Raw genomic sequence first — 112410 nt, 5'->3', positions numbered from 1 at the left:
GCCGATGTCGGGGCCTTCTCGGGCGCGACCATCATGGGCGACGGCGGCGTCGCCCTGATCCTGGACATCGCCGCCCTGGTCAGCCTGGGCCAACGCCACGACGCGCAAATGCGCGCGGCGGGGTGAGGGGAAAGACGATGACACAAGACACCATCGAGGCCCTGACCTTCGACCTGCAGGGCGAGACCTTCGCCCTTGAGGCCGGCTATGTGCGCGAGGTCCTGGACCTGCTGCCCGAGACGCCGGTTCCCGGCGCGCCGCCCTTCGTCGGCGCGGTGATCAACTTCCGCGGCCGGGTGATCCCGCTCGTCGATCTGCGCCTGGCCTTTGGCATGACCGTTGGCGAGACCACGATCGACAACCGCATCGTCGTCATCGAACACCCGTTGGACGGCGAGCCGACCCTGATCGGCCTGCGCGCCGACAAGGTTCACGAGGTGACCTCGATCGTCGCCGACACCACCGAAGAGGTCCCGCGCGTGGGTATGCGCTGGCGGGCCGACTTCATCCGTCGCCTGGTGCGTCGCAACAGCGACGTGATCGTCCTGCCAGACCTCGACCAGATCTTCGCTGCCCGAGGACAGTCGGCGCCCGTCACCGCCCTTCACACCGCTCAACGCTGATCGCCCGGAGTTTCCCATGCGACTGACCATCAAGCTTCAGCTCGGCCTGGCCTTCGGGTTCGTGATCGCCTTGCTGCTCATCGGCAACGTCTTCGGCATCACCAATCTGGCCAAGACGAACAAGGCTCTCAACGACGTGGTTGACGGCCCGGCCACGCGCCTCGAAGCGGCCCAGCAGCTCAACATCCACCTGCTGAACGTCGTGCGCGCCGAGAAGAACATGATCCTCGTCGGCTCGCCCGAGGAAGTGAACAAACTCGAAGCCTCGATCGAGAAGGAGCGTCAGGCGTTCGACGCCCTGCTGACCAAGGCCGAAGGGCTGGCGACGGCCGAAGGCAAGCCGAGGTGGAAAGCCTTAGGCGACTCCTTCAACCAGATGATGGATGTCCACGCCCGCGTGCTGGCGTTCACGACCGCCGACCGGGACGTCGAGGCCTCCGCCCTGTCGATGGGGGAAGGCCGCAAGGCCGTGATCGAGGCCGGCGCTCGCGTGGAGGAACTGGTCGAGCTGTCGAAGGCTCAGCTGGAGAGCGCGACCGCCAAGGCCGATAGCGATTTCGCCAGCACACGTAACCTGCTGATCGGCCTGTCGGTCCTCTCGCTGCTCGGCGCCGCCGGCGCGGCGCTCTACATCTCGATGGCCGTCAGCAAGGGCCTGAATCGCGCCTCGGACGCCGTGAAGATGGTGGCCGACGGCGACCTGACCAAGTCGGTCGACGTCACTACCCGCGACGAGATCGGCGACCTGCTGGGCCATGTGAATGTCATGATCGAGCGCCTGCGCGGCGTGGTCGCCGACGCGATCTCGGCTTCGGAGAATGTCTCGGCTGGCAGCCAGGAGCTTTCGGCGACCTCGGAGCAGATGAGCCAGGGCGCCACCGAGCAGGCGTCCGCCGCCGAACAGGCTTCGGCCTCGATGGAAGAGATGGCCGCCAACATCAAGCAGAACGCCGACAACGCCGCCCAGACCGAGAAGATCGCCCGCCAGTCGGCCGTCGACGCGGAAAGCTCAGGCCAAGCCGTCAGCAAGGCCGTCGACGCCATGCAGACGATCGCCGAGAAGATCACCATCGTGCAGGAGATCGCCCGTCAGACCGACCTGCTGGCCCTGAACGCGGCTGTCGAAGCCGCCCGGGCCGGCGAGCACGGCCGTGGCTTCGCGGTCGTCGCCTCGGAAGTGCGCAAGCTGGCCGAGCGCTCGCAGACCGCCGCCTCGGAGATCAGCGCGGTGTCGTCCGACACCGTCAAGGCCGCCCAATCGGCCGGCGAGATGCTGACCAGCCTGGTGCCGAACATCCGCAAGACCGCCGAACTGGTCGCCGAGATCAGCGCCGCCTGCCGCGAACAGGATATCGGCTCCTCGCAGATCAACGAGGCCATCCAGCAACTGGACAAGGTCACGCAGCAGAACGCCAGCGCCTCGGAAGAGATGTCGGCCACCTCGGAGGAGCTCGCCGCCCAGGCCGAGGAACTGCAGGCCTCGATCTCTTATTTCCGCACGGACGCGCACGGCGGCCAGCGGGCGCCGGTCCGCAAGGCCGCCCCGGTCAAGCGTCCGGCCCAGACCAGCGCGGTCCGCAAGGCGCCCGCCAAGCCGGCCACCCGTCCGGTCGCCGCCCAGCAGGCCCGCGTGGCCGGCTTCGCGCTGGACCTGACCAACGGCGGACCTGACGCCGACGACGCCGATTTCAAGCAATACGCTTGATCCTCACAAGCAGAACGCAACAATCCCGAGGCCTACCATGCGACTGACAATCAAGTTGAAGTTGGCTGCGACGTTCGCAGTGCTCATAGCCATGATGGCCGCCGTTGTTTTTGTCGGTGTCAGCCGCATGGGTTCGTTGAACACGGCCATAAGCGACGTGATCAGCGGCCCCGCCAAGCGCCTTAGCCTGGCCCAAGAAATCGACGGGGAGATGGGGCGCAATCTTCGGTGGGAAAAGAACATGGCGCTGACCACCGACGAGGCCTCGACCAAGAAGTTCGACGCCGATGCGTTGGCCAGCCGCGCCAAGATCGAGGCGATGATCGCCGAGGGCAACGCCAAGGCCAGCGAACAAGGCAAGCCGCTGTGGGCGCAGCTGCAACGACAGTGGGAGGCTTACAAGCCGATCAGCGATCAGCTCCGTCAGTTCGCTCTGGCCAACCGCAGCGCCGAGGCGGCGGAGATTTCACTGGGCAAGGCGCGCCTCGCCGCCAATGAGGTGACGGCGACGATCAATCAGCTTGTCGAGGTGCAGACCGCCCAGATGAAAGAGGCCGATGAGGCGACGAACCAGACGTATGAGGCGGCCCGGACAACCCTGCTCGTGGTCTCTGGTTTGGCGGTGTCGATCGCGGTGGCCGGTGCGTTCTGGATCTCGATGATCATCAGCGCAGGCCTGAAGAAGATCGCCACGGCCGTCGACGCGGTGGCGATCGGTGACCTGAACCAGGACGTCGCGGTCAATACCGATGACGAGATCAAGGACTTGGTGAACTCGGTCAACCAAATGACGGCGAACCTGCGGGAGACCGCGTCGCTGGCCGACAAGGTCGCCGACGGCGATCTCACCGTGCGCCCCAAGCCTCTTTCGGACAAGGACACCCTCGGCCTGGCGCTGGAGCGCATGGTCGAGCGCCTGCGCGGCGTGGTCGCCGACGCCATCGCCGCTTCCGACAACGTCTCGGCTGGCAGCCAGGAGCTTTCGGCGACCTCGGAGCAGATGAGCCAGGGCGCGACCGAGCAGGCCACGGCCGCCGAGCAGGCCTCGGCCTCGATGGAAGAGATGTCGGCCAACATCAAGCAGAACGCCGACAACGCCGCCCAGACCGAGAAGATCGCCCGCCAGTCGGCCGTCGACGCCGAGACCTCGGGCCTGGCGGTCAACAAGGCCGTCGACGCCATGCAGACGATCGCCGAGAAGATCACCATCGTGCAGGAGATCGCCCGTCAGACCGACCTGCTGGCCCTGAACGCGGCCGTCGAGGCCGCCCGGGCCGGCGAGCACGGCCGCGGCTTCGCCGTCGTCGCCTCGGAAGTGCGCAAGCTGGCGGAGCGCTCGCAGACCGCGGCCGCCGAGATCAGCGCCGTGTCGTCCGACACCGTCAAGGCGGCGCAGTCGGCCGGTGAGATGCTGACCAACCTGGTGCCGAACATCCGCAAGACCGCCGAACTGGTCGCCGAGATCAGCGCCGCCTGCCGCGAACAGGACATCGGCTCCTCGCAGATCAACGAGGCGATCCAGCAACTGGACAAGGTCACGCAGCAGAACGCCAGCGCCTCGGAAGAGATGTCGGCCACCTCGGAGGAGCTCGCCGCCCAGGCCGAGGAACTGCAGGCCTCGATCTCTTATTTCCGCACGGAAACCGCCGACCGCTCGGCGCCGCGACGGACCGCGCCGCGTCCCGTCGCCGCCAAGCGCTCGGCCGCCCCGGCCTCGCGAAAGCCCGCGCGAAACGCCGTGGCGAGCCAGCAGGCCCGCGTCGCCGGCTTCGCGCTGGACCTGACCAACGGTGGCCCGGACGACGGCGACGCTGATTTCAAGGAATATGCCTGATGAGCGGGTCGACCGAACAATTCGTCACCCTGGGGCTCGGCGCCGAGGTCTTCGCGGTTCCCGTGGCCTATGTCCGCGAGATCCTCGACTACGCCAAGCCTTCCGGCATCCCCGACGGGCCGTCCTATCTGCTGGGCCTGACCGACGTACGCGGTCGCGGCGCGCCGACCCTGGACCTGCGCCTGAAGCTGGGTCTCCCCGCCGTGCCGCCCGACGGCGCGACGCGGATCCTGGTGGTCGACGTGCCGGTCGAGGACCGCACCCTGTCGCTGGGCCTCGTCGCCGACCGCGTGATCGAGGTGATCTCTTTCGCCGAAGGTCAGATCGAAGCCTCGCCCGACATCGGCGTGCCGTGGCGTTCGGACTACATCCGCGGCGTCGTGCGCCGCGACGCCGCCTCGGGGAAGGGGGGCTTCGTGGTCATCTTCGATCTCGCGCGCCTGCTGACCAGCCAGGACGCCGCCTACATCGCTCAAGCCGCCTGATCGGATCCCATAGTGTCGCAAGCCGCACTCGCCCTGCAGCCGGCCTCGGCCGGCGAACCGCTCAGCGCCCGCAACTTCACGCGACTGGCCGAGTTCATCCACGGCTACAGCGGCATCAAGATGCCGTCGAACAAGAAGACCATGCTGGAGGGGCGTCTACGCCGCCGAATGCGGGTCAATCGCTTCGACAACGTCAACGAATATTGCCGCTTCATCTTCGACGAGGGCGGTCTGGAAACCGAGACGATCCACCTGATCGACGCGGTGACGACCAACAAGACCGAGTTCTTTCGAGAGCCGGTGCACTTCGACTTCATGGAAAAGACGGTCCTGCCGCAGCTGGCCAAGACGCGTCGCCATATCAACGTCTGGAGCGCGGCCGCCTCGACCGGTGCGGAGCCCTATACCTTGGCGATGGTGCTGGACGAATTCTGTTCCGCGCGCCGCGGCCTGGACTACTCGATCCTGGGCACTGACATCTGCACCGAGGTGCTTCAGCAGGCGATCGCTGGCCGCTTCGTGGAATCGATGATCCAACCGGTCTCGATGCCTCGCCGCCAGCGCTACGTGCTGCGCGCCAAGGACCCCTCGCGCGGCGAGGTGCGGATCGTTCCCGAACTGCGCAGTAAGGTCGCTTATGGCCGTCTCAACCTGATGGACGAGCGCTATCCGGTCGAAACCACGATGGACATCATCTTCTGCCGCAACATCCTGATCTATTTCGACAAGTCGACCCAGGCCAAGGTGCTGGAGCGCCTGTGCCGCCACCTTGCGCCCGACGGCTACCTGTTCCTGGGCCACTCGGAGTCCATCGTGGGGATCGATCTGCCGCTGCGGCAGATCGCCAACACCGTCTTCCAGAAGGGCTAGGCCCTTGCCCGGCAAGATCCGTGTCCTGATCATCGACGACTCCGCCACCGTCCGGCAGACCCTGTCGGCCGTGCTGGAGTCCGACCCGCAGATCGAGGTGATCGGCGTCGCCTCCGACCCGTTCGTGGCCGCCAAGCGGATCCGCGACGAAATCCCCGACGTCATCACGCTGGACGTGGAGATGCCGCGCATGGACGGGATCACCTTCCTGCGCAAGCTGATGGCCCAGCACCCGATTCCGGTGGTGATGTGCTCCTCGTTGATCGAGGCCGGATCCGAGACGCTGCTGCAGGCCCTCGAGGCCGGCGCGGTCGACATCGTGCTGAAGCCGAAGATCGGCGTCGCCGACGCCCTGATGGAGTCGCGGATCCGCATCTGCGACGCGGTGAAGGCCGCCGCCAGCGCCCGTGTCGCCGGCGCTCGACGTCCGCCGGTCGCAGTGCCGCGCCCGATCCACGAACCCGAGAGGAAGCTCACCGCCGACGCCATGCTGCCGCCGCCGTCGGGAAGGGCCATGGCCAAGACGACCGAGGCCATTGTCTGCATCGGCGCCTCGACCGGTGGCACCGAAGCCCTGCGCGCGGTGCTGGAAGACCTGCCGCCGGATTCGCCGGGTATCGTCATCGTCCAGCACATGCCCGAAAAGTTCACGGCCTCGTTCGCCAAGCGACTGGATGGCCTGTGCGCGGTCTCCGTCAAGGAAGCCGAGGACGGTGACACCGTGCTTCGCGGCCGAGTGCTGATCGCGCCCGGCAACAAGCACACGATCCTGGAGCGCAGCGGCGCCCGCTACTACGTCTCGGTCAAGGACGGCCCGCTGGTCACCCGCCACCGGCCCTCGGTTGACGTGCTCTTCCGCTCTGCGGCGCGCTCGGCGGGGTCCAACGCGGTCGGCGTGATCATGACCGGCATGGGTGACGATGGCGCGCGCGGCATGAACGAGATGAAGCAAGCCGGCGCCTATACGATCGCCCAGGACGAGGCGACCTCGGTGGTGTTCGGCATGCCCAAGGAAGCCATCGCGCTGGGCTGTGTCGATCGCATCGCGCCCTTGCAGGCGCTGGCCAAGGAAATCCTGAAGGCGTCCAGCCGCTAGAACAGCAGGTCGTCGTCCTCGACGGTCTCGGCTTCCGCGGGCGCTTCGATCGCCGCCACATCCAACCCCGCGGTCAGCGCCGCGTGGACCTCGCGCTCCTGGGCCATGGTGTAGCTGCGGGCCAGATCCGCCAGCAGGGGCGAGAGGGCGCCCATCAGATCGTCGACCCGGACGTCGCCGGACAAACTCTCCAGTTCGGCCGCGGCCTGGTCGAGATGGTCGCCGACCTGGCGCTGAAAGTCGAAGCGGGCGGCCGCGCGGCGGAGCATATCGACAACTTCGTCGCCTTGTCGGGCGGCGTCGACGAGGCCGCCTTCGACGGCGTCGCCGGTCTTGCGGATGCGGCCCACGGCGTCGCGCAAGGCGAGGGCGGCGCTGGTCGCGCCATCCTGGCCGTCGGCTTGCGGCTCGGCGTCGGCCGAGGCCGAAAGCGACTGCAGCGCCGTCAGGGTGCGTGCGGCCGAGGTTTCCAGGTGGCCGGCATGGGCGCGCAGCTCGACGGCGATGACGCCCAGCGGTTTGCCCGTCTCGCCGATGCGCGAGCACTTCAGCGTGGTGTTCAGGGCCATCATCTGCACGTCGGCGCGCATGTTCTGGATGGCTTCGATTTGGGCGGCGAGGTCGCGAGCGGAATTGGCGGCTGAGCGGCTCACATCCGCGGCCTGACGGGCGCCGGCCTCGATGTCGTCCACGAGCGCGAAGGCCTCGCCGACGCTGGTCTCCAGGCCGCGCAGAAAGCTGGCTTCGCCGTTCGACGAGCCGCCCTGGGCGTGGTCGCGGAGACGCAGGATCTCGCTGGCGTCGCCGGCGATGGCGCCGACGCTCTGACCGATACGCGAGACGTCGCGGTGGAAGTCGTCGATCGTGGCGTGGAGCTGGGCGGCCAGCAGGCGGTGCACGAAGGCGTCCAGCCGCGCGCGCGCCTCGGCCGGGAGGGCGTTGGCCGGGGCCGAGTTTCGCAGCAGGGCCAAGCCATGCTGAACGTGCTCGATGCGCTGGCGGGTGATGTCGCCGATTTGCAGGGCGGCCAGGGCCGAACCGATCTTCTTGCGGACGTCGCGGACCAACTCGCCGACGCGGGCGGTGATCTGGGCGATCTTGGCCTGGTGATCGGCGATGGCCGCGGTCTGCCCGACCAGGGCGTCGGGCACGGCCGGCAGGAGGCCGTCGCAGCGGCGGCGCAGCTCGTCCTCGTGGCCCAGGGCCGCGCGCAGGGCGCCGTCCATGCTGGAGAGGTCGTTGCGGAAGGTATCCAGTTGGGTGCGGCCCAGCTCGATGCAGTCGCAGATTTCCTGGGCGAAGATCGCGAACTCCGGGCCGGCGGCGGCGATGCCACCCGAGGTGATCTTGATGTTGACGCCGAAGACCCGGAGGTAGGCCAGGTGCTGGCGCATGTCCTCGATGCAGACAGTCAGGGCGTCCCCTGCGCTGACCAGACAGCCAAGTCGGTCGCGGCGCGCGTGCAGAGCGGCGGGCAGTTCGCGCAACTGCTCGGAGGCCTGGCTCAGCTGGCGGGTCGCGGCGGCGACCTCCTGACCTTCGAGGCCTTCGCGCATCAGGTCCAGGGCGGTGATCAGGGCGCTGGTCCCGTCGACGACGTGCGAGAGCACCTCGCCAACTTCCAGGAAGCGGCCTTCGATGGCGCCGCGCGCGACCTCGAGGCGCGTCTGGACGTCGCCGTCACCCGCGTGGGAAGCCGAAAGTGCAAGGGACGAATGGGCCATGACCCACGATCAACCAGAATGTGCGAATTTGGCGTAAAGGCCCGCCAAGATGGGGTTGGCGGCGTCCCCAAAAGAAGGACGGCGGACGACACAGGGCCGCCCGCCGCGCGAGGTAGGAACAGGGAACGCCTTACCTAGAAAGCCTTTTTGACGCCCAGCTCGAAGGTCCGGCCCAGCGGATTGCCGGTCCATGGGTCGTAGCCGAACTCTTCCTGGGCCGGCGGCGGGTCGCGATCGAAGATGTTCGCGACCGTCGCGGTCACGGCCATGTCGTCGCCCAGCCGCAGGCGATAGGTGAAGTCGGTGGTGACCCAGGCCTTGCCGTCCTCGCCATACTGCACGCCGGCCCGCTCGTCCTTGACCGCCGAGACATAGTTGACGCCGAGGCGGAAGTTCTGGCGGCCGAGGGCATAGTTGACGCCGAGGTTGGCGCGCAGCTTCGGAGCGGCCTGGGCGAAGGTGGCGAAGTTCAGCGTGCCCAACCGATCGTCGCCCGTCGAGATGGTCACGCCGTCCAGGGTCGTGGGACCGGTCTTCAGCTCGGTGATCCGGGTGGCGGTGAGGTTGACGTCCAGATCGCCGGGGCCGACGGGGAGACCGTAGGTCGCTTGAATGTCGAAGCCCTTGGTCGTCTGACCCGGCCCGTTGCCGTAGCGCGTCGAGACGGCCGAGAAAGTCCCCACGCCGCTCATCCCCACCGCGCAGCCGCTGTTGAAGGTGATGCGGGCCAGCAGGGGCTGCTTGGCGACGTCGCAGGTGGTGATCGTGCCGCCGGCGCCGTTGAACACCAGGCTGGCGATCTGGTTCGGGTCGGCGACCTGGCCGATCTGGTCCTTGGTCCGGATGTCGAAGTGGTCGACGATCAGGCGGAACTTGTGGTCATCGCTGAAGCCCCGGCTCTGCCAGATCGCGCCGATATTGGCCGTCTTGGCGGTCTCCGGCTTGAGGTCGGCGTCGGTGATGAATTGCGCCGCCAGCCAGTTGCTGGCCGCCACCGTATAGGTTCGCGCGGCTACCGTGATGGCGCCCGGCGTCACGCCCAGCGGCGGGGTCTGGTAGTTGGTGCCGTATGAGCCGCGCAGGGTCAGCGGGCCCCAGACGTTCCACTTGCCCGACACCTTGTAGACGGTGGCGCCGAGGTCGTTGGAGAACTTCTCCTTGCGAGCGGCCAGCTGGATGTCGACGGTCGAGAACAGCGGCACCTGCAATTCGCCGAACAGCGAGTACTGGCTCTGGTCGGCCTGGACCGGCAGCGTCGGCGCGAACAGGACGAACGGGCCCGGCGCGTCGGGCGTGCAGCCCCGGAAGTTCGGATCGTTGGTCGGCAGCGGATTGGCCGGCAGGTTCGGCGAGCCCGGTCCGTTGGCGCTGGTCGTGCCGGCGGGCCATTCGCACTGCACCGTCCCGTTGTTGAACGGGCTGGAGACGATCTGGCGGCTCTCGAACGAGCGGTACTGGGCGCCGAGCGCCCAGCCCACCTCGCCGCCGGGCAGCTTCAGGCCCGACAGGCCGTTGAACACCAGGTCGGCGGTGAAGTTGTTGCTCTTGGTCTCCACGGCGCGCGGGTCGAACATCCAGAGGGAGAGATCCTCGGGGTTCTCGTGGCCGGCGATGTAGTTCGGGTTGGCCAGGCCGCGCACCGGCTGGCCCTTGAATGAACTGGAGAAGGGGTTCCAGTACTGGCAGCCGTTCTTGCCGGCGGCCGCCGCGTTCTGGGTGCCGAAGCGGGTCGGATCCAGGTCGGTGGCGTGGCAGTTGGGTCCGCCGAAGCCGTTGAGGGCTTCCTGCAGGCGGTAGCCGATGGTGTCGGCGTGAGTGTTGTAGTTGTAGGCGTCATTATAGGTCAGGGCGAAGTCGTAGCCGACCGCCTTGGCGAACGGCGCGAGGTCGCCCAGGTCGCCAGTTATGCCCGCCGAGACGCGCCAGACTTTGTTGGTGATCTTGTCAGCCACGCCGAAGCCGTCGCCGCCGGAATAGTAGGGATTACCGCCGTGGCCGAACAGCCGGTAGGTGATCGGCGTGAAGCCCGAGGCGCCGACGATGCCGTGGGCGGCGGCGAATTCAGCCGCGAACGGGTTGCTGATCGGCACGTAGAACTGGTTGACCGCGCCCGTCGTCAGGGCCGGACCGCGCGACACAGGCTGGGCCGGCGAACCCATCACCTGCGGCAGGTCCACCTTGCCGTAGGAGGCGTCGGCGTGGAACTTCATGCTGTCGGTGATCTGCGCCTTCAGCTGGGCGTAGAGCCTGTAGGTGTCCTGGTTTTCCACCAGCCGGTAGTACGGGATGTAGTTGTAGGCGCAGGTGTAGGCGTTATCCATGCGGCCGCCGACGGCGGCGCAGCTGGCCGGCGTGAAGTCGGAGACGATACCGCCCAGGTTCGCGCCCCACTCGCCGGTGTCCGTGGCGGTGGGCGCGGCGGGCAGGGGACCGCGCGGCTGCCAACCCGTCAGGTTGGTCAGGGTCGACCAGGGGGCGGGATTATAGCCGGCCCCCGGGGTGAGCGAGGCCTTGGTGAAATCGCGCTCCAGCGTGTTCAGGCGCGAGCGGTGCTCGTACTCGGCCGAGACCAGAAGATTGACGCGGTCCTCGCCGATGCCGCCCATCACGCCGATGGAATAGTCGCCCTTCGAGCCCTTGATGTGCTTGTACTGGGCCTGGGCCTCCAACCCGACGAACTTGTCGCGGGTGATGAAGTTGACGACGCCGCCGGTGGCGTCAGCGCCGTAGATCACCGCCGCGCCGTCCTTGAGGATCTCGGTGCGGGCAAGAGCGATAGAGGGGACGTTGGCGGTGTTCTGGTTCATCCGCCGACCGTTCAGCAGCACCAGCGTCTTGTCGGCCCCCAGGCCGCGCAGATTGTAGTTCACGGAGCCGACCAGGGTCGGACCGCCGAAATAGTAGCTCTCGCCGGTCGTCGGTCCCGAGATGGTCAGGCTCTTGGCGAACTCCAGCGCCGTCGGCGAACCCTGCTTTTCAAGCTGTTCCTGCGAATAGACCTCCACGGGGAGGGCGGCGTCCAGCGCCGAGCCCCGGATGTTGGAACCGGTGACGACGATTTCCTCGACCTGGGTCGAGGGATCGTTGGCCGTTTTTTCCTGACCCCAGGCTGGGGCGCCCAGGCCCGCGATCCCGATCAGCAGCGCGACGCCCGACGCGCTCGTAAGCCCAATTCTCATGTGGCGAACCCTCCCGTTGAACGAGTCTCTAACGCTCATTCTCACAAGAGTGAGTATTGTAGCCTCGCCGCGATGGCGTCAATGATCATTGTTCGGCGACCTCGGAGCGCGCCTTCGACACGGCGATTGCCGTAATGGGAACGATTGACAGGGGCGCGCCGGGCCGACTACGCGGCGGACTTTAGGACCAGGAGGACGGTTTGGCAGGAGCCACCGCGGAGGAGGCCAAGGAGCGCCCGCGCACCAAGGCCGAGCAGCGCGCCCAGAGCCTCGAGCAGATTTCTGGACGCGGCCGAGTACCTGTTCTCGCAGAACGGTCTCCATGGCGTGACGCTGCGCGACGTGGCCGTGCGGGTGGGCATCCACACCACGCTGCTCAACTACTATTTCAAGGACAAGACCAACCTGTTCGAGGCCGTGTTCGCCCGGCGGGCCGGGGTCACGTCCGGTCGGCGGATGATCGCCCTGGAGCAATACGAGCAGGCGGTGGGCGACAGGCCGACCGTCGAGGGCGCGCTGCACGCCTTCCTCGATACCGACCTCGACCTCTATTATGAGGGCGGCGAGCACTGGATGAACTATGGGGCGTTCTGCGCCCGGGTCAGCAACACGCCCGAGGGTGCGGCGCTGATGGACGAGCATTTCGACCCCGTGGTCCTGAAGCTGGTCGGCATCCTCAAGCGGGCCCTGCCGGACTATGCCGACGAGGAGATCTTCTGGGGCTATCATTTCGTGTCGGGCGCCCTGATGAACACCCTGGCGCGGACGGGCCGGATCGACCGGCTGTCCAGCGGCCTTTGCCACTCCGACGACTTTCCGGCGATCAAGAAGCGGATCGCGCGGTTCATGGCGGCGGGCTTCATCGCCCTGAAGGAATGAAGCCCGCGCGCGGTTTCTAGGCCTGCTCGGCGCGGCGGAAGATCCGCGCCAACCACAGGAACAATCCGATCGCGATGACGTAGAACGGGATCAGGGTGTAGAGCGCCATCTGCAGCGAGTTGTGCGGATGGCTGGCTTTGAAGAAATCGCTGGCCGCGCCGACATAGGTGGGGCCCAGGCCCAGGCCGATGAAGTTCATGACCAGCAGCAGCAGGGCGCCGGACATCACCCGCTGGTCGGGCCGCACTTCCTCCTGGACCAGGGCCACAGACGACGACAGGTAGAAGTAGTTCAGGAAGGTCGGGCCGATCAGCAGGACCAGGGCCAGTGGCCAGGTCGGCGCCCAGACGAAGCCGACATAGAACGGGATCGCGAGGGTCAGGGAGATGACCGGAGCCATGGCGTAGACGACCTTGGACTTCTTGCGGAAGCGGTCGATCACCCGGCCCGAACGAAGATGCCGGCGCTCATGCCGACGCCGACGACAAGGGCGTACCAGACGGCGACCTCGTTGAGCGCCATGCCCTTCTCGCGCATCAGGAACAGGGTGGTGAAGTTGCCCAGGCCATAGGTGACAAACTGGGTCGCGCCGCTGCCCAGCGCGGCGAGCACCAGGGTGGGGCGTGAGAAGAACATCTTCAGGGTCGACCAGAAGCCGGCCCTGGCGACCTTGATCTCGGTCCCGTCCAGGCCGCCGCGAGGCGGCTCCTTGACGATCAGCGGCAGGATCACGGCGGCGACCAGGCCGACGACGCCCAGGATCACGAAGGCGTAGCGCCAGTTGAACGCCGCGGCGATCGCTGCGCCGAACGCGATGCCCAGCGCCGCGCCCACGGGCGGCCCCAGGTTATAGATGCCCAACGCCGTCCCCCGCCGGCCAGCCGGGAAGTAGTCGGAGATGATCGCGTATGAGGGTGGCACCCCGCCGGCCTCGCCGAAGCCGACGGTCATCCGGGCGAAGGCGAACTCGCCATAGCCGCGCGACAGGCCGCAGGCCACGGTCGCCGCGCTCCAGATTCCACAGGCCAGGGACAGCACCGCCACGCGGTTGGTGCGGTCGGCCAGCCAGCCCACCGGAATGGCGATAAAGCAGTAGAACATCGCGAAATAGAGCCCGCCGATGAGGCCTAGCTGGCTGTCGGAGACGTGCAGGGTGTCCTGGATCGGCTTGGCCAGGATCGACATCAGCTGCCGGTCCAGGAAGTTCAGCACATAGACGAACCACAGCATGGCCAGCACAAGCCAGGCGCGACCGCCGACGGGTTGGGAGGCCTCCTTGTCGGAGATGGGTCCGCGGACAGAAGAATGAGCGTTCATTGAGCGGCCATCCGGGCGTGCGGACGGGGCCGCGGCGTCATTGCGCGCGTGATCTTCAAGGCATCCTCCCAGCGGCCATTCTTGAGCTTGGCCTGTTTCGGAGCATGCGCCCAAGTTCGAGGCTTCGTCAATATTCACACGCGAGTGAGTGAGTGTTGACAGGCGCGAAGATCACGCTCACCGTGCCCCCATAAAAGTCGACGTGAAGACGATCGACGCTCGTTCGGGGAGGAACGACATGAAGGCTGGCCAGCTGGCGTCGGCTTGCGCCGTCGCGCTCGTATCATTCGCCACACAGGTCGCGGCCCAGTCGGCCAGCGACGATCAGGGGAGGGGCGACCGCAAGGACGCTGATCTGGTGGGAGAAGTCATCGTCACCTCGACCCGCCGTCCCGAGAAGCTGCAGGACGTGCCGCTCAGCGTCACCGCCTTCGATCAGAAGGAGCTGACCGCCAAGGGCATCGTCGGCTTCGAGGGCCTGGCCCGTCAAACTCCGGGCGTGGTGTTGAACCGCGCCACCGCCAACTTCAACAACTTCACCGCCCGGGGCATTGCGACCAACGGCTACGGCGCCAACCTGCAGAGCACGGTGGCCGTCTATATCGACGAGCTGCCGATCTCGACGATCGGCAACACCACGGTGCTGGATCCGAATCTGTTCGACGTCGAGCGGGTGGAGTTCCTGCGTGGCCCGCAGGGTACGCTGTTCGGCTCGGGCTCGCTGTCGGGCGCGCTGCGCATCCTGACCAAGGCGCCGAACCTGTCGAGCCGCGAGGGCGCGGCCCTGGTCGACTTCGGCCTGACCGGTTCGGACTCCCTGCGCCAGCGCTACAACGGCATGCTCAACATGCCGATAATCCAGGACAAGCTGGCCCTGCGCCTGGTCGGCTTCTACCGGCACGAGGAAGGCTATCTCGATAACCTCGGCACCGGCGTCCACAACTCCAACACCTTGGTCGACTGGGGCGGTCGCGCGACGCTGTTGTGGAAACCCACCGACCGCCTGTCGGTGAAGGCGCTGTTCTCGTACGAGGACAGCAACCCGAAGGACTCGTCGATGGTCAATCCGGCCCTGGGTCGGAACAAGCGGGTCTCGGACCGGCCGGATCTGTTCGTGGGCAAGCTGCGCAGCCACAACGTCACGGTCGACTACCAGTTCGACGGCGCGCATTTCACCAGCTCGTCGACCTATTCGAAGTTCGATCAGAAGTTCTATGTCGACCTGGCCGGCACGTTCGGCGGCGCCATCGCCTTCGCCCTGGACGCCGGCGGCTTCCAGAAGACCTTCGTCGAGGAGGCGCGTCTGGCGTCCGATCCAGGCGGCGAGCTCGACTGGGTGGTCGGCGGCTTCTACCTCGATCGCCGCCTGGACGTGGACTACTTCTACCGCTCCAACCCGGCCTTCCTGACCTCGCACGGCATCACCGGCCTGCCGGACGAGTACTATCAGCGCCAGTACACGCACATAAATTCGCAGGAAAAGGCCGCCTTCGGCCAGCTGACCTATCACTTCAGCGACAAGGTCTGGCTGACCGGCGGCATGCGTTACGGCCGGGTCGAGGCCCAGGGCTTCACCGAGGCCGGCGGCTATAGCAGCGCCTATCTGACCAACGCCCTGTTCGGCATCCGCGGGCCGCTGACCCTGACGCCGTTCACGGCGGCCAGCGGCGTCAAGGCGACGGGCAGCAAGCCCTCGTTCAAGGTCAGCCTGTCCTACAAGCCGTCGTCGACCCTGACGACCTACGCCACGGTGTCGACCGGCTTCCGCACGCCGGTGGTCAACGCCTTCGCCGGCCGGGCCAGCCTGGTCAATCCCAGCGACCTGATCATCCCGAACGGCGCCTCGTCCGACGACCTGACCAACTACGAGGTCGGGGCCAAGGGCCGTTTCCTGAACGGTCTGGTCTCGGCCAATCTCGCTGTCTACCTGATCGACTGGAGCAACATCCAGGTCCAGGCCAACCGCGTCTCCGATAGCGTTCAGTTCGCCACCAACATCGGCGCGGCGCGCAGCAAGGGGATCGAGCTGGAGCTGCTAGCCTTCCCCGCCAAGGGCCTGACCATCGGCCTGAACGGCTCGCTGAACGAGGCCAAGGTCACCGAGCTGACCCCGGCCGAGGCGGCGATCTCCGGCGCGGTGGTCGGCGCGCGCCTGGCCTCGCCGAAGGTGCAGGGCTCGCTGTTCGTCAACTACGGCTGGGACCTGACGCCGAAGGCCAAGGCCAACCTGTCGGTCGTGTTGCAGCATGTGGGCTCTTATCCCGGCTCGTTCCCGCACGTACCGGGCCAGCCCACAGTGACCAGCGCCACCTACGGCTTCACGGACTCGTATCAGAACGTGAACGCCACCTTCGCCGTGGCCATGGGCGACACGACGGTCGGAGCCTATGTCGAGAATCTCTTCGACGACCACTCGGTCACCTACGTCCACCCCGAGGCCTTCATCGCCAGCCGGTTCGCGACCATGCGGCCGCGCACGGCCGGGGTGCGGTTGGGCTATGCGTTCTAGGAGGCGGCGGTGAGCAGCTTGTGTAAACGTCTACTCGTCCCGGCCCTGGCGGCCCTGGCGCTCGCGCCGGCCGCCGCCCGCGCCGAGGCTCCCGTGGTCAAGGCTCCGGCCGGCGCGGTGCGCGGCGTGGCCCAGGACGGCCTCGAGATCTTCAAGGGGAATTCCCTACGCCGCGCCGCCCGTCGGACCGCTGCGCTGGAAGCCGCCCGCCGCCGCGGCCAGCTGGAGCGGCGTCCGCGACGCTCTGGACTTCGGCCCGTCCTGCCTGCAGCCTAAGCCGCGTCCGGGCAGCATCTACGCCTCGCCGTTGAAGGCGTTTAGCGAGGACTGCCTGTCGCTGAACGTGTGGACGCCAGCCAAGGCCGCGAAAGCCCCGGTGCTGGTCTGGATCCACGGCGGGTCGCTGATCGGCGGCTCCAGCGCCGAGGGTCTTTACGATGGCGCGGCGTTGGCCAGGCGCGGTGTCGTGGTCGTCTCGATCAACTACCGCCTCGGCGTGCTGGGCTACATGGCCCATCCCGAGCTCAGCGCGGAGTCGCCCGATCACGTCTCGGGCAACTACGGCCTGCTCGATCAGATCGCGGCGCTGAAGTGGGTCCAGCAGAACATCGCCGCCTTCGGGGGCGACCCGGCCAAGGTCACGATCGCCGGCGAGTTCCGCGGGGGCCTTGAGCGTCATGTACCTGATGGCCTCGCCGCCGGCCCGGGGGCTGTTCAGCAAGGCCATCGCCCAGAGCGCCTACATGGTCTCGACGCCGGAGCTGCGTGAGCCGAGGCTCGGCCACGTCCCGGCCGAGACCATGGGCGCGGCCACCGCCGCCAAGCTGGGCGCAAAGTCCCTGGCCGACCTGCGGGCCATGGACGCCGAGACCCTGACGACCAACGCCCTTCTGGCCGGCTTTCAGACCTTCGGCGCGGTCGACGGCAAGGTGCTGCCCAAGCAGCTGGTCGACACGTTCGACGCCGGCGAGCAGGCCCATGTGCCGATCCTGGCCGGCTTCAACAGCGGCGAGATTCGCTCGTTGCGCTTCCTGGCGCCCCGGCACCGGCCGACGCCGCCGCCTACGAGAAGGAAATCCGGGCGCGCTATGGCGATCTCGCGGACGACTTCCTCAAGCTCTATCCGTCCAGCGACGTGCCCGAGAGCGTGCTGTTGACCACCCGTGACGCGCTCTATGGCTGGACCGCCGAGCGTCTCGTGGCCAAGCAGACCGCCGTCGGCCAGGCCGGTTACTTCTACCTGTTCGATCATGGCTATCCGGCCGCCGACGCGGCCGGCCTGCATGGCTTTCACGCCAGCGAGTTGCCCTACGTCTTCGGCTCGGCAAAGAGCGCGCCGCCGGCCTGGCCGAAGAACCCGGACACCCCCGAGGAAGCCAGGCTGACCGCCGCCATGGGCGACTACTGGGCTTCGTTCGCCAAGGACGGCGCGCCCAGGGCCGCCGGCCAGCCGGCCTGGAGGCCCTACGGCGCCGAGCGCGCCTACATGGCCTTCGTCGCGGCGCCCCAGCCGGGCGTGCATCTGCGCCCTGGCATGTACGAACTGAACGAGGCGGTGATGTGCCGCCGACGCGCCCGGGGCGATACGCCCTGGAACTGGAACGTCGGCGTCGTCGCGCCGCCGCTTCCCTCTGGAGTGACTCAGTGCCGATAAGTAGTGCGCCGACGATTGACGGCGAGATGCAGGCCTTCGCCCTGACGCTCGACAAGTTCCTGGACCACGCCGCCAAGTGGCAGCCCGACGGCCAGGTGGTGACCGCGCGCGAGGGCGGACGGATCGACCGCGTCGGCTACGCGGATCTCCGCGATCGTAGCCTTCGGGTCTCTTCTGTCCTGGCGGGGCTAGGCGTCCGCAAGGGCGACCGCGTCGCCACCCTGGCGTGGAACACCCAGGACCATGTCGAGGTCTGGTACGCGATCATGGGCATGGGCGCGGTGTGCCACACGCTGAACCCGCGCCTGACCGCCGAGCAACTGGCGGCGATGATCGTCCAGTCTCAGGCCCAATTGCTGATCGCCTCGGCCGACCTCGCGCCCCTGGCCCGCAAGATCATGGACGCCGCGCCGGGCGTCGAACGCCTGCTGGTCATCGACGGCGAGGCGTCGGAAGGCCAAGCCCTGGAGCCACTGATCGCCGCCGCCAGCCCGGACGCGATCTGGGGCCAGTTCGAGGAGACCGCGCCTAGCGGCCTGTGCTTCACCTCGGGCACCACGGGCGCGCCCAAGGGCGTGACCTACACCCACCGCTCCAGCTATCTCCACACCCTGCGGGCCTTGCAGGTGGACGTGATGGCGATCTCGAGCGCCGACGCCGTCTTGGCGGTGGTGCCGATGTTCCACGCCAATGCCTGGGGCCTGCCGTTCGCGGCCCCGGCGGTGGGAGCCAAGCTCGTCCTCCCCGGCCGCAACGCCGATGGCGCCAGCCTGGGCCGCCTGATCGCCGCGGAGGGCGTCACGGTCGGGGTCGGAGTGCCGACCGTCTGGCTGGGTTTGGTCGAGTATCTGGAAACCACAGGCGAGCGTCTGTCGTCGCTGAAGCGCATCATGGTCGGCGGGGCGCCGATGCCGCCGGCCCTGATGGACCGGATCGAGCAGGGCCTGGGTGTCACCGTCCAGACCAGCTGGGGCATGACCGAGCTGTCGCCCTCAGGCACCGTCGCGCCGCTGCACGCGCCGTCGCAGGCCGCGTTGTCGGGCCGTCCGGCCGTGGGCGTCGACCTGTTGCTGACCGACGCCGACGGCGTAGCCTTACCCCGGCAACGCGACGCCGAAGGTCACCTGCGGGTGCGCGGCGCGGCGGTGGTCGAACGCTATTTCGGTCACGAGACCTCGGCCACCGACGCCGATGGCTGGTTCCCGACCGGCGATCTGGCTCGCATTGACGCGGCGGGCAACCTGATGATCACCGGCCGCGCCAAGGACCTGATCAAGTCCGGCGGCGAGTGGATCAATCCCGCCGAGATCGAGGCGGTGGTCGCATCCCTGCCCGAGGTGTCTCTGGCCGCCGTGATCGGCCGGTCCGATCCCAAGTGGGGCGAGCGGCCGATCCTGCTGGTCGAGACGCAGGGCGAGGTCACCGACGAGGCCTTGCTGGCTTCGCTGCAGGGCCGAGTGGCCACCTGGTGGATCCCCGACGCCGTCTACCGCCTGCCGCGCATGCCCCTGGCGTCGACCGGCAAGATCGACAAGATAAGGCTGCGAGCGGAATACGGCGGCGGTTGACGCTTCGTCCGTCCAAGCCGCTCGCCCAACCCCAGGAAGTCCCGCTCAGTGTCCGAAGCCGCCCCGATCCGTCGACGCACCACCAAGGCCGAGCAGCGCGCCGAGAAGATGGAGCAGATCCTCGACGCGGCCGAGGCGCTGTTCTCGAAGCACGGGCTCTACGGCGTCACCCTGAAGGACGTGGCCAAGCAGGTTGGCGTGCACCACACGCTGATGAACTACTATTTCGACGACAAGAAAGCCCTCTTCGACGCGGTCTTCGCGCGCCGGGCGGTGGTGACCAGCGAGCGGCGGATGCGGGCGCTGGAGGCCTATGAAGCGGCCTCGGCCGGCAAGCCGACGGTGGAGGGCGCCTTGCGCGCCTTCCTCGACACAGATCTTGATCTCTATATCGAGGGCGGGGAGGGCTGGAAGAACTACGCCGCCCTCGGCGCCCAGGTCGCCAACACGCCGGAGTGGGGCGCGTCCCTGATGGACGAGCATTTCGATCCGGTGGTGCTGAAGCTGATCGGGCTGCTCAAGCAGGCTCTGCCGGATTGCCCGGAGGCCGATATCTTCTGGGGCTACCACTTCGTGACGGGCGCCCTGATGCTCACCCTGGCGCGCACCGGCCGGATCGACAAGCTGTCGGGCGGGGTCTGCAAGTCCGACGACTTCCACGCCGTGAAGGAGCGGATGGCCGCTTTCATGGCCGCCGGCTTCATTGCGGCCTGCGAGCGGCGCAAGGCTCAGGCCTAAAGGCGGCTTGCCCTAGGCGGGACAGTTCTGCCAAAGATATTCACTAACGAGATAGTGACTTTTGTGACGAGCCACAGGCTCGTTCGGTTTTTGGGCGAGGAAAGGAAGAGTTTCATGATGCTGCAAGGACGCGTCGCGATCGTCACGGGCGCTGGCGGGGGCCTCGGCCGCGCCCACGCGCTGTACCTGGCCGGGCAGGGCGCCAAGGTGGTGGTCAACGACCTGGGCCAGGAGGCCGCCGACCGCGTCGCCGCCGAGATCGTCGCCCAGGGCGGCGAGGCCTTCGGCGCCGCGGCCTCGGTCACCGACGAGGCGGCCGTCAACGCCATGGTCGAGCAGGTCGTGGCCCGCTGGGGCCGGGTCGACATCCTGATCTGCAACGCCGGCATCCTGCGCGACAAGACCTTCGCCAAGATGAGCCTCGACGACTTCCGCCTGGTGGTCGACGTCCACCTGATGGGCGCGGCGATCTGCGCCAAGGCCGTGTGGGCGCTGATGCGCGAGCAGGGCCATGGCCGGATCGTCATGACGACCTCGTCCTCGGGCCTCTACGGCAACTTCGGGCAGGCCAACTACGGGGCGGCCAAGTTGGCGCTGGTCGGACTGATGCAGACCCTCGCCATCGAGGGCGAAAAATACAATGTGCGGGTCAACTGCCTAGCCCCGACGGCGGCCACGGGCATGACCGAAGGCGTGCTGTCGGCCGAAAGCCTGGCCCTGCTCGACCCCGCCTTCGTCAGCCCGGGCCTGCTGGCCCTGGTCCAGGATGACGCCCCGACGCGCACGATCCTGTGCGCCGGCGCGGGCCACTTCGCCACCGCCAACATCACCCTGACCGATGGCCGCTATATCGGCGGCGGCGCGGACGCGGGCGAGCAACTGATCCGCCAGTGGAACGGCGTCAGCGATCGCGCGGGCGAGATCGTCCCGGCCTACGGCTTCACCCAGGCCGAGCGCGAAGTCGCCAGCGCGGGTCTGATCGCCAAGGTCGTCGGGGGCCGCGCGTGATGCGCCAGGCCGTCATCGTCTCCACGGCGCGTACGCCGATCGGCCGCGCCTATCGCGGGGCCTTCAACGACACCCCGTCACCGACCCTGGCCGCCCACGCCCTGACTCACGCGGTCCAGCGCGCCGGCGTGGCTCCGGACGAGGTCGAGGACTGCATCCTCGGCTGCTCGCTGCCGCAGGGCTACCAGCAGACCATCGGCCGCGCGGCGGCGCTGCGGGCCGGCCTGCCGGTCGAGGTCCCGGGCATGACCATGGACCGCCAGTGCTCGTCAGGCCTGATGACCATCGCCACGGCCGCCAAGCAGGTGATCGTCGACCGCATGGACGTCATTGTCGCCGGCGGCGTCGAGTCGATCTCCCTGGTCCAGACGCCGCAGCTGCGGGTCGACCAGGATCCCGAGCTCGTGGCCCTGCACCCCGACGCCTACATGCCGATGCTGGACACGGCCGAGACGGTCGCGGCGCGCTACGGGATTACCCGCGAGGTTTGCGACCTCTACGCCCTGTCCTCGCAGCATCGCGCCGCGGCGGCCCAGGCGGCGGGGCGCTTCGACGCCGAACTCGTCCCGATGACCGCCCGCATGAGGGTCGCCGACAAGGAGACTGGCGAGGTCTCGCATCGCGAGGTGACCCTGGGGCGCGACGAGGGCGTGCGTCCGGAGACCACGCTCGAAGGCCTGGCCGCCCTGAAGGTCGTGCGCCCAGGCGGCACGGTCACGGCCGGCAACGCCAGCCAGCTGTCGGACGGCGCCTCGGCCTGCGTGGTCATGGAGGCGGGGCTGGCCGAAAAGCGCGGCCTGCAACCGCTGGGCCGCTATGTCGGCATGGCCGTGGCGGGAACCAAGCCAGACGAGATGGGCATCGGCCCGGTCTTCGCCATCCCGCGTCTCTTGGAACGGTTCGGCCTCAAGGTCGACGACATCGGCCTGTGGGAGCTGAACGAGGCCTTCGCCTGTCAGGTCGTCTATTGCCGCGACCGCCTGGGCATTCCCGACGAGCTGCTGAACGTCGACGGCGGCGCCATCGCCATGGGCCATCCCTACGGCATGTCGGGCGCGCGCCTGACCGGCCACGCCCTGATCGAGGGCAAGCGCCGGGGCGCCAAGCACGTCGTGGTGACCATGTGCGTCGGCGGCGGCATGGGCGCGGCGGGGTTGTTCGAGGTTCTTTGACGGGTTCGTTCAACCCATTCTGGGAAGCCTACGCTCCCTAGTCTTGTCATCCCGGCTCCCCGCTTCGCCGCGGCCGGGATGACAAGGAATGGATCGCTCGTTCGAGTTCCTAAGCCGCCTTCGTCCCGAAAGCCGCCAGGAACGTCGCCACCGCGGCCTGAACCTCGGCGTCCACTTCGGCGAGGGAGGGTTCGCCGACATAGTTGACCAGCCGGGCCTTCAGCAGGCGGTTCTGGCAGAGGCCGATGAACTGGTGCGCCGCGGCCAGCGGATCCTCGGCGTGGATGCGGCCGTCGGCCTTGGCGCGCGCCAGGTAGTCGCCGAGGATCTGCGCGCCGCGCCTGGGTCCAGCCTCGTAGAAGGCGCGGCCAAGGTCCGGCGTGCGCTCGGCGGCGGCCGTGATCAGCCGGAAGTGGCGCATGTTGCGCTCGGAAAGCACGTTGGTCAGATAGCGGCGGCCGACGTGGGTGAGGGCGGTTTTCAGGTCACCCCCGTCATCCAGCAGGCTGAACATCGCCTCGCGCTGCCAGTCGCAATAGCGCTCGATATGGGCCTGGAAGATCTCTTCCTTGCTCTTGAAGTAGTTGTAGAGCGTGCTCTTGGAGCCGCCGACCTTGGCCGCGATGGTCGACATCGAAGCGGCGTCGTAGCCCTCGGCCAGGAACACCTCGGCGGCGATGTCGAGGATCGCTTCGCGGCGGGCGTCACGGTCCAGGCGGGGTTTCGTCTCGGGCAGCATAATTCTTTTTTCCGACCGTACCGTACGGTCGCCTTGACTGTGGCGCAAGCGGGGCCTACTTGCACCACACCATATGACTATACCGTACGGTCACATCAAGGCGCCTGTCATGCCGAGCTTCTCTCCCCGCCGAAGCGTTCCTTTCTTCGCCGCCGCGAGCGCCCTGGTGCTGGCCGCCTGCGCAAGCCTGCCCCCGGCGCAGCCCGCCCGCGTGGCGAAAGCCCCTCAAGCCTATGAGACCGCCCAGACCCTGGCTGCCCCGACCGCCGACTGGCCGGCCGACGCTTGGTGGACCGCCTACGGCGACGCTCAGCTGAACGCCCTGGAAGACGAGGCTCTGAAGGGCTCCCCGACCCTGGCCGCCGCCGAGGCCCGCCTGCGCCGCGCCCAGTCGCTGGTCGCCCAGGCCAAGTCCGCCGACCTGCCCCGGGTCTCGCTGGGCGCCTCGGCCGCCGAGAGCAAACAGAGCTACAACGCCGGCATCCCGCCCGCCTTCGTACCGCAAGGCTATAACGATATCGGCCGCCTGGCCCTCGACTTCAGCTGGGAACTGGACTTCTGGGGCAAGAACCGCGCGGCCGTCGCCGCGGCCACGTCCGAGGCCAAGGCCGCCCAGGCCGACGCCGCCCAGGCCCGCCTGACCCTGTCGACCGCGATCGCCTCCACCTATGCGGAGCTGTCGCGCCTCTACGCCCAACGCGACGTCGCCGACCAGGCCGTGCGCTTGCGCCAGCAGACCTCGGACCTCGTCTCCAGGCGCGTCGCCAATGGCCTCGACACCAAGGCCGAGAGCGAGCAGGCCGCGGCCGGACCGCCGGCCTCGAAGGCCGAGCTGTCGGCCATCGACGAGCAGATCGCCCTGACCCGCAACGCCCTGGCGGCCCTGGTCGGCGCCGGTCCCGATCGCGGTCTCGCCATCGCCCGTCCGGCCAATGTGTCGATCAAGCCGTTCGGCCTGCCGGAAAACCTCCCCGCCAACCTGATCGGTCGACGTCCCGACGTGGTCGCCGCCAAATGGCGGGCCGAGGCCGCGACCTCGCGCACGAAGCAGGCCAAGGCCGCCTTCTATCCGGACATCAACCTGTCGGGCTTCGTCGGCGCCCAGTCGCTTTATCTCGACAAGCTGTTCTCCAGCGGCTCGGACATCGGCCAGGTCGGTCCGGCCCTGAGCCTGCCGATCTTCGAGGGCGGCCGCCTGCGGGCCGGCCTGCGCGGCGCCGAGGCCGACCGTGACGCCGCTGTGGCCAGCTATGACGGCGCCCTGACCCAGGCCCTGCGCGAGGTGGCCGACGTCACCGCCAGCGAGAAGGCGCTCAATAGCCGCCTTGCCGACGCCCGCTTGGCCCTGGCCGCTAACGAGAACGCCTACCGCATCGCCCGTCTGCGCTACGAGGGGCAGTTGTCGACCTACCAGTCGGTGCTGCTGGCCGAGCAGTCGGTCCTGACCCAGCGCCGGGTCGTCGCCGACCTGGAAAGCCGCGCCTTCGCCCTCGACATCGCCCTGGTCCGCGCCCTCGGCGGCGGCTTCACCGGCGCCTGAAACCAATCCCCAAAGCATCCGCTCGCTAGGACTTGCACCGAATGTCCGATCAACAACCCGCCAATGGCGGCCATGGCGCCGCCAACAACAAGCGTCGCCGCCAACTGACCCTGCTCGGCGGCGCCGTCGCCGTCGGCCTGCTGGGCTACGGCGCCTGGTGGCTGGCCTTCGACAGCCATTATGTCGAGACCGACGACGCCTATGTCGGGGCCGAAACCGCCCAGGTGACCGCCTTGTCGCCGGGCCCGGTGGCCAAGATCTTCGTGGTCGAGACCCAGGCCGTGAAGGCCGGCGACCCGTTGGTCATCATCGACGACGCCGACGCCCGCATCGCCGTCGCCCAGGCCGAGGCCGCCCTTGGCCAGGCCGAGCGCAAGGTGAAGGGTTACTTCGCCAGCGACACCGCCTTGGCCGGCCAGTTCGAGGCTCGCCAGGCCGACGTCGCCCGCGCCGACGCTCAGATCGTCGCCGCCAAGGCCGACGTCGATCGCGCCCGCGTGGATCTCTCGCGCCGCCAGGCCCTGGTGGGCGAGGGCGCCGTTTCGGGCGACGAGCTGACGACCGCCCAGAACCGTCTCGCCAACGCCCAGGCCGCGCTGAACGCCGCTCAGGCCGGCCGCGCCCAGGCCCTGGCCAGCCGCGACGCGGCCATCGGCACGCGTGAGGTCAACACCGTGCTGATCTCGGGCGTTTCGGTCACCGAGAACCCCGAGGTCAAGGCCGCCCAGGCCCGGCTCGACGCCGCGCGCCTGGCCCTGGCCCGCACCGTGGTCCGCGCCCCGACCGACGGCGTCGTCGCCCGCAAGTCGGTGCAAGTTGGCCAGCAGGTCGCCATGGGCACGCCGATGATGGCCGTGGTGCCGACCGCCCAGGCCTATGTCGACGCCAACTTCAAGGAAGTGCAACTGGACAAGGTGGTCCCCGGCCAGCCGGTGGTGCTGACGTCCGACCTTTATGGCGGCGGCGTGAAGTTCCACGGCAAGGTCCGTGGCCTGGCAGGCGGCACCGGTTCGGCCTTCTCGCTGATCCCGGCCCAGAACGCCTCGGGCAACTGGATCAAGGTGGTCCAGCGCGTCCCGGTCCGCATCACCCTGGACCCCGCCGAACTGGCCAAGCACCCGCTGCGGGTTGGGCTGTCCATGAAGGCCAAGATCGACGTCGCCAAAGGCGCGAAGTAGTCCGTTACTAGGAGCCGCCCATGGCGTCCGAACAATCACAAGGCGCTGGTCCGGCGCCGATGACCGGGATGCTCCTGGCCGTCACCTCGATCGCCCTGGCCCTGGGCACCTTCATGCAGGTGCTGGACAGCACCATCGCCAACGTCTCGATCCCGACCATCGCCGGCAATCTCGGCGTCAGCTCCAGCCAGGGCACCTGGGTGATCACCGCCTTCGCCGTGGCCAACGGCGTCTCGGTGCCGCTGACCGGCTGGTTGATGGGCCGCTACGGCGTCGTGAAGACCTTCGTGGTCTCGGTGATCCTGTTCACGATCGCCTCGTTGCTGTGCGGCCTCTCCTGGAATCTCGAATCCCTGATCCTGTTCCGCATCCTGCAAGGCGCGGTGTCCGGCCCGATGATCCCCGGCTCCCAGGCCCTGCTGATCATGATCTTCCCGCCCAACAAGCGGGGCACGGCCCTGGCGATCTGGTCGATGACCACCCTGGTGGCCCCGATCTGCGGTCCGATCCTGGGCGGCTACATCTCCGATAATATCTCCTGGCCGTGGATCTTCCTGATCAACGTGCCCGTGGGCATCCTCTGCGCCGTCGTCTGCTGGCGGAACATGGCCAGCCGCGAGACCCCGACCCGCAAGCTGCCGATCGACCGCACTGGCTTCATGCTGCTGCTGGTCTGGGTCGGCGCGCTGCAGGTGATGCTGGACACCGGCAAGGAGGCCGACTGGTTCTCCTCGCCCGCCATCGTCGTCGAGATGTGGATCGCCATCATCGGCTTCATCGCCTGGGTGATCTGGGAGCTGAACGAGAAGCACCCGATCGTCGACCTGTCGCTGTTCAAGTCCAGCAACTTCGTGATCGGCACCATCGCCTTCTGCCTGGGCTACGCGGTGTTCTTCGGCAACAACCTGCTGCTGCCGCTGTGGCTGCAGACCCGGATGGGCTACATCGCGACCTGGGCCGGCCTGGTGGCCGCGCCGAGCGGCGTGGTCGCCGTGATGCTGACGCCGTTCATGGCCCGGCTGATGAACAAGGTCGACGCCCGCTGGATGGCGACTTTGTCGCTGGCCGCCTTCGGCCTGTCCTTCTTCATGCGCTCGGGCTACACGCCCGACGCCAATTTCTGGGCGCTGGTCATGCCGATGCTGGTCCAGGGCGTGGCGATGAGCACGTTCTTCATATCGATGGTGACCATCTCGCTGAACGGCATCCCGCCCCAGCAGACGCCACAGGCCTCGGGGCTGTCGAACTTCTCGCGGATCACCGCGGGCAGCTTCGCCGCCTCCCTGGCCACGACGATCTGGGATCGGGGCGAGTCCGTGCACCAGACCCGTCTGGCCGAGACCATGAGCTCCGGCAGCCCGGCCTGGCTCGACGCCGTGAGCAAGCTGCAGGCGACGGGCATGACCCGACCTGCAGGCGGTCGGGGCGATCACCAACCAGGTGGTCAACCAGGCCTATCTGCTGGCGGCCCTGGACTTCTTCCGCGTCTCGGCGTGGCTGTGCGTGATCCTGATCCCGCTGATCTGGCTGACCAAGAAAGCCAAGGCCAGCGGCGCGGCCCACGCGGCCGCCGACTAAAAGCGAGGGGCGCTAGCCAAGCCGGCCAGCGCCCCTTTTTTCACCTCCGGCGGGAGCCGCTGTCTTCAGTTCAGGTCGAGGCGGTCGGCGTTCATGACCTTGGTCCAGGCCGCCACGAAGTCCTTCACGAACTTCTCCTGCGAGTTCCGCACAGGCATAGACCTCGGCGAAGGCCCGCAGTTCGGCGTGCGAGCCGAAGATCAGGTCGGCGCGGCTGGCGGTCCAGCGCGGCTCGCTGCTCTTGCGGTCGTGGCCGGCGAAGGCGTTGACCGCCGTCGGGGCCCAGGTCGTGCCCATGCTCAGCAAGTTGACGAAGAAGTCGTTGGTGAGCGCGCCGACGCGATGGGTGAAGACACCGTCCTTACTTCCGCCGGCGTTGGCGCCCAGCACCCGCAGACCACCGACGAGCACCGTCATTTCCGGCGCCGACAGGCCCAGCAGATGGGCCCGGTCGACCAGGGCCTCTTCCGGGGACATGAACTGCGGGCCGCTCTTGCGATAGTTGCGGAAGCCGTCCGACAGCGGCTCCAACGGCTCGAAAGACGCCGCGTCGGTCTGCTCGGCTGAGGCGTCCATGCGGCCCGGGGCGAAGGGAACCTCGATCGGCGCGCCGGCGTCCCGGGCGGCCTTCTCGACGGCGGCGTTGCCCGCCAGCACGATCAGGTCGGCCAGGGAGACCTTCTTGCCCCCGGTCCCGTTGAAGCCCTGCTGGATGCCTTCCAGAGTCGATAGCACCTTGGCCAGGATGGGCGGGTCATTGACCTCCCAGTCCTTCTGCGGAGCGAGGCGGACTCGCGCGCCGTTGGCGCCGCCGCGCTTATCCGACTTGCGGTAGGTCGAGGCCGAGGCCCAGGCGGTCGACACCAACTCGGCGACCGACAGGCCCGAGGCCAGGATCTTGTCCTTCAGCGCCTTGGCGTCGGCGGCGTCGATCAGCGGGTGGTCGACGGCCGGGATCGGGTCCTGCCAGATCAGGGTTTCCTTGGGCACGAGCGGGCCGAGATAGCGCTGGATCGGCCCCATGTCGCGGTGGGTCAGCTTGAACCACGCCCGGGCGAAGGCGTCGGCGAACTGGTCGGGGTTCTCATAGAACCGGCGCGAGATCTTTTCGTATTCCGGGTCGAAGCGCAGGGCCAGGTCCGACGTCAGCATCCTCGGGCGTCGCGTCTTAGACGCGTCGTAGGCGTCCGGGATGTCGGCCGGGGCGTCCTTGGCTTCCCACTGATGGGCGCCGCCGGGGCTCTTGGTCAGCTCCCATTCGAACTTGAAGAGATTGTCGAAGAAGTGGTTGCTCCACCTGGTCGGAGTCTCGGCTCCAGGTGACCTCCAGGCCGGACGTTATCGCGTCGGCGCCGAGGCCCGTGCCGTGCTTGCTGCGCCAGCCCAGGCCGCCATCCTCGATCTGGCCGCCTTCCGGCTCTGGGCCGACGAACGAGGGATCGCCCGCGCCGTGGGTCTTGCCGAAGGTGTGGCCGCCAGCGATCAGGGCGACGGTCTCCTCGTCGTTCATGGCCATGCGGGCGAAGGTGGCGCGGATGTCGCGCGCCGAGGCCACGGGATCAGGATTGCCGTTCGGGCCCTCCGGATTGACGTAAATCAGGCCCATCTGCACCGCGCCGAGGGCCGGGTGCAACTGACGCTCGCCGCTGTAGCGTTCGTCGCCCAGCCATGAGCCCTCCGGCCCCCAGTAGAGCTCCTCGGGCTCCCACTGGTCGGCGCGGCCGCCGGCGAAGCCGAACGTCTTGAAGCCCATCGACTCCAGCGCGACGTTGCCGACCAGCACATAGAGATCGGCCCACGAGATCTTGCGGCCGTACTTCTGCTTGATCGGCCACAGCAGACGGCGCGCCTTGTCCAGGTTGGCGTTGTCCGGCCAGCTGTTCAGCGGTGCGAAGCGCTGCTGTCCGCCACCGGCGCCGCCGCGCCCGTCCGAGGTGCGATAGGTGCCGGCGCTGTGCCAGGCCAGGCGAATGAAGAGGCCGCCATAGTGACCGAAGTCGGCGGGCCACCAGTCCTGAGAATCCGTCATCAGGGCGTGCAGGTCATTGATGACCGCGTTCAGGTCGAGGGTCTTGAATTCCTCGGCGTAGTTGAACGCCTCGCCCATCGGGTTCGAACGCGGCGAGTGCTGATTGAGACTTTCCAGGCGGAGATTCTCGGGCCACCAGTCCCGGTTGCTTCGGCCGCCTTTGCCATGCCCCATCGGGCACTGACCTTGCACGCTGTCGTCCACCTTAGCGTCCATCGTCGTTTCCTCCGCGCTGCTCGCGCCTGGCTGTCGTCCCCCGACCGCGTCCTAGGGAGCCGCCGTTTTCGGCCATTGGTAAAATTGATTGTTCCTATCGCCGCGATAGAGAAAGTCTTCGTCGCGGCGTGCGCGGATCAACGCGGCTCGGCTGGCGCGCGCATGTTCGACGGGCTTGGCTCGGTTCTCGCAACCGTCCAGCGTTGCATTAAAGATTGGACAGGATCGCGCAATCTCCGGTGAGTCCTCTGGCATCGCGCGACAATGCTTGTCAAAAATGTGTCTGACTCGGCTGGGCGAGCAGTAACATTACAAGTAGTTCATGATAGCGCTGGGTAAGACTTGATGGGTGCAAGTGCTCATCGGCCAGAACCATTGGAAGGATGCTGTTCTCTCGCAACTTGAGGCCGGCGACATCTTCCGCTTGGCTGAGCCTAGCGGCGAGCTCGTTCATGGTGGAAAGATCTACGTGGTGAGGGAAGCGCCTCGAGTCATCGCCCAGGAATGGCCGGAAAAGGCGGGTGCCGCGGTCGTCTTGTTCAGCGCGGCCTGCACCGAAGCCGGAAAGGCGGAGTAGCGGTGGAGCGACCTTGACCGTCCGGCGTTTGAAAGCCGTATAGTCAGGGGAGCGTGATGACCGCCCAAAGCCCAAGCCCAGTCGTTTCCGGCCGACCTGTCTACGTGATCGACGGCGCGCGGACGCCGTTCCTGAAGGCCCGAGGCGGGCCGGGGCCGTTCACCCCCGTCGACCTCGCCGTCCAGTGCGGACGCCCCTTGCTGCTGCGCCAGCCCTTTGCGCCGGACGCCTTCGATCAAGTGATCCTGGGGTGCGTCAACGTCATCGCCGACGAGCAGAACCCCGCCCGCGTGGCCGCGCTGCGCCTGGGCTGCGGCCCCGAGATGACCGCCTTTACCGTGGCCATCAACTGCGGCTCGGGCATGCAGTCGATCGACACCGCCTACCGCTACATCCGCGAGGGCTCTTCAGAGCTGATCCTGGCCGGCGGCGCGGAGGCTCTGAGCCACGCGCCGCTCGTGTTGAAACAGACCGCGGTCGAATGGCTGTCGAGCCTGCAGGGCGCGAAGGCTCCGATCGACAAGGTCAAGGCCATGGCCGGCTTCCGACCTGACATGCTGCAGCCGGTCATCGGGCTGGAGCGCGGCCTGACCGACCCGATCACCGACCTTGGCATGGGCCAGACCGCCGAGGTGCTGGCTCACTATTTCGGCATCAGCCGCGAGGCCGCCGACGCTTACGCCGTCGAGAGCCACCACCGCTTGGCCAGAGCGCAGAAGTCTGGCTGGCTGTCCGGCGAGGTCGAGCCCGCTTTCGCTCGTGATGGAACCGTCTACGACCACGACGATGGCGTGCGTCCCGACAGCAGCGCCGAGAAGCTTGCGACCCTGAAGCCGGCCTTCGAGCGGCCGTTCGGCAAGGTCACGCCCGGCAACAGCTCGCAGATCACCGACGGCGCCTCCTGGGTGATCCTGGCGTCCGAGGAGGCGGTGCGGAAGCACGGGCTGAAGCCGCGCGCCGTGATCCTCGACAGCGAATGGGCGGCCCTGGATCCGTCGATCATGGGGCTGGGGCCCGTTCTGGCCTCGACGCCCCTTTTGCAGCGCGCGGGCCTGAGCCTGCGGGACATCGAGCTCTGGGAGCTGAACGAGGCCTTCGCCGCCCAGGTGCTGGCCTGTCTGGCGGCCTGGGAGGACGAGGGCTTCTGCCGCGAGGTGCTGGGCCTGCCTGGCGCCGCCGGCGTCATCGACCGCGACCGGCTGAACGTCGATGGCGGCGCGGTCAGCCTGGGTCATCCGGTTGGGGCCAGCGGCAATCGCATCGTGCTGCATCTGGTCAACGCCCTGGAGCGCCTCGACCTGAGGCGCGGCATCGCCACCGAATGCATCGGTGGCGGCCAGGGCGGCGCCATGCTGATCGAGCGGGTGTAAGGAGATGGCCATGCAAGACCGCGCCCTGACCCTGCTGAAGCCGCGCGACCTCGACCTGGGGCCGCCGCCGATGAACGACTATGGCCTGGCGCACTGGCGGCTGACCCGAGGTCCGGACGGCGTCGCCTGGGCGGTGCTCGACAAGGCCGACGCCAGCGCCAACACCCTGGACGACGCGGTGCTTGGCGAACTGGATCAGATCCTGGACCTGATGCAGGCCGACCGCCCGGTCGCCCTGGTGATCCGTTCGGCCAAGCCGTCGGGCTTTATCGCTGGCGCCGACGTCGGCCAGTTCCGCGGCGCGAACGACGTCGGCGAGATTGAGCAGCGCATGGCCCGCGCTCACGCCATCGTCGACCGCCTGGAGAGCCAGCCCTACCAGACCATCGCGGTGGTCCATGGCTACGCCCTAGGCGGCGGACTGGAGGTGGCGCTGGCCTGCAAGGTCCGCATCGCCATCGATGGCGCCAGGTTCGGCTTTCCGGAGATCCAGCTCGGCCTGCATCCGGGCCTGGGCGGCACGGCGCGGTTCACGCGGCTGATCGATCCGCTGCAGGCCATGAGCTTCATGCTGACCGGCAAGACGATCGCGGCGAAGAAGGCCAAGGACCTGGGCCTGGTCGACGCCGTCCTGCCCGAGCGCCACGTCCGCGCCGCCGTGAACGCGGCCATTCGCGGCGACCTGCGTGGCGAGGGCCAAAGTCTGATCGACCGGATCAAGGACAGCGCCCCGGCCCGGCGCCTGGCCGCCGGACGCATGCGCGACGAGGCCAGGAAGCAGGCCCCGCCCGAGCACTATCCGGCGCCCGGCGCGCTGATCGACCTGTGGGAGCGCCATGGCGGCGACTTCGAGGCGATGAAAGCGGCCGAGATCGGGTCCTTCGCGCGGCTGATGGTATCGGAGACGGCCCAGAACCTGATCCGTGTCTTCTTCCTGCGCGAGACGCTGAAGGGGCTGGCGGGGGAGGGCTATGACATTCGCCGCGTCCACGTGATCGGGGCGGGCGCCATGGGCGGCGACATCGCCGCCTGGTGCGCCTGGAGCGGCCTGACCGTCACCTTGACCGACGTGAAAGCCGAGCCGATCGGCGGGGCGATCAAGCGCGCCGCCGAGCTGTATGGCAAGATCAGCCACGACGATGCTCTGAAGGTTCGCGACGCGTTGGACCGCCTTGTCCCGGACCTGAGGGGCGAGGGCGCGCGGTCGGCCGATCTGGTCATCGAGGCCGCGCCGGAGAAGGTGGATTTGAAGCGGGGTCTCTACGCCAGGATCGAGCCGCTGATGAAGCCGGGCGCGATCCTGGCGACCAACACCTCGTCTATCCCCCTGGAGACCCTGCGCGAAGGTCTGCGCCGACCCGAGCGGCTGGTCGGCCTGCACTTCTTCAATCCGGTCTCGCGGATGCAGCTGGTCGAGGTGGTGCGCCACGGAGGCCTGGATCCCGAGGTTGAAAAGGCCGCCCGCGCCTTCGTCGGGGCCATCGAGCGCCTGCCGGCGCCGGCCCGAAGCGCGCCGGGCTTCATCGTCAACCGAGCCCTGACGCCGTATCTGGTCGAGGCCATGGCCATGCTGGACGAGGGCGTCGCCAAGGAGACCATCGACAAGGCCGCCGAGCGGTTCGGCATGCCGATGGGGCCGATCGAGCTGGCCGACCAGGTCGGCTTGGACATCTGCCTGGCCGTGGCCGACATGCTCAAGCGCGAACTCAAGTGGGACATGCCCGACGCCCCGCAATGGCTACGCGACAAGGTCGAGCACAGGCAGTTGGGAAAGAAGACTGGCGAAGGCCTCTACGTCTGGAGGGGCGGCCATCCCAACAAGGCCCCCAATGCGGCCGAGCCCGACCCGGACATGGCCGACCGGCTGGTCCTGCCGCTCGTCAACACCTGCGCGGCCTTGCTGGGCGACGGCGTCTCGGAGGATCCGGACGTCATCGACGCGGCGATGATCTTCGGGGCCGGCTTCGCGCCGTTCCGAGGCGGTCCGCTGCGTTACGCGCGCCAGCGCGGCGTCGCCGAGGTGAAGGCCAGGCTGGAGGATCTGGCCCGTAAGTACGGCGAACGCTTCCGGCCGGCGGAAGGCTGGTCCAAGCTGGAGGCATGACGGACCGCTTCACCGACTCCGAAGTCCTGGCAGACGCCATCATCGCCAAGGTCGGCCGCCGCATCGTTCTGGGTCTGCCACTGGGCCTGGGCAAGGCCAATCATGTCGCCAACGCCCTGTTCGCGCGGGCCATGGCCGATCGGTCGCTGCACCTGCACATCTTTACCGCCCTGACCCTGGAGCCGCCCCGCCCCAAGTCGGAGCTGGAGGCCGCCTTTCTCGGGCCGGTGATCGCGCGCGCCCTGGGCGGCTATCCGGCCCTGGCCTATGCCGACGTCCAGCGCCGCGACGCCCTGCCGGACAATATCCAGGTCGACGAGTTCTTCTTCCAGGCCGGCACGCGCCTCTCCGTCGAGAGCGCCCAGCGCAGCTACATCTCGGCCAACTACACCCATGCCGCCGGTTACCTGCTGGATCGCGGCGTCAATGTCGTGGCCCAACTGGTGGCCAGGGAAGGCGACCGCTACAGCCTGTCCTGCAACACTGACATCACCCTGGACCTGCTGGCCGCTCGCCAGGCCGGCAAGGCCGACTTCCTGCTGGTCGGCCAGGTCAATGACGAGCTGCCGTTCATGCCGGGCGACGGCGATCTGCCGGCTTCGGCGTTCAGCCATCTGCTGGAGGGGCCGGCCGTCCAGTTTCCGCTGTTCGCCCCGCCCAAGGAGCCGATCTCGGACGCCCACTACGCGATCGGCTTCCACGCGGCCGGCCTTGTCCCGGACGGCGGCACGATCCAGATGGGCATCGGCTCGATCAGCGATGCGGTGACGCAAGGCCTGATCGTCCGCCATCGCGACCCGGCTGGCTTCCTCGACACCCTGAATCGCCTGTCGCCCGCCGCGGGGCGCCCAGACATGCCGAGCCGTTCCAGAAGGGGCTCTACGCGGCGACCGAAATGTTCGTCGACTGCCTGCTCGACCTCTGGAAGGCCGGCGTGCTCAAGCGCGAGGTCGACGGGGCGGTGCTGCACGGCGGCTTCTTCCTGGGTCCGCGCGCCTTCTACGAGGCCCTGCGCAAGATGCCCGCGGAGGACCGCGCCAAGTTCCAGATGCAGGCGATCTCCGGCATCAACGAACTCTACGGCGACGAGGCGGTCAAGCGTGTCGCTCGCGTCGACGCGCGCTTCATCAACACCGCCATGATGGTCACCCTGCTGGGCGCGGTGGTCTCCGATGGCCTGGAGGACGGCCGCGTGGTCAGCGGCGTGGGCGGACAGTACAACTTCGTGGCCCAGGCCTTCGCGCTGGAGAACGCGCGGTCGGTGATCACCTTGGACGCCGTGCGCGGAGCGGGGAAGAAGGCCAGTTCGAACGTGCTGTGGTCCTACGGCCACGGCACCATTCCGCGCCACCTGCGCGACATCGTCATCACCGAGTACGGCGTCGCCGACCTGCGCGGCCGCACCGACCGTGACGTGATCGTGGCCCTGCTAAGGGTGGCTGACAGCCGCTTCCAGCCGGCGCTGCTGGAGCAGGCCAAGGCCGCCGGCAAGCTGGAGCGCGGCTACGCCCTGCCGGCCGAGGTTCGCGACAACACCCCCGAGCGCATCGCCGAGGCGCTGGCGCCGGCCAAGGCCGCGGGTCTGGCCCCGTTGCTGCCGTTCGGCTCGGACTTCGATCCGCTGGAAGAGAGCCTGTTGCCGACACTCGGAAGGCTGAAGGCGGCGCAGGCCGAGCCGAAGGCGCTGCTCGGCTTGGTTCTGGAAGGCCTGCGAGCCAAGACTGGCGATGAAGCGGCGTTGACGCGCCTTGGCCTTGATCGACCGCGAGGCCTCCGACAGCGCCTGACCGCTCTGGCCGTGCGCGGCGCCCTGCGTCGTTAGGGCATGCCGGGCGCCGAACTTCGTCCAGCCGTCATGCGCTTTACGCGTCGGCTTCAAACGGTTTGGATTTTCAGGGAATGGTGGGGATCCAAGCTATGCTTGGATCCCCATGGTGCCACGACAGGGACTCGAACCCTGGACCTCAGCCTTACCAAGGATGCGCTCTACCACTGAGCTACCGCGGCGAAGAGGAGGGGCGTATAGCGAGGTGAATCGCGAACGCCAAGCCCAAAATCGTCTTGACCGAAGATCTTTGTCGCCGCACCCCCGGCGCATGGCGATCAGCGACGACAAATCCACCCGCGAGGCCAAGCTGGCCGAGGCGCTCCGTACGAACCTCCGCAAGCGGAAAGCCGCCGCCCGCGGACGTTTGGACGAATCCGACCCCGCGATCACGGCGGCTGAGGCCGCGCCGAGGCCCTATAACGTCGTTCGCAAACTGCTGGGGATAACTCATCGCGGCGATGAGCGGATCGAGCTGACGATCGAGCTCTCCGCGCCGTTTCCGAATCCCGACGGTCCGGGCTGGGCGGTCGCGGTGCGGCTGACGGGCGACGGCGGACAGTTCGACACCGAAGTCGGCAAGGCCGCCTTCGGGCGCGATGGACTGGCGGCGACGCGCCAGGCGATCGAGCTGGCCCAGGTGGCCCTCGACCTCGCCAGCACGACCCATGACCTTCGCTGGCCGGACGACGAGCGTCCCTACGATCTTTCGGCTCCAATTTAGAGGCGTAGCCCTTGCAAGCCCCCTTGCAACGGATAGAACCCGCCCCTCACATGTTGAACCGCGCGGCGACCCCCACCCCCGCGCGTTCGAGGGACCTGAATGGATCGCATCGCCATCACCGGCGGCGCGCGGCTGAACGGATCGATCCCGGTCAGCGGCGCCAAGAACTCGGCCATCAAGCTGATGGCGGCCAGCCTGCTCACCGACGAGCCGCTGCGCCTGACGAACATGCCGCGCCTGGCGGATACGCGTTTCCTGGGCAAGCTGCTGGCGCGCCTGGGCGTCGAGGTTACCGAGCGCGACGGCGCCGACGGCCAGGAAACCGTGCTGCACGCAGCCGAGATCACCAGCGGCTTCGCGCCCTATGACCTGGTGCGCCAGATGCGCGCTTCGTTCAACGTGCTGGGCCCGCTCGTCGCCCGCTCGGGCCAGGCCAAGGTTTCGCTGCCGGGCGGCTGCACCATCGGCGCGCGTCCCGTGGACCTGCACCTGCAGGCGCTGGAGGCGCTGGGCGCCAAGATCGACCTGCATGAGGGCTATGTCTACGCCCAGGCCCCGCGTGGCCTGAAGGGCGCGGAGATCGTCTTCCCGATGGTCTCGGTGGGCGCCACCGAGCACGCCATGCTGGCCGCCGTGCTGGCCGACGGGACGACCGTGATCCGCAACGCCGCCTGCGAGCCGGAGCTGGTCGACCTGCAGGAGTGCCTCAACGCCATGGGCGCCAAGGTCGAAGGCGCGGGCACGCCGACCATCACCATCACCGGTGTCGCCCGCCTGAAGGGCGCGACCCACGCCGTGATCCCCGACCGCATCGAGATGGGCACCTACGCCGTCGCCGCGGCCATGGCCGGGGGCGAAGTGCGCCTGACTAACGCCCGTCCCGGCCTGATCGACAGCCTGCTCGTCAAGCTGGAAGAGGCTGGCGCCGGCGTCGAGCACACCAATGACGGCTGCATCATCCGCCGCAACGGCCAGCGCCTGAACGCCGTCGACATCGAGACCGCGCCGTTCCCGGGCTTCGCCACCGACCTGCAGGCGCAGTTCATGGCCCTGATGACGACCGCGAACGGCGAGAGCCGCATCCGCGAGACCATCTTCGAGAACCGCTTCATGCACGCTCCCGAGCTGATGCGCCTGGGCGCCGATATCTCGGTCTCGGGCGGCGAGGCCCGCGTGCGCGGCGTCGAGCAACTGGAAGGCGCCGAAGTGATGGCCACCGACCTGCGCGCCTCGGTCAGTCTGGTGATCGCCGGCCTGGTCGCGCGCGGCGAGACCACGGTCAGCCGCATCTATCACCTGGATCGCGGCTTCGAGCGCCTTGAAGAGAAGTTGGGCGCCTGCGGGGCCCAGGTCCGTCGCATCAAGGGCGACGGCGAGCCGGAGCTCTGAGGATGACCGAAACCGCAAAGCCGCTGCGCCTGCTGGCCCACGACGCCGACGATCTCGGCGTGCTGTCGGCCGCCCTGCAGGACGCGGTGGCCAAGATCGGCGACATCCGCTGGGACGCCCAGGGGCGCACCCTGACCATCGCCTGCAACCGCTTCCGCTGGGAGGCGGCCAAGGCCAAGCAGGGCGAGCGCGTGCGTTCGGCTCTCCAGTTCGGTGACGTCACCGGCGTGCAGGGGCGCAACCTGCGTCGCGACGCCAAGGGGGCGGTGGTCGAGCTGCTGTCCATCGGCTTCACGCCGGGCGAGGAAGCTCCGGCGGGCATCGTCACCCTGACCTTCGCGGGCGGCGGTGACATGCGGGTCTCGGTGGACTGCCTGGACGTGGCCCTGGCCGACGTCTCCGATCCCTGGGTCACGCCTCGGACGCCGGGTCATGCGGACTAGATAACAGCGACAAGAGCTCCTGAATCAGGCGCCTGCTCAATCCCTGAGCGGCGCCTTTTTTCTGGTCTTTTGGCGGGCAGGGCGCGCGCCTGGGATTCGTCCCACGCCGTAGTGATCGGCCGGCCAGTTCGCCTGGCGGGCGAGCGGTGCTAGGTTAACGCCACGCGCCCGTCAGAGGCGCGGTCCGTCAGGGAGGCCGCGATGGCCAGAAGGACAGCCTATTCGACTGGGGAAACCCAGTCGGTTTTCTTCCGTGCGTGCGACATCACCAAACCCGAACCGCCGGTGCTGCGCCATGGCGGTCCCTGCTTCGACTGGGGCCGCGCGACCCTGGTGGCGCTGTGCGTGGTGTTCCTGGGCGGTCTGGCGACCCTGGCCTACGCGGCGCTGGGCTGATCTGAAGAACGCCGTTCCTTCGATTGCCTCGGGCCAGCAAGCGCGCCTAAGCTTCGCCGCATGAGCACGCCCGATAGCGACCTGTGGAACGAAGACCTGGCGCCGACCAGCCAGGCTCAACGCACCTGGCGCTGGCGGCACTTCGCGGCGCTGTGGCTGGGCATGGTCATCTGCGTGCCGGCTTACATGCTGGCCTCGGGCCTGATCGAGCAGGGCATGTCGGCGGGGCAGGCGGTGCTGACCGTGCTGCTGGGCAACCTCGTCGTACTGATCCCCATGCTGCTGATCGGCCATGCCGGCGCGCGCTGGGGCGTACCCTATGCGGTGCTGGCGCGGGCGTCGTTCGGCTGGAAGGGCGCGCGGATCCCGGCCGTGGCGCGGGCCATCGTCGCCTGCGGCTGGTACGGCATCCAGACCTGGATCGGGGGCGGGGCGCTGCTGACCCTGTTGGGCGTCATCGTCGGCAAGAAGCTGGAAGGCGCGCCGCTGCCGCTCTTAGGCATCGGCCTGGGCCAACTTCTGGCCTTCTTCGCCTTCTGGGCCGTCCAGCTGCTGTTCGTCACCAAGGGCCTGACCGCGGTGCGCAAGCTGGAGACCTGGACCGCGCCGATCAAGGTGCTGATCTGCGGCTTGATGGTCTGGTGGGCGGTCAGCAAGGCCGGCGGCCTGGGCCCGATCTTCCACCAGCCCTCGGCCTTCGTCGAAGGCGGGGCCAAGGCCGGGCAGTTCTGGAGCGTCTTCGCCCCGGCCCTGACGGCCATGGTCGGCTTCTGGGCCACTCTGGCCCTGAACATCCCCGACTTCACCCGCTTCGCCCGGACCCAGTCCGACCAGATCATCGGTCAGGCGCTGGGTCTGCCCGCGCCGATGGGCCTGCTGGCCCTGGTCAGCGTGGTGACGACCTCGGCCACCGTCCTCGTGTTCGGCAAGGCGGTGTGGGACCCGGTGCAGCTGGCGGGCGACATCGGCGGGATCGCCGTGGTCGTGGGCCTGCTGATCATCAGCCTGGACACCGTCTGCTGCAACATCGCCGCCAATCTTGTCGGACCGGCCTATGACTTCTCGGCCCTGTGGCCCAGCAAGATCAGCTATCGCACCGGCGGCTGGATCACGGCCGGCATCGGCGTGCTGATCATGCCTTGGAAGCTCTTGGAGACCACCCAGGGCTACATTTTCACATGGCTGGTCGGCTATGGCGCGCTTCTGGGGCCGATCGCCGGAATCCTGATCGTCGACTACTGGATCGTGCGGAAGGCTCTGCTGGCGGTGGATGACCTCTATGTCCGCGACGGCGCCTATGCCTACCGAGGTGGCTGGAACCCGGCGGCGATCATCGCCCTGGTGCTGGGCGTGCTGCCGAACCTGCCGGGGTTCCTCGCGGCCGCCGCGCCGCACCTGTTTGGCGGCTTGGGCGGGTTCTGGACCGGGCTCTACACCTACGCCTGGTTCGTGGGCCTGGCGATCGCGGCCCTGATCTACGGACTGATGATGCGGGGCAGGGCGGTTTAAGCGCGATCGCTTTCCTTTCCTCATCGAGGGGGAGGAGGGCGTCGAAAGGCCTTGCCTACCGCCGCAAAAGCCGCATTTAGACCCCATGCGCCGCTTCTCATTTACCGACCCCGGTTTCGCCGCCGCCTTCAAGGCCTTTCTCGACGAACGTCGCGGCTCGCCGGCTGATGTCGACGCCGCCGCCGCCGAGGTGCTGGAGGCGGTGAAGTCCCGTGGGCTCGAGGCGCTGCTCGACTACGGCCGCCGGTTCGACAAGGTCGAGCTGACCGCCGAGACGATCCGCGTGACTCCTGAAGAGATCGAGCAGGGCGCGGCCGACACTCCCGCCGACGTGCGCGAGGCCATCGCCTTCGCCGCCGCCCGTATCCGCGCCTATCACGGCCGCCAGCGTCCGGCCGACCAGGCCTGGACCGACGAGGCTGGCGTCGAGCTGGGCTGGCGCTGGACGGCGCTGGAGGCCGTGGGCGTCTATGTCCCCGGCGGCCGCGCGGCCTATCCCTCGACCGTGCTGATGAACGCCGTGCCCGCCCAGGTGGCCGGCGTCGACCGCATCGCCATGGTCACCCCGCCCGGCAAGCTGCAGCCGGCGGTGCTGGCCGCCGCCAAGGAGGCCGGCGTCACCGAGATCTGGCGAGTGGGCGGAGCTCAGGCTGTCGCCGCGCTCGCCTACGGCGCGGGTCCCATCCAGCCGGTCGACAAGATCGTCGGTCCCGGCAATGCCTATGTCACCGCCGCCAAGCGTCGTCTGTACGGTGTGGTCGGGATCGACGCCCTGGCGGGCCCGTCCGAGATCGTCGTGGTGGCGGACAACCAGAACAACCCCGACTGGATCGCCGCGGACCTGCTGAGCCAGGCCGAGCACGATCCGGCCGCCCAGTCGATCCTGATCACCGACGATCCGGGCTTCGCCGGCGCCGTCGAGGCCGCCGTGATCGAACGCCTCAAGACCCTGGCCACCGGCGAGGACGCCGCCGCCTCGTGGCGCGACCACGGCGCGGTGATCATCGCCCCGCTGGACGAGAGCCCCGCTCTGGTCGACGCCATCGCGCCCGAGCACGTCGAGTTCGCGATGGAGAACCCGGAGCGCCTGGCCGACCGTGTGCGCCACGCCGGCGCGATCTTCCTGGGCCGCCTGACGCCAGAAGCCATCGGCGACTATGTGGCCGGCTCCAACCACGTGCTGCCGACCAGTCGCGCGGCGCGCTTCCAGTCGGGCCTGTCGATCTACGACTTCATCAAGCGCACCTCGATCGTGAAGTGCGACGCGGCCTCGTTCGGCGTCCTGGGGCCGCACACCGTCGCGCTGGCCAAGGCCGAGGGATTGCCGGCCCACGCCTTGTCGGCGTCCATACGGTTGCCTTCGGGCGACTGACGCGCGAACGTCCGCGATAGATGAGCACCGCCGACTCCGCCAGCCACAGGATCAAGTCGATCGAGATCGACGAGGACAGCCTCGCGGCCGCCTCGCGCGACCAGGAACAGGAACGCCAGGTCGCGATCTTCGACCTCCTGGACGGCAACTATTTCGAACCGGCCGAGGCGTCCGGCGGCCCCTACGACATCAAGCTGTCGCTGGTCGAGAACCGCCTGGCCTTCGACATCGTCGGGCCCGACTACGCCAAGCGCCACCTGCTGTCCCTGTCGCCCTTCCGGGGGGTGATCAAGGACTACTTCATGATCTGCGACAGCTACTATTCGGCGATCCGCAGTTCGACGCCGCAGCAGATCGAGGCCTTGGACATGGGCCGGCGCGGCCTCCACAACGAGGGCTCGAACCTGCTGCGCGAACGCCTGGAGGGCAAGGTCAAGACCGACCTCGACACAGCCCGACGCCTGTTCACCTTAATCTGCGCGCTGCACTGGCGGGGTTAGGGTGGCGGAGCTCCCGGACGCCGTCCTCTTCACCTGCAACTACAACCGCGTGCGCTCGCCGATGGCCGAGGGGCTGTTCAAACGCTTCTACGGGACCAGGGCGTTCGTCGACTCCTGCGGGCTCAAGTCGGATCCGGCCGGGGAGGGGATCGACCCCTTCGTCGTGGTGGTGATGGACGAACTGGGCCTGGACGTCTCGCGCCACAAGCCCAAGACCTTCGCCGAGCTGGAGGACGACAGCTTCGACGTCGTCGTTTCCCTGACGCCGGAAGCCCAGCACCGGGCCGTCGAGCTGTCGCGCGATCGCGCGGTCGAGATCGAATATTGGCCCACCCATGATCCGACGTTGACGGACGGTTCGCGCGAGGCCCGGCTGGAGGCCTATCGCCTGGTTCGGGACAGCCTGGCCGAGCAAATTAAACGACGTTTCGGGGCGCCATCGACGTTTGGGGGGTGAATGCGTTATAGAGGCGCCTCGCCGCGAAAGGTCGCGTGCTGACTCGCTCGTCAGCGCGCCCTCGTGGCTATTTGATTCGCTCCATTTGAGAGGCCTGATGGCTAAGGAAGAACTGCTCGAGTTTCCCGGTACGGTCAGCGAACTGCTGCCGAACGCCACCTTCCGGGTGACGCTTGAGAACGCGCACGAGATCATCGCCCACACCGCCGGCAAGATGCGCAAGAACCGCATCCGCGTGCTGGCCGGCGACAAGGTCCTGGTCGAGATGACCCCCTACGACCTGACCAAGGGCCGTATCACCTACCGCTTCAAGTAGGACGCCCGTGGCTCCCGAGATGGCCGCCCGGCCATCGCTGGTCCTGGCCAGCGCGAGCCCGCGGCGCCTCGACCTGCTGGCCCAGGTCGGCGTTACGCCCGACCGGGTCGATCCCGCCGACATCGACGAAAGTCCGCTGCGCGACGAGACCCCGCGCCGCCACGCCCTGCGTCTGGCGCAAGAGAAGGCGCGCGCCGTCGCCGCGCGCGCGCCTGGCGACTTCGTCCTGGCCGCCGATACGGTGGTGGCCGTCGGCCGCCGCATCCTGCCCAAGGCCGAGACCGAGGCCGACGTCCTCTATTGCCTGAAACTGCTGTCCGGTCGGAACCACAAGGTGTTGACTGGGGTGGCCCTGATCGCGCCCGACGGCCGCATGGGCTCGCGCCTGGTCGAGACCAAGGTCGGTTTCAAGCGCCTGACCGACGCCGAGCGCGACGCCTATGTCGAAGGCGGCCAGTGGAAGGGCAAGGCGGGCGGCTATGGCGTCCAGGGCATGGCCGGCGGCTTCATCACCGACCTGCGGGGCTCCTATCCCAGCGTCGTGGGTCTGCCGCTATACGAGACCCTGAACCTGCTGGAAGGCCTGGGGTATCACGCCAAGGGCGAGCCGACGTGAGCGAGCGCAGAGCCTATCTTCACAAGGGCGTCGGCGAGACGGTCGGCGTTGTGACCCTGGATGGCCGCCCCGAGCGCCTGTTTGTGGCCTGGCCTACCGACGATCCGCTGGACGCCGAGGGCGTGCGGGGCGTGGCCCGTATCAAGTCGATCGAGAAAGCCTTCAACGCGGCCTTTGTGGCCCTGCCGGGCGGCCAGGACGTGATCCTGCCGCTGCGGCCCGACATGCCCAGGCTTGTCGAGGGCGGATTGGTCGAGATCGAGATCAAGACCGCCTCGCGCGCCGACAAGGCCGCCGTGGCCCGCTTTGTCGCCGAAGGGGAGGGCGAGCCGCGCGTGCTGGAGGCCGCGTCGTCGGTCGAGGAACGCCTGCGCCAGGCCGTGAAGGCTGGGTCGCCCACGACCGGCGACAAGGCGCTCCTGGCCGTCGAGGAGGCCGAGGCCGACGCTTTGGCGGTGGTTTTCGCCCTGCCGGGCGGGGGCGACATCGCCGTGGAGCCGACGCGGGCCCTGACGGCGATCGACGTCGATCTGGGCGGCCGCGAGGCCGGCGATTCGAAGCGCGCCGCCCGCCAGGCCAACATGGCCGCGCTCGGCGTCGGGGCCCGCGTGTTGCGGCTGAAAGGGCTGGGCGGCATCGTCGTCTTCGACCTCGTCGGCCGAGGACATGATGGTCAGGCCCTGACGACGGCCGCCCGCAACGCCTTCTCCCCGGATAACCCTGGTGTGGGAATCGGGGCGATCAGCAAGTTCGGCACGCTGGAGATGATCATCCCGCGCCGCGCGCCGCCGATTCTCGACCGCCTGCTGACGCCGAGCGGGGCGGCGAATCCCCGCCATGTCGCCCGACGCCTGGCGCGAGCGCTGGAGCGCGAGGGCAGGGCGGACCCCGGCGGCCGTCTAACGGGCCGTTGCGCGCCCGTCGTGGCAGAGGCTTTCACGCGCGAGCTGGACGCCGGCGTCGCCGAGCGCCTGGGTCGTCGTTTCGTCATCGAATCCCGATCGGACTGGCCGGTCGACCGTCTTGAGGTGTCCGTCACATGAGCACGGGGTGCCCCACCTGCGGCAAGCCGGTCGATCCGGCTTTCCGTCCCTTCTGTTCCAAGCGTTGCGCGGACGTCGACCTGCAGCGCTGGCTGAGCGACCGCTATGTCGTCCCGGGCGGCGAGGACGACGACGAAAATCCTCTGTCCGAAGACATCCACAGAGAATGAAAAAGGGCGCTGGACATCCCATCCGGCCTCACTTATAGACCCGGCTCCTCGCTGCAGAGCGAGGTCGCCGAGGCGGTTTCGACCGCCGAACGCTAGATGCCTGGGTAGCTCAGTTGGTAGAGCAGCGGATTGAAAATCCGCGTGTCACTGGTTCGATTCCGGTCCCAGGCACCACTTTCTTCGTAAGCCGGATTCCTTCTCGGACCGCCCTGGAACCAGGCCGGTCGCGTTGTCGTTTTCCTGTCATGATGGCGGTTGACCCACCGCCGGGGCGCACCACCTGCTGAGAGGGCAGGCGCCTTTCTTCATCGACCGGCGTTTTATTGCTATGCTGCGATGCAGCATGGTTTTTCTCGTTGCCAGGGAAAAACCGCCCCTTTTTCCGGAAAACCCTTTTGTGCGCTGCGGTGAGGCCGGGGGGAACGGCCGTCGACGATGCATTTGTGCCCAAATGATCCCCTTGACGGTGCGAAAAGGGGTTGCCAAAGGACCACAGCCGCAATTCTAACATTGCGGTAAGACCGGAGCCCCAACGGGGCGTCGGTTGCCCGCGCTTCGAAACGATCCTTCTGGAGGCCTTGGTCCTCGCGAGGGGCGTAACGGGTCGAGCGCAGCGAAGCGGGTCCGCCAGGTTGGAAGAGCAATCGACCGCCAGGTGGGCTATTCAGAGTTAGGGTGGAGACGCTCTCGCGCGACGACCCTCGGTCCAAACGTGCTAGACCAATCAGGAACTGGCGACAGATGCTCGACATTAAACGGAAGACCCCCCTCATCGCTCTCGTCGGCGCCATGGCGCTGATGGCGAGCGCCCCGGCTTTTGCCCAGGACGCCTCGGCTCCCGCCGCCGCCTCCTCCACGCAAGCCGCTCCCGCCGACGCCGCCGCCGCTCCGGCCGCGACCCCTGCTCCGGAAGCTCCGCCGGCTGACACCGCCGAAGCTGAAGGCGAAAAGAAGGGCGGCCACTCGCTGACGCCCGTCGGCATGTTCCTCGCCGCTGGCGCCGTCGTTAAGGTCGTCATGATCGGCCTGCTGCTGGCCTCGGTCTTCTCGTGGGTGCTGCTGCTCACCAAGATTTTCGAGTTCGCTGGCCTGAACAAGCAATCGGACAAGTTCCTGGAAGCCTTCCGCGGCGCTCGCTCGATCGCCGACATCGCGCGCATCAGCTCGTCGGAAGAATTCGAAGGCAACCCGATGGCCGACATGGCCGCCGCCGCCTCGCAGGAAGTTGAGCTGTCGCGTCAAGCCGGTCTGGCCGTCGCTGGCGAACACCGTGACTCGACGCTGGCTCGCGCCACCTACGCCATCAACGCGGTGCAAGCCTCGCTGGCCAAGCGCCTGTCGGGCGGCATGGTGTTCCTGGCCTCGGTCGGTTCGGCTGGTCCGTTCATCGGTCTGTTCGGTACGGTGTACGGCATCATGACGTCGTTCATCGGCATCGCGAACACCAACACGACCAACCTCGCCGTCGTGGCGCCGGGTATCGCTGAAGCGCTGCTCGCCACCGGTATCGGTCTGTTCGCCGCTATCCCGGCCGTTATCTTCTACAACTACTTCCAGACCCGCATCTCGGGTTACGGCACCCGCTCGGAAGGTTTCGTTGCTGAACTGATGAACGCCATCTCGCGTCAGCTCGACAAGGGGGCGTAACACCCATGGCCGCCAAACTTTCAGGCGGTGGGGGCGACAGGTTCAACGTCGAACAGAACAGCGACATCAACGTTACGCCCTTCGTGGACGTTATGCTGGTGCTTCTGATCATCTTCATGGTGGCCGCTCCGCTGGCCTCCGTGTCGGTCGAAGTGAACCTGCCGCCGGCGGTGGCGAAAGCATCTCCAAACCCGCCGAAGCCGGTTTACATCTCGATCAAACAGTCCGGGCAGATCTTCATTGGGGATTTCCCGACCACCGTGGACGAGATGGGACAGGACATCGCCAAGAACATTGGCCGACGTGATCCGTCCAAGGAGCGCATCTTCATCCGGGCCGACGAAAAGGTTCGCTACGGGGCTTTCATGGAGGTGATGAACACCCTCCAGGATAACGGCTTCTACAGCGTGGCTCTCGTTGGCCGGGATGATAGCTAGGGTAGGGGTGCTGCATGGCTGAACAAAATACGCCCGAGCATCGCCACTACGATCCGCTCACCTCGGACGGCCCGCGTCGCAAGAAGGGCATGGGGCCATTCGGCGTCGCCCTGATCGTGGTCTGCGGTCTGCACGGATTGCTCTTCGCCTATCTGGCGAAGCAGAAGTTCGAAGCGGTGTTCCAGGAGTACTCGGACGAAGCCGTGGATGTGGAGTTGCCTCCGCCTCCGCCGCCGCCTCCGCCGCCGCCTCCGCCGCCGCCGCCGACCAACGAGCCGCCGCCGCCTCCGGCAGTGGTCCAGCCGCGTCCCCCGGTGGCTCCGCCTCCGGATGTGACGCCGCCGCCGCCGCTGCCGATCCCGCCCGTTGAAAAGCGGGTCGAGACCACGGCTCCGCCGGTGATCTCGGCGGTCCCGCCGGTGCCGACGGCTCCGCCGGCTCGCGCGTCGGTCATCACGCGTCCGGACTGGGCCCGCAAGCCCTCCGGCGATGACATGGCCCGGTACTACCCGGACCGTGCTCAACGGATGGAAGTCAGCGGTCGTGCGACGATCTCGTGCACCGTGACGGCTCGCGGTACGCTGGAAGGCTGTTCGATCGTCTCGGAATCGCCCGCCGACATGGGCTTTGGCGATGCAGCTATCAAGCTGTCGCGCCTGTTCCGGATGAAGCCGAAGACCCTCGAACGGCGCGCCCGTCGACGGTGGCCAGGTGACCGTCCCGCTGGTGTTCCAAGTCCCGCAATAGGGGCTGGACGCAAGCAAACGACAAAGAAGCGCCCCGGAGTTTCGAACTCCGGGGCGTTTTCTTGTTGGAGGGGCGTTTTCATGTGAAAATCGTCCGGTTCGGCGCTTGATCCTGGGGGCCGATCCGACTAAAGACAGCGCCTCGCGATACGCCGCCTTAGCTCAGTTGGTTAGAGCGCTAGATTGTGGATCTAGAGGTCCTCGGTTCGAGCCCGAGAGGTGGTACCATCGCAAGCCTTTGAAAAGCCCGGGGTTCGCCTCGGGCTTTTTGCTTGTTCGCGCCGCCGCGCCGATATGCTCTTCCCCTTCTCCAGGCCCTGCCTCCAAAATGTCACGGGGATGGGATCGAAACGGTCGTGCTTCGCGTTACGATCGCTAAGGGGGACTGGCGTATGGTCTTGGGCTTCCCGCCGAGCGCCCCGGGGCAAACCCCTGGATGGCGCGCTTCGTCGTTGCGCGTCATCGCGGCGCTGTGCGTGCTGTGCGCCATGACCGGCGTCGCCCAGGCCAGCGAACCTCCCTCTGTAGCTCAGCCCGAAGCCCGCCATCCGACCTACGCCGTCAAGGCCGCCTATCTCTACAAGCTCACCGCTTTCGTCGGGTGGCCCGCCTTCGCCTTCGATAAGCCTTCCAGCCCGTTTCGCCTGTGCGTCGCCGGCCGAGACCCGTTCGGCGAGATGGTCGATCACGCCGTACGCGGCGCGCGGGTCGACGAACATCCGATCGTCGTCGTGCGCATGCCCGCCGTGGCCAAGAGCCCGCCCTGCCACATGTTGTTCCTGGCCGCCGCTCACACCCAGACACCGCGGGAGATGCTGGCCATGATCGCGGGGCAGCCGCTGCTCACGGTCGCCGACGAGGGTCTCGACGCGCCGGGCGCGATGGTCCAGTTCGTCACGGTCGACAGCCGCATCCGCTTCGCGATCCGCGCGGACGCGGCCCAGGCCGCGGGCCTGACTGTCAGCTCCAAGCTATTGGCGCTGGCGGCGCAGCCGAGGGAGACCGGCCGATGACGTCGTCAACTGGTCGCCTGTCTTGGCGCCCCGCCCTGACCGTCTCCATGGCGATCGGTTTGGCGATCGCCATCGTCGCGGCCGCGTTCGCCCTGGCCGCCTATAACGAGCATCTGGGTCAGCAGGAGCGCTTCCGCCAAGCCGAGGTGCAATTGCGAATCCTGGCCGGCAGCATGGCCGCGCCGCTCGCCTTCGACGATCGTTCCGCGGCGCGAGAATATGTCGGGGCCCAGAGCTCCAACCCCGATGTCGAGGCGGTCGCCGCCTACGACATGCAGGGGCAATTGGCCGCCAGCTACGTGAGGGCCGGGGCGCGCGCCGCCGCCGGCGCGCAATGTCCTGGGGCCGCCGCGCAACGATGGCGCGCGGCTGATTCTGACCTCGCGGGTCACCGAGGGTGAGACGGTGTTGGGCTCGGTGTATCTGCGCACGGTGCTGGAATCACCCGGCCGCCGCGCCATGCGCTATGCGGGCTTCGCGCTGCTCATCGTCATGGCCGCCCTGTTGATCGGCGTGCTGGGTGCGGCCAACGCCCGCGAGGCGGAGGCCTATCGCCGCCTGAGGCGCGAGACCCGCGAACGCGAGAAGGCCGAGGAGGCCCTGCGCCAGTCGCAGAAGATGGAGGCCATGGGGCAACTGACCGGTGGCGTGGCCCATGACTTCAACAACCTGCTGATGGTGGCCTCCAGCGGCATGGACCTGCTGGAGCGGACCACCGATCCGACCCGGCGCGAGCGGCTGCGCGGCGGGTATCCGCCAAGCCATAGACCGCGGCGCCAGCCTGACCCAGCAGCTCCTGGCCTTCTCGCGCCGCGCGCCACTGAAGCCCGAGGTTGTCGATATCGAAAAGCGGCTGAGCGGCATGCACACCTTGCTGGACCGCTCCCTGCGCGAGGACGTGACGGTCGAGATCCGGCTGGCTCCGGACCTGTGGCGGGTCGAGGTCGACGCGTCGCAGCTTGAGGTGGCCGTGCTGAACATCGCCATCAACGCCCGTGACGCCATGCCCGAGGGCGGCGCGATCATCATAGAGGGACGCAACGAGCCATCCGGCAGGCCCGACGGCCGGGGCGACATGGTGCGACTGTCGATCCGCGACACCGGGGTCGGCGTGGAGCCCGAGGTGCTGAGCCGCCTGTTCGAACCGTTCTTCACCACCAAGCCGGTCGGTAAGGGCACGGGCCTTGGGCTTTCGCAGGTCTATGGTTTCGCGCGCTCGTCGGACGGCGAGGCGGGGATCGAGAGCGTCCTGGGCGAGGGTACGACGGTCTGGATGCGCATCCCACGCTCGACCAAGGCCATGGCCCAGGAGACCGCGCCCGTCGCGCCGCGCAGGAGGAGCTCGGAGGAGCGGCGCATCCTGATGGTCGAGGACGACGACAGCGTCGCCCAGCTGGTTCAGGAGATGCTGCGCGAACTGGGCTACGACGTTGTGCGGGCCGGTGACGCCCTCTCGGCGCTGGAAATCCTGCGCCAGGACGTCGCCTTCGACCTGGTGTTCAGCGACATGGTCATGCCGGGAGACATCGGCGGGCTCGACCTAGCGCGCGACATCGCGCGGCTGCGGCCTGATTTGCCGGTGATCCTGACAACGGGCTACAGCGCCGCGGCGGCTGCGGCCGCCAACGAGGGGCGGCGGGTGCTGATCAAGCCCTATCGGATCGAACGGCTGGCCACGGAGCTGGACGCGGTGTTCTCGGGCGCCAATGGGCGAGCCAGGGCTTAGGAGCCTCTCTTCCGGCCATATTTCGGGATCGCAGATCCCGGTCGCGGGAAGCGGTTGAATGTCGGGCGCCTGACACTGCCGAGGCGCTAAAAGGGCTTTTTAATTAAGAGTTTATCGCAGAAGGAACGCGAGCCGAGGCGTGCGAGTTGGTTGGCGGTCGGGGGACATCCTAGGAGACTTTCCATGGCCGCCGCCGCCAAGACCACCGCCAAGTCCGCTAAGCCGCGCCGCACGCGTCGCACCGCCCGCCGCGATCCGCTGGCGATCAGCCTGCTGAAGAAGGACCACCGCGAGGTGGAGCAGATGTTCGACGAGTACGAACAGCTCGAGAAAGACGCCGAGAAGCTGGCCCTGTTCGGCAAGATCGCCCTGGCCCTGAAGGTCCACACCCAGATCGAGGAAGAGATCCTCTATCCGGAGGAACGCGGCGAGGTCGACGATGACATGCTGGACGAGGCCTATGTCGAGCATGACGGGGCCAAGAAGCTGATCGCCGAGATCGAGGCCATGAAGCCCAGCGACGACTACTACGACGCCAAGGTGAAGGTGCTGAGCGAGTACATCAAGCACCACGTCAAGGAGGAGGAACAGCCCGGCGGCCTGTTCTCGCAGGCCAAGAAGGGCGAAGAGGATCTCGACGCCATGGGCGAACGCCTGAAGGCCCGCAAGGAAGAGCTGATGGCGCAATACGGCGGTAAGGCCGCTCACTAGTCCATACCGACAGCTTGTCATCCCGAAAGCCGCGCGGGCTGTCTCGGGACCCAGGGCCGAGCTCAGTGCGCTCGCCCTGGGACCCGGCGTTACGCTTCGCCAAGGCCGGGATGACAAGTTCTTAGATCAGCTGGGCGAGTTCCCCCGCCAGCCGCAGGTCCTCCACGAATTCCGCATACGCTCGCGCCTTGGCCTCAGCGTCCGGGAGGCGCAGCAGGAACGACGGGTGATAGGTGACAAGGCCCTGGGTCTTATCGGGCAACGCCAGCGCCTTGCCGCGATTGGCGCCGATCGGCGTGGGCTTGCCGATCACGCCCAGCGCCGCCGTCGCGCCCAGCATGACGATCACCCTGGGCTTGACCAGCCGGCGCTCGGCGTCCAGCCACCAGCGACACGCGGTGACCTCGCCGCGATCCGGCGTTTTGTGAATGCGCCGCTTTCCGCGTAGCGCGTGCTTGAAGTGCTTCACGGCGTTGGTGACATAGGTCCGGTCGCGCGCCACGCCGGCCTCCGCCAGAGCCTTTTCGAACACCTGACCCGCCGGCCCAACGAAGGGGCGGCCGGCCAAGTCCTCCTGATCGCCGGGTTGTTCGCCGACGAACATCAAGGGCGTGCGCGCCGCGCCTTCACCCGGTACGCCTTGCGTGGCGTCGCGCCAGAGGTCGCAGCGGCGACAGACCTCCACCCCGGTGGCTATGTCGTCTAGCGATCCCGGCAGCGAACCGTCGTAGGAGGCGTCGCGGGCGTGGCGCAGGGCGGCCTTCAGCTTGCGTTCTGGCGGCTTGGACGGACCGGCGGCGACCATGGCGGCGGCGCGCTCCTGGGCGGTTTCGATCAGCTCCGGAATGAGCGCCGCCTCGGGCAGGTTCCGCCAGTAGCGCTTGGGCATCTCCTGGCGCATCTGCCTGGGGTTCAGGCGGGCCGGGTTGAAGATCGAGGCGTAGTAGGTGCGCCATAGCTCCTCCTGGGCGTCCTCGGACGGCGCGTCGGCGGGATCGGCGCCCTCGGACACCGTCAGCCGTTGGCGGTCCCAGGCCACGCAGGCGTCGGGCGTCAGGATGGTCCAGTCCATGTTCGTGAAGCGGCGCACGAAGAACGGCGCGGTGGCTTCGGTGACCCGGTGGGCCGGCTCGAACCAGGCGGCGTAGGTCTCCGTCGCCGCGCCTTCCACCAGCCGGAACCGGAGGAAGGCTTTCATCTTGTGAGCCGCGCGGCTGACGGCCTTGGCCATGTCGCGGGCCCGGGTCATGTCGGGATCGGCCGGATTGTCGATCAGCCTGGGCTCGCGCTCCAGCCGCCAGAGGATCCGGTAGAGCAGCGCGAAGCGATCCGACGCGCGGTTCTGGACCACCTGCTCGGCCAGTTCGACGAAGGCGGCGGGGACGGTGAAGTTCGCGGACGCCCCCGACGGCGCGAGCGGGGTTTCGAGATCGAACAGCTCCCGCTCCACCGTCCACACGACGGCTTCGGGCGCCACGCCTTCCGCGCGCAGCGCCCGCGCGGCCGCGCGCCAGCCGGCGAAGTCGATTTCGGACGCTAGCCGCGCCACTCGCATCAGAAGAGGCTCAGCTGCTGTGGGGGGGACCAAGGCGGCCTTCAGGCTGTCGCGGTCGGCCAGGGCGCCCGGGGTCCAGTCGGCGGTGACCACGAAGGCCCTGGCGCGCTTCAGGACGGCCCCGACGCGCTTGAGGTCGTCCAGGGTCAGGCGCGTGACCTTCCGGGCCGCCAGGATGCGCTCCACGGCCTTGGCGCCCAGGCCCGGCACGCGCAGCAGCGTCTCCTTGTCGGCGGTCTGGACGTGGACGGGGAAGCTGGCCCGGTTGCGCAGCGCCCAGCTGGTCTTGGGATCGACGGTAAGATCCAGGTCCTCGCCCTCGGCGACGATCTCGGGTCGTTCGAAGCCGTAGAACCGCATCAGCCAGTCGGCCTGATAGAGGCGATGCTCGCGCAGCAGCGGCGGCCGCGCCAGGGGCAGACGGTGGCTGGCGTCGGGGATCGGGCTGAAGGCCGAGTAGTAGACTCGCCCCAGGCGATAGGCGCCGTACAGGTTGGCGCTGCGGGCCAGGATGTCGCCGTCCCTGGCGTCGTCGGCGCCGACGATCAGCTGGGTGGACTGGCTGCGCGCGAACGATCGCCGGCCGGCTTTCCTGGCGGGTTCGGCATGATCGTCGATGGCCTGGCGCATGCGGCCCATGGCGCGCTTGATGTCGGTCGGACTTTTCTCCGGCGCGAGATCGGCCAGGCTGTCGTCGCGCGGCAGCTCGATATTGATCGACACCCGGTCGGCATAGAGGCCCGCCTCGGCCGCCAGTTCGGGCGAGGCTTCCGGGATCAGCTTCAGGTGGATATAGCCCCGAAAGTCGTGGTCCAGCCGCAGCGATTTCGCCACCCGCACCATCTCTTCCATCGTGTAGTCGCCCGTGCGGATGACGCCCGACGACAGAAACAATCCCTCGATATAATTGCGCTTGTAGAAGTTCAGGGTGAGGTCGACGACCTCCTTCACCGTGAACCGCGCGCGGGGCGTGTTCGACGACACCCGGTTGATGCAATAGGCGCAGTCGTAGATGCAGAAGTTGGTCAGCAGGATCTTCAGCAGGCTGATGCAGCGACCGTCGGGAGCGTAGGCGTGGCAGATGCCCATGCCCTCAGTCGAGCCCACGCCCTTGCCACCCACTGAGCTGCGCTTTTCGGCTCCGGACGAGGCGCAGGACGCATCGTACTTGGCGGCGTCGGAGAGGATGGCGAGCTTGCGCCTGAGATCGAGAACGGCCATGCGCGGCACGTTATCGTTCTTATTTTGTTCTAGATAGTCTTCACGCGCGACGAGGGCATGAGGCTCAACGTCGCGCGTGAAGGGAAGCGTGGGGAAGCGGACACTTTAGGGTGTCCGCTTCCTCGCTGAAGTTAGCCGTTGACGGCGTCCTTCAGTTGCTTGGCCGGCGTGAAGGCGACCTTCTTGCTGGCGGCGATTTCGATGGTCGCGCCCGTGGCCGGGTTGCGGCCGGTGCGGGCCGGCTTGGCCTGGACCTTGAACTTGCCGAAGCCCGGGATCGAGACTTCTTCACCCTTCACGGCGGCGTCGGAGATCGACTTGAAGACGCCGTCGATGATGGCCTTGGCTTGGGTCTTGGTCAGCTTGTCGTCAGCGGCGACAGCGGCGTCGACCAGATCGGAAACGTTCGTCATCTCTAAGCTCATTCCTGTGAATCAGGGAAATGTGAGCCTGACGAGACGGATCGCGTTTGTCACCCGTTAGGGAAGGTTAAAAAGCCGATTCACGGGGACAAAACGCCCGTGAGCCGGGGATTTTCAAGGATTCGCCGCCCGCGGAACGGTCAAGCTGGGCGAAAAAGCGTTAACGACCGTCCCGAAAGCAGACTTTCCCGCGAACTCGACCTGCAGGGCGATTCCGGCCTGAGTCGGGGTCCAGCGGGCCCGTCGCCAGGCCAAGGGGCTCTGGCCGACATGCTGGCGGAAGAGGCGCGACAGGTGGCTCTGGTCGGCCAGGCCGACCGTCAGGGCGATCTGCGAGAGGGGCTCGCTGGTGGTCAGCATCAGCTCGCGAGCCAGCGCCATGCGCTCGCCCGTGATGTAGGCGTGCGGAGCGACGCCGAAGCTCTGCTTGAAAGCGCGACCAAAATGGCTGATCGACAGACGGACCAGACCGGCCAGTTCCTCGACCGTGATGTTGCGGTCGAGATTGCCGTCGATGTGGGCCTCGACCATCCGCGCCTGCCAGGGCGCCAGACCGCCGCGCGCGATGTCGGGAGCGTCGAGGTCGCGGTCCTGGGTTTCGCTGCGGACCTGGATCTTGCTGCCGTCCATCGTCTTGCTCCGGGGTGTGTGTTTCCTTGAGCAAAGGGATAGGCTGGCGGTGATCGGCCGATAATCCGGTGTTTCGGTTCTTCAGTGTTTCCAAAACCGCACTAATCGCCGTTCGTCGAGCGCGTCGCGCGGTCGATCAGTGCTCGATCCCGTGCGCCCAGGGCTGCTTGGAGAAGTTCTCGCGCAGGAATTCCAGCAGCACCCGCAGGCGCGCTGGTCGGGCGCGTCCCGGTGGCGTGACCAGATGCACGGGAACCGGAACCAGGGTCCATTCCTTCAGCACCTCTTCCAGGCGTCCCTCCTGCAGTTCGTTCCAGATGTAGACCTCGGGCTGAAGCGTGATCGCCAGGCCCTCCAGCAGTACGGGCACCGCCGCCAGGCCGTTGTTCATCCGGATCGAACCCTGCACCATGACCAGGCGCTCGCCGTGCACGGGATGGAAGAACCGCCACTCCTGAGCCTCGCGCACATGGGTGTAGACCATGATCGGCATCTTCAGGATGTCTTCGGGCTGTTCGGGACGGCCATATCTGTCGAACAGGGCTGGCGCGCCGACCACTGGCAGGCGGTGGGAAAACAGCCGGCTGGCGCGCATCGAGGAGTCGGCCAACTGGCCCACCTTGATGACCCCGTCGAAGCCGTCCGCGATCAGGTCGATCTTGGTGTCGGTGATCTGCAGGTCGAGCTCGATCTCCGGGTAACGCTTGAGGAACTCCGGGATCAGCGGCGCCAGGGTCCGCACCCCGAACGCGCCGGTGCAGGCCAGGCGAATGAGGCCGCGCGGGATGGCCGCTTCCTCGAGGATCTCGGCCTCGACCGCCTCGCCATCGTTGAGGATGCGCAGCGCCCGGTCCAGCGAGGCGCGGCCGCTCTCGGTCAGGGACAACTGGCGGGTGGTGCGGTGGAGCAGGGTGGTGCGCATCCGCTCCTCCAGCCGGGTCACGGCCTTGGAAACGGTGGTCTTGGCAAGGCCCAGCTCTTCGGCCGCCGCCGAGAACGAGCCGCGCTCGGCCACCTTGGCGAAGATCGCCCAGGCCTCGAAGTCCGGCAGATGCGGCATGCGACGGTTCCCCAGCGAGTCGCCAAAGGCGAGCCAGGGCGATCGAAGCGCGACGCGCCGCCAAGCTCAAGGGAAACGACGCTACGTCAACTGGATCCTGACCTCGACGACCTCGCGCAGGGCGCGGGAGTAGGGACTGAGGGCGTCGGCGTGGGCGACCAGAGCCTTGGCCTTATCCGGATCGAGACCGGCCAGATCGACCGAAAGGCCGACGCGCAGGGCCAGCTTCGGATCTTCCTGCGACGGGCCGATGGCGACCGTGGCGGTGACATTGGCGTCCTCGGCGACGGCGATCTTCAGTTCGGCGGCGGCGGCGCGCAGCGCGTCGAGGAAGCAGGCGGCATAGGCCGCCGCGAACAGCTGCTCAGGATTGCTGCCCGCGCCGCCGCGACCGCCCAGGGCCTTGGGCGTCGACAGATTGACCTTCAATGCGCCGTCGATGCTGCCGACCCAGCCGTCGCGTCCGCCAACGGCGGTGACCTGGGTGGAATAGAGGATATTCATGGACCTCGCTCCGCGCCGCGAGGACAGTTCGCGGCAGGGGAAATCTAGGACGCGGGGAGCGCCAGGATTATCCGGCGGAGGGGCACATCATTGGTGCGAATTTGGCGATAGTCCCGTCGGATGAGAGGGGACGCCCTCGGATTTGGATCGCGGCGCCATCGCGGGATGACTTGGGCCGTGAAGGGACCGGAACGCCGGCCGGACTCCAGCCATTCCTGCTCTAGGCAAAGGAGAGACAGCCATGACCGATGTCGACAATGGATGGGACGAGCAGGACGGCGCCGAGGCGATGGACGACGACGTGATCGGCAAGGACGGCGAGTTCCGCACCTTCGAGGAACTGCCCGACGTGCTGGACGTCACCCAGGCCGAGGGCGACGAGGACGACGACGACGCGCTGATTGGCGAGGAGCTGGACGACGATGAGATCGTCGACCTCGAGGAAGAGGCCGACGCCGGCGATGGCGTCGACGAGGATGACGCGCGACCGCAAGTCTTCGACGGCGAATAGACGATGACCGCGCCGAAGCTGTCGGCCTACGAGGCCAAGCGCGACTTCAAGATCACGGCCGAGCCTTCCGGCGAGGCCGATGTCGCGGCTTCGGCGCGGGCGCGCTTCGTCATCCAGAAGCACGACGCCACCCGGCTGCACTACGACCTGCGGCTGGAGCACGAGGGCGTCTTTCTCTCGTGGGCGGTGACCCGCGGCCCGTCTCGCGATCCGCACGACAAGCGTCTGGCGGTCCATGTCGAGGATCACCCGCTGGCCTATGGCGATTTCGAGGGCACGATCCCCGAGGGCCAGTACGGCGGCGGCACGGTGATGCTGTGGGACCGCGGCTGGTGGGCGCCGGAGCCGGGCTTCGACCTGGAGAAGGGGCTCAAGAAGGGCGAGATCAAGCTGGTCTTCGCCGGCGAGCGGATGAAGGGCGGTTGGGTCCTCGTCCGGATCAACAACGACAAGTTCGCCAAGGGGGGCAAGGGCGGCAAGCGCGAGAACTGGCTGCTGATCAAGCATCGCGACGCGTTCGCTATCGAGGGCGATCTCGATTTTCTGGAGGACACATCCTTCTCGATCGCTTCGGGCCGGACGATGGAAGACATCGCGGCCGGCAAGGGCAAGGCGCCGACGCCTTTCATGACCAAGGCTGGTCCGACGCCGGACGCAGTCTGGAGCAGCACGAACTCGCCCGAGGCCAGCGCAGAAAAGGCCGCCGAGGACGCTGGCGCGCCGAAGGGCAAGGCGGCCAAGACCAAGCCGGTCGCCAAGGCGGTCAAGAAGACGGCGCCAAAGACCGCCATGCCGGACTTCGTCCCGCCGCAGCTGTGCAAGCTGGTCGATCGCCCGCCCGGCGGCGGCGACTGGGTGCACGAGATCAAGTTCGACGGCTACCGGATGCAGCTTCGTGTCGAGGGCGGCAAGGCGACCTTGCGCACCCGGACCGGCCTCGACTGGAGCCAGCGCTTCCCGCAGCTGATCGAGGACGCCAAGGACCTGCCCGACGCCCTGATCGACGGCGAGGTCGTGGCCCTGGACGAGGCCGGTTCGCCCAGCTTCGCCGGGCTGCAGGCGGCGCTGTCGGAGGAGAAGACCGATGATCTGATCTTCTTCGCCTTCGACCTGCTGTACGCCGACGGCCAGGACTTGACCGATCTGCCGCTGTCGGACCGCAAGGACCGGCTTAAGACCTTGCTGCCGGCTGACGGTGAGCGCATCCGCTATGTCGAGCATTTCGCCAGCGGCGGCGAGGCGGTGCTTCAGTCGGCCTGCCGGATGTCGCTTGAGGGCGTGGTCTCCAAGAAGCTCGACGCGCCCTATCGCTCGGGCAAGGGCGCGACCTGGACCAAGGCCAAGTGCCGCGCCGGCCATGAGGTGGTGATCGGCGGCTGGACCACGACCGGCGACGCGCTCCGCTCGCTGATCGTCGGCATCTACAACGACGAGGGGGAGCTGGCCCATGTCGGCCGGGTCGGGACGGGCTTTGGCCGCGACAAGGTGGCCAAGCTGCTGCCGGCCCTGAAGGCGCTGGCGCGGAAGACCTCGCCCTTCGGCGGCAAGGGCGCGCCGCGCGGCGGGGCGGATATTCACTGGGTGGAGCCGGAGCTGGTCGCCGAGATAGAGTTCGCGGGCTTCACGGGAGACGGCTCGGTGCGACAGGCGTCGTTCAAGGGATTGCGCGAGGACAAGCCGGCGAAGGCGGTCGAGGCCGAGGCCCCCGCGCCGGTCGAAGACATCGCGCTGGCTCAGCCCAAGGCGGGATCCGCGAAGCGCGCCGGCGGCAAGGCCTCGGTGCTGGGCGTCGCGATTTCCAATCCCGACAAGCCGCTTTGGCCGGACGCCGGCGATGGCGCGCCGGGGACCAAGCTCGATCTGGCCGAATATTTCGAGGCCGTCGGTCCGTGGATGCTGGAACACGTCAAGGGACGGCCCTGCTCGGTGATCCGCATGCCGGACGGCATCGGCGGCGAGACGTTCTTCCAGCGCCATTCGGGCAAGGGCGTCTCGGCCTTGATCGACGAGGTGACGGTCAGTGGCGATCGGAAGCCCTACCTTGTTTTCAATACCGTCGAGAGCCTGGTCGCCGCCGCGCAATGGGGCGCGACCGAGCTGCATCCCTGGAACTGCCGAGAGGGCGCGCCGGAGATCCCGGGACGGCTGGTCTTCGACCTCGACCCGGCTCCGGACGTCTCGTTCGACGTCGTTGTCGAGGGCGCGCGCGAGATCCGCGACCGACTTGAGGCCCTGGGCCTGGTCCCATTCTGCAAGACAACCGGCGGCAAGGGGTTGCACGTGGTCACGCCGCTGAAAGGGAACAAGGTCGATTGGGACGCCGCCAAGGCCTTCGCCCGCGAGGTCTGCGCCCGGATGGCCGCCGACAGTCCCGACCAGTACCTGATCTCGATGGCCAAGAAGGACCGGGGCGGGAAGATCTTTCTCGACTATCTGCGCAATGACCGGATGAGCACGGCGGTGGCGCCGCTGTCGCCGCGCGGGCGGCCCGGGCGCCCGTGTCCTGGCCGGTGGCGTGGACGCAGGTTCGCAAGGGGTTGGACCCGTCGCGGTTCAACATCCGGACCGCGCCGGGAATGGTGAAAGATCTCGACGCCTGGGACGCCTATGCGGAGAGCGAGCGGGACCTGGGGGCGGCGATCAGGAAGCTGGCGCGCGGCTAGCGGCGTTGACGGCGGTCTCGCGGATTTTACAGTACCGCTATCCGGCGCCGTCTACCGCCAGGATCATAGGGAGGTAAGGTATGGCCCGCGAACAGGCGCTGCAAACGCTGGAAACCTGGCACGACCTGCTGGAAAAACGCGAGTTTGATCGCCTACGGCCCCTCGCCGCCGAAACGGTGGTGTTCCGCTCTCCGGCGTTCTTCACGCCGTATCCGGGCGTGGAGCCGCTCGTGCACATCATCGCCACGGTCAACACCATCTTCGAGGACTTCGCCTATCATCGAGAATTCTGGTCCGAGGGCCATGAGTCGGTGGTGCTGGAGTTCAGCGCGCGCGTCGGCGACAAGAAGCTCAAGGGCATCGACATCATCTCTTTCGACGACGCCGGCAGGATCAAGGAATTCGAGGTGATGATCCGCCCGGCCAACGCCGCCGCGGCCGTGGGCGAGGCCATGGCCGCCAAGGCCGGCCCGCGCCTGAAAGAACTGCTGAGCAAGCCCGCCTAACCCGCCCTTTTCTTCGGCGCGGCCTTGTGCGTGCTCGTCTTTTTTTGGGGCCGCTCCAGCCTTCGCCGGAGCCTTGCCCAGGCTGCTCCGCAGCGCCTCCATCAGGTCCACCACATTGGTGTCCTCGGGCGGTTCCGGCGCGGAGACCTTTCGGCCCTTGCCCTTCTGCTTTTCCTTGATCAGCGCCCGTAACGCGTCTTCATACCGGTCGTTGAACTGCTCGGGATCGAAGGGGCCTTCCTTCTGCTCGATGATCTTCTGGGCGATCTGGATCATCGCCGCGTCGGGCTTCTTGTCGGGGATGGCGTCGAAATAGGTCGCGGCGTCGCGCACCTCGCGGCGATTGCGGAGGGACCAGGCGATCATGCCGTTGTCGCGCGGCTCGATGGCCAGCAGGCGCTCACGCTGGTGCATGACCACGCGGCCCAGGGCGACCTGGCCTTCCTTGCTCATCGCCTCGCGGATCACGCCATAGGCCTCGGCGGCCAGCTTGCCGTCGGGAACCAGGAAATACGGATTGTCCCAATAGAGCCGGTCGATGTCGGCCGCCGGTACGAAGGTCTCGATATCGATGGTGCGGGTGCTTTCCAGGCGCACGTCGTCGATTTCGTCCTGGGTGATGACGACGTACTCGCCCTTCTCGTACTCGTAGCCCTTGACGATGTCGGAGCGCTCGATGGGGCCCAGGTCCGGATCGGTCGGGATCATCCGGATCCGGTTGTGGGTCTTCTTGTGCAGCATGTTGAAGCGCACGTCGCCGCCGGCGTCGGTGGCGGTGTACATCGCGACGGGGCAGGTCACGAGCGACAGGCGCAGGTGGCCCTGCCAGGTGGGACGGCCGGCGGCCATGGGCGTTTTCTCCGTTCGAGCCGACTCAACGACGCTCGGCGCGCGGGCGTTCCGCTGGAGCGTGGCAGCCGAAAGTGTGAGCGGTTTCGGCGCCTGCCACGCTCCAAGTGCTTGAGACAGGCTCTAGGCTTCGGCGCACGAGGCCTGCGCCGCTTCCAGGAAGCGGATGGTGGCCAGTTCGAAGGCGCGCTCCGAGCGGCCGGGCTTCAGCGGCAGCACGCCCTGCTGATAGGATTCCAGCACCAGCGGATGGATATACGAACCTCGGCAGACGGCGGCGGTGTTGCCGAGCAGTCCGGCCACCGCCTTCACGCAGGTGTTGACGTTGCGCTTGGCTTCCGTAGCGCTGGTCGCCTTGGGGATCAGGCACAGGGCGCGCGCCGCAGCCAGGGTGCCGGCCCAGGTGCGGAAGTCCTTGGCCGAGAAGTCCTGGCCCATCGCCGCGCGGATATAGGCGTTGACGTCGGCGCTCTCGACGGTGCGGCGCTGGCCGTCCTCGTCGAGATACTGGAACAGGCGCTGGCCGGGGATGTCCTGGCAGGCCTTGACGATGCGGGCCAGACGACGATCGCGGAAGCCGGTCGTGTGGACCACGCCGCTCTTGCCCTTGAACTGGAACGTGCCGCCGACGCTGGACAGCCTGGCGTGGCGGTCGCGCAGGGTGGTCAGGCCGAAGCTCTTGTTCTCCTTGGCGTAGGCCTCGTTGCCGACCCGGATCAGGGTCAGCTCCATCAGCCGCGCCACGGCGGCGACGACCTTGTCGCGGGGCAGGCCGCGGCGGGCGAGGTCCTTTTCGACCTGCACGCGCAGCTTGGGCAAGGCGCGGCCGAAGGCGATCATGCGACCGAACTTCAGCCCGTCGCGGTCGCGCCGCCAGCCGTCGTGATAGCGGTACTGCTTGCGGCCCCTCTGGTCGCGGCCGGTGGCCTGGATATGACCGTGCGGAGAGGGGCAGATCCAGACATCGGTCCAGGCCGGCGGAATGGCCAGGGCGCGGATGCGGTCGAGCGTTCCGGCGTCATCGACGGGATCGCCGTCGGGATCGCGATAGTCGAAACCCGCGCCGCTCTTGATCCGCCGCAAGCCGGGATCGTCGTCATTGACATAGAGAAGGCCGGGCGAGACCGGCTGAAGATCGACCGTGTCGCGTGGCATGTCGTTGGCCCTCGTCGCCGCTCCGTCGTCGGATCAACGGCGAGCGCGGAGGGGCGGTTCCGGATGCGAAAAGGCCCGCGATTCACGCATCGCGGGCCCTTCGAAAGCGGTACTGAGTGGAAGCCGTTTAGGGCGCTTCGTCGTCCACCATGGCGCGGACCAGGTCGACGACCCGGCGGCGCAGGCGGCGATCCGACAGGCGCGGGAACAGGCTAGCCAGCTCCAGGCCCTCGGGCGTGGAGACGAACTCGGTCATACGCTGGGCGAAACCATCGTCGATGCCGCCGTCGGTATTCTCGAGGCCCTCGAAGAAGTAGGAGACAGGCGCTTGCAGCAACTTGGCGGCATCATAGAGCTTGCTGGCGCTGATGCGGTTGGCGCCACGCTCGTACTTCTGGATCTGCTGAAAGGTGATGCCCAGAGCGTCGGCGACCTGGGTTTGGGAAAGTCCCATCATCTTGCGGCGAATTCTCAGCCGGGCGCCCACATAGAGATCAACGGGGTGGGCTGGTTCGACTGCGGGTCGATCGTTCATCCGCCTCTATTCCATCTGCGCCGCTTGGCGGCCTTCATGCCAATGTTAACGGGTATAGACACAGCTTGGCTGCATCGTCACGTACGGACGTGCACGGAACGGGTCTTCGCGCCAAAGTGTCGCGCTCGATTTACTATCGTTAATGATGAATAGATCGAGTAACGAACATGGTCGGTCCGGACTTGACGTTCGTGCGCCTGAAAGGTGTTTGCGCGCCATGAAACTTCATTCAGGCGCGCGTATCGCCGTGGCTGGCGCCGGCGCATTCGGATCCGCCCTGGCGCTGCGCCTGGCGCGAGCCGGGTTCAAGCTCACCGTGTTCGATCCGGCCGCGCCGGGCGACAATGCTTCGGGCGTGGCCGCCGGCATGCTGGCGCCGGTCAGCGAGGCGCTGTTCGATCCCGCCTCGCGCGGGCACCTCTCCATCATGCGTCGCGCCCGCGACCTGTGGCCGGCCTTCGCGGATGACCTTGGAATCGTCCTGGCTCGCGCCGGCGTGCGGTTCGAGGGCTCCGATGCCTGGCGCGGCCAAGTCGGCGAGCGACTTGCGGCCCTCGGCCTACCCGACGCGGACGCGACCGCCGAGGACTGGCGTATCGAGGCGCGTCCCGCGCTGGCGTCGATGCGCGCGGCGGCGCAAGCCGCCGGGGCGCGGTTCGAGGCCGGAACGGTCGAGGCCTTCGCCCCCGGTGTCCTGACCCTAGCGGACGGCCGCGTCGAAGCGTTCGACGCCCTGGTGCTGGCCACCGGCCCTGGCGCGCGAGCCGGCCGCCTGGCGCCGGAGACCCAGGCTCTCGCGCCGATCAAGGGCCAGATCCTGCGGGTCTCCGCCGAGACCGGCGACATGGTCGTGCGGGGCGAGGGCGTCTATCTGGCGCCGGGCGAGGGTCTGGCCATCGGCGCGACCATGGAGGCTGGCCGCGACGACCTCGCGCCGGACGCCTCGGCGACCCAAGGGTTGCGGGCCGCGGCCTGGGCCTTGCGGCCGGAACTGGATCTCGACGCGGCTAAGGTCGAGGTCGGCGTCCGCGTCACCACGCCCGACGGTCTGCCGCTGGTGGGCTGGAGCCGGGCGCCCGGAGTCCTGCTGGCCGTGGGCGCGCGGCGAAACGGTTGGCTGTTCGCGCCGCTTGTGGCTCACATGGTCGCGGCGTATCTGAATGGCGATAACCCGGGCCCGGACGCCGCTGTCATGGACGCGCGCCGTTTCGAGAAGTCCGAGAGCTGACAACGCAGGGGAGTAGGGCCGGATGTCCGGATTCTGGTTGACCGAAGAGCAGGAAGCCATCCGCGAGGGCGTGGCCAAGGTGTGCGCCGCCTTCGACGATGAATACTGGCGCCGCACGGACGAGACCGGAATCTTCCCCGAGGAATTCGTGGCCGCCATCGCCGAGGGCGGCTGGCTGGGCGTGGCCATGCCGGAAAGCGTCGGCGGGGCGGGCCTGGGCCTGACAGAGGCCGCCGTGATGATGCAGACCGTGGCCCAGTCGGGCGCGGGTTTCTCGGGCGCCTCGGCCATCCATCTCAACATCTTCGGCCCGATGCCGCTGGTGAAGTTCGGCTCGGACGAGCAGCGCGATCGCCTGCTGCCCCGGATCATCTCGGGCGAGGACAAGATGTGCTTCGCCGTGACCGAGCCGAACTCGGGCCTGGACACCTCCAGCCTGGAGACCCGCGCCGAGAAGGTCGACGGCGGCTATCGTCTGAACGGGCGGAAGATCTGGACCACCGGCGCTCAGCGCGCCAACAAGATCCTGATCATCGCCCGCACCACGCCCAAGGACCAGTGCGCCAAGCCGCACCAAGGCTTGTCGCTGTTCTACACCGACGCAGAGAAGATCGAGGCCAAGCCGATCCCGAAGATGGGTCGCAAGGCTGTCGAGTGTAACATGCTCTTCATCGAGGACCTGTTCGTCCCGGCCGAGGATCTGGTCGGGGAGGAGGGCAAGGGCTTCGCCTACCTGCTGCACGGCCTCAATCCCGAGCGGGTGCTGTTCGCCGTCGAGGCCATCGGCCTGGGGCGGGCGGCTCTGGCCAAGGCGACTACCTACGCCAACGAGCGGATCGTGTTCGGCCGGCCGATCGGAAAGAACCAAGGCGTGGCTCATCCTCTGGCCAAGTCCTGGGCCGAACTGGAGGCCGCCAACCTCCTGGCCTTCAAGGCCGCCGCCCTCTACGACCAGGGCAAGGACTGCGGGGCCGAGGCCAACGCCGCCAAATACCTGGGCGCCGAGGCTGGCTTCCACGCCTGCGAGAACGCGGTTCTCGCCCATGGCGGCATGGGCTACGCTAAGGAATATGACGTCGAGCGCTACTTCCGCGAGGCGATGATCGCGCGCATCGCGCCGGTCAGCCGCGAGATGATCCTGAACTTCATCGCCGAGCGGGTGCTGGGACTGCCGAAAAGCTATTGAGATCGCGAGCGCGTCAGGCGAAGTGTGCGCGGTTCGCCGCCCGGACGCGCGACAAGCAAAGAAAAGGCCGGGTCGCGGAAGGCTGGCGACCCGGCCGCCGTTTCAGCGTCGGAGGAGGGCTTCAGGCGCCCGCGCTGAACCGGATCGGGATGCGGACTGTCGGCGCCGTCCACGGCTTGGCCGTTCTCCATCTGCGGCTTCATCTTGAAGAAGCGCGAAATCTTCAGCGCCGCGCCGCCGAAGCCCTCGTCGGGAGGCGTCTCGGTGGCCACCGTGCAATCGCGGACCGCGCCGTTGATGGCGACCGTGCAACTCAACGTCGCCGAGCCGGACACGCCGCGCCGCTGGGCGCTTTCCGGATAGTAGCGCGAGACTTCGTCCGCCGAGGGCGTGCGCAGCCAGTTGGCGCGGGTGATCACCTTGGGCTGGGGCGCGGGGGGCTGCGCCGGCGCGGCCGGGATCGTCGGCATCACCGGCGGGCCGGTGACGGTCGGACCGGGAGGAATTTCCACGGGCTTGATGGGGAGGGGATCGGGTGCGGGGATGGGTGTCGGAATTGGCGTGTGTAACCGGATCTGGTTCCGAGGCGGCGGCTGGGTCGTCGGCGGGGGAGGCGGGGGCGGCTTCGGCGGCGCGTAGGGCAACTCCAGCCTGAAGCCCGGATCCTCCTGCGCCATCGGCAGCGGCGTGACGTACTTGGTGTAGGCTAGGTAGCCGATAAGGGCCAGGTGCGCGGCGGCCGACACGGCGATGCCGATGACCAGCGCCTTCGACGGCTTGCGCGGCGTGTCATCCAGGCCGGGGATGCCGGAGCCGTTGGGATGGAGAGCCAGGTTCATGTCGATCTCCTACGCTGAATTACAATTGTAGGATCAGCTCAACACGAACCCGTCACGCTGTAAATTGACAATCGTAATCTGTGTGGCGATTTGTCTTACGCTTGTATGAGCGGATGCGGCATGTCGTCATCCGGGGGCCGGTGGGCCAGTGTGGTTAATCGCGAATTAACCATAGTCGCCGACTCCTGAGGCCCATGCCCGCCGTCAGTTCCATCCGCAGCGTCGTCGAGTCGGCGATCCAGCGCGCCTCCAGCGCGACCGGGGTCGACTTCACGTTCCTGATGGGCACGGCCAAACGCGAGAGCGGGTTCAACCCGGCCGCCAGGGCCCGGACCTCTTCAGCTTCGGGGCTCTTCCAGTTCGTCGACCAGACCTGGTTGTCGACGCTGAAGAAGCACGGCTCCAAGTATGGGTACGCCCGCTATGCCGATCTGATCTCGCAAGGCGCCGACGGCCGTTATCGGGTCGACGGCGACGAGGCCCGCAAGGCCGTGCTGGGCCTCAAGGCCGACCCGCACGCCGCCTCGCTCATGGCTGGTGAGCTGGCCTCCGACCATGCCTCGTATCTGCGGGGCCGGGTGGGGCGCAACCCGACCGCCGGCGAGCTCTACGCCGCCCACTTCCTGGGGCCCGCAGGTTCGGCGCGCCTGATCCAGGCCGCCACCGCCTCGCCAGGCGCCAGCGCCGCGGCGATGTTCCCGGACGCGGCCCAGGCCAACAGGTCGATCTTCTACAAGGACGGCCGCGCCGCCACGGTGGGCGAGGTCTATGCCAACCTGACCAGGACCGGCGGCGCGACGCGAGTCACCGAGCAGCCGGACACCGTCAAGCTGCCCGAGGGCGACCAGGGCTTCATGCAATATGCCGGCGGTCGCCGTCTGGAGCGCATCCGCCAGCAGGAGGCGATGGTCGACCTGATCCTGCGCGGCTCGCAGGACGCCGCCAACCCGTTCGGCGGCTCGGGCGCCTCGAGCATGGGCGGCGGTCAGCGCCTGGCCAGCTCTATGTTCTCGGCCGAGATGCTGCGCGTGCTGGCCGACGCCAACGACAAGGTCAAGCAGCGCTGAGCTTGGTTAGCGCCGATACCTGATCCTCGGACCAGCCCAACTCTCTGAACACCGCAGCCGTGTCCGCGCCCAACTTCGGCGCCGGGCCGCGTGGACCGTCCTCCGCGCCCGGAAAGCGGGCCGGAGCGGCGGGGGCCTTGAACGCTCCGCCCGCGCCATCGGGGGTGTGGACGAAGCAGCCGGCGGCTTCGGCCTGGGCGTCTTCGACCAGTTCTCGCGGCGTCTGGTAGGGCGCCCAGGTGATGTCGCCCGCGTCCAGGGCCTCGGCGGCGGCGTCATAGGTCATGGCGCCGAAGGCCTCGTCGAGGATATCGACCAGCGCCTGGCCGTTCTCGCGGCGGGTCTTGGCGTTTGCGAAGCGGGGATCCTGGACCAGCTCCGGCCGGCCGGCGGCGGCGGCGATACGCGGCCAGTCGACAGAGCCCTGGCGGGGCAACAGGCAGATCCAGCGACCGTCGGCGGTCTTGTAGAAGTTGGCCAGCGGCTGCACCGCCTCGCGCCGCCCCCGCGTCGAGGCCAGTTTCCCGAACCGCAGCTGGATCGCCATGTCCGAGCCGATCGCGTAGACGCCCGCACGGAGCAGCGAGGTCTCGACCAATCGGCCAACGCCCGTGCGCTGTCTTTCGTGGACCGCCGCCAGGATCGCCGACACCGTGGCCAGCGAGGTGACGTGATCGCCCATGCCGGTGCGGATCGGGAAGGGCTCGGTCCCCTTCGGCGCGGTGATCGAGCCGACACCCGCGCGGGACCAGAAGGCGGCGACGTCCATGCCCGGCTTGTCGCGATCCGGGCCGGTCAGGCCGTAGCCCGTCAGGCTGCAATAGATCAGGCGCGGATTGATCGCCTTCAGGGTCTCGTGGTCGAGACCGGCGCGGGCCAGGGCGGCGGGACGGACATTGGTCAGGAAGATGTCGGCGGTCGCCACCAGGGCCTTCAGGGCGTCGCGCCCAAGGTCGGACCGGATGTCCAGCACCACGGCCCGCTTGCCGCGGTTGTCGAGCTCGAAGATCGGGTTGGCGTCCTGGTCCGAGCCGATGGTGTCGAAGAACCGCCGCATCGGATCGCCCTCGGGCGACTCGACCTTGATCACCTCGGCGCCCCAGTCGGCCATGACGCCGGCCGCGCCGGGGGCGGCGATATAGGTCGCCAGCTCGACGACCCGCAGTCCTTCCAGCATCGCTCTCTCCCTTCTTCTCGTTGTCGAAGAGTGTGCGGACCGGCGCGGGGATTGGAAAGGCTTACCCAGCGGCAAGCCCTCCCTTCAGAATATGATGCAGCCGGGCGGCTCGACCTTGAGGATGCGCAGCGAGCGCTCGTGGCCGTCGCGATCGGGCCACTGGATCGACTGCCCGACGGAGAGCCCGATCAAACCGGCGCCGACCAGGGACAGGACCGAGATCTTGCCGGCGGCGATGTCGGCCTCCTTCGGATAGACCAGCAGCACCGAGCGGGCCGCGCCGTGGGCGTCGTCCTCGAACCGGACGGTCGAGCGCATGCGGACGACGTCGTCGGGCATATCGCTATCGGCGCGGACTTCGGCGCGGTCGATCTCCCGCAGCAACATGCCGGCCGCCAGCGGCGCGACCGGCTCCATCTGCAGGGCCAGGGTGGATAGGCGTTCGACCTCGGTCTCGGCCATGATGATGCATGGACGCGCAACGGCGTCCTCTTGCGAGGGCATGGAAAGCTCCAGGCATTGGATGTGAAGGCGCTAAGGCGCGCGCGGCGCGCGCCGTCGGATGAGAGTCGGATTGATGTTCGCCCCGAACGCTCGCGGCGGACGCGCGAACGGTTCGGGGCTAGAAGCCTGCGAGCAGGCTACCGCCGTGATTGCGAAAACGCCGAAAGGTCGGGCGCGAGAACATGCGCCATTCTCCACCCCCGGCCTGGCTTGTCAAACCCGGGTTCAGGCGGCTTCCGGCCGGGCGCTCCGACGGTCGAGCGCGGCCGCGTCGGCCAGGGCGCGGGCGACACCCGCCACGCTGACCGGTTTGCGCAGCATGATGTCGGCGCCGGCTTCCAGGAAGCCGGTGGCCTCCTCGCCATCGCCGTCGATGATGGCGACGATCGGAGCGTGGCGGTTGGGGCCTTCACTCTCCCGCAGGCTGGCGGCGGCGGCGGGGCCATCCATTATCGGCATGTGGTGGTCGAGCATCAGAAGATCGAACTCGGCGATCTTGGCCAGGTCGGCGGCGCGGCGTCCATTCTGGGCGTGGACCACCTGGTGGCCCAGTTGCTCCAGGATGGCGCGCAGCATCGCCGCGTTAAGGGCGTCGTCCTCGGCGATCAGGATGCGCAGGGCGCGCGGCGCGCCCGAGGTGTCGGCGGCCGTGGCCTCCATCTCTTCGGCGTCAAATGCGTGATGGGCGTCCTGATCGAAGGGCAGGGTGAGGGTGAAGCAACTGCCGACGCCCACGGCGCTGCGCGCCTCCAGGGCGCCGCCCATCAGGCGGGCCAGCTGGCGCGATAGCGACAGGCCCAGGCCCGCCCCGTTGACGCCGGCGCCGGTGCGCTCGATGCGCCGGAAGGGTTCGAACGCCTGCTCGATCTCCTCGGTCGACAGGCCGGGGCCGGTGTCGGCGATCTCGATGGCGATCTGGCCGTCGCGCAGTTCCAGGCGGACCTCGATGCGCCCGCGCACGGTGTACTTGACCGCGTTGCCCAGCAGGTTGGCGATGATCTGGCGGGTGCGCAGGGCGTCGGCGACGGTCGCGCCCTTGTCGCGGATGCGCAGCAGCGGATCGACGTGGACGGTGAGCTCCAGGCCCTTGGCGGCGGCGTGCGGCTTGTCCAGCAGGGTCAGGTCATGGACCAGGCGGACCGGATCGAACGGCTGGGCCTCGACGCTGAGGCGGCCGGACTCGGCGGTCTCGGAATCGAGCGTGGCGTTCAGCACCGCGATCAGATCCTGGGCCGCGTCGAGCGCGGCGTTCAGCTGCTCGCGCGACGGCGCGGCGCGACCGCCCCGGCCGGCGGCGGCGGCCAGCACGTGGGTGACGCCGGTCAGGCCGTTGCGGATTTCGTGGCTGAGGGTGGCGACGATGTCGGACTTGCTGCGCGCGGTGCGCTCGGCCGCCTCCAGCACCCGCAGACGTTCTTCGACCAGATGTTCGTGCTGGACGGCCAGGTCGTGCTGGCGGCGGAACATGCGGTTCAGGATCAGGGCCAGGGTCATGGCCAGGGCGATGGCGCCCCAGGTCAGCTCGCCCAGCTGGCGGTCGCTGGAGAAGGAGGCGATCAACGGGCCGGCCGCCGCGATCGGCGCGACGATCAGCAGGCCCGCCAGATACGGGGCTGCGAAAAAGGCGCATAGCACCGCGCTGGCCGTGGCCAGCATCAGCATAGGCTCTCGCGCCGGTCCCGCGCCCAGGGCGAAGGCCGAAATCTGCACTGCGGCCAGGGCCCAGAGCACGCCGCCCATCACCTGGACTCTCGCCCTGCGGTTAAGATCTTGCGACGCTTCGTCGCGCAACCAGTTCACCACCGCGTAGAAGGCGCCCCAGTTGATCGCGAACACCGCGAAGCTGGCGGTCATCCAGACGCGGTTCGTGGCGAACGACCCGATCCACACGAACAGGGGCAGGCTGACCGCGAAAACCCCAAGCGCGTAAGGCAGTAGCGCCGTCTGGGCGTCCAGGGCCTTGGCGAGGTGAGCGCCCTCCGTCGAGATATCTTGTGGGCGGCGCTCGGCGAGCAAGATCGCGCTCCTCGTGGTTGAGGACGCACCTTAGGGGAGCGTGGTTTGTACCCGGTTACGGGGTATCGTTAATCCACAGGTACGAAGTTCAAACAATCATTAAGCCTAATCGCCGAGGATGGGAACTCCAAGTCCCAGACTTCTCGGCAGGCGACCATGGCCACCACACGCGCCGCTCTTACCGATTCCGATATCCGCATGCTCGTGAAGGGCGCGACGCCGGACGAACGGGCGCTGGCCGCGCACAAGCTGTGTCGCACCATCGACCGCGGCGCGCTGAACGAGGAGGACCGGCAGGTCGCGCACGAGATCCTGCGGGTAATGGCCGCAGACGCCGCCGAGCTCGTCCGTCGGGCCATGGCGGTGACGCTGAAGAACTCCATGGCCCTGCCGCCGGACGTCGCCAACCGCCTGGCCCGCGACGTCGAAAGCGTCAGCTTGCCGATTATCAGCTTCTCGCCGGTGTTCACCGACACCGACCTGGCCGAGATCGTCCGCGTCGGGGGCGCTGCGCGCCAGAAGGCGGTGGCCAAGCGCCCCAAGCTCTCCAGCCGCATCACCACCCTGCTGGTCGAGCAGGGCGATGAGGACGTGGTCGCCACGGCCTGCGCGAACGACAACGCCCGCTTCTCGGAAGTCGCGCTGCAGAAGGCGCTGGATCGTTTCGCCAAGTCGGAAAGCGTGCTGCAGGCCGTAGCCTATCGTACGGCCCTGCCTTTGGCGGTCAGCGAGCGCCTGATCGACATGGTCGGCGAGCAGCTGCGCGATCACATCCTGACCAGCCACGCCCTGTCGGCCGAGCGCACCATGGAGTTGATCGTCGGCGCCAAGGAGCGGGCGACGATCGATCTGGTCGACCAGGCCGGCCGCGCCGGCGACCCGAAGGCCTTCGTGGCGCATCTCAGCAAGGTCGGCCGCCTGTCGCCGTCGCTGCTGCTGCGGGCCCTGGCCCAGGGTCACATGACCTTCTTCGAGTGGGCTGTGGCCGAGCTGGCCGGCATTCCGCACCACCGCACCTGGCTGATGATCCACGACGCCGGCCCCCTGGGCCTGAAGGCGATCTGCGAGCGGGCCGGCCTGCCGCCGCGCCTCTACGCGGCCTTCCGCGCAGGCGTCGACGCTTTCCATGGCCTGGAGTTCGACGGCGGCGCGAACGATCGCGAGCGCTTCCAGGAGCGCATGATCCAGCGCTTCCTGACCTCGTCGCACACGGTTTCGCGCGAGGATAGCGAGTATCTGATGGAGCGTATGGATCGCGGCGCCCACCGCCGTCGCGCCGATCGCAAGGATCAGGGCGCGGCCTAACAACTGTTCGAAAGAGGTATGGGCAAGCCCGCGCGACGGCGCCAGACTTGCCGCATGTCCGACTCCTCGCAGGGCGAGATCCGCCTCGCCGCCACCATACTGCTGCTTCGAGACGCGCCTTCGTTCGAGGTGCTGATGGTCAAGCGGCATCACCAGATCGACTTCGCTGCCGGCGCCCTGGTCTTCCCGGGCGGCAAAAGTCACCAGGGCGACAGCGATCCGCGCTGGCGCGACCTCGCCATTGGTTTCGACGAGGTGGGGCAAGACGGCGTGGCCCTGCGTATCGCCGCGATCCGCGAGGCCTATGAGGAAGCCGGCGTGTTGCTCGCCCGCGACAGGGACGGGGCGTTCTATGCCGGCGAAGCGGCCAAGGACGTCCGCGCGGCGGTGGCCGAGGACCGGGTGGCCTTTCTCGACGTGGTGGAGGACCTGGGGCTGAAGCTGGATCTCTCGGCCCTGACGGTGTTCTCGCGCTGGATCACGCCTAGACTGATGCCCAAGCGGTTCGACACCTGGTTCTACGTCGCCCACGCGCCCTTGGCCCAACAGGCGATTTGCGATGGCCACGAAGCGGTCGACGCCGAGTGGATCGCGCCGAGCCTGGCGCTCGACCTGGCGGCCTCTGGCGAGCGCAAGGTGATCTTCCCCACGCGCATGAACCTTCAGCTGCTGGCGGAGAGCGCGGATCCCGTCGAGGCCGTGGCGCGGGCCGAGGCCAGAGAACTGGTCACGGTCGAGCCTTGGGTCGATGGCCGGGTTCTGCGGATCCAGGAGAACGCCGGCTATGGCGCGGTCACCGAGCCCCTGGAAGCGCTCTGAGCGCGCGCTCTAGGATTTGATGCCCGGTCCCGCCGCGTTGACCCAGCCCACCACGTCGCCCAGCACCTTGGCCACGGCCTGGTCATAGGCTGGCACGATGGCCGAGACCCGGTTGTCGGCGGCTTTCACCCTGGCTTCGAAGATCTGGTCGCCGACCAGGGCGCGATCGCTGTTGCGGTTCAGGACGCCGCGCACGCGGACCACGATCTCTGGAGCGGCCTTGGGGCCGTTGACGTAGTCGGCCTCGAACTTTCGCACCTCGAGGCGCAGCACCAGATCGGCCTTGGCGACCTCGCCTCGACCGATCAGGCGAGCGCGGCCCGGATCGTTGTCGAACGCGCGGGCGACGGCTTCCTCGAACAGGATGAAGGCCGGTGAGACCCAGCGCGCGTCGGCGACATAGGCGACTTCGCCATTGGTCACCGTCAGGAGGCGGTCGCTCGCGGCGGCGCGCGTGAAGGCCGACGGGGCCTTGAGCACGCCGAACATCGCGCCGGGAGGACTTCTTGGCGACGCTGAGGTCGGCGTCGCCGAAGCGATAGGTGGTCACCGGCTTGGTCTTCGGGAAGACGCTGATGCAGGCCGAGAGGCTAAGCGCCACGGCCGAGACGGCCAGGACGCGTCCAAAGGTCTTGGCGACGTTTCGGATCATCGAACTCACGGCTTGACCTCCACTTCCTTGGCTGGGGCCTTGCCGACCACGCCACGGGGATTTTGTTCGACGTCGGCGACCAGGCGGTCCAGGGACTCGGCGGCCGACTGCAGGGTGACGATGGCCGCCGAGAGTTGGGGCAGGCCGGTGCTGGCGAAGTCGCTGGTCGGACCTTCCAGCTTCGAGATCATCGAGCGGGCGTCCTTGGCGGCGGCCTTCAGCTCGGCGGCGGCGTCGCCGGCTTCCTTCAAGGTGCGCTTGGCGTCGCCGTCGACCAGACCATTGGCGCTGTTGGCCAGATTGGTGATCGACTGGGCCGTCGCATCGATGCTCTGCAGAGCCTTCTGTGCGTCGGCGATGATTTCCTTGCGCTCACGCAGCTCCGCGGTGACAGCCTGCACGTCGCTGAGCGAGGCGCTGAAGGTCTTGATGTTCTTGTCGGACAGGACGCGGTTTACGCGGTCGAGGGCCTCGATGGTCCGTGTCAGAACCGTGCCGCCGCCCTCGAGCAGGTCGGAGAGGGCGCTGCGCTGACTGCGCAGGACGGGAACCTTGCCGTTCTTGACGGTGTCTTTCAGCAGTTCCTTGTTCGGCGAGCCGGCGGTGATCTGCACGTAGTTGACGCCCGTGATGCCCTGCGGCTCCAGCGTGGCGTAGCTATCCACCTTGACCGGCACGTCCGAGGTCATGCGAACGCGGGCGATGACGCGGTTGGGGTCGGTCTTGTCCAGCTCGATGCGGCTGACCTCGCCGACCTTGATCCCGTTGAAGTGCACTTCGCCGCCTGTCGACAGGCCACGCACCGGACCGATGAAAAGGATGTCGTAAAGGTCGTAGTCCTTGCTGAAGCTGACCTTGGCCAGCCAGACGACGAAGATCACCAGCCCCATGAAAAGGGCGAGGGATATGGCCCCGACCAGGGCGTAGTTGGCGTTTCTTTCCATCAGACGTCAGTCCTTGCCTCGGCCGGAGCCTCGGCGGTCGCGGCGGCGCGTCCCCGGGGGCCCAGGAAGTATTGCTTGATCCAGGGGTGATCCGAACGCTCGAGTTCGCGAACGGGCGCCACCGCGACGACCTTCTTGTCGGCCAGGACGGCGACGCGGTCGGTGATGGCGTAGAGACTGTCCAGGTCGTGGGTGATCATGAACACCGTCAGGTCCAGGCTGTCGGAAAGGTCTTTGATCAAGGCGTCGAAGGCCTCGGCGCCGATCGGGTCGAGGCCGGCGGTCGGCTCGTCCAGGAACAGCAGTTCGGGGTCCATGGCCAGGGCGCGGGCGAGGCCGGCGCGCTTGCGCATGCCGCCCGACAGCTCGGCCGGCTTCAGCAACGCGGCGCGGGCGGGCAGGCCGACCATGGCGATTTTCAGGTCGGCGATTTCATCGATCTCACGGCGCGGCAGCTTGGTGTGTTCGTAGAGCGGCGCGGAGACGTTCTCGCGCACGGTCAGGTTCGAGAACAGCGCGCCCTGCTGGAACAGCACGCCCCAGCGCCGCTCGACCGACGACCATCGCCGACGCGAAGCCACACGCATGTCGCCGCCGAACAGACGGACCGTTCCGCCGTCGGGGACCTTCAGGCCGATGATGGTGTTCAGCAACACAGATTTGCCGCTGCCCGAGCCGCCGACAACGCCGAGCACCTCGCCGCGCTCGACCTTGAGATCCAGCCCATCGTGGATGACATTGTCGCCGAAGGCTGAAACCAGGCCTCGCACGTCGATCGGGTGCTTCTCGGCTTCGACCGTGTCGATGAAGTCCTCGGATTCGGTGGCGTTCTGGGCGGAGCGGGTCAAATGTCCAACTCCATGTAGATCAGGGCGAAGACCGCATCGATCAGGATGATGGCGAAAATGGCGTGGACAACGGCCGCCGTCACGCGTCGCCCCAGGGACTCGACGTCGTTGCCGACTTCCATGCCCTGGCGGCAGCCGATCGCGGCGATCACGGCAGCCATGACCGGCGCCTTTGACATGCCGATCCAGAAGTGGGTGGCGCCGACGAAGTCGATGATCCGCTGCAGGAAGAAGGTCGGCGACAGGTCCAGCACGGCCCAGACCACCAGCATGCCGCCGGCCAGGCCCGCGATCGTCGCCACGAAGACCAGGAGCGGGATGGTGAAGAGCAGGGCGGCGAAACGCGGCAGGACCAGCGCCTCGTAGGGGTCCACGCCCATGACCTGCATGGCGTCGATCTCCTGGTTCATCTTCATCGAGCCGATCTCGGCCGCGAAGCTTGAGGCCGAACGGCCGGCCAGCAGGATGGCGGTGATCAGGATGTTGAACTCACGCATCACCGAGATGCCGATCAGCTCGACCGAATAGACCTGAGCCCCGAAGTCGGTGAGCATGTTGGCGCCCAGCAGGGCCACGACAGCGCCGATGAAGAAGGTGGTGACCGCCACGATCGGCATGGCGTCAAGGCCGGCGCGCTCGCACAGTGACACGATCGGCGCCCAGCGGATGCGGCGCGGGTCCACGGCGCTACGGGTCAGGGCGACCAGCAGGTGGCCCAGGAAGATCATGGTGCCGTAGCCGTCCTGGAACAGGCCGAAGACGCCGCGGCCGATCCGCTCGAGCAGGGCGTGGAAGCCGCCTGGGCGAATCGTCGGTTCGGGCTCGACCTGGATGGCGGCGCGGACCAGTTCCAGCAGGCGCAGCACCTCGCGGCGGGCCTGGACGTTCCCCGGCTCGAGGTTTTCGCCGCCCGCGCGCAGAATCGCGTAGGCGCCGGCGGTGTCGCAGCGATTGACGCCCGTAAGGTCCATATCGAGCGCTTGCTTGCTGGAAAGGGCGCTATCCAGGCGCAATCCCGCATCGAGCAGCCCCCGTGCGGTCCAGTCTCCCGTCAGCACGGCCGTCGTGCGGCCGTCCTGGTCGGTCAAGGTGAAGTCCGCCGGTAAAGCCATGAAGTCCTGGGGGCTCGTTTCCTGGTTATATCCAAGCCCTGCCATGGACCTGACAAGCCCAAAACGCGCCAAGGCGTAGCTTGTTGCTGGATAAGGCCCGTGAGCTCGAAAAAAGGCCGGGTGCTCGCCCCCGCGACATAGTGGCGAAGCTGGGCTTTAAGGGGGGCGACTTCAGTCTTGGTTAATGGATTCCCGTCACGAACATGGTCAACAAATTCCTATGTGCCGGACTGGAGTACCAACGCATGAGCGCGCACGCCAAGCTTGATCAGCGGATGGCCTTCATGCGTTTCGATGAGCGTTCGCGGTCGGCTCTGCGGGGTCTCAAGCCGGTGATCGACACCGAGATCACGGGTGCGCTCAGCGCGTTCTATAGCCAGGTCCGGGCCTTCCCCGAAACGCGCGCCAAGTTCCGCGACGACGCCCACATGGCCGGCGCCGAGCGCGCCCAGGCCGCGCACTGGCGCCGGATCGTCCAGGCCGACTACAGCGACACCTATGTCCGCGATGTCGAGCGGATCGGTCGCGCCCACGTCGACGCCGACCTGAAGCCGCAATGGTATATCGGAGGCTACGCTCTCGTGGCCGAGGCGCTGATCCGCGCCATCGTCGCCAAGCGCGCCAAGGGCTTGTTCAGCAACGCCGCCAAGTCCGACGCCGACCTGGCCGACGGCCTCTCGGCCCTGACCAAGGCCGTGTTCCTCGACATGGAACTGGCCATCTCCAGCTATCTCTCGCTGCTGCAGGAAGAGCGGGAGGCCCTTGAGGTCGAGCGCGAGGCCGCCGAGCAGCGGCAGGCCCAGGCCGTCAAGGCGGTCGGCGACGCCCTGTCGCGGCTGGCGGCCGGTGACCTGTCGGCCCGCGTCGAGGGCGATCTGGCGCCGAGTTCCACAGCCTGAAGGTCGATTTCGAACAGGCCGTCGGCGCTCTGGGCGAGGCCATGCGCTCGGTCGAGCACTCGGCTGGCGGCATCCGCTCGAGCGCTGACGAGATTGCTCGGAGCGCCGAGGATCTGTCGGAACGCACCGAACAGCAGGCCGCCACGCTGGAGCAGACCGCCGCCGCGGTCGAGCAACTGACCGGCGCGGTCGGCAAGACCGCCAAGAGCGCCCGCGAGGTATCCTCGCGCATCAGCGAAGCCTCGACCGAGGCCGAGCGCTCGGGCGACATCGTCACCCGGGCGGCCGAGGCCATGACCAAGATCGAGGCCCAGTCCTCGCAGGTGAACCAGATCCTGGGCATGATCGACGAGATCGCCTTCCAGACCAACCTGCTGGCCCTGAACGCCGGCGTCGAAGCCGCGCGAGCGGGGGATAGCGGCAAGGGCTTCGCCGTCGTGGCGCAGGAGGTGCGGGCCCTGGCTCAGCGCTCGTCGCAGGCGGCCAGCGAGATCAAGTCGCTGATCACCGAATCGAGCCGTCAGGTCAGCGAGGGCGTCGACCTTGTCGGCCAGACGGGCGAGGCGCTGCGCGGCATCCATGAGAAGGTCGGCGGCATCGACGAACTGGTCAACGCCATCGCCGCCTCGGCCAGCGAGCAGGCCACCGCCCTGGGGCAGGTCAACTCGGCCGTCAACCAGCTGGATCAGGTGACCCAGCGCAACGCCGCCATGGTCTCGCAATCGACCGAAGCCACCCACGCCCTGCGCGCCGAAGCCGCCGACCTGTCGAACCGGGTGGGCGCTTTCCGCCTGGGCGGCGGTCCGCGGAACTTCCAGCCGACTCACCGCGAGCAGCCCGCCGAGAACCCGGTCCACGCCGCCCGCGCCCGCGTCGCCGCCTTCGCCCGTCCGGGACGCTGAGGCCTATCTCGGCGGCGGGGCTGTCGAGGCGCGGTGAATCAGCTCGAACGGCATGAGCTCGTCCACCGGTCGTTCTGGCGGATCGTTGCTCTTGGCTTGAGCGATCAGCAGCTTGGCCGCCACCGACGACATTTCCGCTACCGGCTGACGCACGGTCGTCAGCTGTGGGCGGCTGAAGCGTGAGCTGGGGCTGTCGTCGAAGCCCGCCACGGAGATATCGCCCGGCGTCATCAGTCCGGCCTCGGCGATCGCGGCGATGCAGCCCAGGGCCATGTCGTCGTTGCTGGCGAAGATCGCTGTCGGCCGCTCGGGCAGGGCCAGCAGCGCCTTGGCCTGCTCCAGTCCCGATTGGAAGGTGAAGTCGCCCTGGCGCACCCAGCCCTCGGCGACCGACAAGCCGCGCGCCCTCATGGCCTCCAGATAGCCTTGCCGCCGCGCCTGGCTGGCGCCGTAGCGCGGCTCGCCGACGATGAAGCCGATCCGCTCGTGGCCGAGAGCGGCCAGATGTTCGGTCATTTCGCGGGCGGCCGCGACGTCGTCCATGTGCACGCGCGGACCCAAGCCCTCTGCGCGTTCGGGGCCAACGCGAACATAGGGCGTGCCGCTCTTGTCCAAGGCTTCCAGCACGCCGGGATTGTCGGAGGAGGGCGGCGTCAGAATCACGCCGTCAGGCTTCAGCGCGGCGATAAAGCCGGCCACGTCCTGGCGCACATTCGGGCCGTCGTTATCGATCAACTCGATCAGCAGGTGATAGCCGGCCTCACGGCAGCGTAGGGTCGCGCCCAGCTGGATGCGAGACAGATAGTCCGCGCCGCGCTCGCTTTGCCAGTGGTCGATGGTTAGGGCCGCGTCGACGAACACGGCGATCACGAACGAGCGCGAGCCGGCCAGGCTGCGCGCCGACAGGTTGGGGCTGTAGCCCAGCTCGCCAGCCGCCTCCAGGACACGGTCGCGCATGGCGGGCCGGACGTTCGGCTCCTTGTTCATCACCCGCGAAACGGTCTTGATCGAGACGCCCGCCCGCGCGGCGACGTCGTAGATCGTCACCGAGGCCATCAGACCGTCCCGACGCTGTTCTGACTCATGTTCATAAGGCCAACCTAGAGCTTACGCGGGGGATAAGGAAACTCCCCGCTTAACCGCACGGGACCCCTTGTGCCGCAACGAAGGCGCGGCCACTGTCCGGGCTGGACGCGGCGAAAGATCGCGACGAGCCGGTTGGAAGCGGGCTCTATCAAAAGCGTTTGGGAGCGTGGCGGTCGCCGTGGTCCCGGGGGAGGTGACGAGTGCGGCCTGACGACGGAGCGCGGCCCAAGGAGCCGGTGCGCGCGAACTTCATCGCCGCCTACACGCTCGCCCAGATCGGGGCCTTTGTTTCGTTCCAACCGCTTCTGCAAGTCCTTCTGCCGCTGAAGGCCGAGTCGATCGACGCGGCTTCCAAGGCGGTGGTGCTGAGCCAGGTCGCGTTCTATGGCGCGATCGCCGCCAGCATCGCCAACCTGCTGGCCGGCGCGATCAGCGACCGCACCACCTCGCGCTTCGGTCGCCGGCGGCCCTGGATGGTGGTCGGCGCGATCGGCGCGTCCCTGGCCTATCTGGCGATCATGAACGCCAGGACGCCGCTGGCCCTGATCGGCGGCGTCATCCTGTTTCAGCTGACCTTCAACCTGTGTTTTTCGGCCCTGGTGGCCGTCATGCCCGACCGCGTGCCCGACACCCAGAAAGGCATGGTGGCGGCTTTCCTCAGCCTGGGGAACCCGATCGGCACGGCCGCCGGCGCGGTGATCATCGGCGGCCTGCTGGTCGTCGAGTGGCAGCGCTACGCGGTGATCTCGGCGGCGCTGCTGTTGGGCTTGGCGCCCTTCGTGCTGCGCCTGAAGGACCCGCCTCTGGCGAAAGCCGATGTGCCGCCGTTCCACTTGCGGGAGTTCATCGCCGGCCTGTGGGTCAGTCCGCGCGAGCATCCCGACTTCGCCTTCGCCTGGGCCGGCCGGTTCATGGTGCTGGTCGCCCTGAGCCTGGTGCAGAGCTACATGCTCTACTTCCTGCAGGACGTAGTGGAGTATCCGCGTCTCTTCCCGGGTCATCGCTCGGAGGAAGGCCTGGCGATCCTGGCGACGGTCTCGACGGTCTTCAACGTCGCCTGCGCCATGGTGGGCGGGGTGCTGTCCGACCGGATGCAACGGCGCAAGCTTTTCGCCTTCGGCGCCGCCCTGACCATCGCCGCGTCGATGGTCGTGTTCTCGCTGACCTCGGACTGGAACGTTCTGCTGGCCGCCTATGTCGTCTATGGCTGCGGGGCGGGCTGCTACTGCGCCGTCGACATCGCCCTGGTCACCCAGGTGCTGCCGTCGCAACGCGACGCGGGCAAGGATCTGGGCGTGATCAACCTGGCCAACACCCTGCCTCAGGCCCTGGCGCCGGCCCTGGCCGTATGGAGCCTGGGGCCGACCCACGGGAATTTCCAGCTGTTCTTCCTGATGGCCGCGGGGCTGGCTTTGGCTGGCGGTCTGGCGATCCTGCCGATACGGGGTGTGCGCTAACCGCCGCTCTCGGAGATCGCCTTGCCCCAGTTCCGCGTCGTCACCGATCCCGACGATCCCGCCGTCGCCCCATTCCGGGCGATCAAGGAGCGCGATCTGGTCGGGCGCGAGGGCCTGTTCATCGCCGAGGGCGAGACCGTGCTGCGGGCCTTCGTTCGCGACGCCCCGCGGCGGGTGGTCTCGCTGCTGATCGATCCGAAGCGCAAGGACAAGCTGGCCGACGTTTTCGCGGGCCTGCCGGAGGATGTCCCCGTTCACCTCGCCGATCAGGCGGTGGTCGACGCCATCGCCGGCTTTCACCTGCATCGCGGCGTGCTGGCTGTCGGGCGCAAGCCCGATCCGATCCCGGCGCGTGATCTGCTGGCGGGCCTGCCGGCGCGAGCGATCGTGCTGGTGCTGTGCGGCATCGCCAATCACGACAACATCGGCGGCATCTATCGCAACGCCGCCGCCTTCGGGGCCGACGCGGTGATCCTTGACGCCGATTGCTGCGATCCGCTGTACCGCAAGGCCATCCGCGTCTCGGTCGGCGCGGCGCTTTCGATCCCCACCGCCAGGCTGGGGCGTGGCGAGGACATCGCCGGCCTGTTGGCCGCGACGGGCTTCGAAGGCCTCGCGCTGAGCCCCGCGGCGACCGAGGTCCTGGCGCGGCTGACCCCCGCACCCCGGACGGCGGTGCTGTTGGGCGCGGAGGGGCCGGGCTTGACGGCCGAGGTGATGGCGCGGGCGAGGACCATCGGCATCCCGATGGCGGGCGGTTTCGACTCCCTGAATGTCGCCACGACCAGTGGGATCGTGCTGCATCATCTTCGGTTCGCGCAGGGCTAGGAAACCGGTTTCCCAGACACTAGGGTCCCCCCACAACATCCCGTCAGAAGGCTAGATCCATGCTGAACCGTCGCGGCGCCCTGGCGACCTTTGTCACCGGCTTCCTCGCTTCGCTGGCGGCCAAGCGTGTCGAGGCCGGGCCGACGCCGCCCCTGGCCGATCCCACCGAGTCCATCGTCCTTTGGCCCGCCGGCCCGCCCGGCGCCGAGAAGGTGACGGTCGAGGAAGTGATCCTCGAACGGGGCGATCCCAACGGCGTGCGCGACCGGGCCATGGTCCATACCCGCAAGCCGATGCTGATGGTGTTCCGGCCCAAGACCCCCAATGGCGCGGCGGTGATGCTGATCCCCGGCGGCGGCTACGTGCGCGCGGTTCTGGACAAGGAGGGCTACGAGATGGCCCGCTGGCTGAACCAGCGCGGCTACGCCTGCTTCGTCCTGTTCTATCGCATGCCGGGCGACGGCTGGGCGGCGGGCGCCGACACGCCCCTGCAGGACGCCCAGCGGGGCATCCGCTTGGTCCGGTCGCGAGCGGCCGAGATGGGCTTCAGCCCTGACCGCGTGGCCATCATGGGCTTCTCGGCCGGCGGCCATCTGGCGGCCAGCCTGACGACCCGCTTCGCCGACAAGACCTACGCCTCGGTCGACGCCGCCGACGATCTTTCGGCCAAGCCCAACCTGTCCGGCCTGATCTACCCGGTGATCAGCATGGACCCGGCCATCGCCCACGCCGGTTCGCGCAAGGAACTGCTGACCGCCGACGCCTCGTCCGAGCGGGCCGCGGCGATTTCGCCCGAGCGCCGGGTGACGGCTGGTCTGTCGCCGGTGTTCCAGCTGCATGCCGCCGATGACAAGTCCGTGCCGGTCGAGAACAGCCTGGTGATGTTCGCGGCGCTGAAGGCCAAGGGCGTGCCGACCGAGCTGCACATCTTCGAGGAGGGGGGGCACGGCTTTGGACTGCGCGGCACGCCGGGCAAGCCGGTGGCGGCCTGGCCGAGCCTGTTCGAGACCTTCGCCAAGCGGCACGGACTCTAGGCGCGCTTCAGCAGTCCGCCTTTTCCTTCAACTTCCAGGCTGCGATCTCGGCGTCACGGAACTTGATCCACTCGCCGCGCAGCACGGCCGGCCGCTTGCCGTGGCGTTCTTCCAGAAACTCCGCGCCGACCACGCGATCGGTGCGGAAGGTGCGGAAGGCTTCGCGCAGCTCGCACCAGGCGATGATCATGCGGATGGTCTCGCGATAGCCGACGGTGACCGGCCAGATCACCCGCGCGCTGACCGTCCCTGCGCCGTCGCTGTAGTCCAGGCGGATCTTGCGACCGGCGTGGATCCAGGCGCGGACCTGGGCGACGTCGATGCGATCGGTCTCGGGTTTCCAGGCTGGGGAGGCGCCGATCGCCGGTTCCAGAACATAGGGCCGCAGGCGGTCGGGTACAGCCGCGGCGATCTTGCTGATCAGGTCGTTGGCGGCCTTGGCAAGGACGGGATCGCCGCGTCCGGCCACCCATTGCGCGCCCAGCACAGCCGCCTCGATCTCGTCCGGGGTCAGCATCAGGGGCGGCATGTCGAAGCCGGCCTCCAGCACATAGCCGATCCCGGCCTCGCCGCGGATCGGCGCGCGCTGGCCGACCAGGGCCGCGATGTCGCGATAGACGCTGCGCTTCGATGTCTCCAGCTCGGCGGCTATGGCGTCGGCGGTCACCGGCGCGCGGCTGCGGCGCAGGATCTGGATGATCTGGAAAAGGCGTTCGGCGCGTCTCATGGGCTGGAATATCGGCGATCGCTACTGACAGCATGCTGGCAGTAGCCTGGCGGTAGCAAGTCGTCACCACGACATTCGTGACGGAGAGGGACGATGATCACGCTATTCGCCGCCGGAGCCGGGTTCGGGCTGCCTGAGATCAGCCCCTATGTGACCAAGACAGAGGTCCAGCTGATGATGGCTGGTCTCGACTACAAAAAGACCAAGGGCAGTCGCGAGACCGCGCCCAAGGGTCAGTTGCCATGGATCGAGGACGCCGCCGTGGCGATCGGCGACTCGACCTTCATCCGCGCTCACATCGAGCAGAAGTACGCGATCGACCTCGACATCGGCCTGTCGGGCAAGGAGCGCGCCCAGGCGTGGGCGATCGAGCGCATGATCGAGAACCAGCTGGGCTGGGTGTCGGCCTATTTCCGGCACCTCGATCCGGCCAACTTCGCCAAGGGCGCCGCACGGTGGTTCGACGAGGCGCCGGAACATCTGCGCGATGACCTGAGGCGCGGCCTGCAGGAAGCGATCGCCGGCAATATCCGCGCGGTTGGCGTCGGCCGTCATCTGCGCGAGGAGGTCGTTTGGCTGGGCAGCCTGTCGCTGCGCTCGCTGGACGAACTCCTTGAGGACAAGGCCTATCTGATGCGCGACAGCCACCCGGTCGGTGTCGACGCCACGGCCTTCGCCATGCTGGCGGGGATCATGACGCCACACTTCGACTCGCCGTTGCGCTGCGAGGCGGAAAGCTATCCGCGTCTCGTCGACTATGTCGGGCGGATGATGGCCCAGTTCTATCCGGCCCATCCCTGGGGACTGAAGCGGGCCGCATGACGGCAGGATAGCGCTACCAAATTGGTCGTATGAATTCGCGCGCCAATGTCAAATTGGTCAGGCCATTTTTGATTGCGCGGCCGGACAGTTTTGTTAAGTTCGGCGAGCGCGACGAGCTGGGCTCCACCTTTGCTCAGTCGCTTGCTCGTCGACCAAGGCGCTGCGTACCTTGCGCCAACCTCCTCCCGGGGCGGACGACGATGGCGGCCGGAGTTCCTCCCTCCGGTCGCTTCGCCGGGAGGGTATGGTAAGGCCACCTCCGGATCGCGGACGCTTGTGGGCAGGCTGGACGCGCGCTAGTCCTGTGTGACGCGCCGATCGTGGCGCTTGTCCGTGGCCGCTTGTGATGTCGACCTCTACGCCGGATTCCAGGCTCTATCAGCAGGTCGCCGCGACGATCAGCGGCGCGATCGCCGACGGCGTCTATCAGCCGGGCCATCGCCTGCCGTCCGAGCGCGACCTGGCCGACGAGTTCGGCGTCTCGCGGCCCACCGTCCGCCGCGCCGTCATCGCGCTGGAGATGCGCGGGCTGCTGGAGGCTCGCCAAGGGTCGGGCGTCTATGTTCGTCTCGACCAGCCGCCACCGCCCGTGAAGGATCTCGATATCGGGGCGTTCGAGCAGGCCGAGGCTCGCCGCCTGTTCGAGGGCGAGGCCGCCGCCCTGGCGGCCACCCTGATCACCGACGAGGAGCTGGCCTATCTCGAGACCCTGGTCGCCGAGATGAACAGCGACGCCTCGACCAAGGAGCAGTCCGAGCTGGCTGACCGCCAGTTCCACATCTCCATCGCCCAGGCGACGCGCAACAACGCCGTGGTGCGGATCATCGAGAGCGCCTGGGACCTGCGCTACCGTTCTCGCCTCTGCATGCAGATGCTGGAAAAGGCCCGCCATGTGCGCAAGCGGCCGCTCAAGGACGAGCACCAGGAGATCGTCGAGGCGCTGCGCACGCGCGATCCGAAGGCCGCGCGCGCGGCCATGCAGACCCACCTGGGCGGGCTGATCGAGAATTTCTGCTGACCGCCGAACTGGAAGCCATCGAGCGCACGCGCGAGAGCCTGGCGGCCAAGCGCGAGGAGATCGCCCTCCGCGCCGCCAGCGCCGCCAAATAGACCTCTCCACAGAGGACCGGATCCGCGGGGGTGATCGGGTCTCGAAGGCGGGGGTCCAAAGGCTATAAGCTCAGGTCGTCGGCGCGCGGGACGGGTCTGTCCTGGTTTTCCGGATAATTGGCATGCTCAATGCCTGGCTCTAGGTCAGGCCATTATCCGTTGTGATCGTATGATCGGTATGTGACCTAGTGGTTGATTTTATTGCCTAATCTCGTCGACTGTCGAGCGAGCATTGGCGGTGACAGCATTCCACTTGCAATCGAGGCGCGTTCGTCCTTTACGGCGTTGCGGCGAGATTGGTAATGTCAGTTTAGCAACCAGTGAAACGGGGCATGGATGCGCGCCTTGGAGCGACCGTCGGTGAGTTCGGCGACCGGCCATCGACCTTCCCGAAGTGGAGGCCAGTGCGGCCGATGAGCGTTCAAATGGACTATCGTGAGAGCACCGACCGCGCCGGCATGAGCCGCATGACGGTGCGCGAGCTGCGCGACACCTTCGTCATCGACAAGCTGTTCCGGCCGGGCGAGCTTTCGCTCAGTTATCTGGAGATCGAACGGGCGGTGGTCGGCTCGGCGACGCCGACCGATGCGGCCCTGGACCTGCCGACTCACAAGGAACTGGCCTCGGGGTTCTTCTGCGAGCGCCGCGAGGTGGGCGTGATCAATATCGGCGGTCCAGGCGTGGTCATCCTGGATGGGGAGAGCTTCGATCTGGCGCGTCACGACAGCCTCTATATCGGGCGTGGGACGCAAGCCGTCAGTTTCGAGAGCGACGACGCCGCCAACCCGGCCAGGTTCTACTTCGTGAGCTACCCCGCCCATGCCAACCACCCCAGCAAGCGGGTGCGGCGCGACGAAGCCCGAACGATCCAGGCGGGGGAGGCGACGACCGCCAACCGCCGGGTGATCCGCCAGTCGATCCGCCCCGGCATCGTCGAGACCTGCCAGCTGGTGATGGGCTTCACCGAACTGGCGGACGGCAATGTCTGGAACACCATGCCGCCGCATACCCATCGCCGGCGCAGCGAGATCTACATGTACTTCGACACCGACCCCGGCCGGGTCATGCACCTGATGGGCGAACCGTCGGAGCCGCGCGCGGTGTTCATGGACGAGGGCGAGGCGGTGTTCTCGCCAAGCTGGTCGATCCACAGCGGGGTCGGCACCTCGAACTACACCTTTGTCTGGTCGATGGGCGGGGAGAACCTCGAGTTCGACGATATGGACGTCCTGGCGGTCTCTGACCTCGGCCCGGGATACTAGACGCAGGCCAACAAGAAAAGACGGGAAGAAACGCTTCAATGACCTTCAAGACGCTTCTGAAGACGGCCGTCGCGGTCGCCATCCTGACCGTGGCCGCGCCCGCCATGGCCGCGCCGGCCATGGTCACGCCCAAGGCCGCCGTTGTCGGTGTTCCGGCCTCGTCGGTCGATGCGGCGGGTCGCAAGGTCGCGGCCTGGCAGTTGGCCCACATGGACAACTTCGACTACGTGCCGGTCAGTTCGTTCCGCAAGGACACGGAGGCGCCCGCGACTGGATCCAGGCGGCCTTCTATATCGGCCTCTACACCTTCGCCGACGCGACCCAGGATCCGTACCTGACCACCGCGATCCTCAAGCACGGCGAGGCCGAGCAGTGGGGCTTCGACCACCGTCCGCGCCACGCCGACGCCGACGCCACCGGCGCCGTCTGGGTCTGGGCCGCTGGTCGCACCAAGGACCAGAGCAAGTTGACGCCGATCCGCGCCCGCTTCGACGCGGTGCTGGCGGACCCGATCGACGGTGTCGCTGGATTTCGAACCGAAGCCAGCCAAGGGCGACCCCTATTGCCAGGTTCGCTGGTGCTGGAGCGACGCCATCTTCATGGCCCCGCCGGCCTGGGTCAGTCTCTCCAAGGCCACCGGCGACAAGCGTTACCTGGACCACGCCGACCGCGAGTTCTGGGCGACCACCGACTATCTCTACGACAAGACCGACCACCTCTATTTCCGCGACAGCCGCTTCATCAAACGGCGTAGCGAGGCGGGCGCGAAGATCTTCTGGGGACGCGGCAATGGCTGGGCCTATGCGGGCATCGCGCGAATCCTGCAGGACCTGCCGGCCCATCATCCCAGCCGGCCGAAATACGAGGCGATCTTCAAGCAGATGTCGGCCAAGATCGTGACTCTGCAGGGCGCGGACGGCTACTGGCCCGTCTCCCTGCTGGAGCCGCAGAAGACGCCGGAGACCAGCGGCACGGGCTTCTTCGTCTACGGCCTGGCCTGGGGCGTGAACCACGGCCTGCTGTCTCGCGCCAAGTACGGTCCGGCCATCGACAAGGGCTGGAAGGCGTTGGACGCGGCGGTCGAGCCGGACGGCCGTCTAGGCTGGGTGCAGCGTGTCGGTGTCGCGCCCGACCAGGTGGGCCGCGACGATACTCAGCTCTATGGCGTCGGCGCGTTCCTGCTGTCGGCCAGCGAAGTTCGCAAGCTGGCGCAAGGCTCCGCTTCCAAAGGTCAGACCTCGCGCTAAGATGGACCCGCTCCATTGAAGGCGAGGTTTAATGCGCGCGGCGGCGGATCCCCAGAAGCTCTACCAGCAGGTGGCCCGCTCGATCGCGGCCTCGATCGCCGAGGGGCGCTATGTTTCCGGCGACCGCCTGCCCTCCGAGCGGGGACTGGCCGACTCGTTCGGCGTCAGCCGGCCGACGATCCGCGACGCGATGATCGCCTTGGAGTTTCAAGGGCTGGTCGAGGCCCGGCAGGGCTCCGGCGTCTATGTCACCGCCCGGGTGAAGCCCGAGGAGGATGTCGCCGAGGCCGAGGTCAGCGCCCTGGAGCTGACCGAGGCCCGACGCCTGTTCGAGGGCGAGGCTTGCGCCCTGGCCGCCGCCGCCGTCAGCGACGAGCAGGTCGCGGGGCTGGAGCGCGTGGCGCGCGACCTGGCCAACCTGGCCGCCACGGAGGACGGTGAACGGCTGGAGCACGATTTCCACCTGGCCGTGGCCCATGCCACCCGTAACGCCGCCATCGTCGCGGCGGTCGAGGAGATCTGGACGCTGCGTCGGCAGTTTCCCGACTGCTCCAGCCAGCTGCGCCGCGCGCGCCTGGCCGATCCGAAGAGTTTCGCCGAGGATCATCACCGCATTGTCGCGGCTCTGCGCGAGCGGGATCCCAAGGAAGCGCGCCGGGTGATCCATGATCACCTGAACCGCACGGTCGAGACTCTCTTGTCGATGGCCGAGCGCGACGCGCTGGAACGCACCCGCCGCGAGATGGCTGAGCGCCGAGACGAATTGTTGCGCCGGACCACCATCTGACGTTGTTTCCGGCGGTCGCTGTTCTGCCGCGATAATTCGCCGCACAAATCAAGGGCTTGCCGTCACCGGGCGGCGCGTGCTCACGTCCCCTTAAGGGAATCAGGGGGTACTGATGTCGGAAAAACTCGCGCCTGCGAGCGTTGAAACGGTGCTGAAGGCGATCTCGACTGAGATGTCGATCGCCGCGGTGGCGTGCGGACATCTGGACGTCGCCCTCGGCAAAATCCTGGAAGTCGTTCCGAACGAGCACCGCCTGTCGGTGATGCAGGAACTGCACACGGTCGATCTGCTGGCTCAGCACATCACGGCCATCACCGACTTTACCGGCAATCTGTCGCAACAGCATGGCCAGGGTGTTCTCGAGGTCAACGACTCGCTCAACGCCATCACCCTGGGCGACGTCGCCGCCCGCCTGCGCGCCTCGATCTCGGCCGAGTAGAGCGCGCGGCGGACGATCGCCGCTTCAGGCCTGGGCCGGGATGGTGTTGATCATCCACGGGATGCCGAACTTGTCGGTGAAGCTGCCATAGCCCGGCGACCAGAAGGTCGCGGCGAAATCCATGCCGACCTTGCCGCCTTCCGAGAGCGCGTCGAACACGCGGCGCGCCTCGGCCGGGTCATCGGTGTGATAGGTGACGTCGAAGCCGTTCTTGGGCTTGTCGATGTTGGGGGCGAATTCGGGCGGCATGTCCGCGCCCATGATCGCCTGGTCGCCGATCTCCAGCCAGGCGTGCATCAGCCAATCCTTGTAACGCGCGTCGACCGGCGTGTCGGGCGGGCCTTCGCCGAACGGAAAGGCGGCGGTGACCTTGCCGCCCAGAACCCGGGCGTAGAAGTCGAAGGCCTGACGGCATTCGCCCTTGAAGCTGAGGCTGGTGACGATCTTCATGGGTGATCTCCTCGCTTGATCCCCAGGCGCTAGGGGCCCGTTGCGGGCGACCCTAGCGTAGGATTGTGACGGGAGACAGCGGCCTTAGCCGGCGCCGATCTTGTTGCCATAGCCGATGACGACGGTGGCCAGGATCAGCAGGGCCACGCCGCCCCAGACCGTGGCCTTCACGGCCGGACGGGCGTCCTTCCACTCACGCAGGGCGAAGCCCCAGACAGTGCCGAAGATGATGATGCTGGCCATGTGCAGCGTCCAGCTGGAGAAGCCGAACTTGCCCATCTGGCTCTCGCCCATCGTGTAGAAGAAGAACTGGAAGTACCAGGCCGTGCCCGCGAGGGCGCAGAGCAGGTAGTTGGCCAGCAGCGGCGGCTTGGCTTTGGCGGCCTCCTGAGAAGGGGTCTCTTCGGACGGCGCCGCCCCGCCCCGCCATTGGCCGGCGCTCTTGTTACGGACGATCAGGAAGCCGCACCAGACCCCGTTGGTCAACAGGCCGCCGAACATGACGAGGCACAGCACCGGCAGGCCGGTCCACAGCGGGCCGGTGCCGGCCGCGGCCGACAGCGCCTTGATCGGTTCGCCCGCCGCGAGGCCGAAAGCGAAGCAGGCCGACATGATCCCCGAGAAGATCGCCACGGCGACGCCCTTCTTGAAGTCGAATTCGGCGATGACCGCCTTCTTGGCGTCCTCGGAGAGGGCGGCGTCCTTGCGCGCGCCGGCCAGGGCCACGACGACGATGCCGGCCAGGGTGATGATGAGGCCCAGCAGGATGATCCGGCCCGAGGCGTTGTTCAGGAGCTTCTCGGCGAAGTCGCCCTGGACGATCGGCGGGATCAGCGTGCCGAACACCGTGCAGAGGCCCAACACCACGGCCATGCCCAGCGACAGGCCCAGATAGCGCATCGTCAGGCCGTAGGTCAGGCCGCCGAAGCCCCAGAGTACGCCGAACAGGACGCAGAGGCCGGCGATATTGCCCGGCACCTGGCTCATCACGCCCATCAGGTCCCGGGTCTGGATCGCGGCGAAGAACCAGGGGGCCAGCAGCCAGGAGAAGACGCCGCCGGTCAGCCAGAAGATCTCCCACGACCAGCGGCGCACGCCGCGATAGGGCACGTAGAAGCTGGCCGAGGCCAGGCCGCCCAGCCAGTGGAACAGCACGCCGAGCAGCGGATTGGGCGTCATGGTCTTCTCCCGTTCTTGTCTTCGTTATGGCGTGTCAGACGGCGAGGCCCAGGCGGTAGAGACGGTTAGCGTTGCGTCCGAAGAGATCGCGACGCTCGTCCTCGCTGAAGCCGGCGGTGATCGCAGTGTACGCCGTCAGGTGCCTGTCCAGGCTGCCGAACAGCTTGTCGGTCGGCACGTCGCTGGCGAACATGCAGCGATCGGTCCCGAAGATCTCGATGGCTTCGAGAATGAGGGGCTGGATCTGCTCTTCCGTCCACCGGCGGTGGACGAAACCGAAGCCCGACAGCTTGGTCGAGACATGGGGCAGGGCGGCCAGGGCCTTCATGCCTTCGCGCCATTCGGTTTTGTCGGCGTCGACGGGCATGCCGGCGTGGTTGATCATCACCGGCGTGTCGGGATGGGCGGCGAACAGGTCGACCAGGCCCAGCATCTGCCCCGGATAGCACTGAAGGTCGAAGGACAGGCCGTACTTGGCCAGTAGGCCAAAGCCCGTGCGCCAGGCCGGATCGCCGGTCACGTCGCGCGGTGTGTAGGTGCGCTTGGGATCGGCGTGCCAGTTGACGATGTGGCGGACGCCGCGAACGCTGCGGTGGGCGGCGTGAGCCTCCAGCAGCGCCTCGGCGTCCGGCGCGTCCAGGGCGGCGAAGGCGACGAGGCCTGTGGGCAGGCCGCGCTCGTCCGACAACGCCTGCAGCCAGCGGGTCTCGTCGAGCGCCGAGGCAGCTTCCGCCCCCGCGTCCACATGCACCGCCCCGACGACATTCCAGGCCTTGGCGTCGGCCAGGTAGTCGTCGAGCAGATAAGTGCGTGCGATCGGCTCGACGCTGCCGTTCGGACCGTTGTCGTCGAACGGCGGCGTCAGCCAGGGATAGCGGATGCGCGTGAGGTCCCACAGGTGGATGTGCGCATCGACGAAGGGCAGGGCGCCCATGAGCATTCCTCTCCTAGGCGCCCGGTTTTCCGGGTCGCTCCGCGATCAGAAGGTTGTCCGGCCGCCTGAGGTGTCGAAGGTGGCGGCGGTGGTGAAGCTGCATTCCTCGCTGGCCATGAAGCAGACCATGGCCGCGCTCTCGTGAACCTCGCCCAGGCGGCCCATAGGGATCTTGCCGCGCATATAGTCGACCTGGCTCTTGGGCAGTTGTTCCAGGATCGGGCTCTCGAAGGTGGCGGGGGTCAGGCTGTTGGCGATGACGCCCTTGGTGGCCAGCTCCTTGCCCAGCGACTTGGTCAGGCCGATCACCCCGGCCTTCGACGCCGAATAGGCGCTGGCGTTGGGGTTGCCTTCCTTGCCGGCCACCGAGGCCACATTGACGATCCGGCCGTAGCCGTTGGCCAGCATGTAGGGCACCGTCTCGCGGCAGCAGTAGAAGATGCCGTTCAGGTTGATGTCGATCACGCGCTTCCAGCTGTCGATCGGGAACTCGTGCACCGGAACGGTGGCGCCGGTGATGCCGGCCGAGGCAACGAGGATGTCGATCTTGCCGAGGGCCGCGTTCGAGGCCTTGGCGGCCGCCGCGACGGCGGCCTGATCGGAGACGTCCAGGGCCACGGTGTGGCTGGCGCCGATTTCGAGGGCGACGGCTTCCAGGTTGGCGGCGTCCAGGTCCCAGAGGGCGACCTTGCCGCCCTCGGCGATGATGCGCGCGGCGACGGCCTTGCCGAGGCCTGACGCTCCGCCGGTGACGATCGCGCGGCGGCCGGAGAAACGATCAGCGTAGATGCCGCTCACTGTACGCCTTCCTGGGTCCAGGCCACGACGATCTGGCGTTGCTCGCCCAGCTTCTCGATGCCGAGACGGATCTCGTCGCCGGCCTTCAGGTAGACCGGCTCGGGCTTCTGGCCCATGCCGACGCCGGGGGGGGTGCCGGTGGTGATGAGATCACCAGGCTCAAGAGTTCATGAACTCGCTGATGTACGAAACGAGCTTGCTGATCGGGAAGATCATGGTCTTGGACGAGCCGTCCTGCTTGCGCTGGCCGTTGACGTCCAGCCACATGCCGAGGTTCTGCGGGTCGCCGACCTCGTCCGAGGTGACCATCCACGGGCCGACCGGGCCGAAGGTGTCGCAACCCTTACCCTTGTCCCAGGTGCCGCCGCGCTCGATCTGGAAGGCGCGCTCGGAGACGTCGTTGATCAGGACGTAGCCGGCCACATGGTCCAGGGCCTCGGCTTCGCTGACATAGCGCGCCCGCGTGCCGATCACGACGCCCAGCTCGACTTCCCAGTCGGTCTTCAGCGAGCCCTTGGGAATCATCACCGGATCGTTGGGGCCGGTCAGGCAGCTGACGGCCTTGGTGAACAGCACCGGCTCTTCGGGGATCGGCAGATTCGACTCGGCGGCGTGGTCGGCGAAGTTCAGGCCCACGGCGATGAACTTGGAAACGCCGTTGACCGGTACGCCATAGCGCGGCGAGCCCTCGACCAGCGGCAACGAGGCCGGGTCGATGGCGGCGAGGGCCTTCAGGCTGGCCGGCGACAGCTGTGCGCCGGTGATGTCGGCGACGTGGCCCGACAGGTCGCGGATCCGGCCCTCGGCGTCGAGCAGGCCGGGTTTTTCGGAGCCCTTGGGGCCGTAGCGAAGCAGTTTCATGGATCTACGCTTTCGAGAGGATCAGCGGGCGTAAGGGCGGTGCAAGCCGACCTCGCGATTGAGTTCGACGCCGAAGCCCGGCGCATCGGAGAGTTTCAGCTTGCCGTTCACCGGCACGGGCTCGCCGATCAGCTGCGGGTGGAACATCGGGACCACCTCGTCGGCTTTCGGGGCCATCATCAGGAACTCGGCGAACGGGCTGTTATGGCGGGTGATGACGAAGTGGTAGCTGTAGACGGAAGAGCCGTGCGGGATGCACAGCACCCCGCGGCTGTCGGCCAGGTTCGAGATCTTGATGATCTCGGTCATGCCGCCGCACCAGCCCACGTCCGGCTGGATGATGTCGCAGCATTCCATCTCCAGCAGCATGCGGAAGCCCCAGCGGGTGGCTTCGTGCTCGCCGGTGGTGACCAGCATGCCCTTGGGGGCGTTCTTTTTCAGGTCGCGATAGCCCCAGTAATCGTCGGGGCTCAGGGCCTCCTCGATCCACTTGAGGCCATATTCGTTGGCCTTGTGGGCCAGCTTGGTGGCGTAGTTGAGGTCCAGCGCCATCCAGCAGTCGAACATCAACCAGAAGTCCTCGCCGCATCGCTCGCGCATGGTCGCCAGCTCTTCGAGGTTCTTGCGCAGGCCCTCCTCGCCCTCGGCCGGGCCGTGGTGCAGGGGCATCTTGCCGCCGATGAAGCCCATCTGCTTGGCCAGGTCCGGGCGCGCGCCCGTGGCGTAGAAAGTCAGCTCATCCCGCACCTTGCCGCCCAGCAGGTGATAGACCGGCTCCTGGCGCAGCTTGCCCAGCAGGTCCCACAAGGCGAGGTCGACGCCGGAGAGGGCGTTCACGACCAGGCCCTTGCGGCCATAATACTGGGTGGAGAAGTACATCTGGTCCCAGATCTTCTCGACCTCGGTCGGGTCGCGGCCTTCCAGGAAGCGGGCCAGATGCTTCTCGACGATATAGGCGGCCGGCTCGCCGCCGGTGGTCACCGCGAAGCCGATCGTGCCGTCGGCGGCCTCGATCTCGACGACCAGCGTGCCCAGCACGTTGATGCCGAAGCTCTGGCGGCTCTGGCGATATTCCGGGTAGCGCGACATCGGCGTGGCGATGTGATCGTCGATCCAGTGGCCGTCACCCTGGTCGTGGTAGTCGGCGCCGCCGCCCCTGACGACATAGGCCCGAACGGCTCGGATCTTCGGAAAACTCATCGGCGTCGACTCCCCGAGGCAGGCTCTAATCTGGCCCGAATGCACGTTAGTCCCATATTTCGGGAAAACCCTGGCTATTCGTTGCCGTGATCTGCAAACTGACGTCCAAAATGAAGGTCCGAAGGAGTGGACTTTCACAATGTGAGAGGTATGTCTAGAGAATGGAACAAGAGGCGTCAATCAAGCGCGGCGATGCGGATGGGGATGGAAAGCCGTCGGGCAGCCAGACCCTTCTGCGCGGCCTGGACGTGATCGAAGCCGTCGCCAACGGTCCCATCGCCCTGACCGAACTGGCCGAGACGCTGGGTCTGACCCGCAGCACCACGCACCGCCTGGCGGCCGCTCTGGTCGATCGTCGGATGCTGACCTTCCGTCCCGCGCGAGGGCTATGCGCTGGGGCCCAAGCTGCTGGAACTGGGTTACGCCGCTCGGGAGCAGATGCACCTGCCGCAGGTCGCGCGCCCGTACCTGGAACAGCTGTCCAACGCGACCAGCGACACCGTCCACCTCGGCGTGCTGGAAGGCGACCTGGCCCTCTATCTGGACAAGGTGCCGGGCCGTCGGCGGGTCGAGATCGGCTCGCGGATCGGCGAGCGCCAGCCGCTGTCGTCGACCGGCCTGGGCAAGGCGCTGATCCTCGACCTTGGCGAAGAGCGCTGGAAGCAACTGTTCACGGCCGAGACCGGTCCGCGCGCGCTCGGCCTGCCGGTCTGGCTGGAGCGCATGCGCGGCTACGCCGCCGCCGGCCGCGCCTTCGACCTTGAAGAGAACGAAGACCAGATCCGCTGCGTCGCCGCGCCCATCCGGGGCGTCGACGGCAAGACGGTGGGCGCCATCAGCCTCTCCAGCGCCGCCCAGTACATGGACGACGCCCGGATGGAGGCGCTGTCTGACGATGTCCGCAACACCGCCGACGCGATCAGCCGCGAACTGGGCTGGAGCGAGCGGTCCGCGCGCAAGAAGTAACGAGTGACGGGCGGACGGCCCGGGAAGGAAACGCATGCTGTTGAAGGACAAGGTCGTGCTGGTCACCGGCGCCTCTGGAGGCATCGGCAAGGCCGCGGCCATCGGCTGCGCCCAGCACGGGGCGGACGTCGCGATCAACTACCACTCGGATGAGGCGGGCGCGGCCGACGCGATCGCTCAGATCGAGGCCCTGGGTCGTCGCGCGATCGCCGTGAAGGGCGACGTGGCCGAGGTGGCTTCCGCGCCCGCCTTCGTCCAGGCGGCGGTCGAGGCGTTCGGCAAGGTCGACGTCTTCGTCAACAATGCGGGCATCTGCCCCTTCCACACCTTTCTCGACATGCCGGCCGAGGTCATGGAGCGCACCATGCGGGTCAACCTGCACGGCGCCTACTACATGGTCCAGGCCGCGGCCAACCAGATGGTCAAGCAGGGCCACGGCGGCGCGATCATAGCCGTCAGCTCGATCAGCGCCCTGGTCGGTGGTGGCATGCAGACGCACTACACCCCGACCAAGGCCGGCGTTAACTCGCTGATGCAGTCGACCGCCATCGCGCTGGGTCCCTACGGCATCCGCTGCAACGCGGTGCTGCCGGGTACGATCGAGACGGCGATCAACAAGGAAGATCTCGCCGACCAGAAGAAGCGCGACTACATGGCCGGGCGCATTCCGCTGGGCCGTCTGGGCGAGCCTGACGACCTGGCCGGGCCGATCGTCTTCCTGGCCTCGGACCTGGCCAAGTACGTCACCGGCGCGGCCCTGCTGGTCGACGGCGGCGCCTTCGTGAACCTGCAGTAGCGATGACCATCGTCTCCTCGACCACGGACTTCCGGGAGGCGGCGCGTCGTCGCCTGCCGAGGTTCCTGTTCGACTATATCGATGGCGGCGCCTATGCCGAGCGGACCCTGGCGCGCAACGTCGCCGATCTCGCCGATCTGTCGCTGCGCCAGCGGGTGCTGAAGGATGTCTCGCGGGTCTCGACCAAGGCGACACTGTTCGGCGTCGAGCAGGCCATGCCCGTGGCCCTGGCGCCGGTCGGCCTGACGGGCATGTACGCCCGTCGCGGCGAATGCCAGGCGGCTCGCGCTGCGGCCAAGAAGGGCGTGCCGTTCTGCCTGTCCACCGTCGGCGTCTGCGACGTCGACGAGGTCGCCAGGGCCTCCAGCGCGCCGATCTGGTTCCAGCTCTATGTGCTGCGCGACCGGGCCTTCATGCGTGACCTGCTGGCCCGCGCGGCGGGAGCCGGCGCCACGACCCTGGTGTTCACGGTCGACATGCCCGTTCCCGGGGCCCGCTATCGCGACGCCCACTCGGGCATGAGCGGTCCCAACGCCGCCGCCCGCCGTATCATGCAGGCGGTGCTCAAGCCCGACTGGGCCTGGGATGTCGGCGTCATGGGCCGTCCCCACACCCTGGGCAATGTGGCGCCGGTGCTGGGCGACAATTCCGGGCTCGAGGACTTCATGGGCTGGCTGGGGGCGAACTTCGATCCGTCCATCCAGTGGAAGGACCTGGAGTGGATCCGCGAGGTCTGGAAGGGCCCGCTGGTCATCAAGGGCGTGCTGGATCCCGAGGACGCCAAGGCCGCCGCCGATATCGGCGCGGACGGCATCGTGGTCTCCAACCATGGCGGGCGACAGCTGGACGGCGTGCTGTCCTCGGCCCGCGCCTTGCCGGCCATCGCCGAGGCGGTAGGCGACCGGCTGACGGTGCTGGCCGACAGCGGCGTGCGCTCGGGCCTCGACGTCGTGCGGATGCTGGCCCTGGGGGCCCAGGGCGTCCTGCTGGGCCGCGCCTGGGTCTACGCCCTGGCCGCTCGCGGCGAGAGCGGCGTAACGCAACTGCTCGACCTCTTCGAGAAGGAAATGCGTGTGGCGATGGCCCTGACGGGGGTCAACAGCGTGGCCGAGATCGACCGCTCGATCCTGGCCTAGAGCCACGCCAACAAGACGATTGGGAGTAACCGATGAAGCGCGTTCTGATGGCCGGCCTCGCGGCCGCGTGCCTTTCCACATCGGCATTCGGCCAGCCGATCGACCGCCGCGCCCTTGTCAGCCGCCATGACGTCAAGCTGACCGCCGTCGATCCGTCGTCGCCGCTGATGGTCGGCAACGGCCAGATCGGCTTCACCGCCGACATCACCGGTCTTCAGACGTTCCCCGAGGCCTACAGCAAGATCGCGCCGCTGCTGACCGAAGCCCAGTGGGCCTGGCACGCCTTTCCCAATCCAAACCACTACACCTATGCCGACGGGACCGTTCCGATCGACGTGCGCGGGACGAAGCAGCCCTACGCCTACATGGCCGACTGGAACGAGGGCGAGAAGCGGCCGGCCCTGCTGTGGCTTCGCGAGAACCCGCACCGCTTCTCGCTGGGCCGCGTGGCGCTGGACCTGCGCGACAAGGCCGGCAAGCCCGCCAAGTTCGAGGACCTGAAGCAGACCGAGCAGACGCTGGACCTGTGGACCGGCGTGCTGACCAGCCGCTTCACCTATGACGGCGAGGCCGTGACGGTCCGCACGCGGGTCCACCCGAGGCTCGACATGATCGTGGTCGATATCGACTCCGCGCTGGTCGAGCAGGGCCGCCTGAAGCTGTCGGTGAAGTTCCCCGGCGTCTCCAGGAATCTCAATCCGGATCCCTCCGACTGGGATCACCCCGAACTGCACATCACCAAGGTGACCGGGGAAGGGACGGCCCGCCTCGACGTCTCGCGCCAGCTGGACGAGACCCGCTATGTCGCCGCCCTGCAGGCTGATCGCGCGGTCGACTTCACCGCCTCGGGTCCGCATGCCTTCGTCGTCGCGCCCAGGGCCAAGGGGCGGACGCTGGGGCTGGAGGTGGCCTTCTCACGCGCGCCACTGCCCAAGCAACTGCCGACCGTCACCGTCGCCGACCAGGCCACGCGGGCGCACTGGAAGTCCTATTGGACGCGGGGCGCGGCCGTCGACTTCTCGGGCAGCACCGACCCGCGCGCGGCCGAGCTGGAGCGCCGCGTGGTGCTGTCGCAGTACCTGATGGCGTTGAACGGCGCCGGCGAGGTCCCGCCGCAGGAGGAGGGACTGTTCTCCAACAGCTGGAACGGCAAGTTCCATCTCGAGATGCACGCCTGGCACGCGGGCCACTTCGCGCTCTGGAACAAGCCCGAGTACCTGGAGCGCAGCCTGCCCTGGTACATTGGACATCTGAAGGACGCCAAGGCTCGCGCGGCCAGCCACGGCCTGAAGGGCGCCTGGTGGCCGAAGATGGTCGGGCCCGACGGCGTCGACAGTCCCAGCAAGGTCTCGCCGTTCATCATGTGGCAGCAGCCGCATCCGATCTGGATGTCCGAGCTGATCTGGCGCGACAAACCGACCAAGGCGACCCTGGCCAAGTACGGCCAACTGGTTTCCGAGACCGCCGACCTGCTGGCCAGTTTCCCGCACAAGGACGACAAGGGCCGCTTCATCCTGGGACCGCCGATCATCCCGGTGCAGGAGAACTATGACCCACTGACCACCTTCAACCCGGCCTTCGAGCTGGAATATTACCGCTGGGGGCTGGAGACGGCTCAAGCGTGGCGGACCCGCGCCGGCCTGAAGCGCAAGCCCGAGTGGGACGCGGTTATCAGGGGTCTGGCTCCGCTGGCGACGAAGGACGGCCTCTACCTGCCGGCCGAGTCCGCGCCCGACTTCTGGGACGTGGCCAAGAGCGCCGCGTGCTCCAACCACGCCGTCGATCCCAAATGCATGAACCGCGACCACCCCTCGTTCCTGATGGCCTATGGCCTGATCCCCGGGAAGGCCGATCCGGAGACCATGCGGCGCACCCTGCAGGCCGTGGAGACCGACTGGGATCTGCGGCAGACCTGGGGCTGGGACTATCCGATGGCGGCCATGACCGCCGCGCGCCTGGGCGAACCGGACAAGGCCGTCGACTGGCTGTTCTACGACGCCAAGAACAACAAGTTCGGCGTCTCGGGGATGACGCCCCGCGTGCACCAGGACGAACACGCTCAAGTCGTCGTGCCCACGACCGTGGCGTCGGGCGGTCAGATCGCGCCGGCGGGCGAGGCGATGGGACCGGACGGCCCAGGCTATCGCCGCGCGGCCGAGACCTATTTCCCGTCGAACGGCTCGCTGCTGGCGGCCGTGGCGATGATGGCGGGCGGCTGGGACGGCTCGAAAGGACCGACCCCTGGCTTTCCCAAGGATGGGAAGTGGACGGTCAAGGCCGAGGGCTTCAAGCCGTTGCCTTAATAGCTTTTGTCATCAAGTCAGTGCGAGGCTTTCAGGGATTGTCTGCTGGGCGTTGGGGGCTGGCCGGCCCCGGATCTGCGCCCGTCGCCGCGACCATTTCCGCGATCGGGTTAAACGCCCGTCGTTTCGCTTTCCGAGCAGCGGACCTATACGGTCCGGAAGCTGGCATCGGGCTGGATGGGGTTTGAGGAGCAGAGTGATGGGCGTTTTGCGACGACGCGAAGTCCTGGTCGGCGGCGGCGCCCTCGCCGGCGGTCTATGGGCTGGCGGCGCGAAGGCGATGACCCGGCGGCCCGGCCCGATCCGTTGGGTCTTCGACCGCCTCTCCAACATCGGCGGCGTCGACACCATGGTCGAGGGCGATCCGATCCTGGTCGACAGTCCTTATGGCAAGGCTGTCCAGTTCGACGGCGTCGACGATCGTCTGGTCATCGCCAAGCATCCGCTGGCCGGCATGGGCGAGTTCACCTTCGAGGCTCTGTTCCGCCCCGATGGCGGGGCTTTCGCCCAGCGCTGGTTCCACCTCAATGAAGAGGATTCGACGCCCGGCGCGCCGCCTTCGGTGACGCGCATCCTGTTCGAGATCCGGGTCAAGGACGGCGCCTGGAGCCTGGACGCCTTCGCCACGGGGCAGGGCTACAAGCAGACCCTGCTGTTCCTGGACAAGACCTATCCGATCGGCCCCTGGTACTGGGTCGCCCAGAGCTACGACGGCAAGACCTACCGGTCGTTCGTCAACGGCGAACTGCAGGGCGAGGCCGACATCGCCTTCGCCCCCCAAGGCCCGGGGCGCAGCTCGATCGGCGCCCGCATGAACAAGGTCGACTACTTCAAGGGCGCCATCCGAGAGGCCCGCTTCGCGCCCCGCGCCCTGGCGCCGGAGGCGCTGCAAAAGACGCGCTGACGAGCGCCCGATCGCCGCACGGGCCTAGAGACGCGCGCCGAACTCCTAGGCGTGCGCTCGCACGCGCGCGCATCACGCTCAGCGTACGCCGCGCGGGTTTCCGGCGTAGAGGCCCATGAGGATGAAGCGCCGCAGATGGGCAGGGCTCCGGACGCCGACGCCCAGGTCGCCGCAGTACGCCAAGGCATCGGGATGACTAGACTGCTCATTGAATTCATGTCCCTGAGGCGCGCCGGCCATGCACCGCTACTACGGGACTGTCCGCGTCGGACGACTGACGCGCGGCCGCGGACTTGGCCATGCCTCAAGCGTAGGCCAGCTTCTAAGCGCGTTTCTCTTAGAGCCTGGCCTCCCGCGCCGCCTGATAGACCGTCTGGATCTTCGGCTTGAAGCCAAGGCTGCGCGCGAGCGAGGTATCGACGTGCAGGAACCAGGGGTCTTGGGTCGGCTCGGCTGACGGCTTCATCGTCCCGCCCGCGAGCCCGACCAACTCGTAGATAGAAAGAGGCGCGTCGTCGGCGATGTTGACGATGCGCCCGTCGAACGCGCCGGCGAGCGCCATCTCCATCGCCGTGGCGATATCGCGATGATGTATCGTGCTCATGCGATGCGCGGGATGGAAGCCGAAGGCCTCAACATGACGCGGCAGCATCTCCAGATGGCCGTCGGCGTCGCCATAGACGAAGGGAAAGCGGGTGATCGACCAGTTCAGCCCGCTCCGCCGCAACGCCTCTTCAGCCGCGACCTTGCTAGCCGGATAAGCCTGCTCGGGCTGGACGGCGTCGCCCTCGCGCGCCGGGCGAGCGCCCTGGCGATCATAGACGTTGCTGGTGCTCGCCAGGATGAAGCGCGCCGTGTCGGCATGCGCCTGCGCCGCCGCGATCAGATTTTGCGTCCCCTCCAGATTGCTTTTCCAGATCAGGTCGACGTCTTGGGTGCGGAACACCGCCGCCAAATGGACGATCGCCTCCATGCCGTCGACCGCCTTGGCCAGCGACGCCGGATCGAAGAGATCGCCTTCCGCCGCGACAACGCCGCTCGGAACCTTGCCGCCCTTGCGGACCAGGGCATGGCATTCCATCCCGGCCGCCACCAGGCGCGGCGCCAGGCGTTCGCCGACGAGCCCGGTCGCGCCGGTAACGAGAAATCTTCATGCCTTTACGCCCTTCAATTGCTGCTGGAGACGCTCGGTCGCCTGTCTGAGCACCCGGGCCGCGATCTCGATATCGCTCTTGGAAAGGCCGTCGAACGCGACGTCCTGGATGAAGCCCAGATCAGGCAGTTCGTCCCAGAGGGCTCGGCCCGCTGGTGTCAAAAAAAGCTGCTTCTGGCGCATATCGGCCGCATCGGCGACCTGCTCCACCAAGCCCTTTCGAACCAGCGACGCGATGACGATGCTCAAAGTCGCGCGCTCGATCTCCAGCAGACGCACAAGATCGCGCTGCATCGTCGGGCCGACCTCGGCGAGCTGATGCAAGACGTACCATTGCGTCGCGCCCAGGCCATGCGGCCGTAGCGCGCTGTCCATCACCGATCTCCCCGTCAGATAGCAGCGCTTTGCCCATGCGCCGACCGAGGCATATCGCGCGTGTTCGTTTTTGTTAGCCATCTAACAAAAATGTTAGCCTGCAAACAAAATGTCAAGAGCCGAACGCCATTCGCCTTGTCCGTGCGCCAAGCGGGATTGCCTCGACACCATCGCTTTAACTCCAAGGCCAGCCGCGCGATCGGCGTGCGGCCGTCGGCGCGCAGCAGGCCGAGGAGTGGGGGGGCGTGGAATACGCGCCCCAGACCCGCATCGAGGGCGAAATCCAGCAGATGGAGCCCGACTTTCCGGTGACGGAGCTTTGGGCTCTGCTGACCGGCGTCGGGCCAGGTCGCACCGATCATGGCCAGGTCACCATCGTCGATTCCGTGGGCTTCGCCCTCGAGGACTTCGCGGCCTTGGGCTGTCTGCGGGACAAGAGCGAGGCGCTGGGTCTTGGACGTCCAGGGCTGATCACCGAGACCGGGGATCCGCGGGATCTCTTCGTCGCCCTGGCCGTCGAGCCGAGAGAGGCGCTGACGAGATCGCCTAGCCTCCGGTTCGAGGCGATGAAAGCCGGATAACCGGGGCGACACCTGATCGGAGGCGGAGAGGGCGCGGCCAAGGGCTTCGCGGACTCGAGAGTCGCGCCCGGTTGAGTCTGCGCATCCACCGCCGCAACCCCGGATCGGGATGGTTGTCGAGGATGGCGCGAAGCGTCTCGATGGTTTCGTCCTGCCCGAGCTTGAACTTGCCGCGAACGGTGTCGACGCGTAGGCGAAAGCCGATGATCTGGTCCAGCAAGCGAGTGTAGCGGGGACCAAGTTCGCCTGCTCGCCAGGGCGCGGCCCGGTCATGCTCGACGGCCTGGATCAACATGTCGAGCGCCTCGCCCGTGCGCTCCGGCTCCAAGGTGATTTCTCCGCGCACGGTCAACTGGGCGTAGTTCCAGGTCGGGGCCCAGTCGCGCCGTCCGGCATGCTCGGGCGAGACGTAGCCTTCCGGGCCTCTGAACATCAGCGTGGCGCTAGGATCGGCGGCCAGAGCCGCGCCCAACGGGTTGGAGCGCGCGAAGTGCCCGACCACTTCGGTCAGCCGCCCGGCCGCGTCATGGACGCCCACCAGCGGCAACAGGGCTCCGTCATCCTCATCGGCGCCGCGCGCCACGACCCAAGCGAGGGGATATTCGGCGATCAACGCGCGGACGTCCCCGTCGTCGAACCGTTGGAAGGGACTGATCACGTGATCGACAGACCGCGCCTGGCCCGCAGCCATAGGATCAGTCCATAGGCGAGGCTGGCGACGAGGGTCGCATCCAGCGCCGGTACGGTCGTCAGGGTCCAGCCCTTATAGGCGGCCAGCACCGCCACCAGGATCGATCCTGCCCAAGTCCCCAGGGCGGCCCAGCGCACCGACGCCAGCACACGGATCGACTCTGTCGTATCGACGCCGCGAAAGGTCGCAAGGGCATCGATCACATAGATCGCTGCGATCGGCGGAATGATCAGGCCGAGGAACAGGACAAAGGGGACGAAGAGATCCAGTATGCCCATCAAGGCAAGAACGGTCCCGATCACGCCGCCGGCGAGGATGAGCAGCCATTGGCGGACGGCGGGAAAGGTCGTGCCCAGCGACAGGCTGGCGGAATAGAGATTGAGCGAGTTCACGGTCCAGGTCGGCAGAACCAACAGGAACAGCACTGGTGTTCCCAGGCCCAGCGCCACGACCAGCTTCATGAAGCTGGTCTCGTGGGTCGCCAACGCCGGCAGGGCCGCCGCGACCATCATCAGCGGCGTGGCGATCGGATAAGAGAAGATCATGCCGGCCACCGCGCCGGCCCGTGTGCGGATGAACCGGGCCAGGTCCGGCATGGTGGCCACGGCCAGCATATAGGCCCCGATCAGGGCGGACACGGCGACTCCGAACCGCATCGGCTCAGGCGGATTGGCGGAGGGCTGCACGACGAAGCCGTGCTGACGCACGGCCAGGACCGCCACCGCGATCAGGATCGCGGCGAGGACCGGCACGCAGACCAGGGCCAGCCGGTCGAGCGCGCGAAAGCCGATGATCGTCGAGCCGGTCATCAGCACGCCGCCGAGGATCACGAACAGCGGGAAGTTTCCCGTCAGGCCGTTGGCCTGGGCGGCCATCATCATCGCTTCGCCGAAAAAGGCGGCGTTCACCCCGAACCAGCAGAAATGGATCAGGGCGATGACGGTGTTGATCACCGCCGCGCCGTGTCGGCCGAAGGACCGCTGGACCAGGACATAGGTGGAAAGCCGTGTTCGGACGCTGACCAGAGCGGTCATGCAACCGCCCAAGCACAGGATCAGACCGGCCAGGAACGCCGCGGCCACGGCCTGGCTAAGCCCCAGGGCGAGACTCATGTTCGCGCCATTCAGAAAGTCGGGAAGGCCGATGGAGAAGCTGGCCACGATCAGGGCGACGCGCCACCCCGGTATCGTCAGGTGAGGCGCAACAGGTGCGGTAGGGGCGTCGTCGCTGACCTGAGGCGTCACAGGTCATCCCATGCGTTGAGTTGCTCGATCGGACGGTAGTCTTCGGCGAATCCGAAGGCGGCGGGACCCACGAAGGTCAGTGCGCGAGCCTCGCGCAGCATGGGCGGGGCGGCCGAGCCGACCACCTTCACCCTTTGCCCGTATTTCAGCCGCTCGGTGGTGATGCTGTCGGCGGTCTCGCGATCCATGACCGTGATGAGATCGGGCACCATGGCGACCACCTCGCCATCGCGGCGTGCGATCAGATTTTCGTTCTGGAATTCAATATCCATGCGGCTTTGGCCATCGAAGCTCTCGATCGCCAGTCGACCGATCGAAAAGCCGCCGCGCGTCTCGCGCTCCAGATCGACGATCTTGCCGTCGAAAAGCACGCCAGCATGGGGATAGAGGCCTGACCCGCGCAGCGCCGCGCACAAGGCGACGAACGGGTCGTCTCCGCGCGCGCGGGCCTCGCGGATGGCCGCCCCGATGGCGATGGCGGTCGAAAGGCTGCCGCCGATGGCGTGGTCCTTCGCTTGGCGACCGGTGAGGGGGTATTCGACCATGTGGGCGATGCCCCCCAAGGCCACCGAGAGCGCGCGCGCGACCCGCTCGTGGGTAAGATCGTCATCGGTCTCGATCACGGTCAGCGCGCCGCAGGCTGCGGTCAGGACCGATGGGCAGGCCGACAGTCCCCGGATGTTGAAGATCGCCATCTGGGACTCGGGGAAGGCCCGTCCCATGCCGTCGCAGTCCACCACGGGCACGTCGAGTTGCGCGGCGGCGAACAGCGGAGCCAGGCCGTTGCCGCCGCCGATCTCTATGGGCATCACCGCATCGATCGGGCGTCCGAAGATCTGCTCCAGGCGGCGCAGACCGGCGATGGCTTCGCGCCCGCTGGGCAACTTCTCCACCGAAACCGTCGGCGCGCCTATCCAGCCGCAGGGAACGACCAGGGCGTCGTCGGCCAAGGCGTCCAGGGCGATCATCTCGACGGCCCCGCGCCGCGCCAGCTCGGCCTCTCCCAGGAGCTGGCCATAATAGGGATCTCCGCCGCCGCCTGATCCCAGGAAGGCGGCGCCGAGCGCCAGGTCGGCGAGGGCCGTCCGATCAATAAGCATGGCGCGTCCCGCTTTCGGCGATGGGCGCGACCGGCGCGCGACCGCCGACCAGATCGCCGACCGCCCTGACCCTGACCTGCGCCGCTCGGCCGGGCAGATAACTCAAATACACTTCGTCCACCTCCACCACGTGAGCGCTGGCGGCGTCGCCGCCTGCGGCGACGACACGGCCGCACGCTTCGTCTCGCATCGCTTGCAGGGCGTCGGCGCGCGCGACCTTGGCGTAGTCGATGATGTGGTCCACCTGCGCGCCGACCTGCGCGATGGCCGCGCCGACCGCGTTGGCGACCCCGGCGTGCGGCGGGCGAATGACCCGGGCGGCGCCCTTCAGCGCGTCGGGGATCAGGAAAGGCGCCGCCGCCCACCGCCAGGATCGTCGCATCGCCTCGGGTCGTCTTCATCCGATCCACGCCGTCCTCAAGGATGGTCTGAAAGCGAGTCCAGATCGCCGCCCGCACCTGCGGGCTCAGGGGCGGAAGCCGGGATGGGTCGCCAAACCGCACATGGCCCTGCGCCGCCGCCACGTCGCTCGCCGTCAAGGTCGCGCCGCCGAACAGCATGCCCTCCTCGGTGATGCGGAAGCCGACCGAGCCGGGACCGACCCGGAAGCTGTCCGCGCCAAGGTCGTCCGCGTCATACAGTTCGGGGGCGAGGTGAATGCGCGTGCCGCCGCCCAGGCCTATGGCGAGGATGTCCGGCATCCGGAAATTGGTCCTGACGCCGCCGATGTCCACGGCTATTGAGGATTCTCTTGGAAAGCCGTTGCTCAACACCCCGATGTCGGTCGTGGTGCCGCCCACGTCCATGACAATGGCGTCCTTCACGCCGGTCAGAAAGGCCGCGCCGCGCATGCTGTTGGTCGGCCCCGACCCGATGGTCAGCACGGGCGTGGCGGCCGCCTGCGTCGCCGAGATCAAGGTGCCGTCGTTCTGGGAAATATAGAGTGGAGCCTCGACGCCGATCGCATGCAGCGCCTGCTCGAGGGAGGCGATCACCGCGGCCGCCAGAGTGGTCAGGGCGGCGTTGAGGATCGTCGCATTCTCACGCTCGATGAAGCCGAGTCGGCCGAGGGTGTGGGACAGGCTGACGGAGGCTCGGGGATGCTCCCGCCGCACGATCGCGGCCGCGCGTTCCTCCATGTCGGCGTTGATCGGCGCGAATGCACTGCAGATGGCGATGGCGTCGACGCCCCTACCTCGCAGATCGCGCGCGGCTTGGCGTACGGCGTCAGCGTCCAGCGCCGATATCTCCCGGCCGTCGAGCTCATACCCGCCGCGCAGCAGATAGACATGCCGGCCGACGCATGCGGCGAGGTCCTCGGGCCAACCGGTCATCGGCGGCAGCGCCTCGCCGGATGGACTGGCCAACCGCAGGACGCCGACCTTGTCCAGCCTGTTGCGCTCGACCAGGGCGTTGGCGAAGTGGGTGGTGCCGATCATCACCGAAGAGATGGCCTGGGCCTGCACGCCTGCCTGGGTCAGGACTGCGTCGATCGCCGCGGCGACGCCAAGGCTCACCTCCGCGGTGGTCGGTTGCTTGGTCCAGGCCACGACCTCGTGGCCGCGCATGAGCACAGCGTCGGTGTTCGTACCGCCGACATCGACACCAATCCGCACCGGTTCGCACCCCGCCACCGTCTCAAGAAGAGTGGCAGGGTAGGAGGCTGGCCGCTGGGCGCAACGCATCAAACGGGTGACCGAGGGCGCCGAACGGGTAAGCCTCGCAGCCCGACGGGTAAACGGTTGGACGCGCTTGAGCAGCCTGCGGCGATCTCCTAGGGTCGACTGGCCAGCTGCTGGGCTTGGTTGAAAGCGCATCCAGTGAACGGCGGGATTTGTCGGTGCATGATCTGATCTATACTAGGGTTGCGCCGCCGACGTGGGTGGGCGCTCAGATCCGACGCGATCTATTGCTCGCACGTCTGGACGAAGCCCTGAGCCGGCGACTGACGGTCATTCATGCGCCCGCGGGTTACGGCAAAACCAGTCTGCTCGCCCAATGGCGCGGTCGCCTCGAAGGCCAAGCCGTCCTGGTGGCCTGGCTCACCCTGGAGCGCGATGACGCCGATCTCGCGCGCTTGGCCCAATATATCGCGCTCGCCATCGATGGCGCTGAGCATGCCCATAGCGCCGAGGAGGGCTTGGCCGAAGGCGGCGAGCGGATGTCTTCGGATCTACCGTCTCGCGCGGCCCTTTCGGCCATCGTCAACCGGCTCGCTCGAGAGCCGCGTCCTGTGGTGCTGATCCTGGACGATCTCCATCGCGCTGAAGGCGCGGCGGTGACTGAATTTCTCACCGCGCTGATCCGTCTGGCGCCCGCCAACTGCCATTTCGTTGTCGCCTCGCGAGACTATCCCTGGCTTGGCCAATCGATCCTGGCGGCGGCCGAGCAGGTGCTCGAGCTGCTCGCTGACGACCTGAAGTTTTCAGCCCCTGAGGCCGAGGCGATGTTGGCGCGGGCCGGCGGTGTGTTCGGGGACGACGATGTCCAAAGCCTCGTAGAACGCACGGAAGGTTGGCCGATCGCCCTTCAGCTCGCCTCCCTGTCGCTCAAGCGCGGCGCCGACCAAAGGCAGTTGGTGTCGCGCTTCAGCGGTCCCAGCTCCGAGCTTGCCCGCTATTTGTCCGAACAGGTGCTGGCGACCCTGCCCGATGAGATGCGGCAGATCGTGATCCGAACCGCCCTGGTTGACCGGCTGAATGGCGAGGTGGTGAACCTTCTATGCGATCGCGATGACGGATGGCTGATCCTGGAACGTCTGGAGCAGCAAGGTCTCTTCCTCACGCCCCTGTCGTCAGATCGCAAGGTCTATCGCTACCACCAGTTGTTCGCCGAATATCTTCGCGAGCATCTGGCGCGCGGCGACATCGGTCAGTTTCGTTCGCTTCAGAGGCGCGCGGCGCGATGGTTTGCAAGACGCGGGGAGGTGGCGGAAGCCGTCGATCACGCCATTCTTGCCAATGACGATGGTATCCTCACGGATATCATCGAAGAGGCGGGCGGCTGGCGGCTGATCCCACAAGGAATGCAGCCGATCCTCGAACGCGGACTTCAAAAGCTGCGCGAGGCGATCATCGTGGGGCGGCCGCGGCTGTTGCTGGCCCGTGTCTATCTGGCCATCAAGCAAGGCGGGGTGGCCAGGGCCCGGACAGACTACGATCGCTTCCTCGTCGCGGCCGCTGGCGTTGACCTGTCGGCGGATCTGTGGACGGAAATCCGCGTCGTCGGCGACACTCTGGCCGACTATGAGAATGTTCCCGTCTCGCTGGACGACCTGCTCGACCGTGAGGCGCTGCTTCGCGCTCTTCCGGCGGACGACCATCTCGTGCTGGCCAATTTCACCGAGACCCTGGGGGCGAAGTATCTCGAGGGCGGCTGGCTCGAACGCGCCCTGGAGCCGACCCTGGCCGCCCGGGACCACTATCAGGCGCTGGGATCGCTCTACAGCGATCTGTTCACGCGTTTCCTGGAGGCGCGCATCAAGCGCGCCCAGGGCCGGCACGAGGACGCCGTCGCCATCCTGGCGGCCGCGCGGCTGCAGATCACGAGTAGCTTTGGCGAGCGATCAGATCTGGCGGCCAACTGCGCGGCTTTCGAGGCCGAGTTGCTCTACGAGCAAGACCGCCGCGCCGAGGCCCGCAGTTTGCTCGATTGGGCGCTGACGCATATGGAGCAGTCGGACGGGTGGGTGGACGTCTACGCCGCGGCCTATTTCACCGCTGCGCGCGCCGCGGCCGCTGACGGCGCGATGGAAGAGGCCTATGCGACCCTGGCGCGGGCCCGCCGCGTCGCCGATCACCGCAGCTTGCGCCAATTGGCGATGCTGGCTGACCTCTGTCAGCTTGACCTGCTCGTCCAGTACGGCCCCGACGCGAATGCCGCCCGCGCCTACGCCGCCCAGATCGGCCTGGACGCGCTGGCCGACGAAATGGCGCAGGAGTCGCCGGTTTACCGGCCCGTCGCCTGCGCGGCGGCTCTTTGCCGGGTAAAGCTGTCGCTGTTGGACGGCGACCACGCTCGGGCTATCGCCGAACTGCGCGCGCTCCGCCGTTGGGCCAGCCGGCATGGGGCCGGGCGGCTTTTGATCGACGTCAACATTCTGCTGGCCTATGGCTTGCGCTGTTCATCCGAAACCGCCGCGAGCCAGGCCAGCTTTGACGAAGCCGTGGGCATCGCCATGTTCCAAGGCCTCTTGCGCCCGTTCATTGACGCGCGCGGCTTCGTCGAGCCGTTCCTGGGCGGCGGCGACGAGTTCCGCCGCTTCGGGAGACCGGTTCCGCGGGCGCTTCCTCAAGGCCTTGTCCAAGGCCTTCGCCACTCGCTCCGCGCTCGGCGAACCGGACGGCCTCAACGACGCTGAGGCCACCATTCTTCGCCATCTGGGTCAGGGTATTTCCAATAAGGAAATCGCGCGATTGATCGGCATGTCGCCAGACACGGTCAAATACCGCCTCAAGTCGATCTTCCGAAAGATCGACGTGACCACTCGCCGCGACGCTGTGCGCGTATCGCGTGAACGCGGATTGCTGATCCCTGTCGAAGGTCCGTCTAAGCTCTAGCACTGGACGGGACGGGCGAGGACGGACGTGAGGCGGTCCGGTTCGCTACGGGCGAGGACCGACGCGCTTACCCGTTGTCACTCCCTCCTTACCCTGAAAATCACAAGGCCCCTCGCGAGGGCTGCTGTTGAATGCTGATGGGCGGCCAAGCACAGGGTGTCTCAACACCTGGGCGGGGGTCTCGGCGACATCTTAGGAAGGGGGTTACTTATGAAGGAGCAGATCGGGAGACGCGGTTTGGTGCGACCGAAGCTGAAACTGGCGTTGCTGTCGGCCTGCTGCGCGGGCGCGGCGTCGGGCGTCGCCATGGCGCAGGAGGCCACTGACCCGCTCAGCGAAGTGGTTGTTCGGGCGAGCCGGGCGGTGGCCGGCACCAAGACCGACACGAAGCTGGTCGAAATCCCGCAGTCGATCAGCGTGGTGACGGGCGCCGAGATCGCCGACCGCACGGTCGTGAACTTCCAAGACGTCTTCCGCTACAGCGCCGGCGTCGCCACCGAGCTCAATGGGGCCGATTCGCGGGGCGACTTCTTTTCGGCGCGAGGTTTCCCGACCGAGCAGTATCTCGATGGCCTCAAACGCATGCCCGACTTCATCTATGGCGCGCGTCTTGAAGTCTTCTCCCTGGAGCGCGCCGAGGTGCTGCGCGGCCCCTCCGCCGTGCTCTATGGCGCGGGTGGGGCGGGCGGCCTTCTCAATGCGGTCAGCAAGACGCCCAAGACCGCATTTGGCGGCGAAATGGGTGCGCAGCTGGGCACGGACAAGCGCAAGCAGTTGCAGCTCGACGTCACCGGTCCGCTCAGCGACACGGTCTCGGGCCGGTTTGTGGGTCTGATCCGCGACGGCGAGTTGCAGTGGAAGGGACAGCCGGATGACCGCATCCTGGTCAACCCGTCCGTCAAATGGTCGCCCACCGATCACACCGATGTCACCCTGATGGGCCTTTATCAAAAGGACAATCAGGGCACGCAGACCTATCTGCCGATCTCCAAGAGCATCGCCGCGAACGGCGCTGAGCGACTGCCTTACAATTTCTTCGCCGGCGAACCGGACTTCAATCGCGCCGACACCGAGTTTTGGGCGGCAACCCTGTTGGTCAACCATCGCTTCAATAGCGTTTTGTCGTTCAGCAGCCGAAGCCGCGTCTACGGCATGAACACCGACTATGGCGAGGTCTACGGCGACTACGGCGACGGCTTTGGAGCCTTCTACGCCAGTCCGTTCGACGATGCCGGCCAGACCTTGCTGCAGCGCGAGTTCTACGTGAACCGCGAGAAGTCCAAGGGCTTCAACACCGACAACAGTCTGGCGGCGCGGTTTGATACGGGGCCGTTCCAGCACACGGTCCTTGCGGGCGTGGACTATTTCAAATTCAAGCAGGACAAGGACGAGGGCTTTTCCTGCGACGGTTTCGCGGGACAGTTTGGCTGCTTCAACGGACCAAGTCCGCCGTCTTTGAACATCTACGATCCGCAGTACGGGACTCCCTTCGCCTGGGGCTATACCAACTTCCTGGACTACAGGAGCGGCCAGTTGGGCCTCTATGTGCAGGACCAGATCCGCTTCGCCGATCGTGTCTCGATCGTGCTGGGCGCGCGTCGAGACCGCGCGACCTCGAAGCGCAACGGCGTCAAGGAAGACCCCGTCGTCAACTGGAGCTATCGCGCCGGAGTCATCGCTGAGGTCGGCTACGGGTTCTCGCCCTATGTCAGCTATTCGGAATCCTTCCTTCCCGTTGCCGGCGGTGATTTCTACGGCAATCCCTTCGAGCCCCGCACCGGCCGCCAGTATGAGGGCGGCGTGAAATGGGCGCCGAGTAGCCAGGCGCTGGTCACGGTCTCGTATTTCGACATCAAGGAGTCGAACTATGTGACGCAGGATCCCAACAACATTCAGAACTTCATCCAGACCGGCCAGGTCGGGTCGCAGGGGTACGAGATCGAGGGAACGCTGCGCGTTCCCGGCGATATCGACCTGACGGGATCCTATAGCTACACCAAGGCCAAGGTGCTCGCCGACACCGATCCCGCCCGCGTGGGCGCGCGGATCGAGGGCGTACCCAAGCATCTGGCCTCGGCCTGGGCGACCAAGACGTTCCGGGTGGCCGACGAGGTGACCATGCGAGCCGGCGGCGGCGTCCGCTACGTTGGCAGCAAGATCGACTCCTACCAGCGGTTCATCACCCCATCGGCGACGCTTGTCGACGCCCTGATCGAGGCTGAACACAAGGACTGGAGCCTGTCGCTCAGCGCAAGCAACATCTTCAACACGCGCTACTACGCAAGCTGCACCAGTTCCTCGCCGCCGGACGGCATCTGCGTGGTTGGCAAGGATCGTACGATCCAGGCCACGCTTCGTCGCCGCTTCTGACCGCTCATCGCCGGGCCGGGCGGCCAGCGCCGCTCACCCCTTCGGCCATTTCCGTCGTGTCCAGGAATGTTCATGTCGTACAAGAAAGTTCCCATCCGCGTTCCACCAAGGCTTGGCAAAGGGTGGTCTCTGGCCCTGGGCTTTGCCGCCAGCCTGGCGCTCGCCAGTCT

Annotated in this window: 98 protein-coding genes, 3 tRNA genes and 12 pseudogenes (2 of these 113 only partly in view); 74 read left to right on the top strand and 39 right to left on the bottom strand. The window is 67.5% G+C overall.

Annotated features, from left to right (window positions below):
* The 7 genes in view from ACHMW8_RS27260 to ACHMW8_RS27230 are tightly spaced (at most 37 nt apart) and all read left to right on the top strand, a layout consistent with a single transcriptional unit that may run on beyond the window.
* On the top strand, positions 1-126 hold the 3' portion of the coding sequence (locus tag ACHMW8_RS27260) for a chemotaxis protein CheW (protein WP_395446072.1). It extends 336 nt beyond the left edge of the window; only the last 126 of its 462 coding nucleotides appear in the window; its start codon lies off the left edge, out of view; its stop codon occupies positions 124-126.
* Between the two features lie 11 nt (positions 127-137).
* Complete coding sequence (locus ACHMW8_RS27255) at positions 138-623, top strand: chemotaxis protein CheW (protein WP_395446071.1); 486 nt, start codon at positions 138-140, stop codon at positions 621-623.
* Positions 624-639: 16 nt separating this feature from the next.
* Positions 640-2328, top strand: a complete 1689-nt coding sequence (locus ACHMW8_RS27250; protein ID WP_125158849.1) for a methyl-accepting chemotaxis protein — start codon at positions 640-642, stop codon at positions 2326-2328.
* Positions 2329-2365: 37 nt separating this feature from the next.
* Entirely contained in the window at positions 2366-4162 is a 1797-nt protein-coding gene (locus tag ACHMW8_RS27245; RefSeq protein WP_395444389.1) for a methyl-accepting chemotaxis protein, read from the top strand.
* Positions 4162-4647 carry a chemotaxis protein CheW gene (locus ACHMW8_RS27240; protein ID WP_395444388.1) on the top strand — a complete coding sequence of 162 codons (486 nt, stop codon included), beginning with the start codon at positions 4162-4164 and terminating at the stop codon, positions 4645-4647. The genes ACHMW8_RS27245 and ACHMW8_RS27240 overlap by 1 nt, the downstream gene beginning before the upstream one ends.
* Positions 4648-4659: 12 nt before the next feature.
* Entirely contained in the window at positions 4660-5517 is an 858-nt protein-coding gene (locus ACHMW8_RS27235) for a protein-glutamate O-methyltransferase CheR (protein ID WP_125158846.1), read from the top strand.
* Positions 5518-5521: 4 nt separating this feature from the next.
* Positions 5522-6613, top strand: coding sequence for a chemotaxis response regulator protein-glutamate methylesterase (locus ACHMW8_RS27230; protein WP_125158845.1), 1092 nt, complete (start codon positions 5522-5524; stop codon positions 6611-6613).
* On the opposite strand, the gene ACHMW8_RS27225 is transcribed toward ACHMW8_RS27230, so the two are convergent.
* Positions 6610-8337, bottom strand: a complete 1728-nt coding sequence (locus ACHMW8_RS27225) for a hypothetical protein (protein WP_395444387.1) — start codon at positions 8335-8337, stop codon at positions 6610-6612. The two genes, ACHMW8_RS27230 and ACHMW8_RS27225, sit on opposite strands and share 4 nt — an antisense overlap.
* A 134-nt stretch (positions 8338-8471) precedes the next feature.
* Positions 8472-11516 (bottom strand): TonB-dependent receptor domain-containing protein, encoded by a 3045-nt coding sequence (locus ACHMW8_RS27220; protein ID WP_395444386.1) that lies wholly within the window; start codon positions 11514-11516, stop codon positions 8472-8474.
* A 200-nt stretch (positions 11517-11716) separates the two neighbouring features.
* Between ACHMW8_RS27220 and ACHMW8_RS27215 the strand changes: the two are divergent.
* Positions 11717-12395: pseudogene (locus ACHMW8_RS27215) on the top strand (TetR/AcrR family transcriptional regulator).
* A gap of 16 nt (positions 12396-12411) precedes the next feature.
* On the opposite strand, the gene ACHMW8_RS27210 reads toward ACHMW8_RS27215, so the two are convergent.
* Positions 12412-12837 carry a hypothetical protein gene (locus ACHMW8_RS27210; RefSeq protein ID WP_395444385.1) on the bottom strand — a complete coding sequence of 142 codons (426 nt, stop codon included), beginning with the start codon at positions 12835-12837 and terminating at the stop codon, positions 12412-12414.
* Entirely contained in the window at positions 12834-13712 is an 879-nt protein-coding gene (locus ACHMW8_RS27205) for an MFS transporter (RefSeq protein WP_395444384.1), read from the bottom strand. The genes ACHMW8_RS27210 and ACHMW8_RS27205 overlap by 4 nt, the downstream gene beginning before the upstream one ends.
* A gap of 238 nt (positions 13713-13950) precedes the next feature.
* On the opposite strand from ACHMW8_RS27205, the gene ACHMW8_RS27200 reads away from it, so the two are divergent.
* From ACHMW8_RS27200 to ACHMW8_RS27160, 9 genes are all read left to right on the top strand, one after another.
* Complete coding sequence (locus tag ACHMW8_RS27200) at positions 13951-16221, top strand: TonB-dependent receptor (protein WP_395444383.1); 2271 nt, start codon at positions 13951-13953, stop codon at positions 16219-16221.
* Between the two features lie 9 nt (positions 16222-16230).
* Positions 16231-16497, top strand: coding sequence for a hypothetical protein (locus tag ACHMW8_RS27195; RefSeq protein ID WP_395444382.1), 267 nt, complete (start codon positions 16231-16233; stop codon positions 16495-16497).
* Entirely contained in the window at positions 16382-16990 is a 609-nt protein-coding gene (locus ACHMW8_RS27190) for a carboxylesterase family protein (protein WP_395446070.1), read from the top strand. Before ACHMW8_RS27195 ends, ACHMW8_RS27190 begins: the two co-directional genes overlap by 116 nt.
* The gene (locus tag ACHMW8_RS27185; RefSeq protein ID WP_395446069.1) at positions 16899-17378 is read left to right on the top strand and encodes a hypothetical protein; all 480 of its coding nucleotides are present in this window, start codon (positions 16899-16901) and stop codon (positions 17376-17378) included. Before ACHMW8_RS27190 ends, ACHMW8_RS27185 begins: the two co-directional genes overlap by 92 nt.
* On the top strand, positions 17375-17875 hold the full coding sequence (locus ACHMW8_RS27180; RefSeq protein ID WP_395444381.1) for a carboxylesterase family protein: 501 nt from the start codon (positions 17375-17377) through the stop codon (positions 17873-17875). The genes ACHMW8_RS27185 and ACHMW8_RS27180 overlap by 4 nt, the downstream gene beginning before the upstream one ends.
* 26 nt (positions 17876-17901) lie before the next feature.
* Positions 17902-19443, top strand: a complete 1542-nt coding sequence (locus ACHMW8_RS27175) for an AMP-binding protein (RefSeq protein ID WP_395446068.1) — start codon at positions 17902-17904, stop codon at positions 19441-19443.
* A 108-nt stretch (positions 19444-19551) separates the two neighbouring features.
* Positions 19552-20181 (top strand): TetR/AcrR family transcriptional regulator, encoded by a 630-nt coding sequence (locus ACHMW8_RS27170; protein ID WP_395446067.1) that lies wholly within the window; start codon positions 19552-19554, stop codon positions 20179-20181.
* Between the two features lie 114 nt (positions 20182-20295).
* Entirely contained in the window at positions 20296-21189 is an 894-nt protein-coding gene (locus tag ACHMW8_RS27165; RefSeq protein ID WP_395444380.1) for an SDR family NAD(P)-dependent oxidoreductase, read from the top strand.
* Positions 21189-22361 carry an acetyl-CoA C-acyltransferase gene (locus ACHMW8_RS27160; RefSeq protein ID WP_395444379.1) on the top strand — a complete coding sequence of 391 codons (1173 nt, stop codon included), beginning with the start codon at positions 21189-21191 and terminating at the stop codon, positions 22359-22361. Before ACHMW8_RS27165 ends, ACHMW8_RS27160 begins: the two co-directional genes overlap by 1 nt.
* A gap of 109 nt (positions 22362-22470) precedes the next feature.
* On the opposite strand, the gene ACHMW8_RS27155 is transcribed toward ACHMW8_RS27160, so the two are convergent.
* Positions 22471-23100 carry a TetR/AcrR family transcriptional regulator gene (locus ACHMW8_RS27155; RefSeq protein WP_395444378.1) on the bottom strand — a complete coding sequence of 210 codons (630 nt, stop codon included), beginning with the start codon at positions 23098-23100 and terminating at the stop codon, positions 22471-22473.
* Positions 23101-23209: 109 nt separating this feature from the next.
* Between ACHMW8_RS27155 and ACHMW8_RS27150 the strand changes: the two genes are divergently transcribed.
* The 3 genes and pseudogenes from ACHMW8_RS27150 to ACHMW8_RS27140 all read left to right on the top strand — a co-directional run.
* Complete coding sequence (locus ACHMW8_RS27150; protein WP_395444377.1) at positions 23210-24640, top strand: efflux transporter outer membrane subunit; 1431 nt, start codon at positions 23210-23212, stop codon at positions 24638-24640.
* 41 nt (positions 24641-24681) lie between these two features.
* Entirely contained in the window at positions 24682-25818 is a 1137-nt protein-coding gene (locus ACHMW8_RS27145) for an HlyD family efflux transporter periplasmic adaptor subunit (RefSeq protein WP_395444376.1), read from the top strand.
* Positions 25819-25838: 20 nt separating this feature from the next.
* A pseudogene (locus tag ACHMW8_RS27140) lies at positions 25839-27164 on the top strand (DHA2 family efflux MFS transporter permease subunit); the annotation flags it as partial.
* 297 nt (positions 27165-27461) lie between these two features.
* Here the strand turns inward: ACHMW8_RS27140 and katG are convergent.
* Positions 27462-29641, bottom strand: a pseudogene (gene katG / locus ACHMW8_RS27135) (catalase/peroxidase HPI).
* Positions 29642-29990: 349 nt separating this feature from the next.
* Here katG and ACHMW8_RS27130 point away from each other — a divergent pair.
* From ACHMW8_RS27130 to ACHMW8_RS27115, 4 genes are all read left to right on the top strand, one after another.
* The gene (locus ACHMW8_RS27130; RefSeq protein ID WP_395444375.1) at positions 29991-30218 is read left to right on the top strand and encodes a hypothetical protein; all 228 of its coding nucleotides are present in this window, start codon (positions 29991-29993) and stop codon (positions 30216-30218) included.
* 56 nt (positions 30219-30274) lie between these two features.
* Positions 30275-31588 (top strand): acetyl-CoA C-acetyltransferase, encoded by a 1314-nt coding sequence (locus ACHMW8_RS27125; RefSeq protein ID WP_125158831.1) that lies wholly within the window; start codon positions 30275-30277, stop codon positions 31586-31588.
* A gap of 10 nt (positions 31589-31598) precedes the next feature.
* Positions 31599-33692, top strand: coding sequence for a 3-hydroxyacyl-CoA dehydrogenase NAD-binding domain-containing protein (locus ACHMW8_RS27120; protein WP_395444374.1), 2094 nt, complete (start codon positions 31599-31601; stop codon positions 33690-33692).
* 895 nt (positions 33693-34587) lie between these two features.
* Complete coding sequence (locus tag ACHMW8_RS27115; RefSeq protein WP_395444373.1) at positions 34588-35514, top strand: acetyl-CoA hydrolase/transferase C-terminal domain-containing protein; 927 nt, start codon at positions 34588-34590, stop codon at positions 35512-35514.
* Positions 35515-35624: 110 nt separating this feature from the next.
* On the opposite strand, the gene ACHMW8_RS27110 is transcribed toward ACHMW8_RS27115, so the two are convergent.
* Positions 35625-35699: transfer RNA gene (locus tag ACHMW8_RS27110), tRNA-Thr, on the bottom strand.
* A gap of 89 nt (positions 35700-35788) precedes the next feature.
* Between ACHMW8_RS27110 and ACHMW8_RS27105 the strand changes: the two genes are divergently transcribed.
* From ACHMW8_RS27105 to ACHMW8_RS27000, 22 genes and pseudogenes are all read left to right on the top strand, one after another.
* Complete coding sequence (locus tag ACHMW8_RS27105) at positions 35789-36241, top strand: hypothetical protein (protein ID WP_395444372.1); 453 nt, start codon at positions 35789-35791, stop codon at positions 36239-36241.
* Between the two features lie 99 nt (positions 36242-36340).
* The gene (murA, locus tag ACHMW8_RS27100; protein ID WP_125158827.1) at positions 36341-37630 is read left to right on the top strand and encodes a UDP-N-acetylglucosamine 1-carboxyvinyltransferase; all 1290 of its coding nucleotides are present in this window, start codon (positions 36341-36343) and stop codon (positions 37628-37630) included.
* Positions 37631-37632: 2 nt separating this feature from the next.
* Positions 37633-38073 (top strand): DUF2948 family protein, encoded by a 441-nt coding sequence (locus tag ACHMW8_RS27095; protein ID WP_125158826.1) that lies wholly within the window; start codon positions 37633-37635, stop codon positions 38071-38073.
* A 201-nt stretch (positions 38074-38274) separates the two neighbouring features.
* Complete coding sequence (locus ACHMW8_RS27090; protein WP_395444371.1) at positions 38275-38469, top strand: hypothetical protein; 195 nt, start codon at positions 38275-38277, stop codon at positions 38467-38469.
* A gap of 60 nt (positions 38470-38529) precedes the next feature.
* Positions 38530-39978 (top strand): NCS1 family nucleobase:cation symporter-1, encoded by a 1449-nt coding sequence (locus ACHMW8_RS27085; RefSeq protein ID WP_395444370.1) that lies wholly within the window; start codon positions 38530-38532, stop codon positions 39976-39978.
* A gap of 85 nt (positions 39979-40063) precedes the next feature.
* Positions 40064-41350 (top strand): histidinol dehydrogenase, encoded by a 1287-nt coding sequence (gene hisD, locus ACHMW8_RS27080; protein ID WP_395444369.1) that lies wholly within the window; start codon positions 40064-40066, stop codon positions 41348-41350.
* Positions 41351-41370: 20 nt separating this feature from the next.
* Positions 41371-41850 (top strand): UPF0262 family protein, encoded by a 480-nt coding sequence (locus ACHMW8_RS27075; RefSeq protein WP_125158822.1) that lies wholly within the window; start codon positions 41371-41373, stop codon positions 41848-41850.
* A 1-nt stretch (position 41851) separates the two neighbouring features.
* Positions 41852-42307, top strand: a complete 456-nt coding sequence (locus ACHMW8_RS27070) for a low molecular weight phosphatase family protein (protein WP_125158821.1) — start codon at positions 41852-41854, stop codon at positions 42305-42307.
* A 97-nt stretch (positions 42308-42404) separates the two neighbouring features.
* A complete protein-coding gene (gene infA / locus ACHMW8_RS27065; RefSeq protein ID WP_035044427.1) occupies positions 42405-42623 on the top strand; it encodes a translation initiation factor IF-1 in 219 nt (72 codons plus the stop codon).
* A 19-nt stretch (positions 42624-42642) separates the two neighbouring features.
* Positions 42643-43239, top strand: coding sequence for a Maf family nucleotide pyrophosphatase (locus tag ACHMW8_RS27060; RefSeq protein WP_395446066.1), 597 nt, complete (start codon positions 42643-42645; stop codon positions 43237-43239).
* Complete coding sequence (locus ACHMW8_RS27055; protein ID WP_125158820.1) at positions 43236-44282, top strand: ribonuclease E/G; 1047 nt, start codon at positions 43236-43238, stop codon at positions 44280-44282. Before ACHMW8_RS27060 ends, ACHMW8_RS27055 begins: the two co-directional genes overlap by 4 nt.
* Positions 44279-44452, top strand: coding sequence for a DNA gyrase inhibitor YacG (locus ACHMW8_RS27050; protein WP_395444368.1), 174 nt, complete (start codon positions 44279-44281; stop codon positions 44450-44452). The genes ACHMW8_RS27055 and ACHMW8_RS27050 overlap by 4 nt, the downstream gene beginning before the upstream one ends.
* A gap of 98 nt (positions 44453-44550) precedes the next feature.
* Positions 44551-44626, top strand: a tRNA-Phe gene (locus ACHMW8_RS27045).
* A 567-nt stretch (positions 44627-45193) separates the two neighbouring features.
* Positions 45194-46099, top strand: a complete 906-nt coding sequence (locus ACHMW8_RS27040) for a MotA/TolQ/ExbB proton channel family protein (protein WP_125158818.1) — start codon at positions 45194-45196, stop codon at positions 46097-46099.
* Positions 46100-46104: 5 nt separating this feature from the next.
* Positions 46105-46536 carry a biopolymer transporter ExbD gene (locus ACHMW8_RS27035; RefSeq protein WP_125158817.1) on the top strand — a complete coding sequence of 144 codons (432 nt, stop codon included), beginning with the start codon at positions 46105-46107 and terminating at the stop codon, positions 46534-46536.
* 14 nt (positions 46537-46550) lie between these two features.
* A pseudogene (locus ACHMW8_RS27030) lies at positions 46551-47283 on the top strand (energy transducer TonB).
* 150 nt (positions 47284-47433) lie between these two features.
* Positions 47434-47510, top strand: a tRNA-His gene (locus ACHMW8_RS27025).
* A 224-nt stretch (positions 47511-47734) separates the two neighbouring features.
* Positions 47735-48295, top strand: a complete 561-nt coding sequence (locus ACHMW8_RS27020; protein ID WP_395444367.1) for a YfiR family protein — start codon at positions 47735-47737, stop codon at positions 48293-48295.
* Entirely contained in the window at positions 48292-48696 is a 405-nt protein-coding gene (locus ACHMW8_RS27015) for a CHASE sensor domain-containing protein (protein ID WP_395444366.1), read from the top strand. The genes ACHMW8_RS27020 and ACHMW8_RS27015 overlap by 4 nt, the downstream gene beginning before the upstream one ends.
* A gap of 4 nt (positions 48697-48700) precedes the next feature.
* Entirely contained in the window at positions 48701-49258 is a 558-nt protein-coding gene (locus tag ACHMW8_RS27010; protein ID WP_395444365.1) for a hypothetical protein, read from the top strand.
* Entirely contained in the window at positions 49158-50021 is an 864-nt protein-coding gene (locus ACHMW8_RS27005) for an ATP-binding protein (protein WP_395444364.1), read from the top strand. Before ACHMW8_RS27010 ends, ACHMW8_RS27005 begins: the two co-directional genes overlap by 101 nt.
* 183 nt (positions 50022-50204) lie before the next feature.
* Complete coding sequence (locus ACHMW8_RS27000) at positions 50205-50732, top strand: hemerythrin domain-containing protein (RefSeq protein WP_395444363.1); 528 nt, start codon at positions 50205-50207, stop codon at positions 50730-50732.
* A 121-nt stretch (positions 50733-50853) separates the two neighbouring features.
* Here the strand turns inward: ACHMW8_RS27000 and ACHMW8_RS26995 are convergent, their stop codons facing one another.
* The 6 genes and pseudogenes from ACHMW8_RS26995 to ACHMW8_RS26970 form a co-directional block, all read right to left on the bottom strand.
* Positions 50854-52287 (bottom strand): UdgX family uracil-DNA binding protein, encoded by a 1434-nt coding sequence (locus tag ACHMW8_RS26995; protein WP_395444362.1) that lies wholly within the window; start codon positions 52285-52287, stop codon positions 50854-50856.
* Positions 52287-53508 (bottom strand): annotated as a pseudogene (locus ACHMW8_RS26990) (putative DNA modification/repair radical SAM protein). The gene ACHMW8_RS26995 and the pseudogene ACHMW8_RS26990 overlap by 1 nt, the downstream one beginning before the upstream one ends.
* Before the next feature lie 131 nt (positions 53509-53639).
* On the bottom strand, positions 53640-53921 hold the full coding sequence (locus tag ACHMW8_RS26985) for an HU family DNA-binding protein (protein WP_066682603.1): 282 nt from the start codon (positions 53919-53921) through the stop codon (positions 53640-53642).
* A 123-nt stretch (positions 53922-54044) separates the two neighbouring features.
* A complete protein-coding gene (locus ACHMW8_RS26980) occupies positions 54045-54560 on the bottom strand; it encodes a helix-turn-helix transcriptional regulator (protein WP_395444361.1) in 516 nt (171 codons plus the stop codon).
* 136 nt (positions 54561-54696) lie between these two features.
* A complete protein-coding gene (locus ACHMW8_RS26975; protein ID WP_395444360.1) occupies positions 54697-55620 on the bottom strand; it encodes a LysR family transcriptional regulator in 924 nt (307 codons plus the stop codon).
* A gap of 81 nt (positions 55621-55701) precedes the next feature.
* Positions 55702-56124 carry an Ohr family peroxiredoxin gene (locus tag ACHMW8_RS26970; protein WP_395444359.1) on the bottom strand — a complete coding sequence of 141 codons (423 nt, stop codon included), beginning with the start codon at positions 56122-56124 and terminating at the stop codon, positions 55702-55704.
* Between the two features lie 241 nt (positions 56125-56365).
* On the opposite strand from ACHMW8_RS26970, the gene ACHMW8_RS26965 reads away from it, so the two are divergent.
* Positions 56366-56635: a hypothetical protein gene (locus tag ACHMW8_RS26965; protein ID WP_125158807.1), complete on the top strand. Its 270-nt coding sequence runs from the start codon at positions 56366-56368 to the stop codon at positions 56633-56635.
* A 3-nt stretch (positions 56636-56638) separates the two neighbouring features.
* The gene (ligD, locus tag ACHMW8_RS26960) at positions 56639-59218 is read left to right on the top strand and encodes a DNA ligase D (protein ID WP_395444358.1); all 2580 of its coding nucleotides are present in this window, start codon (positions 56639-56641) and stop codon (positions 59216-59218) included.
* 232 nt (positions 59219-59450) lie between these two features.
* Here the strand turns inward: ligD and ACHMW8_RS26955 are convergent, their stop codons facing one another.
* The 3 genes from ACHMW8_RS26955 to ACHMW8_RS26945 all read right to left on the bottom strand — a co-directional run bounded on the left by ACHMW8_RS26955 (position 59451) and on the right by ACHMW8_RS26945 (position 62343).
* Positions 59451-60653, bottom strand: coding sequence for a Ku protein (locus ACHMW8_RS26955; protein ID WP_395444357.1), 1203 nt, complete (start codon positions 60651-60653; stop codon positions 59451-59453).
* Positions 60654-60776: 123 nt separating this feature from the next.
* Positions 60777-61808 carry a DNA topoisomerase IB gene (locus ACHMW8_RS26950; protein ID WP_395444356.1) on the bottom strand — a complete coding sequence of 344 codons (1032 nt, stop codon included), beginning with the start codon at positions 61806-61808 and terminating at the stop codon, positions 60777-60779.
* Between the two features lie 127 nt (positions 61809-61935).
* Positions 61936-62343 carry a helix-turn-helix domain-containing protein gene (locus tag ACHMW8_RS26945; RefSeq protein ID WP_125158802.1) on the bottom strand — a complete coding sequence of 136 codons (408 nt, stop codon included), beginning with the start codon at positions 62341-62343 and terminating at the stop codon, positions 61936-61938.
* Positions 62344-62560: 217 nt separating this feature from the next.
* Here ACHMW8_RS26945 and ACHMW8_RS26940 point away from each other — a divergent pair, with 217 nt between their 5' ends.
* Positions 62561-63571: an NAD(P)/FAD-dependent oxidoreductase gene (locus ACHMW8_RS26940; RefSeq protein WP_395444355.1), complete on the top strand. Its 1011-nt coding sequence runs from the start codon at positions 62561-62563 to the stop codon at positions 63569-63571.
* Between the two features lie 22 nt (positions 63572-63593).
* Positions 63594-64757, top strand: a complete 1164-nt coding sequence (locus ACHMW8_RS26935) for an acyl-CoA dehydrogenase family protein (RefSeq protein ID WP_125158800.1) — start codon at positions 63594-63596, stop codon at positions 64755-64757.
* On the opposite strand, the gene ACHMW8_RS26930 is transcribed toward ACHMW8_RS26935, so the two are convergent.
* Positions 64751-65596 (bottom strand): TonB family protein, encoded by an 846-nt coding sequence (locus ACHMW8_RS26930; protein ID WP_395444354.1) that lies wholly within the window; start codon positions 65594-65596, stop codon positions 64751-64753. The two genes, ACHMW8_RS26935 and ACHMW8_RS26930, sit on opposite strands and share 7 nt — an antisense overlap.
* Before the next feature lie 194 nt (positions 65597-65790).
* Between ACHMW8_RS26930 and ACHMW8_RS26925 the strand changes: the two genes are divergently transcribed.
* On the top strand, positions 65791-66663 hold the full coding sequence (locus ACHMW8_RS26925; protein WP_125158798.1) for a transglycosylase SLT domain-containing protein: 873 nt from the start codon (positions 65791-65793) through the stop codon (positions 66661-66663).
* Here the strand turns inward: ACHMW8_RS26925 and ACHMW8_RS26920 are convergent.
* The 3 genes from ACHMW8_RS26920 to ACHMW8_RS26910 form a co-directional block, all read right to left on the bottom strand.
* Positions 66650-67840, bottom strand: coding sequence for a CaiB/BaiF CoA transferase family protein (locus tag ACHMW8_RS26920; protein ID WP_395444353.1), 1191 nt, complete (start codon positions 67838-67840; stop codon positions 66650-66652). The two genes, ACHMW8_RS26925 and ACHMW8_RS26920, sit on opposite strands and share 14 nt — an antisense overlap.
* Positions 67841-67924: 84 nt before the next feature.
* Complete coding sequence (rnk, locus tag ACHMW8_RS26915; RefSeq protein ID WP_395444352.1) at positions 67925-68344, bottom strand: nucleoside diphosphate kinase regulator; 420 nt, start codon at positions 68342-68344, stop codon at positions 67925-67927.
* 225 nt (positions 68345-68569) lie between these two features.
* Complete coding sequence (locus tag ACHMW8_RS26910; protein ID WP_395444351.1) at positions 68570-70360, bottom strand: hybrid sensor histidine kinase/response regulator; 1791 nt, start codon at positions 70358-70360, stop codon at positions 68570-68572.
* 156 nt (positions 70361-70516) lie between these two features.
* Between ACHMW8_RS26910 and spbR the strand changes: the two genes are divergently transcribed.
* Positions 70517-71665, top strand: coding sequence for a pole-localized protein SpbR (gene spbR, locus ACHMW8_RS26905; RefSeq protein ID WP_125158794.1), 1149 nt, complete (start codon positions 70517-70519; stop codon positions 71663-71665).
* 54 nt (positions 71666-71719) lie between these two features.
* The gene (locus ACHMW8_RS26900; RefSeq protein ID WP_395444350.1) at positions 71720-72484 is read left to right on the top strand and encodes an NUDIX hydrolase; all 765 of its coding nucleotides are present in this window, start codon (positions 71720-71722) and stop codon (positions 72482-72484) included.
* A gap of 9 nt (positions 72485-72493) precedes the next feature.
* Here ACHMW8_RS26900 and ACHMW8_RS26895 read toward each other — a convergent pair.
* The 4 genes and pseudogenes from ACHMW8_RS26895 to ACHMW8_RS26880 form a co-directional block, all read right to left on the bottom strand.
* A pseudogene (locus ACHMW8_RS26895) lies at positions 72494-73136 on the bottom strand (ABC-type transport auxiliary lipoprotein family protein).
* Between the two features lie 5 nt (positions 73137-73141).
* Entirely contained in the window at positions 73142-74080 is a 939-nt protein-coding gene (locus ACHMW8_RS26890; protein WP_125158792.1) for an MlaD family protein, read from the bottom strand.
* Positions 74080-74886, bottom strand: coding sequence for an ABC transporter ATP-binding protein (locus tag ACHMW8_RS26885; protein WP_395446065.1), 807 nt, complete (start codon positions 74884-74886; stop codon positions 74080-74082). The genes ACHMW8_RS26890 and ACHMW8_RS26885 overlap by 1 nt, the downstream gene beginning before the upstream one ends.
* Positions 74887-74924: 38 nt before the next feature.
* A complete protein-coding gene (locus tag ACHMW8_RS26880) occupies positions 74925-76040 on the bottom strand; it encodes an MlaE family lipid ABC transporter permease subunit (protein WP_395444349.1) in 1116 nt (371 codons plus the stop codon).
* Between the two features lie 245 nt (positions 76041-76285).
* Between ACHMW8_RS26880 and ACHMW8_RS26875 the strand changes: the two are divergent.
* A pseudogene (locus ACHMW8_RS26875) lies at positions 76286-77841 on the top strand (methyl-accepting chemotaxis protein).
* A gap of 3 nt (positions 77842-77844) precedes the next feature.
* On the opposite strand, the gene ACHMW8_RS26870 reads toward ACHMW8_RS26875, so the two are convergent.
* Positions 77845-78897, bottom strand: coding sequence for a LacI family DNA-binding transcriptional regulator (locus tag ACHMW8_RS26870; protein ID WP_395444348.1), 1053 nt, complete (start codon positions 78895-78897; stop codon positions 77845-77847).
* Positions 78898-79127: 230 nt separating this feature from the next.
* Here ACHMW8_RS26870 and ACHMW8_RS26865 point away from each other — a divergent pair, with 230 nt between their 5' ends.
* The 3 genes from ACHMW8_RS26865 to ACHMW8_RS26855 are packed head-to-tail and all read left to right on the top strand — an operon-like array spanning position 79128 to position 82246.
* Positions 79128-80384, top strand: coding sequence for an MFS transporter (locus tag ACHMW8_RS26865; protein ID WP_395444347.1), 1257 nt, complete (start codon positions 79128-79130; stop codon positions 80382-80384).
* Between the two features lie 21 nt (positions 80385-80405).
* Complete coding sequence (locus ACHMW8_RS26860; protein WP_395444346.1) at positions 80406-81212, top strand: TrmH family RNA methyltransferase; 807 nt, start codon at positions 80406-80408, stop codon at positions 81210-81212.
* Positions 81213-81271: 59 nt separating this feature from the next.
* Complete coding sequence (locus ACHMW8_RS26855) at positions 81272-82246, top strand: alpha/beta hydrolase (RefSeq protein WP_395444345.1); 975 nt, start codon at positions 81272-81274, stop codon at positions 82244-82246.
* A gap of 7 nt (positions 82247-82253) precedes the next feature.
* Here ACHMW8_RS26855 and ACHMW8_RS26850 read toward each other — a convergent pair whose 3' ends face one another.
* Positions 82254-82973: a helix-turn-helix transcriptional regulator gene (locus ACHMW8_RS26850; RefSeq protein ID WP_395444344.1), complete on the bottom strand. Its 720-nt coding sequence runs from the start codon at positions 82971-82973 to the stop codon at positions 82254-82256.
* 93 nt (positions 82974-83066) lie between these two features.
* Between ACHMW8_RS26850 and ACHMW8_RS26845 the strand changes: the two genes are divergently transcribed.
* The 7 genes and pseudogenes from ACHMW8_RS26845 to ACHMW8_RS26815 all read left to right on the top strand — a co-directional run bounded on the left by ACHMW8_RS26845 (position 83067) and on the right by ACHMW8_RS26815 (position 88640).
* Positions 83067-83795, top strand: a complete 729-nt coding sequence (locus tag ACHMW8_RS26845; RefSeq protein WP_395444343.1) for a glutathione S-transferase family protein — start codon at positions 83067-83069, stop codon at positions 83793-83795.
* 346 nt (positions 83796-84141) lie between these two features.
* A pseudogene (locus ACHMW8_RS26840) lies at positions 84142-84905 on the top strand (FadR/GntR family transcriptional regulator).
* Between the two features lie 413 nt (positions 84906-85318).
* Complete coding sequence (kduI, locus tag ACHMW8_RS26835; protein ID WP_395444342.1) at positions 85319-86167, top strand: 5-dehydro-4-deoxy-D-glucuronate isomerase; 849 nt, start codon at positions 85319-85321, stop codon at positions 86165-86167.
* A gap of 38 nt (positions 86168-86205) precedes the next feature.
* Positions 86206-86505, top strand: a complete 300-nt coding sequence (locus ACHMW8_RS26830) for a hypothetical protein (RefSeq protein WP_395444341.1) — start codon at positions 86206-86208, stop codon at positions 86503-86505.
* Between the two features lie 180 nt (positions 86506-86685).
* Complete coding sequence (locus ACHMW8_RS26825; protein ID WP_395444340.1) at positions 86686-87414, top strand: glycoside hydrolase family 105 protein; 729 nt, start codon at positions 86686-86688, stop codon at positions 87412-87414.
* Between the two features lie 31 nt (positions 87415-87445).
* The gene (locus tag ACHMW8_RS26820; protein ID WP_125158780.1) at positions 87446-88201 is read left to right on the top strand and encodes a FadR/GntR family transcriptional regulator; all 756 of its coding nucleotides are present in this window, start codon (positions 87446-87448) and stop codon (positions 88199-88201) included.
* Positions 88202-88313: 112 nt separating this feature from the next.
* Complete coding sequence (locus ACHMW8_RS26815) at positions 88314-88640, top strand: hypothetical protein (protein WP_125158779.1); 327 nt, start codon at positions 88314-88316, stop codon at positions 88638-88640.
* Positions 88641-88664: 24 nt separating this feature from the next.
* Here ACHMW8_RS26815 and ACHMW8_RS26810 read toward each other — a convergent pair whose 3' ends face one another.
* The 6 genes and pseudogenes from ACHMW8_RS26810 to rhmD form a co-directional block, all read right to left on the bottom strand.
* The gene (locus ACHMW8_RS26810) at positions 88665-89090 is read right to left on the bottom strand and encodes a VOC family protein (protein ID WP_125158778.1); all 426 of its coding nucleotides are present in this window, start codon (positions 89088-89090) and stop codon (positions 88665-88667) included.
* A gap of 84 nt (positions 89091-89174) precedes the next feature.
* On the bottom strand, positions 89175-90269 hold the full coding sequence (gene rhaT / locus ACHMW8_RS26805) for an L-rhamnose/proton symporter RhaT (protein ID WP_395444339.1): 1095 nt from the start codon (positions 90267-90269) through the stop codon (positions 89175-89177).
* Between the two features lie 34 nt (positions 90270-90303).
* Entirely contained in the window at positions 90304-91203 is a 900-nt protein-coding gene (locus ACHMW8_RS26800) for an amidohydrolase family protein (RefSeq protein ID WP_395444338.1), read from the bottom strand.
* A gap of 45 nt (positions 91204-91248) precedes the next feature.
* Positions 91249-92001 (bottom strand): SDR family NAD(P)-dependent oxidoreductase, encoded by a 753-nt coding sequence (locus ACHMW8_RS26795; protein WP_395444337.1) that lies wholly within the window; start codon positions 91999-92001, stop codon positions 91249-91251.
* A pseudogene (locus ACHMW8_RS26790) lies at positions 91998-92862 on the bottom strand (fumarylacetoacetate hydrolase family protein). The gene ACHMW8_RS26795 and the pseudogene ACHMW8_RS26790 overlap by 4 nt, the downstream one beginning before the upstream one ends.
* Before the next feature lie 21 nt (positions 92863-92883).
* Positions 92884-94062 (bottom strand): L-rhamnonate dehydratase, encoded by a 1179-nt coding sequence (rhmD, locus tag ACHMW8_RS26785; protein WP_395444336.1) that lies wholly within the window; start codon positions 94060-94062, stop codon positions 92884-92886.
* A gap of 161 nt (positions 94063-94223) precedes the next feature.
* Here rhmD and ACHMW8_RS26780 point away from each other — a divergent pair.
* The 5 genes and pseudogenes from ACHMW8_RS26780 (at position 94224) to ACHMW8_RS26760 (ending at position 100167) form a co-directional block, all read left to right on the top strand.
* Positions 94224-95028 (top strand): annotated as a pseudogene (locus ACHMW8_RS26780) (IclR family transcriptional regulator).
* A 34-nt stretch (positions 95029-95062) separates the two neighbouring features.
* Positions 95063-95824, top strand: a complete 762-nt coding sequence (locus ACHMW8_RS26775; protein WP_395444335.1) for an SDR family NAD(P)-dependent oxidoreductase — start codon at positions 95063-95065, stop codon at positions 95822-95824.
* Positions 95825-95826: 2 nt separating this feature from the next.
* On the top strand, positions 95827-96960 hold the full coding sequence (gene lldD / locus ACHMW8_RS26770; protein ID WP_395444334.1) for an FMN-dependent L-lactate dehydrogenase LldD: 1134 nt from the start codon (positions 95827-95829) through the stop codon (positions 96958-96960).
* Between the two features lie 32 nt (positions 96961-96992).
* Positions 96993-99263 carry a hypothetical protein gene (locus tag ACHMW8_RS26765; RefSeq protein WP_395444333.1) on the top strand — a complete coding sequence of 757 codons (2271 nt, stop codon included), beginning with the start codon at positions 96993-96995 and terminating at the stop codon, positions 99261-99263.
* A gap of 199 nt (positions 99264-99462) precedes the next feature.
* The gene (locus ACHMW8_RS26760; RefSeq protein ID WP_395444332.1) at positions 99463-100167 is read left to right on the top strand and encodes a LamG domain-containing protein; all 705 of its coding nucleotides are present in this window, start codon (positions 99463-99465) and stop codon (positions 100165-100167) included.
* 337 nt (positions 100168-100504) lie between these two features.
* On the opposite strand, the pseudogene ACHMW8_RS26755 reads toward ACHMW8_RS26760, so the two are convergent.
* Positions 100505-101302: pseudogene (locus ACHMW8_RS26755) on the bottom strand (NAD-dependent epimerase/dehydratase family protein); the annotation flags it as partial.
* Positions 101303-101317: 15 nt separating this feature from the next.
* The gene (locus ACHMW8_RS26750; RefSeq protein ID WP_233586893.1) at positions 101318-101695 is read right to left on the bottom strand and encodes a MarR family winged helix-turn-helix transcriptional regulator; all 378 of its coding nucleotides are present in this window, start codon (positions 101693-101695) and stop codon (positions 101318-101320) included.
* 245 nt (positions 101696-101940) lie between these two features.
* Here ACHMW8_RS26750 and ACHMW8_RS26745 point away from each other — a divergent pair, with 245 nt between their 5' ends.
* On the top strand, positions 101941-102276 hold the full coding sequence (locus ACHMW8_RS26745) for a hypothetical protein (protein ID WP_395444331.1): 336 nt from the start codon (positions 101941-101943) through the stop codon (positions 102274-102276).
* Here the strand turns inward: ACHMW8_RS26745 and ACHMW8_RS26740 are convergent.
* The 5 genes and pseudogenes from ACHMW8_RS26740 to ACHMW8_RS26720 form a co-directional block, all read right to left on the bottom strand.
* Positions 102242-102934, bottom strand: coding sequence for an FMN-binding negative transcriptional regulator (locus ACHMW8_RS26740; RefSeq protein ID WP_395444330.1), 693 nt, complete (start codon positions 102932-102934; stop codon positions 102242-102244). The two genes, ACHMW8_RS26745 and ACHMW8_RS26740, sit on opposite strands and share 35 nt — an antisense overlap.
* Positions 102931-104079 (bottom strand): cytosine permease, encoded by a 1149-nt coding sequence (locus tag ACHMW8_RS26735; RefSeq protein ID WP_199743555.1) that lies wholly within the window; start codon positions 104077-104079, stop codon positions 102931-102933. Before ACHMW8_RS26735 ends, ACHMW8_RS26740 begins: the two co-directional genes overlap by 4 nt.
* A 128-nt stretch (positions 104080-104207) precedes the next feature.
* Entirely contained in the window at positions 104208-105311 is a 1104-nt protein-coding gene (locus ACHMW8_RS26730) for a DUF917 domain-containing protein (RefSeq protein WP_395444329.1), read from the bottom strand.
* Positions 105301-105693 (bottom strand): hypothetical protein, encoded by a 393-nt coding sequence (locus ACHMW8_RS26725; RefSeq protein ID WP_395446086.1) that lies wholly within the window; start codon positions 105691-105693, stop codon positions 105301-105303. Before ACHMW8_RS26725 ends, ACHMW8_RS26730 begins: the two co-directional genes overlap by 11 nt.
* A 178-nt stretch (positions 105694-105871) precedes the next feature.
* Positions 105872-106879 (bottom strand): annotated as a pseudogene (locus ACHMW8_RS26720) (hydantoinase/oxoprolinase N-terminal domain-containing protein); the annotation flags it as partial.
* Positions 106880-107151: 272 nt separating this feature from the next.
* Between ACHMW8_RS26720 and ACHMW8_RS26715 the strand changes: the two are divergent.
* The 4 genes from ACHMW8_RS26715 to ACHMW8_RS26700 all read left to right on the top strand — a co-directional run.
* The gene (locus ACHMW8_RS26715; RefSeq protein WP_395444328.1) at positions 107152-109671 is read left to right on the top strand and encodes an AAA family ATPase; all 2520 of its coding nucleotides are present in this window, start codon (positions 107152-107154) and stop codon (positions 109669-109671) included.
* The gene (locus ACHMW8_RS26710; RefSeq protein ID WP_395444327.1) at positions 109610-109870 is read left to right on the top strand and encodes a response regulator transcription factor; all 261 of its coding nucleotides are present in this window, start codon (positions 109610-109612) and stop codon (positions 109868-109870) included. Before ACHMW8_RS26715 ends, ACHMW8_RS26710 begins: the two co-directional genes overlap by 62 nt.
* A gap of 240 nt (positions 109871-110110) precedes the next feature.
* On the top strand, positions 110111-112240 hold the full coding sequence (locus ACHMW8_RS26705) for a TonB-dependent siderophore receptor (protein WP_395446064.1): 2130 nt from the start codon (positions 110111-110113) through the stop codon (positions 112238-112240).
* Between the two features lie 72 nt (positions 112241-112312).
* Positions 112313-112410 carry the 5' end (the start) of an amidohydrolase gene (locus ACHMW8_RS26700; protein WP_395444326.1) on the top strand. Its footprint extends 958 nt past the window's final position, so only the first 98 of its 1056 coding nucleotides appear in the window; its start codon is at positions 112313-112315; its stop codon lies off the right edge, out of view.

Origin of the sequence: Caulobacter sp. UC70_42 (assembly GCF_044056025.1) — a bacterium.
Classification (GTDB): Bacteria; Pseudomonadota; Alphaproteobacteria; order Caulobacterales; family Caulobacteraceae; genus Caulobacter.
Note: the sequence above shows the minus strand (reverse complement) of the source record. Positions and strands in the feature narration are given on the sequence as shown.

Bases quoted from the DNA above. Each gene is read 5' to 3' on its own strand.
- ACHMW8_RS27255 (WP_395446071.1), top strand. From the start codon at position 138: ATGACACAAGACACCATCGAGGCCCTGACCTTCGACCTGCAGGGCGAG.
- ACHMW8_RS27250 (WP_125158849.1), top strand. From the start codon at position 640: ATGCGACTGACCATCAAGCTTCAGCTCGGCCTGGCCTTCGGGTTCGTG.
- ACHMW8_RS27245 (WP_395444389.1), top strand. From the start codon at position 2,366: ATGCGACTGACAATCAAGTTGAAGTTGGCTGCGACGTTCGCAGTGCTC.
- ACHMW8_RS27240 (WP_395444388.1), top strand. From the start codon at position 4,162: ATGAGCGGGTCGACCGAACAATTCGTCACCCTGGGGCTCGGCGCCGAG.
- ACHMW8_RS27225 (WP_395444387.1), bottom strand. From the start codon at position 8,337: ATGGCCCATTCGTCCCTTGCACTTTCGGCTTCCCACGCGGGTGACGGC.
- ACHMW8_RS27220 (WP_395444386.1), bottom strand. From the start codon at position 11,516: ATGAGAATTGGGCTTACGAGCGCGTCGGGCGTCGCGCTGCTGATCGGG.
- ACHMW8_RS27205 (WP_395444384.1), bottom strand. From the start codon at position 13,712: ATGAACGCTCATTCTTCTGTCCGCGGACCCATCTCCGACAAGGAGGCC.
- ACHMW8_RS27200 (WP_395444383.1), top strand. From the start codon at position 13,951: ATGAAGGCTGGCCAGCTGGCGTCGGCTTGCGCCGTCGCGCTCGTATCA.
- ACHMW8_RS27185 (WP_395446069.1), top strand. From the start codon at position 16,899: ATGTACCTGATGGCCTCGCCGCCGGCCCGGGGGCTGTTCAGCAAGGCC.
- ACHMW8_RS27175 (WP_395446068.1), top strand. From the start codon at position 17,902: ATGCAGGCCTTCGCCCTGACGCTCGACAAGTTCCTGGACCACGCCGCC.
- ACHMW8_RS27170 (WP_395446067.1), top strand. From the start codon at position 19,552: ATGGAGCAGATCCTCGACGCGGCCGAGGCGCTGTTCTCGAAGCACGGG.
- ACHMW8_RS27165 (WP_395444380.1), top strand. From the start codon at position 20,296: ATGATGCTGCAAGGACGCGTCGCGATCGTCACGGGCGCTGGCGGGGGC.
- ACHMW8_RS27160 (WP_395444379.1), top strand. From the start codon at position 21,189: ATGCGCCAGGCCGTCATCGTCTCCACGGCGCGTACGCCGATCGGCCGC.
- ACHMW8_RS27155 (WP_395444378.1), bottom strand. From the start codon at position 23,100: ATGCTGCCCGAGACGAAACCCCGCCTGGACCGTGACGCCCGCCGCGAA.
- ACHMW8_RS27150 (WP_395444377.1), top strand. From the start codon at position 23,210: ATGCCGAGCTTCTCTCCCCGCCGAAGCGTTCCTTTCTTCGCCGCCGCG.
- ACHMW8_RS27145 (WP_395444376.1), top strand. From the start codon at position 24,682: ATGTCCGATCAACAACCCGCCAATGGCGGCCATGGCGCCGCCAACAAC.
- ACHMW8_RS27125 (WP_125158831.1), top strand. From the start codon at position 30,275: ATGACCGCCCAAAGCCCAAGCCCAGTCGTTTCCGGCCGACCTGTCTAC.
- ACHMW8_RS27120 (WP_395444374.1), top strand. From the start codon at position 31,599: ATGCAAGACCGCGCCCTGACCCTGCTGAAGCCGCGCGACCTCGACCTG.
- ACHMW8_RS27115 (WP_395444373.1), top strand. From the start codon at position 34,588: ATGTTCGTCGACTGCCTGCTCGACCTCTGGAAGGCCGGCGTGCTCAAG.
- ACHMW8_RS27105 (WP_395444372.1), top strand. From the start codon at position 35,789: ATGGCGATCAGCGACGACAAATCCACCCGCGAGGCCAAGCTGGCCGAG.
- murA (WP_125158827.1), top strand. From the start codon at position 36,341: ATGGATCGCATCGCCATCACCGGCGGCGCGCGGCTGAACGGATCGATC.
- ACHMW8_RS27095 (WP_125158826.1), top strand. From the start codon at position 37,633: ATGACCGAAACCGCAAAGCCGCTGCGCCTGCTGGCCCACGACGCCGAC.
- ACHMW8_RS27090 (WP_395444371.1), top strand. From the start codon at position 38,275: ATGGCCAGAAGGACAGCCTATTCGACTGGGGAAACCCAGTCGGTTTTC.
- ACHMW8_RS27085 (WP_395444370.1), top strand. From the start codon at position 38,530: ATGAGCACGCCCGATAGCGACCTGTGGAACGAAGACCTGGCGCCGACC.
- hisD (WP_395444369.1), top strand. From the start codon at position 40,064: ATGCGCCGCTTCTCATTTACCGACCCCGGTTTCGCCGCCGCCTTCAAG.
- ACHMW8_RS27075 (WP_125158822.1), top strand. From the start codon at position 41,371: ATGAGCACCGCCGACTCCGCCAGCCACAGGATCAAGTCGATCGAGATC.
- infA (WP_035044427.1), top strand. From the start codon at position 42,405: ATGGCTAAGGAAGAACTGCTCGAGTTTCCCGGTACGGTCAGCGAACTG.
- ACHMW8_RS27060 (WP_395446066.1), top strand. From the start codon at position 42,643: ATGGCCGCCCGGCCATCGCTGGTCCTGGCCAGCGCGAGCCCGCGGCGC.
- ACHMW8_RS27050 (WP_395444368.1), top strand. From the start codon at position 44,279: ATGAGCACGGGGTGCCCCACCTGCGGCAAGCCGGTCGATCCGGCTTTC.
- ACHMW8_RS27040 (WP_125158818.1), top strand. From the start codon at position 45,194: ATGCTCGACATTAAACGGAAGACCCCCCTCATCGCTCTCGTCGGCGCC.
- ACHMW8_RS27035 (WP_125158817.1), top strand. From the start codon at position 46,105: ATGGCCGCCAAACTTTCAGGCGGTGGGGGCGACAGGTTCAACGTCGAA.
- ACHMW8_RS27015 (WP_395444366.1), top strand. From the start codon at position 48,292: ATGACGTCGTCAACTGGTCGCCTGTCTTGGCGCCCCGCCCTGACCGTC.
- ACHMW8_RS27005 (WP_395444364.1), top strand. From the start codon at position 49,158: ATGCACACCTTGCTGGACCGCTCCCTGCGCGAGGACGTGACGGTCGAG.
- ACHMW8_RS27000 (WP_395444363.1), top strand. From the start codon at position 50,205: ATGGCCGCCGCCGCCAAGACCACCGCCAAGTCCGCTAAGCCGCGCCGC.
- ACHMW8_RS26995 (WP_395444362.1), bottom strand. From the start codon at position 52,287: ATGCGAGTGGCGCGGCTAGCGTCCGAAATCGACTTCGCCGGCTGGCGC.
- ACHMW8_RS26985 (WP_066682603.1), bottom strand. From the start codon at position 53,921: ATGACGAACGTTTCCGATCTGGTCGACGCCGCTGTCGCCGCTGACGAC.
- ACHMW8_RS26980 (WP_395444361.1), bottom strand. From the start codon at position 54,560: ATGGACGGCAGCAAGATCCAGGTCCGCAGCGAAACCCAGGACCGCGAC.
- ACHMW8_RS26975 (WP_395444360.1), bottom strand. From the start codon at position 55,620: ATGCCGCATCTGCCGGACTTCGAGGCCTGGGCGATCTTCGCCAAGGTG.
- ACHMW8_RS26970 (WP_395444359.1), bottom strand. From the start codon at position 56,124: ATGAATATCCTCTATTCCACCCAGGTCACCGCCGTTGGCGGACGCGAC.
- ACHMW8_RS26965 (WP_125158807.1), top strand. From the start codon at position 56,366: ATGACCGATGTCGACAATGGATGGGACGAGCAGGACGGCGCCGAGGCG.
- ligD (WP_395444358.1), top strand. From the start codon at position 56,639: ATGACCGCGCCGAAGCTGTCGGCCTACGAGGCCAAGCGCGACTTCAAG.
- ACHMW8_RS26955 (WP_395444357.1), bottom strand. From the start codon at position 60,653: ATGGCCGCCGGCCGTCCCACCTGGCAGGGCCACCTGCGCCTGTCGCTC.
- ACHMW8_RS26950 (WP_395444356.1), bottom strand. From the start codon at position 61,808: ATGCCACGCGACACGGTCGATCTTCAGCCGGTCTCGCCCGGCCTTCTC.
- ACHMW8_RS26945 (WP_125158802.1), bottom strand. From the start codon at position 62,343: ATGAACGATCGACCCGCAGTCGAACCAGCCCACCCCGTTGATCTCTAT.
- ACHMW8_RS26940 (WP_395444355.1), top strand. From the start codon at position 62,561: ATGAAACTTCATTCAGGCGCGCGTATCGCCGTGGCTGGCGCCGGCGCA.
- ACHMW8_RS26935 (WP_125158800.1), top strand. From the start codon at position 63,594: ATGTCCGGATTCTGGTTGACCGAAGAGCAGGAAGCCATCCGCGAGGGC.
- ACHMW8_RS26930 (WP_395444354.1), bottom strand. From the start codon at position 65,596: ATGAACCTGGCTCTCCATCCCAACGGCTCCGGCATCCCCGGCCTGGAT.
- ACHMW8_RS26925 (WP_125158798.1), top strand. From the start codon at position 65,791: ATGCCCGCCGTCAGTTCCATCCGCAGCGTCGTCGAGTCGGCGATCCAG.
- ACHMW8_RS26920 (WP_395444353.1), bottom strand. From the start codon at position 67,840: ATGCTGGAAGGACTGCGGGTCGTCGAGCTGGCGACCTATATCGCCGCC.
- rnk (WP_395444352.1), bottom strand. From the start codon at position 68,344: ATGCCCTCGCAAGAGGACGCCGTTGCGCGTCCATGCATCATCATGGCC.
- spbR (WP_125158794.1), top strand. From the start codon at position 70,517: ATGGCCACCACACGCGCCGCTCTTACCGATTCCGATATCCGCATGCTC.
- ACHMW8_RS26900 (WP_395444350.1), top strand. From the start codon at position 71,720: ATGTCCGACTCCTCGCAGGGCGAGATCCGCCTCGCCGCCACCATACTG.
- ACHMW8_RS26890 (WP_125158792.1), bottom strand. From the start codon at position 74,080: ATGGAAAGAAACGCCAACTACGCCCTGGTCGGGGCCATATCCCTCGCC.
- ACHMW8_RS26880 (WP_395444349.1), bottom strand. From the start codon at position 76,040: ATGGCTTTACCGGCGGACTTCACCTTGACCGACCAGGACGGCCGCACG.
- ACHMW8_RS26870 (WP_395444348.1), bottom strand. From the start codon at position 78,897: ATGGCCTCGGTGACGATCTACGACGTCGCCGCGCGGGCGGGCGTCTCG.
- ACHMW8_RS26855 (WP_395444345.1), top strand. From the start codon at position 81,272: ATGCTGAACCGTCGCGGCGCCCTGGCGACCTTTGTCACCGGCTTCCTC.
- ACHMW8_RS26850 (WP_395444344.1), bottom strand. From the start codon at position 82,973: ATGAGACGCGCCGAACGCCTTTTCCAGATCATCCAGATCCTGCGCCGC.
- ACHMW8_RS26845 (WP_395444343.1), top strand. From the start codon at position 83,067: ATGATCACGCTATTCGCCGCCGGAGCCGGGTTCGGGCTGCCTGAGATC.
- kduI (WP_395444342.1), top strand. From the start codon at position 85,319: ATGAGCGTTCAAATGGACTATCGTGAGAGCACCGACCGCGCCGGCATG.
- ACHMW8_RS26830 (WP_395444341.1), top strand. From the start codon at position 86,206: ATGACCTTCAAGACGCTTCTGAAGACGGCCGTCGCGGTCGCCATCCTG.
- ACHMW8_RS26820 (WP_125158780.1), top strand. From the start codon at position 87,446: ATGCGCGCGGCGGCGGATCCCCAGAAGCTCTACCAGCAGGTGGCCCGC.
- ACHMW8_RS26815 (WP_125158779.1), top strand. From the start codon at position 88,314: ATGTCGGAAAAACTCGCGCCTGCGAGCGTTGAAACGGTGCTGAAGGCG.
- ACHMW8_RS26810 (WP_125158778.1), bottom strand. From the start codon at position 89,090: ATGAAGATCGTCACCAGCCTCAGCTTCAAGGGCGAATGCCGTCAGGCC.
- rhaT (WP_395444339.1), bottom strand. From the start codon at position 90,269: ATGACGCCCAATCCGCTGCTCGGCGTGCTGTTCCACTGGCTGGGCGGC.
- ACHMW8_RS26800 (WP_395444338.1), bottom strand. From the start codon at position 91,203: ATGGGCGCCCTGCCCTTCGTCGATGCGCACATCCACCTGTGGGACCTC.
- rhmD (WP_395444336.1), bottom strand. From the start codon at position 94,062: ATGAGTTTTCCGAAGATCCGAGCCGTTCGGGCCTATGTCGTCAGGGGC.
- ACHMW8_RS26775 (WP_395444335.1), top strand. From the start codon at position 95,063: ATGCTGTTGAAGGACAAGGTCGTGCTGGTCACCGGCGCCTCTGGAGGC.
- lldD (WP_395444334.1), top strand. From the start codon at position 95,827: ATGACCATCGTCTCCTCGACCACGGACTTCCGGGAGGCGGCGCGTCGT.
- ACHMW8_RS26765 (WP_395444333.1), top strand. From the start codon at position 96,993: ATGAAGCGCGTTCTGATGGCCGGCCTCGCGGCCGCGTGCCTTTCCACA.
- ACHMW8_RS26760 (WP_395444332.1), top strand. From the start codon at position 99,463: ATGGGCGTTTTGCGACGACGCGAAGTCCTGGTCGGCGGCGGCGCCCTC.
- ACHMW8_RS26750 (WP_233586893.1), bottom strand. From the start codon at position 101,695: ATGGACAGCGCGCTACGGCCGCATGGCCTGGGCGCGACGCAATGGTAC.
- ACHMW8_RS26735 (WP_199743555.1), bottom strand. From the start codon at position 104,079: ATGAGTCTCGCCCTGGGGCTTAGCCAGGCCGTGGCCGCGGCGTTCCTG.
- ACHMW8_RS26730 (WP_395444329.1), bottom strand. From the start codon at position 105,311: ATGCTTATTGATCGGACGGCCCTCGCCGACCTGGCGCTCGGCGCCGCC.
- ACHMW8_RS26725 (WP_395446086.1), bottom strand. From the start codon at position 105,693: ATGCGACGATCCTGGCGGTGGGCGGCGGCGCCTTTCCTGATCCCCGAC.